This is a genomic window from Ensifer sp. B1-9 (assembly GCF_050474445.1).
Classification (GTDB): Bacteria; Pseudomonadota; Alphaproteobacteria; order Rhizobiales; family Rhizobiaceae; genus Ensifer.
On sequence record NZ_JBCHVG010000009.1, the window covers coordinates 223704 to 335890 of the forward strand.

Annotated in this window: 102 protein-coding genes and 1 pseudogene (2 of these 103 cut by a window edge); 49 read left to right on the forward strand and 54 right to left on the reverse strand. The window is 62.4% G+C overall.

Going from position 1 to position 112187, the window contains the following annotated elements:
- Positions 1 to 397, forward strand: the 3' portion of a protein-coding gene (locus tag ACQ5BM_RS18550; protein ID WP_429814181.1) for a thiazole synthase. Its footprint begins 377 nt before the window's first position; the window shows 397 of its 774 coding nt (coding positions 378-774); the start codon falls outside the window, past its left edge; it ends in the stop codon at positions 395 to 397.
- Complete coding sequence (locus ACQ5BM_RS18555; RefSeq protein WP_429814184.1) at positions 394 to 999, forward strand: thiamine phosphate synthase; 606 nt, start codon at positions 394 to 396, stop codon at positions 997 to 999. Before ACQ5BM_RS18550 ends, ACQ5BM_RS18555 begins: the two co-directional genes overlap by 4 nt.
- A 34-nt stretch (positions 1000 to 1033) precedes the next feature.
- Here ACQ5BM_RS18555 and ACQ5BM_RS18560 read toward each other — a convergent pair whose 3' ends face one another.
- Positions 1034 to 2776 (reverse strand): amidohydrolase family protein, encoded by a 1743-nt coding sequence (locus tag ACQ5BM_RS18560; protein ID WP_429814187.1) that lies wholly within the window; start codon positions 2774 to 2776, stop codon positions 1034 to 1036.
- A gap of 126 nt (positions 2777 to 2902) precedes the next feature.
- Between ACQ5BM_RS18560 and ACQ5BM_RS18565 the strand changes: the two genes are divergently transcribed.
- The 3 genes from ACQ5BM_RS18565 (at position 2903) to ACQ5BM_RS18575 (ending at position 9812) form a co-directional block, all read left to right on the forward strand.
- The gene (locus tag ACQ5BM_RS18565) at positions 2903 to 7015 is read left to right on the forward strand and encodes an AAA family ATPase (protein ID WP_429814190.1); all 4113 of its coding nucleotides are present in this window, start codon (positions 2903 to 2905) and stop codon (positions 7013 to 7015) included.
- Positions 7012 to 8571 (forward strand): B12-binding domain-containing radical SAM protein, encoded by a 1560-nt coding sequence (locus ACQ5BM_RS18570; RefSeq protein WP_429814193.1) that lies wholly within the window; start codon positions 7012 to 7014, stop codon positions 8569 to 8571. Before ACQ5BM_RS18565 ends, ACQ5BM_RS18570 begins: the two co-directional genes overlap by 4 nt.
- A 167-nt stretch (positions 8572 to 8738) precedes the next feature.
- Positions 8739 to 9812 carry a glycoside hydrolase family 25 protein gene (locus ACQ5BM_RS18575; protein WP_429814196.1) on the forward strand — a complete coding sequence of 358 codons (1074 nt, stop codon included), beginning with the start codon at positions 8739 to 8741 and terminating at the stop codon, positions 9810 to 9812.
- A 141-nt stretch (positions 9813 to 9953) separates the two neighbouring features.
- On the opposite strand, the gene ACQ5BM_RS18580 is transcribed toward ACQ5BM_RS18575, so the two are convergent.
- The 7 genes from ACQ5BM_RS18580 to ACQ5BM_RS18610 all read right to left on the reverse strand — a co-directional run bounded on the left by ACQ5BM_RS18580 (position 9954) and on the right by ACQ5BM_RS18610 (position 17734).
- The gene (locus tag ACQ5BM_RS18580; RefSeq protein ID WP_429814199.1) at positions 9954 to 10958 is read right to left on the reverse strand and encodes a ScyD/ScyE family protein; all 1005 of its coding nucleotides are present in this window, start codon (positions 10956 to 10958) and stop codon (positions 9954 to 9956) included.
- Entirely contained in the window at positions 10937 to 11692 is a 756-nt protein-coding gene (locus tag ACQ5BM_RS18585) for a formylglycine-generating enzyme family protein (protein ID WP_429814465.1), read from the reverse strand. The genes ACQ5BM_RS18580 and ACQ5BM_RS18585 overlap by 22 nt, the downstream gene beginning before the upstream one ends.
- A gap of 10 nt (positions 11693 to 11702) precedes the next feature.
- Positions 11703 to 12764 carry an ABC transporter ATP-binding protein gene (locus ACQ5BM_RS18590; RefSeq protein WP_429814201.1) on the reverse strand — a complete coding sequence of 354 codons (1062 nt, stop codon included), beginning with the start codon at positions 12762 to 12764 and terminating at the stop codon, positions 11703 to 11705.
- 4 nt (positions 12765 to 12768) lie between these two features.
- Positions 12769 to 13629 carry a carbohydrate ABC transporter permease gene (locus ACQ5BM_RS18595; protein ID WP_429814203.1) on the reverse strand — a complete coding sequence of 287 codons (861 nt, stop codon included), beginning with the start codon at positions 13627 to 13629 and terminating at the stop codon, positions 12769 to 12771.
- 7 nt (positions 13630 to 13636) lie between these two features.
- A complete protein-coding gene (locus tag ACQ5BM_RS18600) occupies positions 13637 to 14557 on the reverse strand; it encodes a carbohydrate ABC transporter permease (RefSeq protein ID WP_429814206.1) in 921 nt (306 codons plus the stop codon).
- A gap of 202 nt (positions 14558 to 14759) precedes the next feature.
- A complete protein-coding gene (locus ACQ5BM_RS18605; protein ID WP_429814208.1) occupies positions 14760 to 16019 on the reverse strand; it encodes an ABC transporter substrate-binding protein in 1260 nt (419 codons plus the stop codon).
- 197 nt (positions 16020 to 16216) lie between these two features.
- Positions 16217 to 17734, reverse strand: coding sequence for a patatin-like phospholipase family protein (locus ACQ5BM_RS18610; protein ID WP_429814210.1), 1518 nt, complete (start codon positions 17732 to 17734; stop codon positions 16217 to 16219).
- A 225-nt stretch (positions 17735 to 17959) separates the two neighbouring features.
- Here ACQ5BM_RS18610 and ACQ5BM_RS18615 point away from each other — a divergent pair, with 225 nt between their 5' ends.
- Both ACQ5BM_RS18615 and ACQ5BM_RS18620 read left to right on the forward strand, forming a co-directional pair.
- Positions 17960 to 18634: a response regulator transcription factor gene (locus ACQ5BM_RS18615; protein WP_429814213.1), complete on the forward strand. Its 675-nt coding sequence runs from the start codon at positions 17960 to 17962 to the stop codon at positions 18632 to 18634.
- The gene (locus ACQ5BM_RS18620; protein ID WP_429814216.1) at positions 18631 to 20001 is read left to right on the forward strand and encodes a sensor histidine kinase; all 1371 of its coding nucleotides are present in this window, start codon (positions 18631 to 18633) and stop codon (positions 19999 to 20001) included. The genes ACQ5BM_RS18615 and ACQ5BM_RS18620 overlap by 4 nt, the downstream gene beginning before the upstream one ends.
- Positions 20002 to 20110: 109 nt before the next feature.
- Here ACQ5BM_RS18620 and ACQ5BM_RS18625 read toward each other — a convergent pair whose 3' ends face one another.
- From ACQ5BM_RS18625 to ACQ5BM_RS18650, 6 genes are all read right to left on the reverse strand, one after another.
- Complete coding sequence (locus tag ACQ5BM_RS18625) at positions 20111 to 21484, reverse strand: alpha-glucosidase/alpha-galactosidase (protein ID WP_429814219.1); 1374 nt, start codon at positions 21482 to 21484, stop codon at positions 20111 to 20113.
- Positions 21485 to 21506: 22 nt separating this feature from the next.
- The gene (locus ACQ5BM_RS18630) at positions 21507 to 23180 is read right to left on the reverse strand and encodes an ABC transporter ATP-binding protein (protein ID WP_429814222.1); all 1674 of its coding nucleotides are present in this window, start codon (positions 23178 to 23180) and stop codon (positions 21507 to 21509) included.
- An 11-nt stretch (positions 23181 to 23191) separates the two neighbouring features.
- Complete coding sequence (locus ACQ5BM_RS18635; protein WP_429814225.1) at positions 23192 to 24319, reverse strand: ABC transporter permease; 1128 nt, start codon at positions 24317 to 24319, stop codon at positions 23192 to 23194.
- A complete protein-coding gene (locus ACQ5BM_RS18640; protein WP_429814227.1) occupies positions 24316 to 25326 on the reverse strand; it encodes an ABC transporter permease in 1011 nt (336 codons plus the stop codon). Before ACQ5BM_RS18640 ends, ACQ5BM_RS18635 begins: the two co-directional genes overlap by 4 nt.
- 69 nt (positions 25327 to 25395) lie before the next feature.
- Positions 25396 to 27480, reverse strand: coding sequence for an ABC transporter substrate-binding protein (locus ACQ5BM_RS18645; protein ID WP_429814230.1), 2085 nt, complete (start codon positions 27478 to 27480; stop codon positions 25396 to 25398).
- Between the two features lie 113 nt (positions 27481 to 27593).
- A complete protein-coding gene (locus ACQ5BM_RS18650) occupies positions 27594 to 29057 on the reverse strand; it encodes an alpha-glucosidase/alpha-galactosidase (RefSeq protein WP_429814232.1) in 1464 nt (487 codons plus the stop codon).
- A gap of 190 nt (positions 29058 to 29247) precedes the next feature.
- On the opposite strand from ACQ5BM_RS18650, the gene ACQ5BM_RS18655 reads away from it, so the two are divergent.
- Positions 29248 to 30192, forward strand: coding sequence for an AraC family ligand binding domain-containing protein (locus ACQ5BM_RS18655; RefSeq protein ID WP_429814235.1), 945 nt, complete (start codon positions 29248 to 29250; stop codon positions 30190 to 30192).
- A gap of 195 nt (positions 30193 to 30387) precedes the next feature.
- On the opposite strand, the gene ACQ5BM_RS18660 is transcribed toward ACQ5BM_RS18655, so the two are convergent.
- Positions 30388 to 31212, reverse strand: a complete 825-nt coding sequence (locus ACQ5BM_RS18660) for an SAM-dependent methyltransferase (RefSeq protein ID WP_429814238.1) — start codon at positions 31210 to 31212, stop codon at positions 30388 to 30390.
- Between ACQ5BM_RS18660 and ACQ5BM_RS18665 the strand changes: the two genes are divergently transcribed.
- Positions 31180 to 31968, forward strand: a complete 789-nt coding sequence (locus tag ACQ5BM_RS18665; protein WP_429814241.1) for an AraC family transcriptional regulator — start codon at positions 31180 to 31182, stop codon at positions 31966 to 31968. The genes ACQ5BM_RS18660 and ACQ5BM_RS18665 overlap by 33 nt on opposite strands.
- A gap of 404 nt (positions 31969 to 32372) precedes the next feature.
- On the forward strand, positions 32373 to 33053 hold the full coding sequence (locus tag ACQ5BM_RS18670; protein WP_429814244.1) for an adenylate/guanylate cyclase domain-containing protein: 681 nt from the start codon (positions 32373 to 32375) through the stop codon (positions 33051 to 33053).
- 52 nt (positions 33054 to 33105) lie between these two features.
- On the opposite strand, the gene ACQ5BM_RS18675 is transcribed toward ACQ5BM_RS18670, so the two are convergent.
- The 5 genes from ACQ5BM_RS18675 to ACQ5BM_RS18695 form a co-directional block, all read right to left on the reverse strand.
- Complete coding sequence (locus ACQ5BM_RS18675) at positions 33106 to 33531, reverse strand: type II toxin-antitoxin system VapC family toxin (RefSeq protein WP_429814247.1); 426 nt, start codon at positions 33529 to 33531, stop codon at positions 33106 to 33108.
- On the reverse strand, positions 33528 to 33782 hold the full coding sequence (locus ACQ5BM_RS18680; protein ID WP_429814249.1) for a type II toxin-antitoxin system Phd/YefM family antitoxin: 255 nt from the start codon (positions 33780 to 33782) through the stop codon (positions 33528 to 33530). Before ACQ5BM_RS18680 ends, ACQ5BM_RS18675 begins: the two co-directional genes overlap by 4 nt.
- A gap of 263 nt (positions 33783 to 34045) precedes the next feature.
- Positions 34046 to 34561: an EVE domain-containing protein gene (locus tag ACQ5BM_RS18685; RefSeq protein ID WP_429814252.1), complete on the reverse strand. Its 516-nt coding sequence runs from the start codon at positions 34559 to 34561 to the stop codon at positions 34046 to 34048.
- Positions 34562 to 34669: 108 nt separating this feature from the next.
- Positions 34670 to 35401, reverse strand: a complete 732-nt coding sequence (locus ACQ5BM_RS18690; protein WP_429814255.1) for a GNAT family N-acetyltransferase — start codon at positions 35399 to 35401, stop codon at positions 34670 to 34672.
- A 196-nt stretch (positions 35402 to 35597) separates the two neighbouring features.
- A complete protein-coding gene (locus ACQ5BM_RS18695; protein WP_173519540.1) occupies positions 35598 to 35744 on the reverse strand; it encodes a DUF1127 domain-containing protein in 147 nt (48 codons plus the stop codon).
- A gap of 366 nt (positions 35745 to 36110) precedes the next feature.
- Here ACQ5BM_RS18695 and ACQ5BM_RS18700 point away from each other — a divergent pair, with 366 nt between their 5' ends.
- Together ACQ5BM_RS18700 and ACQ5BM_RS18705 are read left to right on the forward strand one after the other, a co-directional pair.
- Positions 36111 to 36815 (forward strand): GntR family transcriptional regulator, encoded by a 705-nt coding sequence (locus ACQ5BM_RS18700; protein WP_429814258.1) that lies wholly within the window; start codon positions 36111 to 36113, stop codon positions 36813 to 36815.
- 112 nt (positions 36816 to 36927) lie between these two features.
- The gene (locus ACQ5BM_RS18705; RefSeq protein WP_429814260.1) at positions 36928 to 37890 is read left to right on the forward strand and encodes a dihydrodipicolinate synthase family protein; all 963 of its coding nucleotides are present in this window, start codon (positions 36928 to 36930) and stop codon (positions 37888 to 37890) included.
- 105 nt (positions 37891 to 37995) lie between these two features.
- Here ACQ5BM_RS18705 and ACQ5BM_RS18710 read toward each other — a convergent pair whose 3' ends face one another.
- Positions 37996 to 39033 (reverse strand): Ldh family oxidoreductase, encoded by a 1038-nt coding sequence (locus tag ACQ5BM_RS18710; protein ID WP_429814263.1) that lies wholly within the window; start codon positions 39031 to 39033, stop codon positions 37996 to 37998.
- A gap of 158 nt (positions 39034 to 39191) precedes the next feature.
- Here ACQ5BM_RS18710 and ACQ5BM_RS18715 point away from each other — a divergent pair, with 158 nt between their 5' ends.
- The 12 genes from ACQ5BM_RS18715 to ACQ5BM_RS18770 all read left to right on the forward strand — a co-directional run bounded on the left by ACQ5BM_RS18715 (position 39192) and on the right by ACQ5BM_RS18770 (position 53101).
- Positions 39192 to 40709, forward strand: coding sequence for an aldehyde dehydrogenase (NADP(+)) (locus ACQ5BM_RS18715; RefSeq protein WP_429814266.1), 1518 nt, complete (start codon positions 39192 to 39194; stop codon positions 40707 to 40709).
- Between the two features lie 234 nt (positions 40710 to 40943).
- Positions 40944 to 41750 (forward strand): transporter substrate-binding domain-containing protein, encoded by an 807-nt coding sequence (locus tag ACQ5BM_RS18720; RefSeq protein ID WP_429814268.1) that lies wholly within the window; start codon positions 40944 to 40946, stop codon positions 41748 to 41750.
- A gap of 72 nt (positions 41751 to 41822) precedes the next feature.
- Complete coding sequence (locus ACQ5BM_RS18725) at positions 41823 to 42488, forward strand: amino acid ABC transporter permease (protein ID WP_429814272.1); 666 nt, start codon at positions 41823 to 41825, stop codon at positions 42486 to 42488.
- A 13-nt stretch (positions 42489 to 42501) separates the two neighbouring features.
- On the forward strand, positions 42502 to 43152 hold the full coding sequence (locus tag ACQ5BM_RS18730; RefSeq protein WP_429814275.1) for an amino acid ABC transporter permease: 651 nt from the start codon (positions 42502 to 42504) through the stop codon (positions 43150 to 43152).
- Entirely contained in the window at positions 43145 to 43867 is a 723-nt protein-coding gene (locus ACQ5BM_RS18735; protein ID WP_173519532.1) for an amino acid ABC transporter ATP-binding protein, read from the forward strand. The genes ACQ5BM_RS18730 and ACQ5BM_RS18735 overlap by 8 nt, the downstream gene beginning before the upstream one ends.
- 7 nt (positions 43868 to 43874) lie before the next feature.
- Positions 43875 to 45122 carry an NAD(P)/FAD-dependent oxidoreductase gene (locus ACQ5BM_RS18740; protein WP_429814278.1) on the forward strand — a complete coding sequence of 416 codons (1248 nt, stop codon included), beginning with the start codon at positions 43875 to 43877 and terminating at the stop codon, positions 45120 to 45122.
- Between the two features lie 13 nt (positions 45123 to 45135).
- On the forward strand, positions 45136 to 46137 hold the full coding sequence (locus ACQ5BM_RS18745; RefSeq protein ID WP_429814281.1) for a 4-hydroxyproline epimerase: 1002 nt from the start codon (positions 45136 to 45138) through the stop codon (positions 46135 to 46137).
- Positions 46134 to 47825 carry an aconitase X gene (locus ACQ5BM_RS18750; protein ID WP_429814284.1) on the forward strand — a complete coding sequence of 564 codons (1692 nt, stop codon included), beginning with the start codon at positions 46134 to 46136 and terminating at the stop codon, positions 47823 to 47825. The genes ACQ5BM_RS18745 and ACQ5BM_RS18750 overlap by 4 nt, the downstream gene beginning before the upstream one ends.
- A 60-nt stretch (positions 47826 to 47885) precedes the next feature.
- Positions 47886 to 48119 (forward strand): hypothetical protein, encoded by a 234-nt coding sequence (locus ACQ5BM_RS18755; protein WP_429814287.1) that lies wholly within the window; start codon positions 47886 to 47888, stop codon positions 48117 to 48119.
- A 131-nt stretch (positions 48120 to 48250) separates the two neighbouring features.
- Complete coding sequence (locus tag ACQ5BM_RS18760) at positions 48251 to 50200, forward strand: PrkA family serine protein kinase (protein ID WP_429814290.1); 1950 nt, start codon at positions 48251 to 48253, stop codon at positions 50198 to 50200.
- Between the two features lie 25 nt (positions 50201 to 50225).
- Positions 50226 to 51545: a YeaH/YhbH family protein gene (locus ACQ5BM_RS18765; protein WP_429814292.1), complete on the forward strand. Its 1320-nt coding sequence runs from the start codon at positions 50226 to 50228 to the stop codon at positions 51543 to 51545.
- A gap of 11 nt (positions 51546 to 51556) precedes the next feature.
- Entirely contained in the window at positions 51557 to 53101 is a 1545-nt protein-coding gene (locus tag ACQ5BM_RS18770; protein WP_429814295.1) for a SpoVR family protein, read from the forward strand.
- 305 nt (positions 53102 to 53406) lie between these two features.
- On the opposite strand, the gene ACQ5BM_RS18775 is transcribed toward ACQ5BM_RS18770, so the two are convergent.
- Positions 53407 to 54330, reverse strand: coding sequence for a LysR substrate-binding domain-containing protein (locus ACQ5BM_RS18775; protein ID WP_429814297.1), 924 nt, complete (start codon positions 54328 to 54330; stop codon positions 53407 to 53409).
- A gap of 312 nt (positions 54331 to 54642) precedes the next feature.
- On the opposite strand from ACQ5BM_RS18775, the gene ACQ5BM_RS18780 reads away from it, so the two are divergent.
- Both ACQ5BM_RS18780 and ACQ5BM_RS18785 read left to right on the forward strand, forming a co-directional pair.
- On the forward strand, positions 54643 to 57096 hold the full coding sequence (locus ACQ5BM_RS18780) for a penicillin-binding protein 1A (RefSeq protein WP_429814467.1): 2454 nt from the start codon (positions 54643 to 54645) through the stop codon (positions 57094 to 57096).
- Position 57097: 1 nt separating this feature from the next.
- Complete coding sequence (locus tag ACQ5BM_RS18785) at positions 57098 to 58834, forward strand: peptidoglycan D,D-transpeptidase FtsI family protein (RefSeq protein WP_429814300.1); 1737 nt, start codon at positions 57098 to 57100, stop codon at positions 58832 to 58834.
- 79 nt (positions 58835 to 58913) lie between these two features.
- On the opposite strand, the gene ACQ5BM_RS18790 is transcribed toward ACQ5BM_RS18785, so the two are convergent.
- From ACQ5BM_RS18790 to ACQ5BM_RS18820, 7 genes are read right to left on the reverse strand one after another with little or no spacing between them, the layout of a single operon-like run.
- Positions 58914 to 59969: an ABC transporter substrate-binding protein gene (locus tag ACQ5BM_RS18790; RefSeq protein ID WP_429814303.1), complete on the reverse strand. Its 1056-nt coding sequence runs from the start codon at positions 59967 to 59969 to the stop codon at positions 58914 to 58916.
- Between the two features lie 17 nt (positions 59970 to 59986).
- Entirely contained in the window at positions 59987 to 61129 is a 1143-nt protein-coding gene (locus tag ACQ5BM_RS18795) for an NAD(P)/FAD-dependent oxidoreductase (RefSeq protein WP_429814306.1), read from the reverse strand.
- On the reverse strand, positions 61126 to 62532 hold the full coding sequence (locus ACQ5BM_RS18800; protein ID WP_429814309.1) for an FAD-dependent oxidoreductase: 1407 nt from the start codon (positions 62530 to 62532) through the stop codon (positions 61126 to 61128). Before ACQ5BM_RS18800 ends, ACQ5BM_RS18795 begins: the two co-directional genes overlap by 4 nt.
- Complete coding sequence (locus ACQ5BM_RS18805; RefSeq protein WP_429814311.1) at positions 62525 to 62839, reverse strand: (2Fe-2S)-binding protein; 315 nt, start codon at positions 62837 to 62839, stop codon at positions 62525 to 62527. The genes ACQ5BM_RS18800 and ACQ5BM_RS18805 overlap by 8 nt, the downstream gene beginning before the upstream one ends.
- Before the next feature lie 6 nt (positions 62840 to 62845).
- Positions 62846 to 63640: an ABC transporter permease gene (locus tag ACQ5BM_RS18810; RefSeq protein WP_429814314.1), complete on the reverse strand. Its 795-nt coding sequence runs from the start codon at positions 63638 to 63640 to the stop codon at positions 62846 to 62848.
- A 4-nt stretch (positions 63641 to 63644) separates the two neighbouring features.
- Positions 63645 to 64520, reverse strand: coding sequence for an ABC transporter permease (locus ACQ5BM_RS18815; protein WP_429814316.1), 876 nt, complete (start codon positions 64518 to 64520; stop codon positions 63645 to 63647).
- Positions 64517 to 65575 carry an ABC transporter ATP-binding protein gene (locus ACQ5BM_RS18820; protein WP_429814318.1) on the reverse strand — a complete coding sequence of 353 codons (1059 nt, stop codon included), beginning with the start codon at positions 65573 to 65575 and terminating at the stop codon, positions 64517 to 64519. Before ACQ5BM_RS18820 ends, ACQ5BM_RS18815 begins: the two co-directional genes overlap by 4 nt.
- Before the next feature lie 314 nt (positions 65576 to 65889).
- Here ACQ5BM_RS18820 and ACQ5BM_RS18825 point away from each other — a divergent pair, with 314 nt between their 5' ends.
- The gene (locus tag ACQ5BM_RS18825) at positions 65890 to 66717 is read left to right on the forward strand and encodes an IclR family transcriptional regulator (protein WP_429814321.1); all 828 of its coding nucleotides are present in this window, start codon (positions 65890 to 65892) and stop codon (positions 66715 to 66717) included.
- Positions 66718 to 66738: 21 nt separating this feature from the next.
- Here the strand turns inward: ACQ5BM_RS18825 and ACQ5BM_RS18830 are convergent, their stop codons facing one another.
- The gene (locus ACQ5BM_RS18830) at positions 66739 to 67425 is read right to left on the reverse strand and encodes a TetR/AcrR family transcriptional regulator (protein ID WP_429814324.1); all 687 of its coding nucleotides are present in this window, start codon (positions 67423 to 67425) and stop codon (positions 66739 to 66741) included.
- A 150-nt stretch (positions 67426 to 67575) separates the two neighbouring features.
- Here ACQ5BM_RS18830 and ACQ5BM_RS18835 point away from each other — a divergent pair, with 150 nt between their 5' ends.
- Genes ACQ5BM_RS18835 through ACQ5BM_RS18845 form a run of 3 tightly spaced genes read left to right on the forward strand, consistent with a single transcriptional unit; the run spans position 67576 to position 70548 of the window.
- Positions 67576 to 68580, forward strand: coding sequence for an efflux RND transporter periplasmic adaptor subunit (locus ACQ5BM_RS18835; RefSeq protein WP_429814327.1), 1005 nt, complete (start codon positions 67576 to 67578; stop codon positions 68578 to 68580).
- Between the two features lie 7 nt (positions 68581 to 68587).
- Entirely contained in the window at positions 68588 to 69829 is a 1242-nt protein-coding gene (locus ACQ5BM_RS18840; protein WP_429814330.1) for an ABC transporter permease, read from the forward strand.
- Entirely contained in the window at positions 69826 to 70548 is a 723-nt protein-coding gene (locus ACQ5BM_RS18845) for an ABC transporter ATP-binding protein (RefSeq protein WP_429814333.1), read from the forward strand. The genes ACQ5BM_RS18840 and ACQ5BM_RS18845 overlap by 4 nt, the downstream gene beginning before the upstream one ends.
- 20 nt (positions 70549 to 70568) lie before the next feature.
- Here the strand turns inward: ACQ5BM_RS18845 and ACQ5BM_RS18850 are convergent, their stop codons facing one another.
- Both ACQ5BM_RS18850 and ACQ5BM_RS18855 read right to left on the reverse strand, forming a co-directional pair.
- Complete coding sequence (locus ACQ5BM_RS18850) at positions 70569 to 72623, reverse strand: calcium-binding protein (RefSeq protein WP_429814336.1); 2055 nt, start codon at positions 72621 to 72623, stop codon at positions 70569 to 70571.
- 256 nt (positions 72624 to 72879) lie between these two features.
- Entirely contained in the window at positions 72880 to 73284 is a 405-nt protein-coding gene (locus ACQ5BM_RS18855) for a DUF1236 domain-containing protein (protein WP_429814338.1), read from the reverse strand.
- Between the two features lie 900 nt (positions 73285 to 74184).
- Between ACQ5BM_RS18855 and ACQ5BM_RS18860 the strand changes: the two genes are divergently transcribed.
- Complete coding sequence (locus ACQ5BM_RS18860) at positions 74185 to 75258, forward strand: nucleotidyltransferase family protein (RefSeq protein WP_429814340.1); 1074 nt, start codon at positions 74185 to 74187, stop codon at positions 75256 to 75258.
- A 208-nt stretch (positions 75259 to 75466) separates the two neighbouring features.
- Positions 75467 to 75979, forward strand: coding sequence for a hypothetical protein (locus ACQ5BM_RS18865; RefSeq protein WP_429814343.1), 513 nt, complete (start codon positions 75467 to 75469; stop codon positions 75977 to 75979).
- Positions 75980 to 76130: 151 nt separating this feature from the next.
- Here the strand turns inward: ACQ5BM_RS18865 and ACQ5BM_RS18870 are convergent, their stop codons facing one another.
- Positions 76131 to 76367, reverse strand: a complete 237-nt coding sequence (locus tag ACQ5BM_RS18870) for a hypothetical protein (protein WP_429814346.1) — start codon at positions 76365 to 76367, stop codon at positions 76131 to 76133.
- A 166-nt stretch (positions 76368 to 76533) separates the two neighbouring features.
- Positions 76534 to 76719: a hypothetical protein gene (locus ACQ5BM_RS18875; RefSeq protein WP_057252114.1), complete on the reverse strand. Its 186-nt coding sequence runs from the start codon at positions 76717 to 76719 to the stop codon at positions 76534 to 76536.
- 330 nt (positions 76720 to 77049) lie between these two features.
- On the opposite strand from ACQ5BM_RS18875, the gene minC reads away from it, so the two are divergent.
- The 3 genes from minC (at position 77050) to minE (ending at position 79008) form a co-directional block, all read left to right on the forward strand.
- Entirely contained in the window at positions 77050 to 77799 is a 750-nt protein-coding gene (gene minC, locus ACQ5BM_RS18880; RefSeq protein WP_334197258.1) for a septum site-determining protein MinC, read from the forward strand.
- 136 nt (positions 77800 to 77935) lie between these two features.
- Positions 77936 to 78751 (forward strand): septum site-determining protein MinD, encoded by an 816-nt coding sequence (gene minD / locus ACQ5BM_RS18885; protein ID WP_429814349.1) that lies wholly within the window; start codon positions 77936 to 77938, stop codon positions 78749 to 78751.
- Entirely contained in the window at positions 78748 to 79008 is a 261-nt protein-coding gene (gene minE / locus ACQ5BM_RS18890; protein ID WP_173519484.1) for a cell division topological specificity factor MinE, read from the forward strand. The genes minD and minE overlap by 4 nt, the downstream gene beginning before the upstream one ends.
- 121 nt (positions 79009 to 79129) lie before the next feature.
- Here minE and ACQ5BM_RS18895 read toward each other — a convergent pair whose 3' ends face one another.
- On the reverse strand, positions 79130 to 80497 hold the full coding sequence (locus ACQ5BM_RS18895; RefSeq protein WP_429814352.1) for an IS1182 family transposase: 1368 nt from the start codon (positions 80495 to 80497) through the stop codon (positions 79130 to 79132).
- Positions 80498 to 80557: 60 nt separating this feature from the next.
- On the opposite strand from ACQ5BM_RS18895, the gene ACQ5BM_RS18900 reads away from it, so the two are divergent.
- Positions 80558 to 80695 carry a hypothetical protein gene (locus ACQ5BM_RS18900; RefSeq protein ID WP_429814470.1) on the forward strand — a complete coding sequence of 46 codons (138 nt, stop codon included), beginning with the start codon at positions 80558 to 80560 and terminating at the stop codon, positions 80693 to 80695.
- A gap of 13 nt (positions 80696 to 80708) precedes the next feature.
- Here the strand turns inward: ACQ5BM_RS18900 and ACQ5BM_RS18905 are convergent, their stop codons facing one another.
- On the reverse strand, positions 80709 to 81800 hold the full coding sequence (locus ACQ5BM_RS18905) for a citrate synthase/methylcitrate synthase (protein ID WP_429814473.1): 1092 nt from the start codon (positions 81798 to 81800) through the stop codon (positions 80709 to 80711).
- Positions 81801 to 81859: 59 nt separating this feature from the next.
- Between ACQ5BM_RS18905 and ACQ5BM_RS18910 the strand changes: the two genes are divergently transcribed.
- The 3 genes and pseudogenes from ACQ5BM_RS18910 to ACQ5BM_RS18920 form a co-directional block, all read left to right on the forward strand.
- On the forward strand, positions 81860 to 83005 hold the full coding sequence (locus tag ACQ5BM_RS18910) for a citrate/2-methylcitrate synthase (RefSeq protein WP_429814354.1): 1146 nt from the start codon (positions 81860 to 81862) through the stop codon (positions 83003 to 83005).
- Between the two features lie 294 nt (positions 83006 to 83299).
- Positions 83300 to 83746 carry a hypothetical protein gene (locus ACQ5BM_RS18915; RefSeq protein ID WP_429814357.1) on the forward strand — a complete coding sequence of 149 codons (447 nt, stop codon included), beginning with the start codon at positions 83300 to 83302 and terminating at the stop codon, positions 83744 to 83746.
- 194 nt (positions 83747 to 83940) lie between these two features.
- Positions 83941 to 85098 (forward strand): annotated as a pseudogene (locus ACQ5BM_RS18920) (Do family serine endopeptidase); the annotation flags it as partial.
- Between the two features lie 78 nt (positions 85099 to 85176).
- On the opposite strand, the gene ACQ5BM_RS18925 reads toward ACQ5BM_RS18920, so the two are convergent.
- Positions 85177 to 86208, reverse strand: a complete 1032-nt coding sequence (locus ACQ5BM_RS18925; protein WP_429814360.1) for a helix-turn-helix domain-containing protein — start codon at positions 86206 to 86208, stop codon at positions 85177 to 85179.
- 141 nt (positions 86209 to 86349) lie between these two features.
- Between ACQ5BM_RS18925 and ACQ5BM_RS18930 the strand changes: the two genes are divergently transcribed.
- Entirely contained in the window at positions 86350 to 87408 is a 1059-nt protein-coding gene (locus ACQ5BM_RS18930; RefSeq protein ID WP_429814362.1) for an alpha/beta hydrolase family protein, read from the forward strand.
- Between the two features lie 206 nt (positions 87409 to 87614).
- Complete coding sequence (locus tag ACQ5BM_RS18935; protein ID WP_429814365.1) at positions 87615 to 88019, forward strand: cupin domain-containing protein; 405 nt, start codon at positions 87615 to 87617, stop codon at positions 88017 to 88019.
- 28 nt (positions 88020 to 88047) lie between these two features.
- Here ACQ5BM_RS18935 and pcaD read toward each other — a convergent pair whose 3' ends face one another.
- The 9 genes from pcaD to ACQ5BM_RS18980 all read right to left on the reverse strand — a co-directional run bounded on the left by pcaD (position 88048) and on the right by ACQ5BM_RS18980 (position 96650).
- Positions 88048 to 88833, reverse strand: coding sequence for a 3-oxoadipate enol-lactonase (gene pcaD, locus ACQ5BM_RS18940; RefSeq protein ID WP_429814368.1), 786 nt, complete (start codon positions 88831 to 88833; stop codon positions 88048 to 88050).
- Between the two features lie 160 nt (positions 88834 to 88993).
- A complete protein-coding gene (locus ACQ5BM_RS18945; RefSeq protein WP_429814371.1) occupies positions 88994 to 90328 on the reverse strand; it encodes an MFS transporter in 1335 nt (444 codons plus the stop codon).
- Positions 90329 to 90365: 37 nt separating this feature from the next.
- Positions 90366 to 91154 carry a benzoate diol dehydrogenase BenD gene (gene benD, locus ACQ5BM_RS18950; RefSeq protein ID WP_429814374.1) on the reverse strand — a complete coding sequence of 263 codons (789 nt, stop codon included), beginning with the start codon at positions 91152 to 91154 and terminating at the stop codon, positions 90366 to 90368.
- Positions 91151 to 92173: a benzoate 1,2-dioxygenase electron transfer component BenC gene (gene benC, locus ACQ5BM_RS18955; RefSeq protein ID WP_429814377.1), complete on the reverse strand. Its 1023-nt coding sequence runs from the start codon at positions 92171 to 92173 to the stop codon at positions 91151 to 91153. Before benC ends, benD begins: the two co-directional genes overlap by 4 nt.
- 39 nt (positions 92174 to 92212) lie before the next feature.
- Positions 92213 to 92701, reverse strand: a complete 489-nt coding sequence (gene benB / locus ACQ5BM_RS18960; protein ID WP_429814380.1) for a benzoate 1,2-dioxygenase small subunit — start codon at positions 92699 to 92701, stop codon at positions 92213 to 92215.
- On the reverse strand, positions 92698 to 94056 hold the full coding sequence (locus ACQ5BM_RS18965) for a Rieske 2Fe-2S domain-containing protein (protein WP_429814382.1): 1359 nt from the start codon (positions 94054 to 94056) through the stop codon (positions 92698 to 92700). The genes benB and ACQ5BM_RS18965 overlap by 4 nt, the downstream gene beginning before the upstream one ends.
- Positions 94057 to 94154: 98 nt before the next feature.
- The gene (catA, locus tag ACQ5BM_RS18970) at positions 94155 to 95093 is read right to left on the reverse strand and encodes a catechol 1,2-dioxygenase (protein WP_429814385.1); all 939 of its coding nucleotides are present in this window, start codon (positions 95091 to 95093) and stop codon (positions 94155 to 94157) included.
- 74 nt (positions 95094 to 95167) lie between these two features.
- Positions 95168 to 95458: a muconolactone Delta-isomerase gene (gene catC / locus ACQ5BM_RS18975; RefSeq protein WP_429814388.1), complete on the reverse strand. Its 291-nt coding sequence runs from the start codon at positions 95456 to 95458 to the stop codon at positions 95168 to 95170.
- Between the two features lie 10 nt (positions 95459 to 95468).
- Positions 95469 to 96650 carry a muconate/chloromuconate family cycloisomerase gene (locus ACQ5BM_RS18980; RefSeq protein ID WP_429814390.1) on the reverse strand — a complete coding sequence of 394 codons (1182 nt, stop codon included), beginning with the start codon at positions 96648 to 96650 and terminating at the stop codon, positions 95469 to 95471.
- A 153-nt stretch (positions 96651 to 96803) separates the two neighbouring features.
- Between ACQ5BM_RS18980 and ACQ5BM_RS18985 the strand changes: the two genes are divergently transcribed.
- Positions 96804 to 97745 carry a LysR family transcriptional regulator gene (locus tag ACQ5BM_RS18985; RefSeq protein ID WP_429814393.1) on the forward strand — a complete coding sequence of 314 codons (942 nt, stop codon included), beginning with the start codon at positions 96804 to 96806 and terminating at the stop codon, positions 97743 to 97745.
- Here the strand turns inward: ACQ5BM_RS18985 and ACQ5BM_RS18990 are convergent.
- The 5 genes from ACQ5BM_RS18990 to ACQ5BM_RS19010 all read right to left on the reverse strand — a co-directional run bounded on the left by ACQ5BM_RS18990 (position 97738) and on the right by ACQ5BM_RS19010 (position 102510).
- Positions 97738 to 98619, reverse strand: a complete 882-nt coding sequence (locus ACQ5BM_RS18990) for a sugar phosphate isomerase/epimerase family protein (protein WP_429814396.1) — start codon at positions 98617 to 98619, stop codon at positions 97738 to 97740. The two genes, ACQ5BM_RS18985 and ACQ5BM_RS18990, sit on opposite strands and share 8 nt — an antisense overlap.
- Complete coding sequence (locus ACQ5BM_RS18995; protein ID WP_429814398.1) at positions 98619 to 99824, reverse strand: NAD(P)/FAD-dependent oxidoreductase; 1206 nt, start codon at positions 99822 to 99824, stop codon at positions 98619 to 98621. Before ACQ5BM_RS18995 ends, ACQ5BM_RS18990 begins: the two co-directional genes overlap by 1 nt.
- Positions 99825 to 99986: 162 nt before the next feature.
- Complete coding sequence (locus ACQ5BM_RS19000) at positions 99987 to 100298, reverse strand: MocE family 2Fe-2S type ferredoxin (RefSeq protein WP_429814475.1); 312 nt, start codon at positions 100296 to 100298, stop codon at positions 99987 to 99989.
- An 8-nt stretch (positions 100299 to 100306) separates the two neighbouring features.
- Positions 100307 to 101341 (reverse strand): sterol desaturase family protein, encoded by a 1035-nt coding sequence (locus ACQ5BM_RS19005; protein WP_429814401.1) that lies wholly within the window; start codon positions 101339 to 101341, stop codon positions 100307 to 100309.
- 167 nt (positions 101342 to 101508) lie between these two features.
- The gene (locus tag ACQ5BM_RS19010) at positions 101509 to 102510 is read right to left on the reverse strand and encodes a LacI family DNA-binding transcriptional regulator (RefSeq protein WP_429814404.1); all 1002 of its coding nucleotides are present in this window, start codon (positions 102508 to 102510) and stop codon (positions 101509 to 101511) included.
- 157 nt (positions 102511 to 102667) lie between these two features.
- Between ACQ5BM_RS19010 and ACQ5BM_RS19015 the strand changes: the two genes are divergently transcribed.
- The gene (locus ACQ5BM_RS19015) at positions 102668 to 103393 is read left to right on the forward strand and encodes a glutathione S-transferase (protein ID WP_429814407.1); all 726 of its coding nucleotides are present in this window, start codon (positions 102668 to 102670) and stop codon (positions 103391 to 103393) included.
- A 92-nt stretch (positions 103394 to 103485) separates the two neighbouring features.
- On the opposite strand, the gene ACQ5BM_RS19020 is transcribed toward ACQ5BM_RS19015, so the two are convergent.
- Complete coding sequence (locus ACQ5BM_RS19020) at positions 103486 to 104445, reverse strand: MBL fold metallo-hydrolase (RefSeq protein WP_429814410.1); 960 nt, start codon at positions 104443 to 104445, stop codon at positions 103486 to 103488.
- A 91-nt stretch (positions 104446 to 104536) separates the two neighbouring features.
- On the opposite strand from ACQ5BM_RS19020, the gene ACQ5BM_RS19025 reads away from it, so the two are divergent.
- Positions 104537 to 105448, forward strand: a complete 912-nt coding sequence (locus ACQ5BM_RS19025) for a LysR family transcriptional regulator (protein ID WP_429814412.1) — start codon at positions 104537 to 104539, stop codon at positions 105446 to 105448.
- Positions 105449 to 105521: 73 nt separating this feature from the next.
- On the opposite strand, the gene ACQ5BM_RS19030 is transcribed toward ACQ5BM_RS19025, so the two are convergent.
- Positions 105522 to 105896 (reverse strand): DUF427 domain-containing protein, encoded by a 375-nt coding sequence (locus ACQ5BM_RS19030; protein WP_429814415.1) that lies wholly within the window; start codon positions 105894 to 105896, stop codon positions 105522 to 105524.
- Between the two features lie 139 nt (positions 105897 to 106035).
- The gene (locus ACQ5BM_RS19035; protein WP_429814478.1) at positions 106036 to 106788 is read right to left on the reverse strand and encodes a DUF599 domain-containing protein; all 753 of its coding nucleotides are present in this window, start codon (positions 106786 to 106788) and stop codon (positions 106036 to 106038) included.
- 200 nt (positions 106789 to 106988) lie between these two features.
- On the opposite strand from ACQ5BM_RS19035, the gene ACQ5BM_RS19040 reads away from it, so the two are divergent.
- The 5 genes from ACQ5BM_RS19040 to ACQ5BM_RS19060 all read left to right on the forward strand — a co-directional run.
- Entirely contained in the window at positions 106989 to 107672 is a 684-nt protein-coding gene (locus ACQ5BM_RS19040) for a GntR family transcriptional regulator (protein WP_429814417.1), read from the forward strand.
- Positions 107669 to 109114: an aldehyde dehydrogenase family protein gene (locus ACQ5BM_RS19045; protein ID WP_429814419.1), complete on the forward strand. Its 1446-nt coding sequence runs from the start codon at positions 107669 to 107671 to the stop codon at positions 109112 to 109114. The genes ACQ5BM_RS19040 and ACQ5BM_RS19045 overlap by 4 nt, the downstream gene beginning before the upstream one ends.
- A 74-nt stretch (positions 109115 to 109188) precedes the next feature.
- Positions 109189 to 109935: a glucose 1-dehydrogenase gene (locus ACQ5BM_RS19050; protein WP_429814421.1), complete on the forward strand. Its 747-nt coding sequence runs from the start codon at positions 109189 to 109191 to the stop codon at positions 109933 to 109935.
- Between the two features lie 43 nt (positions 109936 to 109978).
- On the forward strand, positions 109979 to 111457 hold the full coding sequence (locus tag ACQ5BM_RS19055) for an ABC transporter substrate-binding protein (RefSeq protein ID WP_429814423.1): 1479 nt from the start codon (positions 109979 to 109981) through the stop codon (positions 111455 to 111457).
- 144 nt (positions 111458 to 111601) lie between these two features.
- On the forward strand, positions 111602 to 112187 hold the 5' portion of the coding sequence (locus ACQ5BM_RS19060) for an ABC transporter permease (RefSeq protein WP_429814426.1). 365 nt of this gene lie beyond the right edge of the window; 586 of the gene's 951 nt are visible here — the first part of the coding sequence; it begins with the start codon at positions 111602 to 111604; the stop codon falls past the right edge of the window.

Sequence of the window (112187 nt, forward strand, 5' to 3'; positions counted from 1 at the left end):
GGTCTTCCCCTATACGACCGACGACCTGGTGGTCGGCGAGCGCCTTGTGGAAGCCGGATGCAGGGTGCTGATGCCCTGGTGTGCGCCGATCGGCAGCGCCAAGGGGCCGCAGAACATCTCCGCCTTGAGAGCTATGCGGGCCCATTTTCCGGATCTGCCGCTGATCGTCGATGCCGGCATTGGCCGCCCGTCGCACGCAACGGCGGTGATGGAGCTCGGCTTCGATGCGGTTCTGCTCAATACTGCCGTCGCCGGAGCGGTAAAGCCGGCCCTCATGGCCTCCGCTTTCGCCCGGGCGATCGATGCCGGACGCGATGCCTTCGAGGCAGGTATGCTCGAACCGCGCGATTTTGCCGTCCCTTCCACGCCCGTCATCGGAAAGGCGGTGTTCGCGTGAAGCTCGATCCCTTCTACCTCATCGTCGACAGCGCGGCATGGATCGAGCGGCTGGTGCCGCTCGGCGTCAAGCTGGTGCAACTTCGCGTCAAGGATCGTCCGGATGCAGAGCTTCGCGACGAGATCCGCGCGGCCAAGGCGATCTGTGACCGCCATGGTTGCCAGCTCGTCGTCAACGACTACTGGCGCCTCGCGATCGAAGAGCGCTGCGATTTCGTCCATCTCGGCCAGGAGGATCTCGCCGACGCCGATCTCGCTGCGATCCGCGCCGCGGGCCTGAAACTCGGCCTCAGCACCCATGACGAGGCCGAGCTGGAGACGGCCCTTGCCGCCGGGCCCGACTACGTCGCGCTCGGGCCGATCTATCCGACGATCCTCAAGCAGATGAAATGGGATCCGCAGGGGCTGCCGCGCCTCTCCGCCTGGCGGGAGCGCGTCACGCCGCTGCCGCTCGTTGCGATCGGTGGGCTCAATGTCGACCGGATTGCCGGCGTCTTCGAGCATGGCGCCGACAGTGCCGCGGTCGTCACCGACATCACGCTGAATGCCGATCCCGAAGGGCGGACGCGCGAATGGATTGCACGCACGGCGCGCTGGCGATGAGCCTGCCTGACATGGCAGGTGCTACGACCTCATTTCAGGCGAACGCCAGTTCCGCGAGCCAGGCGCTATCGAGGCCGCGCTTGCGGCAATAGGCCATAAGCCGGTCGCGCGTTTTGCCTGGCCGATCGAGACCAAGAAAGCGGGAAGCGTTTCTCCAGAGGATGTTCTGCTGATGCTCGTCGCTGACGCTGGCGAGCGTCAGCTGCTCGGCGATCCGCGAAACATAGGCGTTGTAATCCTTCTCGAGCGCCATCATCGACCAGTCGGTCCCGAACATCAGATGGCGGGCGTCGGGATCGTAGGCGGCCAGCCATTTGTCCAGCAATTGACGGATCTCGGCGTGAAGAGTTTTGTCGTCGCTGCTGACCAGCTCACTGAGATAGCTTAAATCCGCAAAGAGGTTCGGGCGGCGCTCGTGGTCGATCGTTCTGCCGATGATCTCCTCCCAGCTCGGCGGCCCGGAAAACTTGTCCTGGGGACAAGAGACCATGACGCCCGTCGGTGCCCCGGGGCGCAGGATTTCGTCAAAGGCACCGAAATGCGCCAGGTTGATCCGCAGCTTGTCGTATTGGTTCGTATCGAGCAGATCCTTCCAATAGGCAGGGCTTGCCAGATTGCCATAGCCACAGCCTGCGCCAATGCTGTTTTCCGCATGCGCCATGATCGGCACGTCGTTGTCACGGCACCAGACGTAAAGACGCTTCAGCGCCGCATCGATCGCCGGGTCTACGTTGCCCCAAGCCTTGAAACCCATTGGCGGGTAGACCTTAACGCCGATGAAGCCTTTTTCCATGATCGCATACTGGACATTTGCCAGCGATGAGCCTGGCCTTTGCGCTTCCCGGTGCGGATCGAAGCCGACGAAGCTGTGCATGCGGATGCCGTGCTTCCTGGTGACGATCTGCTGGACCTCGTCCATGACGTCGATCTGGTCGCGCTGCGGCGATGATGTCCCGTGGAGCGACTTGTCGAAGTCCAGAATGCTCGGCGTGATCAGCGAAAGCCGGCATTTTGACGCAAAGATCTTGACATAGGCTTCCGCCAGATTTTCGCGGTAGTCCTGCATCAGCCGGACGAAGGAAAGATAGGTTCCGATCTGGTCGTGCGCCTTCGCGTTGTTGGCAAGGGTATCGGCCTCCTCGTCACTCATGCCGCCGGAGCTCCGCTGATCCAAACGTCTCTGGAATGTTTGTGGCAGATTGGGCGTGCCGCCCAGCTGGCGCAACAGACCGTCATAATCAGGGGATTGACCAAAGCTGCGCCTCGAAAATGTCGAGCGTTGTTCGTTGGCGCGCGCGACCAGATCCTTTATCGCGACGCGCAATTGCTCATCCCTGCGCCGTGCGAGCTCGGCGTCTGAGAGACGCCGCTCCCTTTTTCTTAGAACGGCAAGTTCATGCTTGGCTTTGGGCGCAACGTCACCAAGGGCGGTAACGAGAAAGACCACCAAGGCATTTTCCAGCCCCTTCGCCTCCTGCGCGTTTGAAGAGAGCCTTTTTTCCGGCATCTTTTCCCGCAGCGCCACGTAGCGAACCAGACCGTCCACCGGCACATCGGCCGCGTTGAAGAAATGGCAATGGACGTCGATGATCGGATGACTGAGATTGCAGGCGCCGGGCGAAGGCAGATGCCGGCATCCGGAAAGCACATTGGCAAAAACGCCCGCCGAAACCAGCCGCAAGAAATCGCGGCGCGCCACTGCGGCAACCGGACCAGCCCAGTCGACCCCCATCGTCCCCTCCTGTTGCGAGACCCCCTCGAACAATCGGGCAAACATTACTCCGTCCTGCCACCTCGCGAAACAGGTATTTACTTGCCGTTACTGGAGGATCGAAGATCAGCGTGAGTCGTCTTTCAGTCAGACAGGAGGCGTGTTACTCTAAAATCTTGGGGAGAATTTTGCGTGGTTGGTGGCGCCGGCAAATATGAGTTCCAACGTTACCTGTCCGGAGCCCTGGTCCAATGGTCCTCCCCGGCAGCGACGGAATCGGCTGCCCCGGCACGCGAAGACTTCCTCGGCGCGCTGCTTTTCGCCGACATCTCCGGCTTTACGCGCCTGACCGCTAAATGGTCCGAAAGTGACCGCGCTGCCGGCGCCGAACGCGTCAGCCTGCTTCTGAACGCCTTCATGGGCGAGCTCATCAGCCATATCGAGGAGCATGGCGGCACGGTCTTGAGTTTCGCCGGCGACAGCCTGATTGCCGGCTGGCGAGCGTCGTCTGCCGAAGGGCTCGAACAGACGGCCTGGCGCAGCTGTTATTGCGCCGAACGGATCCGCGAGCAAATCGGCGGGCCGGGCAATCTCGAAGATGCCCTTCAGCTGCGCATCGCCGTCGGCGCCGGCGCCATCACCCTGCTGCATCTCATGCCCCGCGCGGACCAGCGTTGGCTGATCGTCGGAGGCGACTGCCTGGCCCAGGCCGATCATGCCGGCCAATTGAGCGACGCCGGCGAGATTCTCGTTTCCGATGCCGTGTGGCAGTTGATCGGCAAGCGGGCCAAGGGCGGGCTGAACCGCGAAGGGACAGCGCGCCTCGATAGCATCGAACCCTGCTCGACCACGAAGGAAGCGCCCCGTACCGAGCCGGGCGCCGCATCCGAGCGGCTCGAGGCCTATCTCCCCCTTTCGCTGCGCAGCCGCCTGCTCTCACCGCTTTCGCAATGGCTCGCGGACCTCAGGACCGTGACCGCGCTTTTCGTGCATATCGTCGGCCGCGACCTCGATACGGATCTCGACCGGTTGAACAAGCTCGTGGCGCGCTCGATCGCCGTCGTCGGCCGCACCGGCGGAGAGATTCTGCACACGGCGCTCCATTCGGGCGGGCTCGAAGTCTTCGCCGTCTTCGGCCTGCCCGGCAAGAAGCACGCCGACAATGCGCGCCGAGCGATCATCGCTGCCCTGCGCCTGTCGAACGAACTCGACGAACCGGATCTCGGCCTGTCGGCGGGCGTCTCGACGGGCGAGAGCTTCTGCGGCGCACTCGGTACGATCCATCGCGCCGACTACACCGTCGTCGGCGCTGCCGTGAACATGGCCTCACGGCTGGCGAGCGTCGCCGCAGGCCGCATTCTCGTCGACCAGGCAACGGCGAAGGAAACCGCCGGCCAGATTGCTTTTTCCGGTCCCTGGACACTTGCTGTGCCCGGCATGCGCGGTGGCGTGGTCGCGTTTGCGCCGATTGCCGAGACCGTCGCGACGATCGACACCAAATCTCCCGTTCTTTTCAACCGGGCCGCCGAACTCGCGGCACTCAACACCTATGTGGAGCGCGCGGGCCGAGGACAGGCCGGGGTGATGATCGTCAAGGGTGATTCCGGCGTCGGCAAATCGGCTCTGCTTCGCGCCTTCGTCGAAACATGCCGTGACCAAGGAAGCCAGGTTCTGGTCGGCCATGCCGACGATATCGAGAGTGACGTACCTTACTTCGCCTGGCGTGGGGTGATCCGCGACCTGCTTGGCATCGGCGACCTGCGCGGCGCCAATGCCTCGGATCAGGTGATGCAGTTCTTCGCCCATCGACCCGAACTCGCTCATCTGGCACCGCTGCTTAACGATGCCATCAACCTCACTTTGACCGACACGGCCGAGACCCGGGCGATGTCGGGCGACGGGCGGTCCCACCGCTTGCGTGAATTGCTGCGCGATCTCATGACCGACAGCCTCTCCTGGGGGCGCGGTCTCGTCGTGCTCGAAGACGTCCATTGGCTGGACGAGGCATCCGGCCAGTTGCTCGGCCGCCTGGTTTGCGGACCGGCGCCGATCCCCGTCGTCGTTTCAACCCGGACGGCCAGGACGCAACAAGACCTGACGCGATGGACCGGACAACACCACAATGGTGCGCAGACACTCGAACTCCTGCCGCTCGATTTCGAGGGCACGATTTCACTCGTACGCGCATCGATCGGCAGCAGTTCCCCGGCAGATGGCTTTTGCGAAGCGGTCTATGCGCAGTCGGCCGGGAACCCGCTGCTCATACACGAAATCTGCCGGATGATCGGCGAACGGCGATTGCCGAAGACCGCAGAGACTCAGGCACCCCTGTCACTCCCCGAAACCCATTCGAACGAAGCGACCTTGCTCAATACGGCCAAGGTCACCGTGATCGCCCGAACCGATCAGCTCCCGGCCGAGCTCCAGGCGCTCCTGAAGATCGCAAGCGCCATGGGCGCGACTTTTTCCGCCGCGGAACTCCAGGCGCTGCCGCCGATCAGGAAGTCCGCCCTGGACATCGAGGCAAGCATCGGGCGGCTGCAGGCGGCCCATCTGGTCAAACCCATGGACGACCGCCCGGGGCGTTTCACATTCAGCCACGCCGTCATCCGCCAGGCCATCTACGACAGCATGCTTTCGGAACAGCGGCGTGAGGCGCATCGTGCGATCGCGCAGGCGATGGAAGAAAGCAGACAGCCCGACAATGCGGAAAGCCTGCCGCGCATCTTGAGCCATTGGGAGCGTGCCGGCGAGGCGGCACTTGCATTCAACTATATGGACCGCGTCGCCGAACTGCGCCTGCGCCAGTTCGACAATGCCGCCGTTGTCGACCTGATCGAGCGCTTTTTCGAGACTGCGCGCGATCTCTCAATCACGATCACGCCGGCACGGCGGGCGGCCGCCTGTTTTCTGCTCGGCGAAGCCAATCTCAATCTCGGCCGCGCCGAAGCTGCTCGGCATGCCTATGAGGAGGGTCTGCGGCTTTCCGGCCTGCCGCTTCCGCGCACCTCGGTCGGCCTCGCACTGCATCTGCTTCTCGATCTTGCAGAACAGGTGTGGCGCCGGCTGACCCATGGAGACAAGGACTGGATCCTGGAACGGGAGATCTCGCGATCGCCGTCCGATCCTTTCCTTCTCGCGGCAAAGGCGCATGAGGACCTGACGCGTATTTACTACTTCACCAGCGAGAAACTGCGGCTGATCCATGCGACGCTTCGCGCGACGAACCTTGCCGAAAGAAACAAATATGTCTCGCCGACGACCGCCACCAATTACGCAAGTCTCGGCGCCATCTGCGGCGTCATCCCGCTGCACAAGCAGGCCGAGCACTACAGCCGCTTGGCCGCCGCCCTTTCGGAGCGCGTCGACCAGTTGGGAACGCGCGTGCGTGTCGACCTCCTGTCGGGCATGTACCAGATCGGCATCGGCCATTGGCGCGAAGGCAAGCAGGCGTTCGAGGCCGGCCTCAACAATGCCTCGACCGTAGGCGATTTGAGGCGGTGGTGCGAAGTGGCCGTTGGCCTCGAGACGATTTCCGGTCCCTGGCTGCTGACCTCCGCTTTCGAAGGCGTTGCCCCCTGGGAGATCCTGGTTCAGCGGATCTGCGAAGAGGGCCGCAGGCGCGGCGACATCCAGGTGCTTGGCTGCGGTCTGCTTGGCCGTCTCAGGGGTCACACGGCCCTTGGCCGATGGTCTGCCATCGACGCCGATCTCGATGAGCTCAAGCAGATCATCACAGCAAAGGCCGACGGGCTGGAACTCGTACATTGCATCGAGGGCGCGTCTCTTCTGGCGGAGGCCGCGCGACGGCAGGGTGACACGGGCGCGGCAAGAGCCTGGTTCGAACGCGCGTTCTCCTGGTGCCAGACGCTCAACCCGGCAATGAAGACGCGAACCCTGCCGGCACTTGCCCGCCTGTTCGACGTGGCGAGCGATCCGGACGATGGCGACCCGGCTGCGGCGCAGCTTGTCCTCAGAAAGCTTGAGCGCTTCGCGCGCGTCTATCCTATCGGTCGCCCGGCGGCAGCGCTCGGCGAGGCGACGCTGTATCTGCATCGCGGCCAGCAGCGCCGCGCCGAGCGGGTGGCACGATACGCCTTCGCGGAGGCGATCCGGCTGGAGATGCCGGCCGTGGCGCTCGCTTCGTTGCACCATCCAGCCGGGCCGAAGGATGCGGCGGCCTGGCAGGCATTGGAGACAATGTTTGCCGTTCGGCAAAACACCTGGAGCGAGGTGCTCCAACTCGATCAGGCCGAGTTCCAGACCCATCTTCCGATCGTTGCGTTCGAGGGAGGCCATGCATGAACCAGTTTCGAGTGCCCCGCGTCCTGATCGTGCTTGCCCATTTCGACGAGACCAGAAATCCGCAAGGTCGCCCCGATTTCATTCCGCAGGGGATCGGCCACCTGTTCCTGGCCGGCGCCTTTGCCCGCAATCGCGTGCACCTTCGCGCCTACAGCGAATTTCACGACGGGCCGCTCGTCGACGAGACGGCTTTTGCGGAACTGGACATGCTGGTGCTGACCGGGGTCACCGCCGCCTTCGACCGGATGCGCCACCTGACTGCCTATGCCCGCACGAAATCGCCAGGCTGCGTCGTCGTCGCCGGTGGACCGGTCGTCCGCAATCTGCCGGTTTCGAGCGCCGAAACCTTCGACTACGCCTGCGACGGCGACGTCGAGGAGATGCAGGCCGTGATCAAAGAGGTCTTCGGGGAATGGGCGGTCTCCGAAACGATCCTGCCACGTTTCGACCTCGCCAATTGGGGCGGCCCGGTCAGTTACGTCGAGACGAGTCGCTACTGCAATTTCAAGTGCAGTTTCTGCGCGCTCACCGCGGAAGGTCGCCGCTACCACCGCTACGATCTCAGCTACATCGAAGCACAACTTCGCAATGCCCCGCCCAAGAAATACGTGCTGTTCATCGACAACAATTTCTACGGCAACAGCAAGGACGCCTTCCATGCCAAGCTCGAGCTGATCCGGTCGCTTTGGCGCGCGGGTCTGTTTCAGGGTTGGTTCGCGCTCGTCACCGGAGATTTCTTCCGAGACCCCGACAACCTCAAAGCGGTGCGCGCCGCCGGCTGCCTCGGGCTTTTCAGTGGCGTCGAGACGCTGAACGAAGCGCAGTTGAAGCGCTATCAGAAGAAGCAGAACCTGGTGGTGCCGCAACTGGAAGCCATTCAGACCTGTCTCAAGGCCGGCGTCGCCTTCCAATATGGACTGATGTTCGACCCGGCAGCGCAGACGATGCAGGCGATGCAGGACGAACTGGCCTTCATCACCGGCGAGAGCAGAATGCCATTGCCGGCCTTCCTGAGCCTGACGATCCCGCTGCTGGGCACTCCGCTCTTTGACGAATGCGCCGCAGAGGGTCGCTTCCTTCCTTCTGCTAAGCTGCGCGACATGGATGGGTTCACACTGATGACCCGCCCCCTCGACAACCTTGACGATGTCGCCCTGTTTGCCCGCAAGCTGTCGCGCCTCGATGGCAATCGCGCCCTAATCCTGCGCCATTGCCTCGGCTTCTACCGCAACTACCGCCGCTCGCTTTCGGGCCGGCAGATGATCCATCTGCTTGCCAACAGCCTGCGACTTGCCTTGCCCTCGGTCATGCATCGCCATGGTCTCCCGATGCGCTCGGGGAGCGACGACAATCTCACCTATGTCACGACGACGCAGCCGCTCGGACCGCTCTACACGCCGGCCTTCCGGGTCGGCGAAGGCTTCCGCTCGTATTTTGCGCCGACGATGATCACCGACGCCTCGGGCGCGCTTGACGAGACGATTGCCCGCAATCTCGAATTCCGCGCCGGCCAGCGGCGGCGGACCGGTACCGGCATGGAACACGCCCCTGGCTGAAACACTCCGGCAACTGCGTCAATGTGCCCTCGTCACTGCAACCTCCAGTGCGTGAAGTTGGGTCGGGTTGGTAAGATTGGATTCAATCTTTTTGGGTAAGCTTCCGTTAGCTATTCACACCTGTCGGCCGGCGATTGCCGTCGACCTTGTTCTGCGTACGGGTGCCCATGCGTCTTTCAGCTGCGACCGCAATCATTTTTGCCGGCCTTGTTTCGGGTTGCACTTCCAGTTCGAGCCTGGACACCATCGCACCGCGGCCCTCGCGTGAAACGACCAGCTCCGTCGTGCTTTCGGCCGCACCGGTACCGGCCGCCAATGTCGGCGCAAGGATCTCCGAGGTAACGCCACCCCAAACCGTCCAGTCCGCACCGCCGCAGGAGATGCTCGCCTGGGCGGGCCCGGTTCCGGAGCCTGAAGCCTTTGTGCCAGCGGCCAATACGACGACGACAACCGCGACCATGGACATGCCCGTCCCCGGCGCTCGGCCGGTCGCCTTCGTGGCCCCCGACAATCCGGTCACACAGACGATGCCGCAGGGGCGCTCTCGGATCTACGGCCACCGTTTCCGCGACGCCAAGCCGATCAATTTCGGCCGCGCCAAAAATCCGCGCAAGATGGCCGTCCACGGCGTCGATGTTTCGCGCTGGCAGGGCGAGATCGACTGGTCGAAGTTGCGCACCCAGGGCGCAAATTTCGCCTTCATCAAGGCGACGGACGGCGGCGACCATCTCGACCCGATGTTCAAGAAGAACTGGCGCGCCGCCAAGGCAGCCGGTATGCGGCGCGGCGCCTATCACTTCTTCTACTGGTGCCGCACCGCCGGCGAGCAGGCGGACTGGTTCATCCGCAACGTGCCGCGCGAACCCGGCGCTCTGCCGCCCGTGATCGACGTCGAATACAACGGCGAATCCAGCTGCAAGCGGCGCCTGTCACCCGAACGCGTGCGCGAAAAGATGCAGGTGTTCATGGACAAGCTCGAAGCGCATTACGGCCAGCGTCCGATCATCTATACGGCGCCGGACTTCTATGCCGACAACCTGCAGGGCGCATTCCAGAACTATCCGTTCTGGCTGCGCGCAGTGGCGCAGCATCCGTCCAAGGTCTACCCGAACCGCAAATGGCTGTTCTGGCAATATTCGGGCTCCGGCCTCTCGCACGGCGTCGACGGCAAGATCGACCTCAACGTTTTCCACGGCAGCGAAGACGAGTGGTATGACTGGCTGGAAGCACGGGCGAACTAAGCTGCAGCAACGGACCTCGAATAGCTCCGCTACGGCACGTTTCCCTAGATCGTCGCCGATTTAAAGATAAAACATGTAGCAACTCAACGTGCTACAGCGACCGTTGCGCGCCTGATAAGGCGCGCGGCGCTCGTTGCGCCTTCACCGCCCCTCTTCGCGGGCCAGAAAGAGCAGCGTGCCGCCGAGTTCGGAGATGACGATCTGCCTGTCGTCCCACACGAGGACGGAGACCGGTCGCGTCAGCCCATCGACCACCGTCTCCCGGCTGCCCGTCGCATTATCGAACAGCAGCAGCCGGCCACTGGTTGCTCGAAACCCCTGTTGTTGGTCGTATACGCCGTGTTCGAGGATGAGCATCCGTCCCTTTTTGTCGAAGGCAACAGCGACCGGTGCATTCAGGCCGTCAACCTCCGGCCGCAGCTCCGCACCCTCGCTTTTCTCCGGAATTGAAACGACCTTCCCGGCACCGGCGAGGAAAGGGAAACCGCCGAAAAGCGCAACATAGAGACGCCCCTGGCGAAGCGTGATCCCGGTCGGCACCGCATCGACCTCGTAGCTCCCCTTGTTGAACTCCGTCGGGGAGAGTGTTTCCAGCGCGGCCGCCTGTTGACGAAGGCGGCGAAAGCTCATGAGCGTCTGCTTGCGACCGTCGGTTCCAAGTCGTTCGACGCTGTTGCGCGCAGAATCGACGACGTAATAGCCATCCACGGCGGTGACGAGGTCGAACGGATTCCAGAAGTCGGCGTTGATGACACGGCGCCTGCCGGCACCGTCAATCGCGATGAGGGCGTGATCATAGGGTCCGGCATCTGTATCGGCCGGCGTCCATCCTTGGGCGACGACAAGCTTGTCGCCGACACGAAGCACCCGATAGGGACCGGTCGGGTCGCCGATCACGTCGAGGCCATGGGGAAAGACCGGACCGAACGCTTCGAAGTCGCCCGCAGGCATCCGCCGGTAGAGCCGGCCACTGGCAAGATCGGTAACGAGAAGGGCCTCGCCGTCGCGAGAAAGGCCGCCGAAGGCAGCACCGGCCTTGCTGAAGCTTTCAAGCCGGTAGCCCGGGGCGACCGCCGGCTCGGCAGCGGTACCTGCTGCGAGAAGCAAGAAGGCGACGAGGATCGTCATCTGCCGGAACGGACGCATCGGAAACCGCCATTCCCCGAGAACCGGAAGTTGGGATCATAGGCCAAACGATAGGTTGTGGTAAGATGTGTGGGATCGCTGTTCCAGGCCCCGCCGCGCAGCACGCGATACGATTTGGCGCCGCTGCTGGCGGCCGTGCCAGCATAGGGCGCATAGAGATCGCTCGTCCATTCCCAGACATTGCCGACGAGGTTGAGTACTCCTTCGCCGCTTGCACCATCGGCAAACGACAGGGCGGGGGCAGTCATCGGATAGCCGTCGCTCACGTCGCCAGCGCAGCAAATCGCGGCGCCGGCGTTGGCGCGGCGGCCATCCGCGGGCGCAGTACCCCATGGAAACGCCTGCCCCTCGGTCCCGCGCGCCGCCCTCTCGTACTGCTGCTCCGAAGGGAGAGTGAGGCCATAATGACGGCAAAAGGCATCGGCGTCTCCCCAGCTTACCCCGACCACCGGATAATCGTCCAAACCGAGAATCGGATGCCCCGCGTAGAAAGCGGGACGATGGCCCGTCGCTTCCACGAAGGCCCGATATTGCCGATTGGTGATTTCGGTGCGGTTGATCGCAAAGGCGTGGCCCGACACCAGGCGGCGCGGGCGTTCGTTTTCCGGGCCGTCGTCACGGCCGAACACGAAAGTGCCGGCGGGAATGTCGATAAGCGGATTGCCGGCGATCGGACCGTCATCGGCGGTGGTCGCCCTCGCCGCAAAAAACGTGAGCGCGATCGCTAGAACCATCATTCGGAAACTAGAAGTCGACACGACGCTGAGACTCGCCATCGAACAGAAACACCCGATCGGCCGCGACCTTGATGCCAATCGGCTGGTCGATCTGACCTGCGAAATTCTTGTCTGCCCGCAGGGTCAGCAATTGGGCGCCGAGCCTGAGGCTGACAAGCGTGTTCTCTCCGGTGAGTTCGACCGAGTAGATTGGAGCGACCAGATTGGCATCGTGACCCCCGGCTCCCGTCGCATGGATGTCTTCTGGGCGAACGCCGAGAACCGCGCGGGGAACGCTTGCCTGGCCGAGCCCGCCGACCCTCAGCGCAGCGCTCGTGAAGATGCCGTCCCTCGCCTCGCCCGGAATGAGGTTCATCGGCGGCGAGCCGATGAAGCCGGCGACGAAAAGCGTACGCGGATCGCTGTAGATGTCCCGCGGCGTACCCAATTGCTCGATCACCCCCTTGTTCATGACCGCCACCCGATGCGCCAGCGTCATCGCTTCGATCTGGTCGTGCGTGACGTAGATCGTCGTGACCTGGAGCTCATGCTGGAGATGTTTCAGCTCCGAGCGCATCTGGGTGCGCAGCTTCGCGTCGAGATTGGAGAGCGGCTCGTCCATGAGAAAGACGCGCGGCGTGCGCACGATCGCACGGGCAAGCGCGACGCGCTGGCGCTGGCCGCCCGAAAGTTCCCTTGGCAGACGTGACAGCATGGTCTCGAGTTCCACCCGACGCGCGACTTCGGCGACGCGCCGTTTGCTTTCCTCGGGTGGCACTTTGCGGATCTTGAGAGGGTAGCCGATGTTCTGCTCGACGGTCAGGTGCGGGTAGAGCGCATAGGACTGGAAGACCATCGCGACGTCGCGATACTTCGGCAGGACACCATTAATGCGTTCCGCATCGATGTAGATATCGCCGGAGGTCGCCTCCTCGAGGCCAGCGACCATGCGCATCGTCGTGGTCTTGCCGCAACCGGAGGGGCCAAGCAGGACGAGAAACTCCTTGTCCCGGACCTCCAGATTAAAGTCGGCCACCGCGACGAATTCGCCGAATTTCTTGGAGACGTTGTTGAACGTCACGGACGCCATGGTCTCACCCCTTGACCGCCCCGAGAGACAACCCCCGGACCAGATGCTTCTGAACGATGAACGCGAAGATGACGATCGGCACGCAGGCCATGAACCCGGCGGCGCTGATTTCCCCCCAATAGGTCTTGTACTGCGTCACCCGCCCGGCAATGCCGATCGGCAGCGTCTGCGACTGCTCGGTGAGCGTGATGATCAGGGAAAGCAGGAACTCGTTCCAGGAGATGATCAGGCAGAAGATGGCGGTGGCCGCGAGCCCTGGACGCGCCAGCGGCAAGGCGACATGCAGGAAGGCGCCCCATCGCGTATCACCGTCGACGATCGCCGCCTCTTCCAATTCGACAGGCAAGTCCTGGAAATAGCTCTTCATCATCCAGGTGGCGAACGGCAGGTTGAAGGCGGTGTAGGCGATGATGAGCGCCGACTTGGTGTTGAGCATGTCGAAGGCGTTGAAGAACAGATAGAGCGGGATGATGCTGACGATCGGCGGCATCATCCGCGTCGAAAGAATCCAGAACGAGATCTGCTTGCGCCATTGCCAGGGATAGCTGAATCGCGCCAAGGCATAACCAGCCATCGTGCCGAAGCCGACAGAGATGATCGTGGTGCCGACCGCGACGAGCAAACTGTTCAGTGCGTAGCGCAGGAACGGACGCTGGATGAACGCTTCGTCATAGTGCTTCAAGGTCGGGTTGCGCGGCAACCATTCGGGCGGCACGGCGAAAATGTCGATGTCGTATTTGAACGAATTCACCGCGATCCAATAAACGGGAAACAACGTCAGGATCAGCGCGACGAGGATTGTCAGATAGGCGGCCAGGCGGAGAAGCATTTCGCTGCCACGGCTGCGAGTTCTTATCGTCGCCATCGTCGCCTCACTCCGCCAGCCGCATGCGCTTCATGAACCAGGTGCTCAGCACGATCGTCACGAATAGCACGAAGAGCGAGATCGCTGCAGCGTAGCCGGGATCGGCGAAGCGGTAGGCGACCTGATAGATGTACAGGCTCAAGACTTTCGTTCGATCCGCCGGACCTCCCCCCGTCAGGATGAAGACCAGATCGAAGAGACGCAGCGCATCCATGACGCGCAAGAGCACGGCAATCGCGATGACCGGTTTCAGGAAAGGCAGCGTCAGATCCCAGAACTGCCGCCAGGACGAGGCGCCGTCGAGCGCCGCCGCCTCGTAGGGCTCGATCGGCAGACTTGCCAGCCCCGCCAACATCAACAGGAATATGAATGGCGTCCACTGCCAGACATCGGCGACGATGATTGAGAACATCGCCAAATTCACGTCGCCCGCCCAGGCCTGCAATGGAAGACCGAGACGGAACATGATCTCGTTCAGGACGCCAAACTGTGGCTCATAGATGATCTTCCAGGTGATCGCGACGGCGATCGGCGGCAGCATCATCGGGATCATCAGGACGGTTTTCAGAAAGGTCAGCCGGCGGATGAACTTATCAAGCAGCAGCGCCAGGCCCAGTCCGAGCAAGAATTCAAACGTCACCGCCACGATCGTGAACACCGCGGTGTTGCGCAGCGCGACGTGAAACTGGGCGTCGGTCAACAGCCGCGCGAAATTGCCTGAGCCGACGAACTCCCAGGGCAGATCAGGATTGGGGCTGATCCTGTGGACCGCCGCATAGAACATGTAGAAGCTGGGAAAGATCGTCAGTGCCAGAAGGACGATCATCGTCGGCGCAAGCATCAGGTAGCGCAGGTGACGCTCGGTCCAATGCTCGAGCGCGCCACCTCTGGGCGGCGCCATCGGCATGCCTTTGTCGGGCCTCAACATTGGCTCCTCCCGCAGGCGCTACTGCATGTGTCCGTAGCCAATCAAGGATGCAAACATGCAGCAATTCAAAATGCGACAGCGACCGTTGCGTCTCTGATAAGAGTCGGGCGCTTTCGCTACTGACGTCGGATGCGACCCCACCGGTCGGTTCCGGTGCGGCCGCAAGAGCAGAGCCTGTGGCCCTACCGTTATAGGCGTCCGCCTATTTAAGCCCGGTGATTTCTTCGACCGCTTTCTGTGAGTTCTTCAGCGCCTCCTCCGGCGTGATCGTGCCCGCGACTGCCTTGGAAAGCTCGATCCCGAAGGCATTTTCGATCTCCGGCCACTTCGGATGGCGCGGCCGTGGCGTCGAGGCCTGGATCGCCTCCATCAGCACCGGGTAATGGCGGAATTTCTCCTGCTTGGTCAGTTCCGGATCGGTGAAGACCGAGGTGCGGACCGGCGGATTACCGCGCTCGGCGGAGATCTTGATCTGCTCGGGCGAGGTCGCCCAGATCATAAAGTCGAAAGCCTCCTGCTTGTTCTTGGAAGCCGACATGATGCCCATGGTCCAATGGCCGATTTCGGAGCTGCCCGGTTTCGTGCCCGCCGGAATCGGACTGTAGGATATCTTGCCGACCATTTTCGATTGGGTCGGATCCTCGAAGGTCGCAACCCAGTTCGGCCAGTTGATTGACGACGCTGCGGTGCCGGCGGCAAGCGCAGTGCCCACCTCGTTGGCGTTATAGCTCTCGATCCCCTTTGGAGAAACGTCGCGGAGCGCCATGAATGTCTTCATCGCGGCCGCGCCTTCCGGCGTGTCGATCGTCACCTTCGTACGATCCTCGTTGAACATATTGGCGCCATAGGACCAGAAGATCGGCATGAAATCGGCGACGACCGGGTTACCCTGGCCGCCACGGAAAACGTAACCGAAATAGCGACCGCCGCCTTCTTTGGTCAGGGCCTGGCTCGCCTTCAAGACGTCGTCCCAGGTCTTGGGGGCGTCAACACCGGCTTCCTTGTATTTCGCGGCGTCGTAGAAGAACATCTGCGCGTTACCCACATAGGGCAGGCAGACATAGGGACCCGTATTGTAAGGGTTGCGGCATATTGCCAGCGACTTCGAAAGGAAATCGGTGTCCGGCCCCTCTAAGCCCGCCTTCTTGAAGAATGGCGTCAGATCCTCCAGATGTCCGTTCTCCGCGAAAAACGGAATCCATGGGTCATCCATCAGGATGATGTCGAACACGCCGGATTTGGTCGCTCCTGCATTGGCGCCCTGCTCAAACACATTGGCGTAAGGCGCCTGCACGATCTCCACCTTCGTGCTCTTCATTTTCGAGTAGTCGGCGGCAGCGGCCCTTAGGCCGTCACCTTCACTGCTCGATGGCACGAGGATTGTAAAATCGGCCCATGCAGCCCCGTTGATCGCAAGCGTAGATGCCGCGGCAGCCAAAACGAGAAACAGTTTGCGAACCATTGTACACCTCCCAATCCGAGTTGTTGGTCAAAGGCCACTTCGCAATGGACCCGACCTTGCCCGGCATGGTGGAGACGCTGCCTCGACATCCACAAACGATTGAACAACAAGATGAAATGGAGGCCGGCATCTCCTTAGCCGGCTGTTGCTCCCGCGATGAGTTTATCACATCAAAAGGCTTATTCAGAGAGGTTGCATTAGTATTTACTGTTATTTAGATCGCGCGAGCGCCAATTCGACAAGGCGCTCATACGCCCATCCGTCGTGCTCCGCCTGATGCGGTCCAGGAATCGCTGGTATCCGGGATGCTCGATGAGCAACCGCCGGCCAAGGCCCGACAGGAAATCGACATCCTCCGCATCCAATGCCAGCCTGTTGTGGAGCTTCATGATCCGCCGCGCCAGTGGCGGGTCGACGATATCGGTCAAGGCCAGCCGGATGACATCGACATCAAGATCGCCGCAGCCTCGCCTTGCACCACCCATGCCGCAACGCCATTTCACGAATTTGTTGCGCCAGGCGGGCAGATGGTCGCGCAAGGCATCGAAGCTTTGGAGGTTGGGGATGTTGATCATCGCGTCGATGGCCGCGACGATCGCATCCGGCGCCTTGGGGCTGTCGACGGTTTGCGACAGATCCCCTCCGATGCGGGTCGAGGCATCGACGACGATGACGATCAGGTGCCTGAGGCGCAGGGCCCGTTCCTCTGGAATGGGTTCGGGCGCCGACCGCCCCATTAGATGCAGCAGGCTCTGCGTTCCGACGCCATCGACCAGACCACCGTCGTAGAGCTTGAGATAGTTGAGATCCTTCGCCGTTTCGTAGCGCCTGAGTGAATCGGCGTATTCGCGCGCGACGAGCGAGCCCGGCGGCTGCGATCGCGCCGCCTGTGCGCGCTCCGGCAAAGCCTCACAGCCGGTCCGGAAGTTCTTTAAGGTCAGAGGCGCAAACACCACCGGGACTGCGGCCGAGGCGGCGACGGCATAGGCGAGCGAATAGTCGTCGTAGCTGCTGCAAATGGCGGTGAAGGACGCTCGGTCGAAGATGAACGGCGCGCGGTTATAGAGGTCGGTCGCATGGATCACCAGGCGCGGGTGACCCGGGCGGGCAACGGTGCCGAGTGTCGCTCCCTTGAACAGGTTCGCATCGAGCCACGCAGGAAAGCCGGATAGATCGTTCACCCCGCCGCGATAGCCGCGCAGGATATTCGCCGGCGAAAACGACATCCTAAGCGAGGCCTCGACGTCGCGCCCGAGGAAACGCTTGCGAAAATCTTCAAGGCCCGAACGGCCATATAGGGCGAAATAAGAGGCAAGCACCGCGCCGCCGGAAACACCGGCGACGACAGCGACATCATCCGCAAGACGACGCTCCCTTGCGGCCGGTGATGGCTCTTCCGCCAGCGCCGACAACACGCCGTAGCCGAAGGCGGCAGAGCGGGCACCGCCTCCGGAAAAGGCAAGGACGATACCGGTGTCGCCGGCATCCGAGACTGGCTGCTGCCGGGGCACTGCTCCGGTCGTCAGCTCGAGCCGCGTGTTGGTCGGCGTCACATCCGGGCCGGCGCAGCCGGCCGCAGCAAGTGCAAGCGCCAGCGCTCCACGCCGCAGAAGCCGCCTTGTGTGCGCAACCACAACCTGCCGCACGGTGTGGCGGCGAGCAGCCCCTTCTCCGTTTTCCTTGATTGAATGTCGCTTTCGTTTGCTGACCTTCATGCGCCCTGATCCAGGTTGGCTTTGCCCGCAAGAATTGACGTTCGCGAGCAATTGCCGCCCAGCCTAAGGATCTACATTGAGACAGCATGTCATGAGCGACATTCGCAACGAAAGATTGTAAGGCAGCGGCGATCGGGATTACTTTGCGGCAGGATGACAGGTTCCCTCAATGAAGCGCCGCTAGGATCGCGCGCGTGAGCACACTGTAGGAGGTAAAGCGCATTCATGCGGGTCTTGCTGGTCGAGGATGAGAAGGAACTCGCGGGAGCGCTCAGGGCGGCCTTGAGCCATCACCGGATGATCGCCGACCACGCGCGCGACCTCACCGAGGCCGCCTTGATCCTGAACGATGCCGTCTACGACGTGGTCGTGCTGGATCGAAAGCTGCCCGATGGTGACGGGCTCTCGCTCATTCCGGTGATCCGGTCGCGCGGCAACAATGTGCCGGTGCTGGTGCTGACCGCGCTCGACGATCTCGCAGAACGGGTTGCCGGTCTCGATGGCGGGGCGGACGACTATATCGGCAAGCCCTTTGCCTTCGAGGAACTGCTGGCGCGGCTGCGGGCGCTGGCGCGGCGTCCCGTGCCCGTGCAATCCGATATCGTCACCGTCGGGCGTCTCTCCTTCGACCTTGCGCACTGCGAAGCAAGTATCGCCGGGGCGCCGCTGAAGATGCCGCGGCGCGAACTTCTGGTGCTCGAGACGCTGACCCGGCGCATGGGCCGGATGGTGCTGCGCGCCGCACTGATGGAAGCCGTCTTCGGCCTCGATGACGACATCCAGTCGAACGCGCTCGACACCCATATCTCGCGCGTTCGCCGCAAGCTTGCCGATGCGAATGCCGGAGTGATCATCAACGGCATTCGCGGCGTGGGCTATCTCCTCAGGGAAGATTCATGAGCGGCAGAGCCCCGCATTCGTTTAAATGGCGCCTCGTCGGCTGGCTGGTGCTGTTCGAAACGGTCGCGACGCTGGTTGTGATCGCCATTGCCGTCGGGCTGCTCTGGGTGACCGGCTATCTCATCGACGGGTACGAGAACGGCAATGTCGACGTGTTGAAGGATGCGATCACACGCAACGCCGAGGGTAAGCTCGTCCTTCAAGAAACGCCTGACCTGATCCGGCTGCGCCAGCGGGCAGCAAATATCTGGTTCATCGTACGCGACAAGCAAGGACAGAGCCTCGCCGAAGGCAAGGTGCCCGAAGCCTTCGCCTTTGCGATCGCCGGCCTCGAGCACATGAACGACGCCCGTTTCAGGCTTTCGCCGGACAAGAACGCGCGCCCCGAAGCCGTCGTCAAATGGCTCGAGTCGCCAGCGGGCAGCGTCCAGATCTTCAGCGGCACCGAGGGGGAACTGACCTTCGGCCGTCTGCTGCTCAGCACGACCGGCGCCTTCCTCACCATCTTCGTGCCGATGTTGTTGCTGCTCGCCTTTGCGACCGTGGTGGTCACGCCCGTCGTCGTACGGCGAATGTTGTCGGGCCTCTCCCATGCGGCCTCGCATGCGGCGCATATCGAATACGACCAGCGCGGCATCCAGATGCCGGTCGCAGGCGTTCCCTCGGAATTCCTGCCGTTGGTGAGGGCCGTCAACGATGCGCTCGAACGCCTCGACGAAGGCTATACGAGGCACAAGCGTTTCCTGGCCCAGGCCGCCCATGAGCTGCGCACGCCGGTCGCCATCCTTGGCGCCCGCATCGCCTCGCTGCCACCGGGACCAGACAAGACCCGCCTCAACGAGGACGTGACGCGCCTTTCAATCCTGGCAGGTCAGCTTCTCGACCTCGAACGGCTCGATGCCCAGAAGGACGAATTCAGGCCCGTCGATCTCGCGGCCCTTGCCGAACGGGTGATCGTTGCGCTCGCACCGCTTGCCTTTGGGGCCGGCTACGAGGTGACCTTCGAGGCGGATCGACGTCCCGTGATTGTGACAGGGGACGAAGCATCTCTGGAGCGGGCGCTCACCAATCTCGTGCAGAACGCCATCGACCATGGCGGCCGACGGGGCACGATCATGGTCAAGGTCGACCCGCAAGGCGCGATCGATGTGTGCGACGACGGCGACGGCATCCCGCGCAGCGAAACGGACCGGATCTTCGAGCCGTTCCAGCGGCTTCGCAAGGACGGCAAGGGGGCGGGCCTGGGCCTCAACCTGGTGCAGAAGATCGTCCAGTTGCACGGCGGCTATGTCGACGTCGCCCGCTCGCCGTCCGGCGGCGCCTGCATGCGCATCGTGCTGCCGCAAGAGGCGACGACTTCGGCTTGAAAAGAACAAGCCCCGGAACCTGCTGCCTGCTTTGCCCTTGAATCGGCTAGGACATAGGGAGAAAGACATGAGGTTCCGGGGCTCGACGCGACCTGACCGGGAGAAAATGTCAGGCCGCCTGGACCTTCTTCGACACCCGCGCCCATTCCGGGATCCAGTCGCGATGGGCTGTGAGCAGATCGTCGACGAGCGACCAGATCTGGTCAAGGTCGAGTTCGGCCGCCGTGTGCGGGTCCATCATCGCGGCGTGGTAGAGATGTTCACGGTTTTCGGTCATCAGCGCCTGCACCGTCAGCTCCTGGACGTTGATGTTGGTGCGGATCAGCGCCGTGAGCTGCGGCGGCAGATCGCCGATGAAAGTCGGCTGGATGCCGGATGCGTCGACCAGGCAAGGGACTTCGGCGGCGCAGTTCTGCGGCAACGAGGTGATGCAGCCATTGTTGCGGAGGTTGCCGTAGATAACAGAGGGCTCGCCGGTCCAGACCGAGTTCATGATCGAGGAGGCGTATTCATGGCTTTCGGCCACTTCGATCGTCTCGGCCTCCTTGAAGGCGGCCGCCTGCCCCTTCCAGCGCTCGATCTGCTCGACGCAGCGTTTCGGATATTCGTCGAGTGGAATGCCGAACTTCTCGATAAGATCGGGCCGGCCATCCTTGATGAAATAGGGGGTGTATTCGGCGAAGTGTTCCGAGCTTTCGGTGACGAAGTAGCCGAGTCTCGTCAGCATTTCGTAGCGCACCTTGTTCGGGCAGCGCGGGTTCCAGTGGCTGGGTTTTGGGAAACGGCCTTCGCGGTAGCCGCGCACGAGATCCGGATAGAGATCACGGTAGCTGCCGTCTGATTGCTTGTGCTCGAATTTGAGGAAGAACGCCATGTGGTTGATGCCGGCCGCGCGGTAGCGGATTTCCGAAACCGGGATATCAAGATCGCGCGAAAGCTCATAGGCCGTGCCCTGGACCGAGTGGCAGAGGCCCACCTGACGGATCGTCGGATATTTCTCGGCGATCGCCCAGGTGTTGATCGCCATCGGGTTGACATATTGCAAGAGGATGGCGTTGGGGCAGACCTCGAGCATGTCCTCACAGATCTTCCACAGATGCGGCACGGTGCGAAGCCCGCGCATGATGCCACCGACGCCGAGCGTATCGGCGATCGTCTGGCGCAGACCATATTTCTTCGGCACCTCGAAATCGGTGACGGTGCAGGGCTCGTAGCCGCCGATCTGGAAGGCGACGACGACGAAATCGGCACCCTCCAGCGCCTTCTTCTGGTTGGAATGAGTCTCGATAGCGGCCTTGACGCCGAGCGAGCGCACCAGCTTGCCGGCGACGATTTCGCTTTCGCCGAGACGTTGAGGGTTGACGTCCATCAGCGCGATGGTCGCGGCTGACAACGCCGGGCGCTGCAGTACGTCGCCGATGATGTTCTTCATGAAGACGGTGGAGCCAGCGCCAATAAAGGTGATCTTGGGTTGTCTGGTCATGGATTGCCTCTGCTTTCTGGTGTCATGCGGCCACATCGAAGGCGGCTTTCACAAGCCGTTCGGTGTAGGCGGTCTTGGGATTGGACAGGATTTCGCTCACCGGCCCCTCCTCGACTATTCTGCCGTGCTGCATCACCACGACCCGGTGGCAGAGCGCGCGCACGACCTTGAGGTCATGGGAGATGAAGAGATAGCTGAGGCCTCGCTCATCCTGCAGCTTGCGCAGCAGTTCGATGATCTGGGCCTGGACGGAGAGATCGAGCGCCGAAGTGGGCTCGTCGAGCAGGATGAATTCCGGCTCGAGCGCGATGGCACGGGCGATCGCTATACGCTGACGCTGGCCGCCCGAAAACTCGTGCGGGAAGCGTGACAGGATGTTGCCCGGCATTCCGGCCGCTGTCAGCGCATCGACCACCCGGTCGAGCCGTTCCTTTCGATTGGCACCAATGCCGTTGACGACCAGCCCCTCCTCGATGATCTGGCCGATCGACATGCGCGGATTGAGCGAGGCGAAGGGATCCTGGAAGACGATCTGGATGCGCGAACGCAGCGGCCGCATTGCGGTGCGGTCCTTGTCGTGGATCGGGATCCCGTCGAAGAAGATCTCGCCACCATCGGCATTGAGCAGTCGGATCAGGGCCTGGCCGAAGGTCGTCTTGCCCGAACCGGATTCGCCGACGAGCCCGAGCGTCTCATGCTTGCGCAGATTGAGGCTGAGCTTGTCGACCGCGACCAGCTCGGAAAACTGCGAACGGAACAGGCCCCCCTTCTTCAGCATGAAGGAGACCTTCACATCCCGTCCGTCGAGGACGATCGGCGCATTGTCCGGTAGCGGATTGGCGGCGCCTGAAGGCTCCGACGAAAGCAGCCGCTTGGTATAGGGGTGCAAGGGGTTGGCGAAGAGCGCCGCGGTCGTGTTGTGCTCCTTCACCTCGCCATATTGCATGACATAGACATAGTCCGAGAACTGGCGCACGACCGTCAGGTCGTGGGTGATCAGGATCACCGCCATGCCGAGCTCGCGCTGCAGGTCGCGGATCAGATTGAGAATCTGCGCCTGGACGGTCACGTCGAGCGCCGTCGTCGGCTCGTCGGCGATCAGCACATCCGGATCGTTGGCAAGCGCCATGGCAATCATCACGCGCTGCCGCTGGCCGCCGGAGAGCTGGTGCGGATACTGGTTGAGCCGGAGCTCGGGATCGGGGATCTTCACATGGCGCAGCAGTTCGAGCGCGCGTTCGGTCGCTGCGCGGCGGCTGATCCTGCGATGTGCCCGGATCGCCTCGATGATCTGCGCGCCGACCGTATAGACGGGATTGAGCGAGCTCATCGGCTCCTGGAAGATCATCGCCAGCCGATCGCCGCGGAGCGCCCGCCGCTCGCGTGACGAGAACTTGAGCACATCCTTGCCGTCATATTCGATACGCGATTGCCGGGCGATCGTGGCGCGCTTCGATAGAAGCCCCATGACGCTGCGCGCCGTCACCGATTTGCCCGAGCCGGACTCGCCGACGATGGCGATGGTCTCGCCGCGATAGAGCTGGAAGGACACGTCCTTCACCGCTTCCACCGTGCCATGCTCGACCTTGAAGCGGACAGCGACGTTGCGCGCGTCGATGATCGGCCGGCCGTTCCGTTCCAGAAGATCCTTTCTCTCGGCGGGAGCGGCGGAGAGGACGTCGATAGTTCCTGTCATGAGCATCCTCCTCAATAGGGGTCGATCGCATCGCGCAAGCCGTCGCCAAGGGCATTGAAGGCGAAGACCGTGACAAGCACGAAGGCGACGGGCGATAGGATCCAGGGATAGGACCCGATGACGGAATAGGTGGACGTGTCCTGCAACATCAGCCCCCAGGAAATCAGCGGCGGCTTGACCGCAAAGCCCAGAAACCCAAGGAAGGATTCGAGCAGCACCACCTGCGGGATCGAGAGCGTGACCGCGACGATCACGTGACTCATCACATTCGGCAGGATGTGCTGGAAGATGATGCGCCGGTCGCTGGCGCCGACAGCAATCGCCGCTCGCACATAGTCGATGCGGGCGAGCGCCAGCGTCTTGCCACGCACCTCGCGTGACATCTGCGCCCATCCAAGCGCTGACATAACGATGATGACGAAGGCGAGGAAGACATTGGTCGGCGCCGTCACCGGGATCAGCGAGGTCAGTGCCAGGTAGAGCGGCAGTTGCGGGAAGGCGAGCACCAGCTCGACGAAGCGCTGCGTCCAGACATCGAAGCGGCCGCCGAAATAGCCGGATGCCATGCCGACAGTCGTGCCGACGACGGTGACGATCGAGACGACGACGAGGGCGATCATCAGCGAGATGCGTGATCCGACGAGAATGCGCGACAGCACATCCCGGCCGAACTTGTCGGTGCCGAGCAGATGCACCGGCGAGCCGTCGACCGCGCCGAAGAAATGCCGTTCGCACGGGATCAGGCCGAAGAGCCGGTAAGGCGCCCCTTTGACGAAGAAACCGAGGACCTGCGGGTTATCGTAATCAGGGCCGATGATCGGCTGGAACGTGATCGGGTCGAGCTCTGCGCCCTCGGTCAAAGGGTAGCTGCGCGGCGGCAGGACGAAATTCCCGTCCTTGTCGGTGAAGCTGATCGCCTGCGGCGGCGCAAAGGCGACGCCCGTGGCCTTCGGATCGACCGGCGACAGGAAGTCGGCGAAAATTGCCATGAAGATCAGCAGGCCAACGAGAACCAGGCCAAGTATGCCGGTCCAGGAACGCTTGAGCCGGCGCCAGACGAGCGCCTGGTAGCTTTCGTTATGATGCTCCTGTTTAGGTTCGACGGTGAGCGGAAGGGCTGTCTCAATCTCGACGGTCATGCGTGGGCTCCTCCCAGACGCACGCGCGGATCGAGCGCGGCCAGCAGCATGTCGGCGATGATATTGCCGAGGATGAGGGTGGCCGAAAGCACCAGCATGAAGGTGGCAGTGACATAGACGTCGCCCACCCACATGGAGCCGACGATGGCCGGTCCGACGGTCGGCAGCGCGAAGATGATCGCCGTCTCGATTTCGCCCGTCAGCATATAGGGCAGCACCACGCCCTGGTACATGATCAGCGGATGCAGCGCGTTGGGAACGGCGTGGCGCAGAACCACGGCACCCTCGCTCAGGCCCTTCGCGCGCGCCGTCTCGACATATTGGGCGTTCAGCGTGTCGAGCAGATTGCCGCGCATCACCCGCATATTGTAGGCGAGGCCGCCGAAGGTGGCGATCGCGACGACCGGCCAGACATGCTTGACGAGGTCGACGAACTTGTCAAAGGACCAGGGCGCACCGCCGTAGCGGGCCGAGTGGAAGCTGTTGATCTCGCTGACATTGAAATGGAAGACGAGGACATAGACGATGATAAGCGCCATCAGGAAGCGCGGCACCGTCATGCCGAGGAAGGACACGGTCGAAAGCAGGCTGTCGATCCAGGAATATTGCCGGGTTGCGGCGATGATGCCGAAGGAAATGCCGATGACAGACGCGAGGATGTGGCAGACGAGCGCCAGGGCCAGTGTGCGCGGCAGGCGCTCGCCGACGACATCGGCAACCGGTTTGTTGTAGTAGAGGCTGTGTCCGAAATCGCCGCGCGTCAGGATGCCGGTCATCCAATTGACGTATTGCACCGGCAGCGGCTTATCGAGGCCATGTTCCTTGCGATAGGCCTGCGCCTGAGCTTCCGCTTCCTCGTAGGAAGCGCCACCCTGGTTGATGAGCTGCGAGCGGATGTAGTCGCTATAGTCACCGGGCGGCGCCTGGATGATGGCAAAGGTCGCCACGCTCAGGACCAAGAGCACCGGAATGGCAGAGGCGATGCGGACAAGCAGAAACCTGAACATGCCGTTTCCTTCTGTCGGTTGGGGTGATGGAGCGCTCCTCCGGCCTGCAGCCGGAGGAGCGGCTTGGCGTTAATTGCTGAGGCCTTTCTCACCGGGCTTGCCCGGAAGCTGTTCAGCAAAGAGCTCGAAGTCACCCTGCTTGTCGGCGGGCACGAAGAGGCGTTCACGCATGATCGTGTCCTCGGCCCAGTTGAACATGAAGATCGGCGCTCCGGTCGGTACGTTGGCGAAGCGCTTGTTGATGATCAGTGCGCCCGGATATTCGGTAAGGCCCACCGTATCGAGATGCGTCGTCGCGACCTTCTGATACTGCTTCATCAAGTCCGCACGCTCGGCATTGTCATTGGTGGCAATGAACTTGTTGATGATGTCGACGAGTTCCTGTTCAAACGGCATCAGGTCGAGCTGGCCGCCCTCCGGTGCGCGGTGGTGCCAGCTTGTGCGCGGTCCGGCCGCCGCAAGCTGCGGCGTGTTCTGCACGACCGAGGCGTATTCCGCCGCATTACGATGAACCATCCAGTCGAACTTGCCGGCATAGTTGGCGGCATCACGCTGCTTGCCGTCAAGCGAGTTCAGCACGACGCGAAGGCCGATCTTCTCCATCTGGCCGATCAGGCCTTCGGCGAGGTTGCGGTCGGTGTTGTAGCTGTTGTCGATCAGAAGCACGATCTCGACATCGCGCCCGCCGGCGGTACCGGCCGGGAAATTGACGAAGCCGTTGCCGTCGGTGTCCTTGAGCCCCGCCTTTTCGATCAGCGCCTTCGCGCCGTCAAGGTCGTAGGGATAATAGACCGTCGACTGCCGATCATAGAAGCTCGTGCCGGAGGAAAGACCACCCGGATAGATCGCCGTAAACGGTCCCTTGACCAGCGCCTCGCCGAGCTTCTTGCGGTCGACGGCCATGGTCACCGCCTTGCGGAAATCCTCGTTGCGGTTGAGCTCGCGCACGGCCTGGGCGCGTTCGTCCGGCTCGCCCCAGCCATTGGCCGAGAAATTCATGTGCAGATTGTAGCCGATGAGGCGCGGACCGAAGGCAAGCCGCGCGGGTGCCGTATCCTGGGCGGCACGTTTCAGCGACTCGACGAAGTTTTCCGGCTGCTCGAGGTTGGAAAGATCAGCGGAGCCGGCGATAGCCTGAACGTCGCGGTCGGCCCAGGTCGAGAGCTTGTAGTGCAGCTCGTTGATATAGGGGAGCTGGTTGCCGGCTTCGTCGACCTTCCAGTAATACGGGTTACGGCGCAGCACGATGATGTCATCGGGACGATAGGCGACCGGCACCCAGGCGCCCATGACGGGAATGTTCATGTATTCCGGCGGGAATGCGTTCTTGTACTGGTCGTAGGTCGTACCCGCATATTTTGGATGCTTGGCCTTGAGGATATGCGACGGGCCGGGGCAGAAGGTACCATAAGCCATGGCGTAGAGGTGCTGGCGCGGGAAGGCCTCCTTGAATGTCCATTCGACCGTATACTGATCGACCTTCTTCAGAGTCGTGCCGACGCCGAAGGTCTCGGGCGTCGCCCCGTTCAGCGGCGTCACGCTCGGATCGAGAACGTTGTCCTCCCAATAGAACATCACGTCATCGGCATCGAAGGGGTCGCCGTCGGACCACTTGGCGCCCTCTACCAGATGCATCGTCAGCTTGTGACCGTCGGCGGACCATTCCCAGCTCTTGGCAAGGTTCGGCAGCGGCTCGACGTCCTTGGCTTCCACTTGGAAGAGCGGCGCCGTGCGGGTCAGGCATTCGGACATGCCGATGTCGATGCCGCCCCAGCCCTGGCTCTGACCGGCCGAGTAGTTCCAGCCCTCCGGCCGGCCACCGATGACGTGGCGCAGCGTATCGCCATAGACGCCGACGCCGTCGGGCATGTTGCCGGTCTTGAAGACCATCGGCTCCTTGGGAAGGCGCTCGGCGACCGGTGGCAGCTTGCCGGTCTTGACGTATTTCTCGGTGACCCAGGCCGGCTCCTTATATTCCGGCAGGGCCTTGAACTCGGCGATCGAGTCGCGCGGCACATAGGTGATCTTGCCCTGCGCCGGAAATGGCGGCTGCTCGGGCACGACGGTTGGTTCGGACGCCGCCGCCTGAAGCGCGAAGGTCGAGATGCCGACGAGCAGCAAGCTCGCCATCTTCGTCAGTCTGTGGCTGGTCATTGGCTCAGATTCTCCCTCTTTCGCCGCGCCGGAGCGCGGCCTCCTCCTTAGAAAGTCTGCAGTTGCGCAGCACCGGCCGGCGTCTCCTCACGCGGACAAGTGCTGCAAAAAGATCAGCCCGCTACGCGGGCCTGCCGCTCGGCGCGCAACTCGTCGAGCGAACGGACCTGGCGGCGTGCGGCACCGCTCCACTCACGCGTCTTGACCGTGGCGCAGCTCAGGCGCTCCTTGGCGCCATCGATCGCATGGGCGTATTGCGGTAGCCATTGGGCCTGCGCGACGATCATCTCGTCGACCATCTGCCAGACTTCCTCCGGCGTGCAGATGGCGCCGACCAAGGGGTCGTGCAGCATTGCCAGCTTCAAGAGGTCGAGATCGCCGGTGACTGCCGCATGCACCGACATGCGCTGGACATTGATCGAGGCGAGGCAGGTCGCGGCGCAGGCCTCGGGCAGCGTGATGCCGGAGACCATGTTGATGCCGAAGCGGTCGACGAAACCGGGGGATTCGATGATCGCATCCGCGGGCAGATTGGTGACGACGCCGGTGTTTTTGACATTGAAGTGGCCACGGTAGACCCGGCCCGTTTCCAGCGCCTCCAGGATATGGCTCGCATGCTCGTTCGAGCGCTTCTTCGGGTCGAGCGGCAGACCGGCTGCTTCCAGGAACTGCGGAAACTCGGTTTCGAACCAGTTGCGCGTTTCGGTCGAATACCGGAGATAACCGCCGGTTTCGCCGTGGATCCAATCCGACATGTCGATCCAGCGGGTGATTTCCTCCGGGCGCTTGCGATACCAGGGAAGGTACTCGGAGAGATGGCCGTTGCTCTCGGTCGAATAGACACCGAAGCGCTTCAACACGTCGATCCGGAGCTTTTCCTGTTTGGAGAACACCGGGTGCGCCTCGAAGGCGGCGACCAATTCGTCCTTGCCGATCTTGCGGCCCTTGAGCCTGACATCGACGAACCAGGTTTGGTGGTTGATGCCCGAGCAGATGTAATCGAGCTCGCCCTCGCCGGCGCCGAGGATTTCGGCGATCTGCTCACCGCCGTGCTGGACGCCGTGGCAAAGACCGACCGTGTCGACCTTGCCGTATTCGATCGCCGCCCAGGTGTTCATCGCCATCGGGTTGGCATAGTTCAGGAACTTGGCCCCCGGTTCGGCGACGGCGCGAATGTCTTTGCAGAAATCGAGAATGACCGGGATATTGCGTTGGCCATAGAGGATGCCGCCGGCGCAGATTGTGTCGCCGACGCACTGGTCGACTCCGTATTTCAAGGGGATGCGGATATCGTCGGCATAGGCTTCGAGGCCGCCGACGCGAACGCAGCTGATGATGTAGCGCGCACCTTCCAGCGCTTTCAGCCGATCGGTCGTCGCCGTTACCTTCGTCGGCAGGCGGTTGACCTCAACGATCCGGTCGAGGATCGCCTTGATCATCTCCAGATTGCGGGCGCTGAGATCGGTGAGCGCGACTTCGATGTCGGTGAGCTCCGGCACGGCGAGAATGTCGGTGAAGAGCTTCTTGGTGAAGCCGATGCTGCCGGCGCCGATGATGGCGATCTTGAAACTTGCCATGCCCTTTTCACTCCTCCTGGACTGCGCCCCTTCATAAGAAGGGTAAAATCAATTCACGGAATCGCCCCGCCGCTATGGGCAACTTCCGCGTGGTTACGGCTTTTGGCTCAGCCGAAAGAACCGACCATTGCGCGATTGGTCGTCATTATGTTTATAATTACCGACCCCGCCAGAGCGGTATTGTGCTTTCATGGGTAATTTTATGCTGCAAGATTTGATCACTAACGGGCCGGTCATGCGGACCGTTTCGCTGCCGCGGGGACGCCAGAGCCTGCACACCATGCCGACCAGCACCGGCTACGAAATCCGCACCAACGCCACCTATGACTGGGATGGAAGAAAGCGCGGCAACACGCCGTTTACCGTGCTGCAGCACACGATCGCCGGCGCCGGAAATCTGCGCTACGAGAACCGCAGCTATCGGGTGCGCGAGGGCGAGACGCTGCTGTTGCTCGTGCCGCACAATCACCGCTACTGGCTGGAAGATAACGGGCGATGGGAGTTCTTCTGGATTTCGATGAACGGCGACGAGGCGCTCCGCATCCACCGCGCCATTCTCGCCGTCACCGGACCTGTGCTGAGGCTGCAACCGGAAACCATCGAGCACCTGGCCGATTGCAGCCTCAGACTGATCCGTGGCGGCGAGACGCCTGGACGGGCCTCTGCGATCGCCTACGAGGCGGCGATGGCGCTTTATGACGACGTCTTTGGCTCGCACCCGGTGTTCAGCCACGAGCACAGAACAATGCATCGGGTCGTCGACCACATCATGAACAACCTTCAGCACCCGCTGCCTGTCGAGGAACTGGCGCACATCTCGGGCCTGAGCCGCGCCCATTTCTCTCGCGTCTTTGCCGCCAGCGAAGGCATGGCCCCGGCCGAATATGTGTTGCAGAAGCGATTGCAGAGGGCCGTGAAACTGCTGACGAAAACGGCGAGCCTGCCGGTCAAGGAAGTGGCCATCCTCTCGGGATTCGAAGACCCCAATTACTTCGCGAAGGTCTTCCGTCGTTCCTTCGGCTTGAGTCCGACCGAATTCCGCACGACCGGGATGTATGCAAGCGTGCCGGCGGGCTCTGTGGAGAGCCCGCCCGCAGACACGATCCAACAGCCGGACCGGGCGAAGCTGGCATAGCCACTTCCGTACTCATTGCACCTGGGACCCGCTGCCAGCCCCGGTGCTTTGAAAGGGCAGCGGCGCTCACGCATTGAGGACGTCCTCAATGCGGATCGCGTGCGATCGCTCGCGGCAAATGTTCCTCATCGGTCTTGGGCAAACAGCATCGCTGAAAGAGGTAAAAGCTGTGCGATCTCCTACGGAGGCACCTATTCATATGCGCCGAGTAATCCAGGCTCCCCAGAACAGGCTCGAGAAAAAGCGCTGCGGCTTTTCGAACCCCGCTGCGATCAACAGGGCCGCCACGGCGTCCTCGGATTCGGGTGGGTCGGCACCTTGCAGGATCTTGCCGAGCTTGGCCTTGATCTCGTCGCCACTTGCGCCGCTCATGCGCCAGCGCTCCGCCCAAGCCGCCATCATCAGAGGCTGCGAGGCATAGGCGTAGTGGTTTCCCGCCAGAATCAGCGGCGCTCCCCTCTTAAGCCGCGTAGCGATGTCGCGAAGGATCGACTGCTTGGCGTCCTGGCCGGGAAGGTGATGTAATACGCCGATGAGAGTCGCTGCATCGAAAAGCCGGCCAGCGGGCAGGTCTGCGACGACACCCAGAACCGGTTCCGTGCGTTCCAGAAGGCCCGCAGCCGCCACGCGCGACAAGGCCAAGTCCAGCATGGAACGCGATGGATCGACCGCAACAAAGCTCCAGCTCGGCTCGAGCCTACCGGCGGCGACAATTTCGCTCGCCGTGCCACCGGCGCCGGCGACCAGGATGGTCGCGCTGGAACCGGCTCCGAGGGACGCGGCAAGCATGCATGCAGCCAATTCGTGACAGGCGTCATAACCGGCGAGCGCGATTCTGCTTTGTTTTTCATATTCGGCGGTGCGTGAGGCATCGAATTTTTCCGCGGTATCCACGGCTTCCCTTTCCAAATTTTGGAGGGCAGCGCCGCTCCCGTTGCACATGGGGCTCAGAGTCGCATAAAAGCGATCATTATTTTGAGTAAAAGCATGATCGAAACGCCGACGTTGCAAAAGAAACATGATCGATTGACCGCCTTCCTCAAGGCCTTTGGATTGCGTGCGGTCACCAGCGCAGACGCCGCTGGCAGCAGCTCTGCCAACCTTTTCGTGGTCGGTGATGGCGATGGCGAAGGTCCCACGCATATCTTTTTCCGGGTCCTGGGCGGCCCCTTGCAGCGAAGCGGCCTTGCCATTCTTGCGGCCGCCAAGATCGACTTTGGCGGAGCGGCCAATCCACTCGTTGGCGCGCTGCCTGAAGAGCTGGTCTTCTCATTGGAAGAGCAACCACAGATGCGCGGATTGGCCGACATCTTGGTCGCCGAGGTGGAGAACAGCCGATGTGGCGGAGGGACCGTAAAGGACCGCATCTGTGAGATCATTGTCGTAGTGGCTGTCCGGCGAGCGATTGACCAGGGAACAGTCAATGCGGGACTATTGGCTGGGCTTGCCCATCCGACACTTCATCCTTGCCTGGTCGCTATGCATGACGACCCGGCGCGCCAATGGCGCACTGACGTCCTGGCTCAGCTTGCCGGCATGTCCCGCAGCCATTTCGTCACCCTCTTCACGAACGTGGTCGGAATGACGCCGACGGCATATGTAACCGCATGGCGCCTGGCATTGGGGCGAGCCGCGCTCGAAGCAGGCAGCAGCGTGAAAACGGCGGCGGCGCGGGTGGGATTTGGCAGCGCCGCCGCTTTCTCGCGAGCGTTCTCGCGCAAGTACGGTTACCCGCCAGTGGGAGCAAAAAGGACAACTGAGCCCCGGCCTGCCTGACCGTTCAGATCGCTCGATCCATGTGGAGACCAGGAGTGGCAAGAGCGAACCTACCGGTTGCGATGATCGAGCAATTTCAGCGCCCTACCCGGACCGGGTTGTGGATTTCGCATGCGCCGCTCACGAGAGCTTCGAATTTTGTTCACCCTCGGCAAAGATGGACATGCTTCGCGCTCAACAATGAGCCTCAGGCTGATCATTCTGGAGTGGAAGTGGGATCTCCTCGCTCTTTCGATCCACCTCAGTAATTGGATGGCAAAAGTTGACCGCCGTTTCAGCCGATTGGTTAACTGAACGACGGTAGCCCGCCCCGACGTGATCGCGCATCGTCAAAATCGGACGTTGGGTTTATCCTGCTGGGTGGGCTAGACTGCGACAAGACACATGAAGCGGTGGGAAGCGTCATGAGACGGAACGGGACATACTCCAACGCATCTACCACCGTCGCTTTCGTCGACCTGGCCGGGTTCAGTGCAATTGCCGATGTCTATGGCGACGCTTCTGCAATTTACATACTCGAACTTTTCGAGAACATGGTTCGTACTTCTCTTAGAGATTACCAGCCGCCGCTCAAATGGATTGGCGACGAGGCGATGCTCGCCTTTCCGGATCCAGACCTGGCAATTCAGGCACTTGGCACGTTGTTGCAGGCATGCCGGAAGGATTCGCGATTGCCCCTGACGCGGGCTGGCGTAAATCACGGACCGGTCATTCGCAGGGATGAGGACATTTTCGGCTCCACGGTCAATATCGCAGCCCGTGTTGCCGCTCTTGCATCCCCGGGCCAGTTGCTCGCAACCCGCCCGATCGCCGAGGCCGCTCAAGCAAGAGGCGTCATGATCAAGAGCCTCGGTCCTAAGGCACTGCGCTCCGTGGCAAGCGAAGTTGAACTGTTTGAGATCGAGCTTGCACCGTCGGCCGACCCGGGATGGGTCGATCCGGTTTGTAAAATGCATGCGCCCTATTCAGCTTACAAGCGCGCAGCTCGTGAAGGCCTCTGGTTCTGCTCACCGCTCTGCGAGGATGCGTATAGAAAATCACCACAGACATACGCGCTCAAGGTGAAGATCGCTAAGGAACAATGATGACTCGGAGACTATTGGTCTGGCTTTCTCACGGGGAGGGAAAGACCGGTAGCTATGTCACCAACCTCGGATCGACCACAACGACGCCGGTGCCTTCGAAATCTCTGACATTGCGTGTCACGACGGTCATATCGTGAACCAAAGCGGTCGCGGCAATGAGCGCGTCGGCTTCGTTGCGTCGGTCTGGAATATGCAGGTGTGCGCAGCGAGTGGCAACCATATCGTCAACCGCCAGGATACGACCTGCAAACTCCGGTCGGACTTGGCCATCTAGCCAAGAGCGCAACCGAGCGCCCTGCGCAGCGTCTCGGCGCCGTACGCCCAGCACTCCTCGCTCCAATTCAAGAATCGTGATGGCCGAAATGAAGAAATGCGCCGCATCTTCGCGTCCTATCCACTCTACCACGTTGGCATCAGCTTTGCCGTCGCCGACCTTGCGCAGTTCCGAAATGATGTTTGTATCCAATAGGTATTTCAAGACAGGTTTACTTCGCGCGACCCGATTTCGACGCGGCGCGGTTCAAACTCGATCTCCGAGAGCCCAGGCATGGCAAGAGCCTCGACAAGGCTGCGAGGCCGGCCGCTCAAACGTTTGAAGTCATCGTAGGTCATGAGGACATGGGAAGGTCTGCCGCGGTCCGTGATGATAACAGGACCGGCTTTTGCCGCCTTTTTGGCACGACTGACATCATGATTCAGTTCTCGACTGGAAAGGGTCGTAATGCTCATGGGTCACCCCACATGTGGGTACTAACCTACATGTCGCATGGAAGGTTAAAATAACAAGCCCAGCATTTGCTCGACCAATACTCGGCGCTAGTCCATTCCGGTCAATACATGACGATCCTGGTCGAGCTGCAGAGGCTGCAGCTTGGTTTCGGTCCGTCTGGTTGCGGTCAATCTGGCGCACACGCTCTCCGGGGACAGCGCGCATGGTCGTCTGCGCAGGACTTCATCACGCGGTATCCGGCAAGGGTCCCAAACGCTGGCGATTACCCGGCCAGTTGCTGGGGAAAAGCCTGCACTCTCGGAAAGATCAAACCGAGATCGGCATGCATTGCCTGGGCAATGACGCGAAAATCGCGCTCGCTGAGGGCAAGATGACCAAAGCGGAGCTTCTGATCCCAGTTGCGGTTACCTTCGGCAAATTCCAGGCTGTCCAGCCATGGACGAACTGGAGCTTCTATGCTGTCGGCCCAGTCGATGTCGTCGTGGTGCGGGGCAAAGCCGCTCATGCCGAAGAAATAGGGCAGGCGCTCTCTGACCACACCGATGGCGGTAAAGCATGGGAGAGGTCCGCGCCCTCGGAAGGCGGCGTTGGGTGCGTAGCCAACAAAACCGTCGCCCGCCTTCATACGCGCCAATGATTGAACTTTGCCGTAGCCGAACTGCGAGAAGCCGCCTTGCGATGCATGTTGCCCGTCATCGCCGGCAACCACGCCGATCCAGAAGTTGCGCTCGCCCGGTCTGCTTCCCGCGCCCACCTGAAACATATCCTGCGCCGACATCGGTCATCCCTCGATCTCTGATCATGGGAACACTTTACGCGCGACCCCTGCCAGATTCTGTCAGCATTGCCGCAGCGACATGCCGCCTCTGTCCCGTTTTGCTCACAATCAGCTGTCCGAAGCCGGTGAGACCGGCTCCCATTCGCCAAACAACGTCACGCCCGTGGCCTTGGCGAGCGCGGCCGATGCATGGTTGTCGAGCTGGCAGCGGTACTGCGGCTCATACCCCTTTCCGAGAGCGTACCGACTGATGGCGCGCACGACGCCGCGTGCATGGCCCTTGCCGCGGTGCGTCGCCAAGGTCAGCACGCCGAGATCCGCAAGCCGGCTGTCACCTTGCCAAGGATACATGCTCGCAGCACAGACCAGCCGGCCGTCCTCGAAAGCACCGAACACGCTCCAATGATCGAGCTCGACATAGGCAGCATCCAGATCTTCCACCGACGCGGACGATTGGAATTCAGCGAAAACCGCCGCATCCTGCGGCGTCAACAGACGAACGAGTCCCGGAGACTGCTCCTCGATCAACGCCGGTTTTTCGGCTTCCGCAAAATAGAAGAGGTAGTCGGCGTCGTGGAGAGTGATGCCCGCCTCAAGCAGCATTTGACGGAAGACCGGCTCGGACAGGCTGCTCCGACCGGATAGTGCCAGTTTTTCGGAGAGCGCAGGCGTGACGGCAGCCATGCCCCTCCCGTCGGCAGTCCTCAGCACCATCGCCGCGCCGTCCTCATCCAGATCGGGGGTAATCGCGATGGTGAAGCCGTCGTCACCTCGAACGACATTGCCGCTCGAAAACGTCGCCTGCCAGTAATTGGTAACCGTCGAGGAAAATAAGGGCATGGAGCCAAACCTTGTCGAGCGCGCGCAAGCTCTTAATCGGCAGGAGCGACGTCGCTTTAATTGGATAAACTAGTCAATTAATTAAAAGCGAGATCGAAGTGCAGGAAGACGATGGCGCAAAAAAGGCCGCGCAAAACAAAAGCGCCCGCAGGAGATGCAGGCGCTTGGGCAATTTAGTAAGTCTTTGTAGATCGCCTTAGCGGGCGAAGGCCGTGCGTGCGACGCGGTCGATGTCGGCGCGTTCGATGCCGAGGTCCCGGAGTTCCCGGTTGGACATGCGGCCCAGCTCGGTGACCGTCTGACGATACTTGCGCCAGTTGTTAAAAGAGCGTGCGATATTCATCTTGATCCCCCTTTCAATGGGCTTTCGAAGCCTGGCAGCCAGTCCGTGGCGCCTCGTTTCGCTTCGATGAACACCTTATAGCTCAGGGCTTTGGTAAGTTGCAGCGCTCAAAAGTCAGCGCTCCCATGTAGGAAATGCATGGGTCGTTACGACGGCTGCCGAGCCCCCTTCTGCTCGCATCAGATCAGCAAGAATTACCGCAACGCCATCCGGACGGGCCAAACCGCGCCGCGGGTGACCGCGAACAAGGCGCCAGCGGCCAATGCACTGCGTCTGAATATGTAAGCCTCGCACAATCGTTGACACGGAAGCTGTTGATCCGCGCGACGGAGACAAGTATTTCTTTTGTCGACAAAGGATTCTGAGATGACCGACACCGACAACAGCCCCACCCCCGAACGCAAGCGCGGCTCCGGCGTGAAGATGGTCTATGACCTCTTGCGCGACGAGATCCTCGACCTCGTGTTGCCGCCCGGCAGCCCGATCGACGAGGTGCAGCTCGCCGAACGGCTGAAGATGTCCCGCACGCCGATCCGGGAGGCACTGGTGCGCCTTGCCGGCGAGGGACTTATCGACACGTTGCCGAACCGTTCGACGATGGTCGCCAACATCGACTTCCTCAATCTCAATCCGTTCTTCGACGCGCTGGTGCTGATGTACCGGGTTACAACAAGGCTTGCGGCGCAGAACCATCGCCCAGAAGACCTGCCGATTATTCGCGGCTTCCACGAGGATTATGCGGCGGCCGTTCAATCGCGCGACGCGCTGACGATGATCGCCACCAATGCCGCTTTCCATGCGGCAATCGCCGAGGCCGGCCGCAATCCCTATTTCACCAGCCTGTTCCGCCGGTTGCTCGACGAGGGGCGGCGCATCCTGCGTCTCTATTACCAGTCCTACGAGGAGCAGTTCCCGCAGCGCTTCGTCGACGAGCACGCGGAAATCATCGCCGCGATCGCAGCGCGCGACGTCGAGGCGGCGGACCGTCTCGGCAAGGCTCATGCCGAGCAGATCGTCGAGCAGGTGCAAAAACTTTTCGCCCGCAACAACAAGCTCGATATCGCTTTGTAGCAGGCTTTGTATTTTTCTTGTCGACAAATAAAATACAAACGGCTATTGTCTGGATCAAAGGCAAGGGCGCGCGTGCACCGTTGCCCCAAGCCAAAGCCGAGAGGAGTTTCAGATGAAGGCTCAGATTTTCACCGGCGTCATCCCGGCGCTGATGACCCCCTGCAAGGAAGACCGCACCCCCGACTTCGACGCGCTGGTGCGCAAGGGCAAGGAGCTGATTGCTCAGGGCATGTCCGCCGTCGTCTATTGCGGCTCGATGGGTGATTGGCCGCTCTTGACCGACGCGCAGCGCATGGAAGGCGTCGAGCGCCTGGTCAAGGCCGGCATCCCGGTCATCGTCGGCACCGGCGCCGTCAACACCGCCTCGGCCGTTGCCCATGCCGCCCATGCCCAGAAGGTCGGCGCGAAGGGTCTGATGGTCATCCCGCGCGTGCTGTCGCGTGGATCGGTCGTCGCCGCACAGAAAAACCACTTCAAGGCCATTCTGTCGGCTGCTCCGGACCTGCCGGCTGTCATCTACAACAGCCCCTATTACGGTTTCGCCACGCGCGTCGACCTGTTCTTCGCGCTGCGTGCGGAACATCCGAACCTCGTCGGCTTCAAGGAATTCGGTGGCGCCGCCGACATGCGCTATGCGGCCGAGAACATCACCAGCCGTGACGATGGCGTCTCGCTGATGATCGGTGTCGACACCGCGGTCTTCCACGGCTTCGTCAACTGCGGTGCGACCGGCGCCATCACCGGCATCGGCTGCGTGCTGCCGAAGGAAGTCATCCACATGTGCAACCTGTCGCGTGCCGCCGCCGAAGGCGACGTCGACGCACGTCAGCGCGCGCTCGAGCTGGAGCAGGCACTCGCCGTGCTCTCCTCCTTCGATGAAGGTCCGGACCTCGTTCTCTACTTCAAGCACATGATGGTGCTGAAGGGCGACAAGGAATACACGCTGCACTTCAACGAGAGCGACGTGCTTTCGGAAAGCCAGCGCGGCTACGTCGAGGCCCAGTTCAAGCTGTTCAACACCTGGTACGCCGAGTGGAGCAAGCTTCCGGGCGCCGTCCAGAAGTACAAGGCCTGATCGCCCGTATCGGTCACAAGAGAAAAGGCTCTCCGGTTGGAGGGCCTTTTTTGTTTGGCGGCTTCGCTTATGCGCCGAAGGAGCGCTGCATGGGTGAGCCGCCGCTTACGCGACGGCGTCGAGCCCGAGCGAGAGAAGCCGGTCGAGCTGTTCCATTTCGGCCGTGTTGAGCACGACACCGTCGGCCTCCGACTTGGCGCGTGCGACGAAACGGCGCTGCGACGGAAGGCGAGCACCCTGACCGACGATCGCCTCGAATAGAGCCTCCGCGCGGGCAAATGGATTGCCCGGCCGGCCGGCTGCAAATTTTTCCGGCGAAAAGGCAACGATCAGCTCGCCATGGAAGGGTGCCAGCGTCGTGGTACCGAGGTAGTCGAGTACTTCCGGACTCGTCAGGTCGCCGATCATGATGCCGGCGAGGAGCTCGATCATCGTGCCGATCGCCGAGCCCTTGTGGCTGCCGAAGGGCAGCATGGCGCCGGCGAGCGCTGCTTCCGGATCCGTCGTCGGATTGCCCTCGGCATCGATCGCCCAGCCCTCCGGCAAGGGCTTGCCGGCGCGGCGGTGCAGCTCGATCTCGCCGCGTGCGGCAACCGAAGTCGCGAAGTCGAAGACGTAGGGCGGCTGGTTCTTTCGTGGCCAGCCGAACGCGAAGGGGTTGGTGCCGAGCAGCGGCTTGTTGCCGCCGGTCGGTGCAACAGTCGCGTAGCTCGGGCACATGACGAGGCCGGCAAGCCCTGCTCCCGTCAGCCCCTCGACTTCGGGCCAGAGCGCGGAGAAATGGGTGCAATCATTGATGACGAGCGCGGCAAGACCGAGCGAACGGGCACGTTCGGCGAGAACGGGCAGGCCGAGTTCGAAAGCCGGGTTGGCGAAACCGCCCTTGGCATTGACCTTGACGATCGCGGAACCTTCCTGCGCATCGAGTTCCGGCACGGCATCCGGCTTCACCTTGCCGGCCTTGACGGTGCGAAGCGCCCCTTCGATGCGGTAGATGCCATGCGATTTACAGGCATCCCGCTCGCCGGCGACGATTACGCGGGCAAGTGCGCCGGCCTGGACGGCGTTGAGCCCCGCCTTGAGGAAGATCGCCTCGACGCGCTCGAAAAGCGCTGCGATCGTCAGGGTGTTGGTCTCGCTCATCTCTCTCTCCCTCTCAAATGCTGCGCCTGATCCGGATGAGCCAGTCAGGCGATTGATGTTCTGCATACATATAGTATACAAAGATCCCACGAGTGCAATTCAGCCATGATCCCCTCTGCCACAAAAGGCAATCCGGGATCGAAAGAAAGGATCCGCAGATGGCCTTCACCCCCAAAGGAAAACACCTGGTCGCCGGCGAATGGCTCGACGGAGCGGGCACCTTCGCCTCGGCGCCCGCGCACGGTCCGGTCCATCAGTTTGCCACCGGCACCGTCGCACTGGTCAATCGCGCCGCCGAGGCCGCCGAAGAAGCCTTCCTGAGCTACGGCTATTCGAACCGGGCTGAACGCGCCGCCTTCCTGCGTGCGATTGCCGATGAGATCGAGGCACGCGCCGAGGCCATCACCGAGATCGGCAGCCAGGAAACCGGCCTGCCCGAAGCCCGCCTGCAGGGCGAACGCGGCCGTACAACCGGCCAGCTCCGCCTTTTCGCCGACCACATCGAGAAGGGCGAGTATCTCGACCGCCGTTTCGATGCGGCTCTGCCCGAGCGCCAGCCGGCGCCGCGCCCGGAGATCCGGCTCATCCAGCGGCCGATCGGCCCGGTCGCCGTCTTCGGCGCCTCGAACTTCCCGCTCGCCTTCTCGACGGCCGGCGGTGATACCGCTGCCGCCCTTGCCGCCGGCTGCCCCGTGGTCGTCAAGGGTCACTCGGCCCATCCGGGCACTGGTGAAATCGTTGCGCAAGCCGTCGAAGCCGCGATCCGCAAGACCGGCATGCACCCGGGCGTGTTTTCGCTGATCCAGGGCGGCAGCCGAGAGGTCGGTCACGCACTCGTCCAGCATCCGCTGATCAAGGCCGTCGGCTTCACCGGTTCGCTGGCCGGTGGCCGCGCCCTGTTCGACCTTTGCGCCGCGCGTCCCGAGCCGATCCCGTTCTTCGGCGAACTCGGCTCAGTCAACCCGATGTTCCTGCTGCCGGAAGCACTGAAGGCACGGGCCGAAACGCTCGGCCAGGGCTGGGCCGGCTCGCTGACCATGGGCGCCGGCCAGTTCTGCACCAATCCCGGCATCGCCGTCGTCGTCGAAGGCGCTGACGCCGATCGCTTCACCACCGCGGCCGTCGAAGCTCTCGGCAAGGTGGCGCCGCAGACGATGCTGACCGACGGCATCGCCAAGGCCTATCACGACGGGCAGGCGCGCTTTGAAAGCCGCAACACCGTGAAGCCGCTGCTGACAACCGAATCCTCGGGCCGATCCGCTTCGCCGAATCTCTTCGAGACTTCAGGCGAACAGTTCCTGGCCGACCATGCGCTCGGCGAAGAAGTCTTCGGACCGCTTGGCCTCGTCGTCCGCGTCGGCTCGACCGCCGAGATGGAACAGCTTGCCCGCGGCTTCCAGGGTCAGTTGACCACCACGATCCATATGGATCCGGCGGACCTCGAGACCGCCCGTCGTCTGCGTCCGATCCTCGAGCGCAAGGCCGGCCGCGTGCTCGTCAACGGCTTCCCGACCGGCGTCGAGGTGGTGGATTCGATGGTGCATGGCGGGCCCTACCCGGCCTCGACCAACTTTGGCGCGACCAGCGTCGGCACGATGTCGATCCGCCGCTTCCTGCGTCCCGTTTCCTACCAGAACATGCCGGAAGACCTGCTGCCTGAGGATTTCCGGAGTTAAAGCCGGGTGCGAAAAGTGCGGGCGACCTTCCGCCCGCATCCTGTTCTCACCAATGAGCCACGACAGATCGCTGCGCTGGGAACCCATTTGACGAAACAAATGGGAACCTTGCGCACATCCTGCGTTATGAACTTATACTTTTTGTATACTAATTGTATTTTTCTATTGATTTGCGCTCGCTAAAACGAAATAGTGGCTCAGCCTCATACGGCACTCATTTCAGGGAGAGAGAGAATGAAGACTTCGGTGCTCGCACTCGGCCTCGTTGCGGCCGCTGCTCTGACCAGCCAGGCCCATGCCGACAAGCTGGATGACGTCATCGGCTCGGGAACACTGCGTTGCGCAGTCGTGCTCGACTTCCCGCCGATGGGTTCTCGCGACGAGAACAACAATCCCATCGGCTTTGACGTCGACTACTGCAACGACCTGGCCAAGGCGCTCGGTGTCACCGCCGAAATCGTCGAGACCCCGTTCCCGGAGCGCATTCCAGCTCTGATGTCGGGCCGTGTCGACGTCGGCGTTGCCTCGACTTCGGACACGCTCGAGCGTGCCAAGACCGTCGGCATGACGATCCCCTACTTCGCCTTCGAAATGGCCGTGACCGCCAACGACAAGTCGGGCGTCAAGTCCTTTGAAGACATGAAGGGCAAGGTTGTCGGCGCCACCGCAGGCACCTTCGAAGCGATCGCGCTCGAAAAGCAGGTCAAGGAATGGGGCGCCGGCGAATTCCGTCCGTACCAGACCCAGGCCGACGTGTTCCTCGCGCTCAGCCAGGGCCAGATCGACGCCACGGTTTCGACCTCGACGGTTGCCCAGGCCAACGTCAAGGGTGGAAAGTTCGCCGGCATCTCCGTCGTCGGCAAGGCTCCGTTCGACACCGACTACGTCGCGCTCTTCACAAACCGCGAAGAATACGGCTTCGTCAACTTCCTCAACCTCTTCATTAACCAGCAGGTCCGCACCGGCCGCTACGCAGAACTCTACGAAAAGTGGGTCGGCGGCGAACTCCCGGACCTAACGGCTAAGGGCGTTTACCGCTAATCTGGCCGTCCATCTGGCGGCGCGAGGCATGGCCTCGCGCCGCTATTCGTTTCCGCAGAGGTGAGACGAACAATGTTCAGTTATACCTTCCATTGGAACCAGGCGCTGAAGGCTCTGCCGCAGATGCTCGATGGAGCGTTGGTCACCTTGCAGGTGGCTCTGCTCTCGATGGTCATCGGCCTAGCCCTGGCGCTGGCGCTGACGGCCTGCCGCCTGTCCGGCAATCGCATCCTCGGTGGTTTTGCCACCGCCTGGGTCGAGATCGCCCGCAATACGCCGGCGCTGTTCCAGATCTACATGGCCCATTTCGGCCTCGGCAATTTCGGCATTCATCTGAGCCCCTATACGGCGCTGCTCGCGGGGATCGCCTTCAACAATGCCGGCTATCTCGCGGAAAACTTCCGTGGCGCCCTCAAGGCCATTCCGGATACCCAGACACGTGCCGGCCGTTCGCTGGGCATGACCTCGGTGCAGGCCTTCCGCTACATCGTGCTGCCGCAGATGCTGCGCATCGCCTTCCTGCCGGTTACCAACCAGATGGTCTGGGCGATCCTGATGACGTCGCTCGGCGTCACCGTCGGCATGAACACCGACCTTGCCGGCATCACGCAGGAACTGAACGCCCGCTCGTTCCGCACCTTCGAATTCTTCGCCATCGCCGCGGTGATCTACTATGTCATCGCCAAGGTCGTGACGCTCGGGGCACGCCTGCTCGCCGCGCGCATGTTCCGCTACTAAGGAGAGGTGAGAGATGTTCAATACCGCCCTCACCCTCGCAGATCTCGGCTTCCTGCTCCAAGGCGCCTTGATGACGCTTGCGGTCACCGCCGTCTCGGTCGCCGCCGGCACGGTGCTCGGCATCGTCTTCGGCGTCGTGCGCAACCAGGTCGGCCCCTATTGGGGCGCACCACTGACCTTCGTGCTGGACGTCTTCCGCTCGGTGCCGCTGTTGATCCAGCTCGTCCTTGCCAACGCCTTCCAGGCGATTGCCAAGCTTGGTTGGGCTCCGTTCACGACCTCCTGCGTGGTGCTGTCGCTCTATACGGCCGCCTATTGCACCGAGATCGTACGCGGCGGCATCTCCTCAGTACCGCCGACGACGCGCCGCGCGGCCCGTTCGCTCGGCATGACCTGGTGGCAGGACATGCGCTACATCGTGGCACCGCTTGCCACCCGCGTTTCGCTGCCGTCCTGGATCGGCCTGACGCTCGGCGTCATGAAGGACTCGGCCCTCGTCCTCTGGCTCGGCCTGATCGAGTTGCTGCGCGCCTCGCAGGTGCTCGTCACACGCCTGCAGGAACCGCTGCTGATCCTGATGATCTGCGGCGCCATCTACTTCCTCATCAGCTTCCCAATCGCCCGGCTCGGCGGTTACCTTGAAAAACGGTGGTCCAATGATTGAGATCCAAAACGTCCGCAAGTCCTTCGGTTCGCTGGAGGTTCTCAAAGGTATCGACCTCACCGTCAACAAGGGTGAAGTCGTCACTGTCATCGGCGGCTCCGGCTCCGGCAAGTCGACGCTACTCACCTGCATCAACGGCCTCGAGCCGATCGATGCCGGCCGCATTCTGGTTGATGGCACCGAGGTCCACGCCAAGTCGACCGACCTCAACAAGCTCAGGGCCAAAGTCGGCATCGTCTTCCAGCAATGGAACGCCTTCCCGCACCTGACCGTGCTCGAAAACGTCATGCTGGCGCCGCGCAAGGTGCTCGGACTCTCCAAGGAGAAAGCCGAGGAGATCGCCGTCAAGCAGCTCACCCATGTCGGCCTCGGCGAAAAGCTCTCGGTCTACCCGACCCGCATGTCGGGCGGCCAGCAGCAGCGCATGGCAATTGCCCGCGCACTCGCCATGTCGCCGGAATACATGCTGTTCGACGAAGTGACCTCGGCACTCGATCCGCAGCTCGTCGGCGAAGTGCTCGACACGCTGCGCATGCTTGCCTCCGAGGGCATGACGATGATCTGCGTCACCCATGAAATGAAGTTCGCTCGCGAAGTTTCCGATCGCGTCGCCTTCTTCCACAAAGGCGTGATGGCGGAAATCGCAGCACCCGAGGCACTCTTCGGCGCGCCGAAGGATCCGGAACTCAAGAAGTTCCTGGCAGCAACGCACTGAGCCGATCATGAAGGATGCAGTTCAGCCTGACGTCATCGTCATCGGCGCCGGCGTTGTCGGCCTTTCTGCGGCGATCGCCGCCCAGGCACGGGGACTTTCCGTCACCGTTCTCGACCGGGAAGGTCCGGCAGCCGGAGCCTCCGCCGGCAATGCCGGGGCCTTCGCCTTCACCGACATCCTGCCGCTCGCTTCGCCCGGCATCCTCAAGAAGGCGCCGAAGTGGCTGCTCGACCCGCTTGGGCCCTTGAGCGTCCCCCCGGCCTATGCGGCGCAGATCGCCCCGTGGATGTTCCGCTTCTGGCGCGCCTGCTCGCCAGGCCGTGTCGCCCATTCGACGACCGCGCAGACGGCGATGATGGACCTCTCCAAAACGGAGCTCGAACCTTTCCTCGCTGCGACGGGCACGCTGCCGATGCTGCGCAAGGAAGGCAATCTCCAGGTCTATGAAAGCGAGGCCGAACTGAAGGCCTCGCTTCCCGGTTGGAAGGCCCGGGCCGAGCACGGCATCGAATTCCGTCATATGGGTGCGGCCGAAATGGCCGACATCCAGCCCGGTCTGGCGCCGCGCTTCACTCATGGCACATTCACCCCCGGCTGGTACTCGATCGCCGATCCGAAGCTCTATACGCTGGCACTTGCCGACCACTTCCGCGCCAAGGGCGGCAAGATCGAGCGTGCCGACGTTACGGCTTTGAAGCCGGTCGAGGGCGGCGTGGAGCTGACGGCGGACGGCAAGACGCGGCGTGCTGACCAAGTCGTGCTCTCGGCTGGCGCCTTCTCGCACCAGATCGCCCGCACGCTCGGCGAACGCATCCCGCTGGAAACGGAACGTGGCTACAACACCACGCTTCCACAGGATGCCTTTGACCTGCGCACGCAGGTCACTTTCGGCGGCCACGGCTTCGTCGTCACGCGGCTTTCAACCGGCATCCGCGTCGGCGGCGCGGTCGAACTCGGCGGCTTGAAGCTGCCGCCGAACTACCGCCGTTCGGAAGCGATGCTGAAGAAGGCGCAGACCTTCCTGCCCGGGTTCAAGAGCGAAGGTGGCGTACAATGGATGGGCTTCCGTCCGTCGCTGCCCGATAGCTTGCCGGCGATAGGCCGGGCCCGCGCCACCGGCCGCGTCGTCTACGCCTTCGGCCACGGCCATCTCGGGCTGACCCAATCGGCAGGCACTGCGCGGCTCGTTGCCGATCTGCTGACCGGCCAGCGTCCGGCGATCGATATCCAATCCTTCTCACCTCAAAGGTTCTGACAGAGCATCGACCATGGCCACCTATACCTTCTCCTGCATCGACGGCCACACCTGCGGCAATCCAGTCCGCCTCGTTTCCGGCGGCGGACCGCGGCTCGAAGGGGCCAACATGCTGGAGAAGCGGGCCCATTTCCTGCGTGAGTTCGACTGGATCCGCACCGGCCTGATGTTCGAGCCGCGCGGCCACGACATGATGTCCGGCTCGATCCTCTATCCGCCGACGCGCGCCGATTGCGATGTGGCAGTGCTCTTCATCGAAACCTCCGGCTGCCTGCCGATGTGCGGCCACGGCACGATCGGCACCATTACCATGGCGATCGAGAATGGCCTCATCACCCCGCGCGAGCCCGGCAAGCTCTCGATCGACGCACCGGCCGGTAAGGTCGACATCACCTATCGCCAGGAGGGCCGCTTCGTCGAGGAAGTGCGCCTCACAAACGTGCCCGGCTTCCTCTATGCCGAAGGGCTGACGGCGGAGGTCGAGGGCCTCGGCGAGATCATCGTCGACGTCGCCTATGGCGGCAATTTCTACGCCATCGTCGAGCCGCAGAAGAATTTCCGCGACATGGCCGACCATACGGCCGGCGAACTCATCGGCTGGAGCCCAAAGCTGCGCGCCGCGTTGAACGCCAAATACGAGTTCGTCCATCCGGAGCACCCGGAGATCCAGGGCCTCAGCCACATCCAGTGGACCGGCAAGCCGACGCAGGCCGAGGCGCACGCGCGCAACGCCGTTTTCTACGGCGAAAAGGCGATCGACCGTTCGCCCTGCGGCACCGGCACCTCGGCGCGCATGGCCCAGCTTGCCGCCAAGGGCAGGCTCAAGGTCGGTGACGAGTTCGTGCATGAATCGATCATCGGCTCGCTGTTCAAGGGCCGCGTCGAGGCAGCGACCAAGGTCGCCGAGCGCGATGCCATCATTCCTTCGATCGCCGGCTGGGCCCGCATGACCGGCATCAATACGATCTTCATCGATGACCGCGACCCCTTCGCCCACGGATTTGTCGTAAAATGACCCAATCGATCGCCGCCCGCAGCATTCTTACCGGCTCCGCCGACGGCCCTGTCATCGCCACCGAGGAGGCGCTGAGCTTCTGGGGTGGGGTCGACCCTGCTACGGGCCGGGTGATCGATGTGCACCATCCACTGCATGGCCTCTGTCTCACCGGCGGCATCCTGATGATGCCGTCGAGCCGCGGCTCCTGCACAGGTTCGGGCGTTCTGCTCGACATGGCGCTGACCGGCCGTGCACCCGCCGCGCTGGTCTTTTCCGAAGCCGAGGACGTGCTGACACTCGGCGCGCTGATTGCGGCTGAGATGTTCGGCAAATCCTTGCCGGTGCTCAGGGTTTCGCGCGAAGCCTTCAAGGCGCTCTCGCAGGCAAAGACCGCGCGCATCAGCGATACGGCAATCGAAGCCGATGGCATGACAATTCCGGTCGCTCCGCCGGCAACGACGGCGCTCGACCTCACCGACGACGATCGCGCTATGCTCGACGGTCGTGACGGCATCGCCGTGCAACAGGCGATGCGCATCATCGCGGCGATGGCGGCGCAGCAGGGTGCGGAAAAGCTCGTGGACGTGGTGCAAGGCCACATCGACGGCTGCATCTATGCAAGCCCGGCGAACCTCACCTTCGCCGAGAAGATGGCAGACATGGGCGCCAAGGTCCGTGTGCCGACGACGATGAACGCGATTTCGGTCGACCGTGCCAACTGGCAGGCACAGGGCGTACCGCAGAGCTTCGGCGATCCGGCTGCAAGGCTTGCCGACGCCTATGTGCGCATGGGCTGCCGCCCGACCTTCACCTGCTCGCCCTATCTGCTCGACAGCGCGCCGAAGGCGGGCGAATCCATTGCCTGGGCCGAGTCCAACGCCGTCATCTTCGCCAACACGGTGCTTGGCGCACGCACGGCAAAGCATCCTGACTTCCTCGATCTGTGCATTGCGCTCACGGGACGCGCGCCGCTGTCCGGCGTCTATCTCGACGAACATCGCAAGGCGAAGCGCATCATCGACGTGGAACTGCCTGAGAACGTCGACGATGCCTTCTGGCCGCTGATCGGCTACCTCGCCGGCAAGGCCGCTCCCGACCGCATCCCGCTGTTGCGTGGTCTTGCATCGGCAAAACCTTCGCGCGACGACCTCAAGGCGCTCTGCGCCGCCTTCGGCACGACCTCAGCATCTCCCATGCTGCATGTATTGGGCGTGACCCCGGAAGCAGAAGGTACTGCAGCGAAGGACGCTGACCGCACGAAGATCACGCGCGCCGACATGGCCGAAGCTTGGTCTCTCCTGAACCAAGGCCCTGCGGAAGTCGAGCTCGTCGCCATCGGCAGCCCGCACGCTTCGCTTGAGGAATGCCGCGCGCTGGCCGAAGCCTTCGACGGTCGGAAGCGGCACGGCGATGTCGCCGTCATCGTGACGGCCGGACGTGACGCGATCGCCGAGGCGACGGAAGAAGGGTTGCTCTCGCGCCTTGAAGCAAGCGGCATTCAGGTGCTGCCCGATCTCTGCTGGTGCTCGATCTCGGAGCCGGTCTTCCCGACGAAGACCCGGGCGCTGATGACCAATTCCGGCAAATATGCCCATTACGGACCCGGCCTCTCCGGCCGTACCGTTCGCTTCGGCAGCCTTGCCGATTGCGTCGAGGCGGCGCTGACGGGTCGCGTGCCGGCGCGATTGCCGGCCTGGCTGTCCTGACGACTTTGCCGCGGGTCTACTGCATGTCTCCTTTGATCGTGCCGATTAAAGGACAAAAACATGCAGAAAATCAAAATGCTACAGCGCCGCCCACGCTCCGTGCTGCTGCTATGCTCGACGCCGGAGGCTGTCGCATCGAGCCCCATGGACAGTGCCCCGACGCACGTTGCGGGACCACCACCCCGTCGCGGCTACTGTCCGAAGAAAAAGAAGAAAAACGTTCCGCCAGCGCGCCAGCACGACCATCCGGATCAGGATTTCGTGAGCCTGTGGTCACGATCTTTCAATCATTGAAAGCAACCCCTTCGAGAATCAGAAGAAAGCGAGTAATCTGAGGGAACATTGCGCATGGGACGCCGTTTATTCGAATGAGCGAGCCGATAAGCAGCGATCCCCGTCTCAGCCAGCGGCCGCGGGAGAGCATGATGCAAAAGAGTGAATGCGATGTCTTTGATCTCTTCTCGGAGATCTACACGAGTGCAGCGCAGGAAGAAATCAGCCTTCAAGAATACCTTCTCGCATGTCGCGACGACAAAAGCATGTACGCCACCGCGCAGGAGCGGATGGTCACTGCCATCGGCAATCCGACCCTGATCGACACCAGCGCGGACGAACGTCTCGGCCGCATCTTTTCAAACCGTACCGTCAAGATCTATCCATCCTTTGCCGACTTCTACGGCATGGAGGATACGATCGAACGGATCGTCGGTTACTTCCGCTACGCCGCCCAGGGGCTTGAGGAGCGCAAGCAGATCCTCTACCTGCTCGGGCCGGTCGGCGGCGGCAAGTCATCACTCGCCGAACGTCTCAAGAAACTGATGGAACTGCAGCCGATCTACACGCTCGCAGTCGGCGGCAAGATCAGCCCGATCTTCGAATCGCCGCTCGGTCTCTTCCATCCCGACCGCATGGCCGATCTGCTCGAAGACAAATACGGCATCGCACGGCGGCGTCTCACTGGCCTGATTTCTCCCTGGGCAACGAAACGGCTCGACGAGGTCGACGGCGACATCTCCAAGTTCAGCGTCGTCAAGCTGACGCCTTCGCGCCTGCGCCAGGTCGCGATCGCCAAGACCGAACCAGGTGATGAAAACAACCAGGACGTTTCCTCGCTGGTCGGCAAGGTGGATATCCGCCAGCTCGAACACTACAGCCAGGCCGATCCGGATGCCTATTCCTACAGCGGCGGCCTCAACCGCACGACGCAAGGCCTGCTCGAATTCGTCGAAATGTTCAAGGCGCCGATCAAGGTCCTGCATCCGCTGCTGACGGCGACACAGGAAGGCAATTACAACGGCACGGAAAACTTCGGCGCGTTTCCCTATCAGGGCATCGTCGTTGCGCACTCCAACGAATCCGAATGGCTGCAGTTCAAGAACAACAAGAACAACGAGGCTTTCCTCGACCGCATCCTGGTGGTCAAGGTTCCCTACTGCCTGCGCGTCACCGAGGAACGGCAGATCTATGAGAAGCTGCTGCGCGAAAGCGAGCTCACCAAGAGCCCCTGCGCACCGGAAGTTCTCGAATGCCTTAGCCGCTTCACCGTATCGACACGCCTTGCCCGCCACGAGAACTCGCCGCTCTACACCAAGATGCGCGTCTACGACGGCGAGAACCTGAAGGACACCGATCCCAAGGCGAAGTCCGTTCAGGAATATCGCGACGCCGCCGGCGTCGACGAGGGCATGACCGGCATCAGCACCCGCTTTGCTTTCAAGGTGCTATCCGAGACCTTCAACTACGACACCAAAGAGGTTGCGGCCGATCCCGTGCACCTCATGTATATCCTGGAACAGGCGATCCGCCGTGAACAGTTCCCGAAGGAGACCGAAGCGAGCTATCTCGACTTCATCAAATCCGAGCTTGCCACCCGTTACGCCGAATTCATCGGTCACGAGATCCAGAAGGCCTATCTCGAATCCTACAGCGAATACGGCCAGAACCTGTTCGACCGCTATATCGCCTATGCCGACGCATGGCTCGAAGACCAGGATTTCAAGGATCCCGACACCGGGCAGATCCTCAATCGCGAGATCCTCGACAGCGAATTGTCGCAGATCGAAAAACCGGCCGGCATCGCCAATCCCAAGGATTTCCGCAACGAGGTCGTGAAGTTCACCCTGCGCGCCCGCGCCAAGAATCATGGGCGCAACCCCTCCTGGACGAGCTACGAGAAACTTCGCGACGTGATCGAGAAGCGCATGTTCGGCCAGGTCGAAGACCTGCTGCCGGTCATCAGCTTCGGCTCGAAGAAGGACAGCGCCACCGAGAAGCAGCATGCCGAATTCGTCCAGCGCATGACCGAGCGCGGCTACACCGAGCGTCAGGTCCGGCGGCTGGTCGATTGGTACATGCGGGTCAACAAGGCGGGCTGACGATGCCGAAGCAGGGGATTGGTATATGCCGAATTTCATCGACCGGCGGCTCAATCCGAAGGACAAGAGCCTCGGCAACCGACAGCGATTTCTGAAACGGGCCCGCGAAGAACTCAAGCGGGTCATCAAGGAACAGGTCAAAACCGACAGGATCATCGACGTCGATGCCGCCCATGGCGTGCCGATGCCGACGGATGGCGCCACTGAGCCGACGTTCCAGCCGGCCCGTGGCAGCGGCGAACGCAATTATGTGCTTCCAGGCAACAAGGAGTTTTCGGCAGGCGACCGCCTGCCGAAGCCGGAAGCAGGTGGGGGCGGAGGCGGCCGGGGACGTCCCGGGACCGGAGAAAGCGAAGACGACTTCCAGTTCGTCCTTTCACGCGAAGAGGTGCTCGATCTTTTCTTCGAGGATCTGGAACTGCCCGACATGGTCAAGCTCAGCCTCAAGGAAACGGTGTTGTTCAAACCGCGTCGCGCAGGCTTCGCTACTGCCGGCACGCCGACCAACATCAATGTCGGGCGGACCATGCGCAACAGCTTCGGCCGACGCCTGGCGCTGCATCGACCGAAGGAAAAGGAGCTGACCGCCATCGCCGAGGAGATCGCGCGACTGGAGGCGACGCCGGAGCTTTCACCGAAAGACCGCCAAAGGCTCAGCGAGCTTCGCAGCGAACTGGAGAGGATCGAGCGCAAGCGACGTCGCATTCCCTATGTCGACCCCGTCGATATCCGCTTCAACCGCTTCGAAGCGCAACCGCTGCCGAACGCCAACGCGGTCATGTTCTGCCTGATGGACGTCTCGGCCTCGATGGGCGAACGCGAGAAGGACCTCGCCAAGCGCTTCTTCGTGCTTCTGCATCTGTTCCTGAAGCGGCGTTACGAACGCATCGACATCGTCTTCATCCGCCACACGGACGAAGCCCGCGAGGTTGACGAGGAGACGTTCTTCTACAGCACCCAGAGCGGCGGCACGGTCGTCTCGACCGCGCTCGAGGAGATGATCAGGGTCATCGAGGAGCGCTACCCCTCGCAGATCTGGAACATCTATGCGGCGCAGGCCTCGGACGGCGACAACATCATCGGCGACAGCGAGCACTGCGCCGCGCTGCTCCGGGAGAAGCTGACGAAGCTCTGCCAGTATTACGCCTATGTCGAGATCATCGACGAGCGCGAGACGGAAATCTTCGGATCGACGGACAATGGCACCGCGCTCTGGCGCGCCTATCGCACGGTGGATGGCGAGAAGGCGAATTTCCAGATGACCCGGATCGCCAAGCCCGCGGACATCTACCCGGTCTTCCGCAGGCTCTTTGCCCGGCAGCCGGCCACACGCACCCGGAAATGAGGGACGACCGGATGGCTCGACGTGCGACTTCAGGTCTCCTGTTCCAGGGCTCGGACTGGAATTTCGTGACGCTTTCCCGTGCCTATGACGCGATCGAGCAAGTCGCGCTCGAGGAAATGGGCCTTAACGTCTACCCGAACCAACTGGAGATCATCACCTCGGAGCAGATGCTCGACGCCTATTCCTCGGTCGGCATGCCGCTCATGTACCAGCACTGGTCTTTCGGCAAGCGCTTCGCCTTTGAGGAACACCACTACCGCAAGGGCCATCGCGGCCTTGCCTATGAGCTGGTGATCAATTCCAATCCCTGCATCACCTATCTCATGGAAGAAAACACGATGGCGATGCAGGCGCTGGTCACGGCACACGCAGCCTTCGGCCACAATCATTTCTTCAAGAACAACTACCTCTTCCGCCAGTGGACCGATGCCGGAGCCATTCTGAGCTACATGGATTTCGCCAAGAAATACGTGGCCAAATGCGAGGAACGGCACGGAACCGCCGCGGTCGAGGCGATCCTCGATTCCGCCCACGCGCTGATGGACCAGGGCGTCTTCCGCTATCGCCGGCCGCCGCGGCTCTCCTCCGAAAAGGTTCGGGAACGGGCACGGGAACGGCTGGAATATGAGGAACAGACCTATAGCGATCTCTGGAGGACGCTGCCGCAGACGGCCGAGAGCCATGACCCGGCCGACGCCGAGCGGGACGCTTCCGAGCGCAAGAAAGTGCTGAACCTGCCGGAAGAGAACCTGCTTTATTTTCTCGAGAAGCATAGCCTGATCCTGGAACCGTGGCAGCGGGAGCTACTGCGGATCGTTCGGGTCATCGCACAATATTTCTATCCGCAGCGCCAGACGAAGGTCATGAACGAAGGCTGCGCCACCTTCGTGCACTACACCATCATCAATCGGCTCTACGACCAGGGCCGGATTGGCGAGGGCCACATGCTGGAACTCCTGCAGAGCCACTCCAACGTCGTCTTCCAGCCGGATTTCGACGACCGGCGCTATCCAGGCATCAACCCCTATGCGCTCGGCTTCGCAATGATGCAGGACATCCAGCGGATCGCCACCGAGCCGACGGACGAGGATCGCGACTGGTTCCCTTCCCTTGCCGGCAACGGCGACTGGATGGAAACGCTGCGCGACGCCTGGGCCAACCACCGCGACGAATCCTTCATCTTGCAATACTTGAGCCCTGCGGTGATACGCAAATTCCGGCTGTTCCACCTCGCAGACCGTGCGTCCGAGCGTTTTGTCGAGGTCGCTTCGATCCACAACGAGCGCGGCTATTCGGCCGTTCGCTCTGCCCTCGCCAACAGTTACGACCTCGGCGCCAACCAGCCCGACATCCAGGTGATGGACGTCGATCTCCTCGGCGACCGGCATCTTCGATTACAACACAATGTGAAGAGCGGAATCCTGCTCGAGGAAGGCAGCCGCGACGCGACGCTGCGCCATGTACGCCACCTGTGGGGCTACGAAGTCAGCCTCGCCGGCGTCGACCCGCAAACGGGGCGCACAGTGTATGAATGTTCGACGGCAAAAAACGCCTGAGCAAGACGTGAACTGGCTTTTCGCCGCTGGTGCCGGCCAACGCGCCCGGGAGGGCCATCAAAACGGGCATCACAAGAACTCAGGGCAGGCATTAGAATTATTTGGTCTTGTGACGGCCTCGATGGCTTGCGAGGCTCCCCAGCGCGGTGAAACCGCTACGCAGAGCGGAATCCGGCCTACGCCTACTGCATATCTCTTTAAATCGACTTCGATTTAAGGACAAAAGACATGCAGTAAATCAAAGTCCTGCAGCGCCGCGCGTCTGATAAGATGCGCGGCGCTGCAGAAGGAACAGATCTTCGGCTTCAGCCTGCGAGCACCTCTTGTGCCGGAGGCGATGGCAAGGTCGCTGCCTCCTGCGCCGCCGCGGCGGAGAGCCACTCGCCAAACGCCTTCATCGCCGGAGTGATGGGCCGTGATTTCAACCGTGTCAGCCAGTAGCTTCCCATAGAGGTGTGAACGTCGAACGGCTGTCGGATCGTGCCGTTCGACAACAGCCGCGAGAACATCAGCGGCGGCGCGAGCGCGACGCCGATCCCCTGGGCCGCCGCCTCCATCATCGCCAGCGAACTGTCGAAGACGATGCCTTTCAGCAGCGGCGCCGGATAGGCAATGCCAGCCGCGTCGAACCAGTTCACCCATTCATCGGCCCGATAGGACCTGAGCAGCGTTTCGTTCAGGAGATCGGCGGGTGTCTTCAGCCGATCGCCGATCTCAGGAATGCAGAGGACGGAAAGCGGTGCCTCGAACAGCCGGGTCGCCTCGATATTGTGCCAGGAGCCGCCGCCGAAGCGGATGGCGAAATCCAGGCCTTCCGCTGCCATGTCGACCCGATTGTTATTGGTCGAAAGCCGAACATCGATGAACGGATACGTGGCCTGGAAGTCGGCAAGCCGCGGCAACAGCCAGCCGACGGCAAAAGTGCCGACCGCGCCGATCATCAGCACCTCGCGAATATGTCCAGCTTCGAAGCGCTCGAGCATATCCGCCATCCGGTCGAAAGAATCGCGCAGCACCGGCAGCAATGCCTCGCCCTCTGCCGTGATCATTAGTCCGCGCGGCAAACGCTTGAACAAGGTGACGTTCAGTCGGCTTTCGAGCAGCTTGACCTGATGGCTCACCGCGGCTTGCGTCACGCAGAGTTCGATCGCCGCGCGGGTGAAGCTTAGATGGCGCGCCGATGCCTCAAAGGCGCGCAACGCATTGAGCGGAAGATATGGCCTGACCATGAATGCCCTAAATCATCTAATGGGTCTCGCAAATAAACGTGGTTTGTTGCTCCAGCACAATCCCTTTACGGTGAACTTCATCGACTGACGCCGCTGTCGCTCGGCAGCTCGGGAAGATGCTGCTGATCGCGCCGCTTATGGGGATCGGTCCCATGTGTCGTCTTGCCTGGCCATAGCGCCCGCTCGCATCGTCGCCACAGCCGGCATCTCGGATGCCGGCGAATCCAAATGCCGTTCCAGATTGGCCGCGCGCCGCACGGGCATCCGTGCCGGCCGGGCTTTGCTTTTGCCGCAAAGGTCCATTTCGCCGTTATGAAGTTCATCGCAAGTCTGCTTGGCACATCCCTCAATCTCGCGACCGTCGTTGCGCTCGCAGCGGCCGCCATCGTCGCGGCACTGACGCGACATCTGCCCGATCACCGCACGCTTGCCGATTGGGAACCCGCGGTCACCACTCGCCTCTATGCCGGCGACGGTACGATGGTCGCAGAACTCGCGCGCGAACGCCGGCTTTTCCTGCCGATTGGCGCGATCCCCGCGCGTATCCGCCAGGCATTCCTTTCGGCCGAGGATAAGAATTTCTACCTCCATCCCGGTATCGACGTTGCGAGCATCGGCACGGCTCTTCTGTCCAATCTCGCCAATTACGGTTCCGGCCGGCGCATGATCGGCGGCTCAACGATCACGCAGCAGATCGCCAAGAATTTCCTCTTGTCTTCCGACCGCACGGTTGAACGCAAGCTGCGCGAAGCGATCCTCTCGCTGCGGATCGACCAGACCTATTCCAAGGACCGCATTCTCGAGCTCTATCTCAATGACATCTATCTTGGGCGCGGCGCCTACGGCGTGGCACAGGCCGCACTCACCTATTTCGACAAGCCGGTAAGCGAGCTCTCGGTTTCGGAGGCAGCCTTCCTCGCAGCCCTGCCGAAGGCACCCAACAACTACGATCCCGATCGCCAGGCGGAACGCGCAATGGGCCGCCGCAACTGGGTCATCGACCAGATGCGTCAGAATGGAGTCATCGATGCCATGACTGCCGCCAGGGCATCCGCCGCCCCGCTCGGCGTCCAGCAACGCCAGCCTTCGTCCGCGATCTCGAGTTCCGACTATTTCACTGAAGAGGTCCGCCGCCAGCTCAATGGCCAATATGGCGAGACCGCCCTTTACACCGCCGGCTTTTCGATACGCACGACGCTCGACCCGCGATTGCAGGAGGCTGCGATGAAGGCACTGCGCAGGGGGCTCATCGCCTATGACCAGGCGAAAGGCTACCGCGGCCCGGTCGCCAGGCTCCCCGCAACCGAGGACTGGGCTTCCGCGCTCATCAAGCTCCGGCCGCTTTCCGACGTACCGGAATGGCGGCTGGGCGTGGTCTTTGCCGCAGGGAACGCGGACGCGGAAATCGGGCTCCGTCCCGAGGCCGCACCGTCAAACGGGACCACTGCGGCAGAAACGATCCGTCTCGACCAACAGGGTTTCGCCTGGGCGCTCTGCCGCTCGATCAAGGCAAAACGGAACTGTGCCACAGGGATCGACAGCGTCCTGTCGCCCGGCGACGTCGTCTATGTCGAGAAAAAGGGGAACGGCTATGTCCTGCGGCAGCCGCCGCTGGTTCAGGGTGCACTCGTGTCCATGGATCCGAACACCGGCCGCGTGCTCGCGGTCGCCGGAGGCTTCTCCTACGCCCAGTCGGAATTCAACCGCGCGACCCAGGCCTATCGCCAGCCGGGATCGTCGTTCAAGCCCTTCGTCTATGCCGCGGCGCTGGACAACGGCTATTCGCCGACGACGCTCGTGATGGACGCGCCGATCGCGCTTGCCGACGGCGCCGGCAGGACATGGAAGCCGAAGAACTATGACGGGCGCTTCAGCGGTCCTTCGACCTTGCGCGTGGGGCTGGAAAATAGCCGCAACCTGATGACGGTGCGCCTCGCCCGCCATCTCGGCATGGATCTCGTGGCAGACTATGGCAAGCGCTTCGGCATCTATGACGACCTGAAACCATACCTGCCGATGTCACTCGGCGCCGGCGAAACGACGCTCTTGCGGCTGGTCTCCGCCTATGCCGTCATCGCCAATGGCGGTAAGGCAGTTGCGCCCTCGATGGTCGATCGTGTCCAGGATCGCTATGGCCGCACGATCTTTCGCCACGACCAGCGCCGCTGCGACGACTGCAACGCCTCCGACTGGACCAGCCAGGAAGAGCCCGTCCCGGTCGACGATCGCGACTACGTGCTCGATCCAATGACGGCCTATCAGGTGACCTCGATGCTGCGCGGCGTCGTCGAGCGGGGGACGGCCAGGAATGTCGGCACCCTCGGCGTACCGATTGCCGGCAAGACCGGCACCACCAATGACGAAAAGGATGTCTGGTTCGTCGGTTTCACCCCGAACATCGTGACTGGTGTGTTCCTCGGCTACGACACGCCGAAGCCGATGGGCTACGGCGAAACCGGCGGTGGCCTCGCCGCACCCATCTTCATCGATTTCATGAAAGTGGCGCTGCAGGGACGTCCGGCGGCAGATTTCCAGGCGCCGGCAGGCATGACGGTCGAGGCAATCGACAGGAAGAGCGGCCAACCGGTGCCTGGGGACACGCCCGGGGCCATTCTCGAGGCCTTCAAGCCGGGAACTGCGCCCTGCGCCGGCGGTTGCCCCGTCATCGACGGTTTCGAGACGGCGAGCACGTCGGCAACCGCCGACGCCGACCTCTCGCCCGAACTGCGTGAAAAGCTTCTTACCAACGGCAACGGGCTCTACTGACATGACACGCCGGGTTCAGCTCCGCCCGGATCGTCGCGGCAGGTTGCTCTTCGTCATCGGCGCTTTCGCGCTCGTCTTCGGGCTCATGCTCGCGCGCCTTGTCCAGCTTGGCGTCGCAGACTACGAGCGAACCGGCTACATTCCGCCCCCACCCAGCCTCGGCCGTCCATCGATCCTCGACCGAAACGGCGATCTCCTGGCGATCGACGTGCCGAGTTCCGGGCTCTATGCCGAACCCCGGCTGATCGTCGATGTCGACGAGGCCGTCGAGAAGCTGACCGCGATCTTCCCCGACATCGACCGGCGTGACCTCTATCGACGGCTGAAGAGCGGCGCGGCCTTCGCCTGGATCAAGCGTCAGGTAACGCCGGCGGAGGAACAGGCGGCCTGGAACGCCGGCATTCCGGCCATCGGCTTCCAGCGCGAGAAGCAGCGCTTCTATCCCAACGGCTCGCTTGCCGCGCACGTGCTCGGCACCGTCGACATCGACAATATCGGCATCGCCGGCATCGAGCGCTGGATCGAGGCACAGGGGCTGGAGGTCTTGCGCCAGAGCGGCATGGATCTCTCCCACCGCAACCTCGAGCCGGTGAGCCTCACACTCGACATCCGCATCCAGCATGCGCTCGAGACCGAGCTTCGCAAGGCGATCGTCAAGTTCAGCGCCAAGGCGGGAGCCGGGCTGGTGCTCGATGTCAGCAATGGCGAGATCCTGGCGCTCGCTTCCTACCCGGACTTCGACCCGAACCTACCGGTCGACGCGCTGAAACCCGACCGCATCAACCGCATCGCCGCCGCTACGTTCGAGATGGGCTCGACCTTCAAGGCACTGACGACGGCAATGGCGCTCGATTCCGGCAGGTTCACCCTTCGCTCCGTCGTCGACGCCAGCAAGCCGCTCGCCTTCGGCCGCTTCCGCATCAACGACTACCGCGGCCAGTATCGGCCGCTGACGCTGCCGGAAGCTTTTATCTACTCGTCAAACATCTCGATGGCGAAGATGGCGATCGCGATCGGTCCCGAAAACCTGCGTACGTTCCTGACGCGCTTCGGCCAGATGTCGCGGCTGACGACGGAACTGCCGGAAAGCGCCCATCCGCAACTGCCGCGGCGCTGGGGAGAGATCGACACGGCGACCGCCTCCTACGGCCACGGCATCGCCGTCACGCCGCTGCAGGCGAGCGTCGCGGTTGCGGCGCTCGTCAATGGCGGTCGTCTCATAAGGCCGACGCTGATCAAGGGTGCGCCGCTCGAAGATCGCCTGCTGGCCCACGACCTGATCAAGCCGGAGACCGGCGAGGCGCTGCGCTATCTGCTGCGGCTCAATGCCAAGATCGGCTCGGCGAAAAAGGCGGAGATCAAAGGCTATTTCATCGGCGGCAAGACCGGCACGGCGGAGAAGGTGATCGGCGGCCGCTACTCAAAGGAGCTCAACGTCACATCCTTCATGGGCATCGTTCCAGTGGACAAGCCGCGCTATCTGCTTCTGACCCTGCTGGATGAACCCAAGGGCCTACCGGAGACCTACGGTTTCCGCACGTCGGGCTGGAACGCGGTACCGCTTGGCGGCGCCGTCTTCGAGCGTATCCTCCCGATGCTTGCGCTGATGCCCGATTTCGAGATCGCCGATGTCGGCTTTCCCGAGATCAGCAGCCAGGGGGTCTTCGGTTCCCAGCTCTTTCCGTCATCGGCTGGCGCGGGCGAGCGCGACAGTTCTCCGATCGACGGCGCGCTTTGATGCGCCATCCCGGAATGCGGCAACGCCCCCGCGTTTTCCGCGAGGGCGAGCGCAAAGGCAAACAAAGGTTAGACGATGCTTACCTTTCGATCATGCGATTCCAGCGCTTATTCCATTCCTGCCGGTTCTGGTTGATCGCGTCCCAATCGAGAACCTTGGCGGTCTGCATGTTGGCCTTGAAGGTTGCAAGCTTCTCGTTCGCCGCATCCGTGCCGGCCTTGGCATTGATGTTCGACGGGATGATGTTGCCATGGTCGAGCGCCAGGCTCTGCGCCTCGGCCGAAAGCAGGTAGTGAGCGAGCTTCTGGCTGAGTTCCGGTTCGCTGTTGTTGGCGATCACGCATTCGGTGACGGCGAGCACCACGGAGCCTTCCTTGGGCTGCGCGTATTCGACCGGGATGCCCTTGTCCTTCAGGTTGTTGACGGCCGTCGGGGTCAACGGGAAGATCGCGGCCTCGCCGGTTTGCACCATCTCCGAGATCTTGGCCGAGCTCGGGATGAACTCGATGACGTTCTTGCCGATCGTGTCGGAGAACTTTTCGAAGCCGGGTTCGACATTGGTCTCGTCGCCGCCCTGGATGCGGTTGAACATCAGGAAGGCGTGCAGGCCGAAGCTCGATGCGGAAGCCGACTGGAAGACGACGGCGTTTTCGAACTTCGGATCGGCCATGTCCATCCACGAGGTCGGCGCCGGCCAACCCTTCTCGTCGAAAAGCTTCTTGTTATAGGCGAGTCCGGTCATGCCCATATCGACGCCCACGGCCATGTCGTCCTTCAGGCGAGCGGCCGGCTGAATCTGGTCGAGCACCGGATCGGCGGCGATCTTCTGGCAGAGGCCTCCGCCGATCGCGCGTACCATCACGCCATCGTCGAGCAGCATGACATGCATTTGCGGATTGTCCTTGGCGGCGGTTGCCTTGGCGAGAATGTCGGCCGAGGTGCCGGGCACGACGACGACCTTGACGTCGTTCGCCTTCTCGAAGGGCGGCAGCACGTGTTCGGTATAGGCGCGCTCGAAGTTGCCGCCGTTCATGCCGATATAGAGCGTCTTGGTTTCTGCGGACGCAGCGTTGTGCTGCAGGACGAAGGCCAGGGCCGCGAGTGCGGTGGTTTTGGTAAGCCGTTGGTCGAACATGGTATTCCCCTTTCTGTTTACAACGAGGCTGCAGTCTCGGCCGTCACCTTGCGGAAGCGGCCAATGGAAAAGGCTTCAATGGGCGTGGTACTCCGCCCCTTTGTGACGAGTTCCGAAAGCACCGCGCCGACGGCGGGCGCGGTCTGGAACCCGGCGCCGCAGAAGCCGAAGGCGTGGAAGAGGCCTGATGTCGTTTCGCTCGGGCCGATCACCGGGTTGCCGTCGGGCATCTCGGCCTCGGTGCCGGACCAGAAGCGGATGACTTGGGCATGGGCGAGGTGCGGAAAGAGCGCGATGGCGCGCTGCATGACCGAGGAGGCCGCGGTCACCGACGGGCGCGAATAATCGGGGTCGGCCAGCGGCAGGCCGCGGCCGCCGCCCATGACATAATTGCCGCGTGCCACCTGCCGGCCATAGAAGCTGCCGCCTTGCTCGCCCATGCTGACAGGCAGGCGTAGCGGCAGTGGTTCGGTCACCACCATCGACGGATAGATCCGGGTGAGCGGCACCGCTTCGCCGAACTGGGCCGCGAAACGATCGGACCAGGCGCCAGCGCTGTTGACCAGTTGCCGGCAGCGGATCTCGATGCCGTCGCCGGCAAGGATCTCGAAGCCGTTGCCGGTCGCTACGACGTCGCGCACCGGCGTCAATTCCAGCACTGCCACGCCGGCGCGCTCAGCGGCTCGGGCGAAGGCGGGCGCAACGAGACGCGGATTGGCATGGCCGTCCTCGGGGCAGAGCGACGCGCCGACCGCCTTCGCCGAAAGCCAGGGAAATCGAAGCTCCAACGCCGAACCAGCGATGAGTTCGAGGCCAAGGCCATAGTCCCTGACCGTCTCGGCATAGGCTTCGAGCTTGGCGAAATCCTTCTCGGTGCGGGCAAGCTTCAGATGGCCGGAGCGCATATATTCGGCATCGATGCCGATCATCGCCTTCAGTTGCGGCCAGATGCGGTGCGCCCGCTGCGAAAGGGGCAGTTGCTCGGGAAGGCGACCCTGCCGGCGTACGCCACCATAGTTCACGCCGCTGGCCTGGGCACCGCAATAGCCCTTGTCGACGAGCGCGACGGAAAGCCCGGCCTGGCGCATCGCGAGCGCTGCGGAGCTGCCGACCAGCCCGCCGCCGATGATCGCGACGTCGACGGAGATACGCCGGCTCATGAACGCCCCTCCGTTTCAAGGCCATCGCCGAAGCCGAGCGGGATCGGCTTGACCGGCGCCTGTGCACGCAGACGGCCGACCTTACCTGCGGAGGTACCGCAGGTGCCGCTCAAGAGTTCGGCCGCGGCAGCGGAGCACATCCGCCCCTGGCAGCGGCCCATGCCGACACGGCTCAGCGCCTTCAGCCGGTTGATCTCGGTGAGGGACCCGCTCGCAATGGCTCGGCGTCCTTCGGCAATGGTGATCTCCTCGCAACGGCAGAGCGTCGTTTCGTCCGGCACGCTCTCGAACCAATTGTGCGGGAAGGGAAAGGCGCGTTCGAGGATATCGCGCTGACGCAGGATCGCGTCTCGCGCCGCTACCAGGCGCGCCGCATCCGCCGCCGATGCTTGCCCCCTATCCTCAAGAAGGGCCATCGCCGCGAGTTCGCCCGAAACCTCTGCCGCATCGGCGCCGGCAATGCCGCTGCCGTCACCGGCAACATAGACATCCGGCCGGCTCGTGCGGCCCAGAGAGTCGCGTTCCGGCAGCCAGGTACGGTCGCGCTCGTCGAAGCGGAAACGGCAGCCGGCAAGGTCGGCAAGCTGGGTTTCCGGACGGAGCGCAAAACCATAGGCGAGCGCGTCGCAGGAAATCGTCTCGCTCGCCACGCCCATGAGCGTCCGCCGGCGGAAACGCAGACCCTCGACTTGGCCCTTGCCGAAAACCGCCTCGGGCCTTACGCCGTAATGGATCCTCACACCGGCAAGCTGGAGCTGCAACCCGTAGAAGAGGCCGAGCCCGACGATCCGGGGTGCGCTTACGGCAAGCGACAGCAGGTGCCGCTTCGATGCGAAGGGCGCTGTATCGAGGACCGCTTCCACCTGCGCGCCGGCCTTCATATATTGCCAGGCGACGAGATAGAGCAGCGGCCCGGAGCCCATGAACACGATGCGATCGCCAATCGTGCAGCCCTGCGCCTTCAATGCCGTCTGCGAGGCGCCGAGCGTATAGACGCCGGGTGTCGTCCAGCCCGGGAAGGGCAGCACGCGGTCGGTCGCACCGGTACACAGGATCATTTGCGAAAAGCCGATCTGCCGATGCACACCCGACGAGAGAACATCGAGCTGATTGCCACGCTCAGGCGGGGAAACATTCCAGACGAGCGTTTCGGGCCGGTAGTCGATTTCGGGCAAGAGCGCCTCGAAGCTCTCGTGCAGCTTTCTTGCTTTGCCGGCTTCCGAACCATAGCGGCTGCTATAGGAACGCCCGTCCTCGATCAGCGGGCGGCGATAGATCTGGCCGCCGGCGCGCTGGCCTTCGTCGAGCACGATCGGCCTGAGGCCAGCGCGGACGAGGCGCTCAGCGGCACGAATACCCGCCGGTCCGGCGCCGACGATGACCGGTTGCAGCGGCTCACTCATGGGCCGCCTCCGCCATCGCGCTGAGATTGGTGATGAAGGCCATGCCCGGCTGCAATGCCGTGCTGCAGGCCCTGACGCGGCTGCCATCCGCCAACATGACGTAACAATCCTGGCAGGCGCCGATCAGACAGAAGCCCGCCCGGTCCTCGCCGCTGAATTCGCTCGTTCTCAGGCGGCTGCTGACCGAAAGGATTGCGGTCAGCACCGTGTCGCCGCGGCGGCCGGTTTCGGGCGCTCCGTTGAGCATGAAGGGCACGGGTGTCTCGTCCTGGCGGTAGCGCCGCCGGAGCAACGGATGCATCGACATCAGATCTCAGCCCTTGCCCACAAGAAGCCGGTCGAGACCGAAGAGGCGATCGAGAATGATCATCGTGACGGTGGCAAGCGCGATCATCAGCGTCGAAACGGCCGCCATCATCGGATCGATGGATTCGCTGGCATACATATACATGCGCACCGGCAAGGTGACGGTCGACGGCGAGGTGACGAAGATCGACATGGTCAGCTCGTCGAAGCTGTTGATGAAGGCGAGCAGCCAGCCGCCGCTGATCCCCGGCAGCATCAACGGCATGGTGATCCGGCGAAATACCGTCCACTCCGAAGCTCCGAGCGTGCGCGCCGCATTCTCGGCGTTGCGGTCCATGCTGGTCAGAGACGCAAGGATCAGGCGCAGCGTATAGGGCGTGACAACGATCGCATGGGTGGCGACCAGCCAGCCGAAGGAACCGCCCATACCCATTAGCGAGAAGAGACGCAGGAAGGCAACGCCGAGAACCAGGTGTGGAATGATCAGCGGCGACAGGAACAGGGCATTGAGCGCTTCGCGGCCGCGGAACTCGTAGCGGGTGATCGCCAGTGCCGCCGGCACGGCAAAGAGCGTCGAGATCGTCGCCGCAAGGAGAGCGAGGCGGACGCTGTTGCCGAAGGACGACATGAAGTCGCCGTGATGGAAGACCGCCTCGAACCAGCGCAGCGAGAGCCCATTCCAGGGCATCGCCAGCGTGTTTTCCGGCGTGAAGGCCACGAGGCAGACCACAACCATCGGCGCCAGCATGAAGACGACGACGAGGCTATGGAAAGCGAGAGCAATGGGTCCGTTTCTCTGCATGGCTTCAACCCAGCTTGCGCTTTGCCTGCCGCTCGATGAGGCGGTTATAGGCAAGCATGATCACGAGATTGGCGACGAGCACGATGATCGCGATGGTCGCGCCGAGCGGCCAGTTCAGCTCGATCAGGAATTCGTCGTAAACGAGCGTCGCCGCCATCTTCAGCCGCCGGCCACCAAGCAGACCGGGAATGGCGAAGGAGCTTGCCGATAGCGCAAAGACGATCAGGCTGCCCGAGAGGATGCCGAGTGCTGCCTGCGGGAAGACGATGCGGCGCAGAGCCGTGAAACGTGAGGCGCCGAGGGTGAGTGCTGCCGCCTCGACGGTCGGGTCGAGCTTCTGCAGCACCGTCCAGACGGGGATTACCATGAATGGCAGCATGATATGCACGAGGCCGATGACGATCGCCGTTTCGGTATAGAGCAGCTGGATCGGATCGAGGCCGACGATCGCGAGCGCGCCGTTCACGAAGCCGTTCTTGCCGAGCAGCATGCTCCAGCCGAAGGTGCGTACCACGACGGAGACGAGCAGCGGGCCGATGATCACCAAGAGGAAGATCGACCGCCACGGCTTGCGCATGTTCGAGAGGACATAGGCCTCCGGCACGCCGATCAGCACGGCGATGACCGTTGTCAGCAGCGCCAGGCGCAGCGTCCGCCAGAAGGTCGAGAGATAATATTCGTCCTGCAGCACCGTCAGGTAGTTGGCGAAGGTGAAGTCGCTCTGGATGCCGGCCGTATAGTCGTATGTGTTGAAGGAAAGAATGATCGTCAACAGCAGCGGCAGCAGCACGAGGCCGATGAAGAACAGGGTCGCCGGTCCGGAAAGGGCAAACGGTGCCAGCAGACGCGGCTTGATGGCGGAAGTCTGAGCGCCCATCATTTGGCGGCTCCCGCCAGAACACGACAATCGCCATTCTGCCAGGCGAGCCCGATGCTTTCCCCTTCCATCGGCGGCGGCGCGCCGAGATTGGGAACCGCGACGGCGAGAACGCCCGCCGGGGTCTCGGCGCTCACCAGCCATTGGCTGCCCATGAAATAGCGCGTCGTCACCTTGCCCTGAATCTGGCCTTCGCCGGGCACGGTCAGCCGCAGCTTTTCCGGACGGATGAAGACCGAGACCTTGCCCTCCGGCTCACGGCGATCGGTGTTGAAGCGGATCGGCGTGTTGTCGATACTGATCGACGCACCCTTGCCGTTGAAGGCTGACGTCGCGCGCAGGAAGTTCGACTTGCCGACGAAGGACGAGATGAAGTCGTTGCGTGGATGTTCGTAGAGTTCGTAGGGCGTGTCGACCTGGGTGATGCGTCCTTTCTCCATGACGACGACGCGATCACTGATCGACAGCGCTTCCGCCTGGTCATGGGTCACCATGATCGTGGTGATGCCGACGGTCTGCTGGATACGACGCAGTTCGAACTGCATCTCCTCGCGAAGCTGCGCGTCGAGGTTCGACAACGGCTCATCGAGCAGCAGCACCGGCGGATTGATGACGAGGGCGCGGGCGATCGCCACGCGCTGGCGCTGGCCGCCCGACATCTCACGCGGATAGCGATCCGCCAGCGCCGAGAGATGAACGAGCGCCAGGATCTCCTTGATGCGCCTGTCGCGCTCCGCCTTGGCGACCTTGCGCATTTCCAGGCCGAAGGAAACATTCTGGGCGACGGTCATGTGCGGGAAAAGCGCGTAGCTCTGGAAAACGACGCCGAGCTCGCGTTGCGGTGGCGGCAGGTGAGTGATGTCGCGGCCGCCCATGGTGATCGCGCCGGCCGAGGGACGAACGAGCCCGGTGATCATCTGCAAGGTCGTCGTCTTGCCGCAGCCGGAGGGGCCGAGCAGCGAGATGAACTCGCCCTTTTCGACTGCGAGGTCGAAATCGTGAACGGCCGCAACCGATCCATAGAACTTGGAGACCTTCTCGAGGTTCAGGAAACTCATGCTCACTCTCCCGTGGGTCGCTGCCCCCAGGGATCGCCTGCCCCGTTTTCTTGTCGGCGATCCCGGCGGCGACGACACGTCGTCAACCATCAAACCTCGCTTCAGGCGACACGATCCGGCGAAGACGCGGCTTAGCGTTCGCGACAGCCGGGATCGGCTATCCACGTTGCGCACGCTCACCCCTGAATAAGGCTTGTGAATTAACTCCAGGAAATTGACGAAAAACACAAACGCAATTTTCTATTTCGGATTTTTTTGTTAGAAAAATCCGATATACGGAATCCTGTCATGTGAATTTCGAAAGAAGAACGCAAATGTCGGAATTAGAGAATGCCGGAAGTTCCAGCCTCTCCAAGGCGATCCACATCCTGAAAGACCTCGCGGAGAACGCGAGCGAAGGTGTGCGGGTGATCGATCTCGCGCGCAGGCTGAATCTCACCCAGCCATCGGCGCATCGACTGTTGAAGAGCCTGATTGCCGAAGGCCTCGTCGAGCAGATGCCGGAAGGAAAATCCTATCGCCTGTCGCTGGAGTTCTTCTCGATCGCATCGCAGGCACGCAGAAGAGAAGGCATCCTCGACATCGCCAGGCCGTCGCTACTGAGGCTGTCCGCCACGTTCAACGACACCGTCTTCCTGCTGGTGCGCAGCAACTTCGATGCGATCTGTCTCGACCGTGTCGAAGGCCCCTTCCCAATTCGTTCCTTTACCGGCGACATCGGCGGCAAGGTGCCGCTCGGCATCGGCCAGGGCAGCATCGCCATCCTGGCCCACCTGCCGGAGGAGGAACGTGAGGCGATCATCAAATTCAACATGCCGCGCATCATGGACCGGGCCGCAATCGACGAGGTGGACCTGCGGATCAAGATCGAGGAGGTTCGACGCATCGGCGCCGCGCAGATGAATTTCGAGATGATCGAGGGCATGGCAGGTCTCGGCGTCCCCGTCCTCGACCGCAACGGCATCGCGGTCGCCTCCTTAAGCATCGGCACCCTGGCGTCGCGCCTGACAGAAACGCGAAGCGGCACCATCACCGATCTCTTGAAAGCCGAAGCGCAGGCGATCAGCAGCAAGCTCAACCCCTTCGACCCGACACTGCGCTATCCGGCTTCGGCCCTGCGTGCCGCGCAGAAGGGCGGTTGAGGACGCACTCGCCGCAGCCGCTCACGCCTCGAGGAAGGCGCGGGCAAAGCCCGGTTCGGTCACCTCGATCGATCCGTCCGGAAGCTTCAGGAAGCGCTCGATGGCGGTGCCGTAGGTTCGCATCCAGCCGTCGAGCATCGCTGCCGCACCATCGAGATCGCCAACCTCGTAGCGCTGCAGCGCCTTGTGCATCACCTTGGCGACGCTCAGGCGCAGTTGCAGCAGCATCATGGCCGCAGCTTCCGGGTCGGGCGCATCGAGGGTTCCTTCCTCGTGCCCGCGCCGCAGCATCTCCGCCACCAGGGGCAGGCTGACGGCGAGAAGCGCTTCGTCGATGCGGTGGTAGAGAGCGACGTTCTCGGGTTTGAAGAGGGCGTTGAAGGTGTTCTTCAGTTGCGGCGCCAAATCGAGCTTCAGCCGCCGCGAACCGGCGAAAAGCGCATTCAACTGCCCAACCGCGTCAAGCGACGGGTCTTCGAAGAGCGGCTGCAATTCCTTCAGGTTCCGCTGCGCCAGCCGGGTGGCGACCGCCTCCAGCAACGCCTCCTTGGAGGCGAAATAGTGGTAGAAGGCACCCTTCGAGACATTGGCTTCGCGGATGACGTCGTTGACCGTCGTGTTCTCATAGCCGTGCTGAAAGAACAGCCGCTCGGCGCAATCGATCAGTTCGTTCGATCGGACTTCCGGCGATTTCTTCGTTCTGACCATAAGCTCTCCCAAAACAGCGGCTTGGCACGGGGCTCACTGTGCGGTCCACGTCGCCCCGACAGCAAGAAGGACACGCATCCTTGAAACAGACCGACCGTCGGTCTATTTATATCGAACGGACTGGAAGCATTCAAGGAGAGTCTCGTGCGGATGGCTCGTTATGCAATCGGAGCGGCGGTTATCGTCGCCATCGGCGCGGCCGGCTCCTGGTATCTGTTTCGTCCGACACCCGTTTCCACAATCGTCCCGAAGCGTGGCGACGCGGCGGAGATCATCTTTGCGGATGGCGTCGTCGAGCCGCGCACCTGGGCGAAGGTTACACCAACGGTCTCCGAACGGATCGTCGAACAATGCAACTGCGAGGGCGAACGCGTCGCCAAGGGCGATGTGCTCGCCCGTCTCGACGACACCGAGGCGCGGGCAGCCCTCGGCGAACTCCAGGCGCGGTTGACGCTGGCGCAGGAAGAGTATCGGCGGAAGCTGGCGCTCTCCGAGCGCAGCACGATCAGTGAACAGGAAGTCGACCGGGCACGCAGCGAACTCGGCCAGCTCGAAGCCCTCGTCGCTGGTCGTCAGGCGCGGCTCGCAACCTATGTGCTGAGAGCACCGAGCGCTGGCCAGGTGCTCCGGCAGGACGGCGAGATCGGCGAGGTCGCAGATCTCGGCACGGTGCTCTTCTGGGTCGGGGAACCGAAGCCCCTGATCGTGACGGCCGACGTCAACGAAGAGGACATTCCGCGCGTCGAAGTCGGTCAGCGCGCGCTGTTGCGATCGGATGCCTTCCCCGACCGAAAGCTGGAGGCAACCGTCGACAGCATCACCCCCAAGGGCGACCCGGTGACGAAGACCTATCGCGTCCGCTTCCGCCTCCCCGAGGACACACCGCTTCGGATCGGCATGTCAACCGACGTCAACATCATCGTGCGGGTAGCGCATGACGCCTTGATCATCCCGACCGTCGCGCTGGAAGGGACGAAGGCCGTGGTGATCGACGGCAATCGTGCCAGGATCCGCGATTTGAAAACGGGCATACGCGGCGCGGGCGGTGTCGAAATCCTCTCGGGACTGGAGGATGGAGCGCGCGTCGTCTCGCCCTTCCCGACCGGCCTTGCCGATAATACGCGCGTCAAGGCCACGCCTGCCCCAGGGAAATGAGTTCGCCATGCGCCTCATCTTCGACATTGCACTGACCCACATCTCCGGCCGGGGCCGGCAGACGATCGTTGCGATGCTGGGCGTGGCGGTCGGCGTTGGCTTTTCCATCGCCATGGCAGCCCTGATGCAGGGTGGTCAGGACGATTTCGTCCGCCAGCTCGTCGACACCATGCCGCATGTCCAGATGACCGACGAGCAGCGCACCGCGCGGCGGCAGCCGGCGGAAGACTTTTTCGATACCGCCGCCATTTCCGGACTAAGACCACGCGATGACCGCCGCGGCATCATAAATCCCACCGCGGCGCTTTCCTGGCTCGATGGCTGGATTCCGGGCCGTTTTGCCGCGACCCTCAAGGCGCAAGGCGTCATTCGCTATTCCGGCCAGGAGGTCGGCGCCGCCGTCATCGGCATCGATCCGCAGGCAGAGCCTCGCGTCTCGCCGATCATCGACGACTTCAAGGCAGGCAGCTTCGCCGCACTTGCCGCAGGCGGCAACAATGTGGTGATCGGCGATACCATGGCCTCCCGGCTCGGCGCCAAGCTCGGCGATACGATCACCGCCGTCTCTTCCGAGGGTCTCAGTCGCCGCTTCAAGATCGTCGGCCTCTTCCATACCGGCACCACGGCGCGCGACGAAGGCGAGGCCTATGTGCTGCAGAAGAACGCGCAGATCCTCTCAGCCCGACCGAACGCGATCAACGAGATCAACATCAAGCTGAACGATCCGAACGCAGCGCCCACGGTAGCGCGCCGCATCGAGGCCGAGCTCGGCTACAAGGCGGTCGCCTGGCAGGAGGCAAACGAGTCGATCCTCGAGGCGCTCGTCGTGCGCAATGTCATCATGTACACGGTCGTTGCGGCGATCATGCTGGTCGCAGGCTTCGGCATCTTCAACATCATCTCGACGATCACGCACGAGAAGGCGCGCGACATCGCCATCATGAAGTCGCTCGGCTTCACCGAGACGGACATGCGCATCCTGTTCGTGCTCGAAGGTGTGGCAATCGCCACGGCCGGCACGCTCCTCGGCTGGGCGCTCGGCTTCGCAATGGTCTATGCGCTCTCGCTCGTGCGCTTCGAGATATCGGCAACCGGCCAGGAAATGACCCGGCTACCGATCTCCTGGAGCATGCTGCACTATCTTATCGCCGCGGCCTTCGCGCTCGGATCGGCAGCCGTCGCCGGCTATCTGCCGGCAAGGCGGGCGGCCCGCGCCAACCCCGTCGACATCATCAGGGGCGCCACATGAGCACGCTGATCGAAGCAAGGGAGTTGACACGCGTCCTCAGGGAGACGGTGCCGGTGACCCTGGTAAAGGACATCTCTCTCAGTATCGGCGAACAGGAATTCGTCGCGGTCACCGGTCCCTCCGGCTCGGGCAAATCGTCGCTTCTCTATCTGCTCGGCCTCCTCGATCGACCGACCGGCGGCACGCTCATGATCCGCGGCCGAGACACGGCCCGGATGGACGAGGGCGAGCGGGCCACCACGCGGCTTGCCAATATCGGCTTCGTCTTCCAGTTCCACTTCCTGCTGCCGGAATTCACTGCGCGCGAGAATGTTGAGATCCCCATGCGCAAGCTCGATCGTCTTCGGCGGCACGAGATGCGCGAGAGGGCAAGCGACCTGCTTGCGGCACTCGGCCTTGCCGATCATCTCGACAAACGGCCAGACCAGCTCTCCGGCGGCCAGCGACAGCGCGTGGCCGTGGCCCGCGCGCTGGCCAACGATCCGCCGCTGATCCTCGCCGACGAACCAACCGGTAGCCTCGACAGCAAGAGCTCCGAACAGGTGTTCCAGATTCTGGAAAGGCTGGTGCGCGAGCAGCGAAAGACCGTGGTGGCGGTCACCCACGATCTCGACATGGCCTCGCGCATGGACCGGCGTATTGATCTCATCGATGGACGCCTGACCACGGAGACGGACAAGGCAATGACCAGGGGCGACAGCGCGGCCCCGGAAACCTAGCCGCCCCGCGACGAACGGGGTCAGCCGAGGCCGAAGAGGATTTCGCTTTCCGTCAGAACCGAAAGCGAAACGTCCTCGATCAGAATGCCCTCGGCATCGGAACCGTTGAAGGCGACGAACACGCCGTCGGCCGTATCATGCGCGGCAGCGAGAAAATCGGCATAGCTGTGAATGCCGGTGGCATCCTGGGCTTCCTCGGAAAAGGCGATCCGGTCGCCCTGCCAGCGGGCGAAGTCGACAACGCGATCAAGGCCTGCGTGGCCGGAAGTTTCCGACGACCAGAGAAACGTGTCGGCGCCGCTGCCACCCGTCAGCCGATCGTGGCCGTTGCCGCCGCTCAGAAGGTCATTGTGCGCACCGCCGTCGATGATATCTGCACCGTCACCGCCGAAGAGCTGGTCGTTTTCCGTGGCGCCGTATAGCGCGTCGTTTCCGCCGCGCCCGTCGAGGATGTCATTGCCGCCCAGCGAATTGAGCGTGTCGTTGTCGTCGGCGCCGCGCAACACGTCGGCATAGGGCCCGGTCGTGATGTTGAAATATTCGACATTGGCGAAGGTCAGTCCGGTATGCGTCACACCGCGTGCCGCATCGAAATCCGTCGCTTCACGCAAGCCGCCATAATTGAGGGACAACAGATCCCGCCCTTCACCGCCATCGGCCTCACCGAGGTAACGGGCATTGATGGTGTCGTTGCCCGCGCCGCCGCGCAGGATCGACGCGACGCCAAGGCTGCCGCTGTCAGGAACGGTATCCTGCAGCCAGTCGTCACCTGCGCCGCCATCGAGCACGTCGCTGCCGCCGTCATTGGCGAGCCTATCCCGGCCATCACCGCCAAAGGCCACGTCATCGCCGGCGCCCGTCTCGATCATGTCGTCGCCGGCGCCGGCATCGATGGTGTCGTTTCCCCCCTCGCCATCGAACCGGTCACGCCCGGCGCCACCTTCGAGATGATCGTTTCCGGCGCCGGCATCGACCCCGAGAGAGCCGAGATCACCCGCGATGACGCGGTCATTGCCGCTGCCGAGCACAAGGCTCACCTGCTCAAAGCCGCGCAGCACTGTGCCGGTCGAAACCTTGCCAGCAGCAAAATCGACGGTGAGATCGCTCGTGCGCTCCCTCTCGCTGATAGCGAGCCAGTCCTCGCCCGCACCGCCATCGATCTCGGCGGAGTAGAGTGTGGAGATGATCCCATCGCTGCCGTCGCCCCCAAAAAGACGGTTGGCACCGGACCCGTCGGTGATCATGTCGTCGCCCGCGCCGGCATTGACGACATCGTTGCCACCGGCTGTCTTGATGAAGTCGCCAAGCGCACTTCCCATAACATGGTCGCTTCCGCGTCCGGTCATCAGCTCAACCTGCTCGACGTCCTGATGCTGGACGAAAAGGTGCCGCTCCGCCGGCGTCCCGTCTCCAATGATGCCGTGACCATTCTCCAGGTTGAACACGACCGGAGCAGCCGAGCCAGAAAGATCGACGACCAACGTATCGTCTCCGGGGCCCCCGAAGACGGTGCTGCCCGTCCCGACAAGCACGAAACGGTCAGTTCCATCGCCGCCGTCGAGACGATCGTGACCGCCCGTATTGGTGATGGTGTCGTGTCCCGCGCCCGCATTGACGACGTCGTTGCCGGCACCGGTCGAGATCCGATCGCCTCCGTCAGTCCCAATGATCCTGTCGTCACCGCTGCCGGCGAAGAGCCGCAACCACTCGATATCGTGAAAGAAGATGTGCCGGTTGGCGGCGTTCGGGTCGCCGATATAGCCATGGCCGCCGGCGCCGTTGAAGACCATCCGGTCAGCGCTTTGCGAGAAGTCGACGACGAGAGCGTCATAGCCCGTGCCTCCCGTAACCGCGCCGCCGGTCCCGGCGAGAGTGATCTGGTCATCACCGGCGCCGCCGTCGATCCGGTCGTAACCGCTCGCGCTCGTCAGGATGTCGTTTTCAGTACCACCATCGACAAAATCGTCGCCTCCGCCGCCATCGATCGTATCGATACCGGGAAGGCCCCAAATGTAGTCGGTTTCCTCCGAACCTTTCAAAACATCGTCTGAGTACGAACCTGCGATCTTCGCCATATCGCCATCCACTTCGGCCGATTTATATCAATACCCGCGCTACCACGTATAAATTTAACTAGAACGGAATGTATTCGAATAAAGATTCAAAGCAACAGTAAATAAGTTTGCCAAATATCGGCAATTTAGTTTGAAATATATATTAGATATCACAGCAACAATACTGCAATCCAGAATTGGCCGCGACGGTCGGGTGGAACCGCAAAAAGGGCAGCGCGTGAACGCTGCCCCAGGGGAGAGATTATTGCAGTGTGGATCAGTTGACGATCTGCACCACTGTTCTCGACTGCGGTTCCACGATCACCCGCTGGTGGTTGACGACCGCATAGGCGTAGCGCGGGTTGTCCGGAACCGGCGTCAGGACGACGGCCGACGGGATCGGCTTACCGACCACGATCCGTTCCTGAACGACGACAGACGGCGGAGCCGGCTGCTGCGTGACATAGGTGACCACTTCCGGCGGCGGAGGCGTCAGCGCTCCACCGAGCGCGCCACCCACCACGGCGCCGACACCGGCACCGATCGGGCCACCGACGACAGCACCCGCTGCCGCACCACCGGCCATGCCTGCGGCCGTACCGGCTTCCCTATTGGTATCCTGAGCAAAGGCGGAGCCTGCCATTAGAGCAGCAACTGCCGCCGTGATTACAAGCTTCTTCATGATCTCATCCTTTCGTTCGATCATCAACTCAACGAAAGGGATAATAAAATGTTCCAGGTTGCGGTTCCTGCTTTTGCATCACGCTTGATAACTTTTGTTAATAATTTCGGGAATTCTCGAGCCAGATGTGAAGTATGCCTATCGCTCACCAGAAACTGAGACAGATACTTTGGATTCGCAATGACCTTACTCTCATTTTTCGACCGGCGTGCGTGGACTCATTTCAAAGCGCCGGCCGTCACTGAGTCGCGAGCGGGTTTCCGCCGCTCGGGATGCGCTTGCGCATATCCTACACTCGCGCATGTGAGCATAGGCGGCCGCCTGGCGTCATGGAATACAGACAGCGAAGCTAAGAACCAGCATCGGTTGGCGATCGGAAAATGCTGATGACCAAGTCCGCCAAATCCTCAAAGGATAACCGACACGGATTCCCGTGCCGTGATTGAAACGCTGCCTCTAAACGGAGATCAAAGGGCCGCGCTCATACAGATTGCAAACCGCGTTTTCGAAAAGGTCGTGGATCGGATCGAGCCCGAGAATGAAGCCCTGACCCGTAAGCTGTGCGACCCTGGCGACTGCATCGACAACCATTTTTCTGGGACGGGATGTTGCCGCTGACACTGGATTATGCCGATTACCTCATCGACGCGTTCCTCTGGTACCATATGGTGGATATAGCTGTGGAGGCCGGTAGGCAGGCCGAACAGCCAGCGCCTTGAACTGAACGACGTGCATTTAACCTACTCGTTTTTCCGGGTTTTTTTATCCGCCTTGCCGCGGTCCTCTCGCCATCTGCCTTGACAGACTGCAGGCGAGTTATAATGTTTTTGCAGGGCCATTATAACCGAGCGAAGTTATAATGAGTTCGCGCAAACATTATAACCGAGGCCGTCGAGGAAAATGAGAGATATAGACCTTGTATTCCGCACCATGTTCGCGGAACTCGCCCAGCAGACCCTTGATGCGCAATGGCAATCGGACTTTCCGCTCGAGGGCCGCTTTGTCACGGTCCCCGTGAAGGGCAAAGACTATATCTATTTCGACATCCCTACTCCCGAGGGCAAGGACAAGCGGAGCTATGTTGGCCCCGCAGCTGATCCAGAGATCGCAGCGCGTGTCCGGCGACATCGCGAGATCAAGGACAACATCAAGGAGCGGCGACGATTGGTGTCCACGCTTATTCGCTCGGGCGGCATGTCGGCTCCCGATCGGTTCGCCGGCGATGTCACGAAGGCGCTCGCGGATGCGGGGTTCTTTCGCCTGCGTGGTGTTCTCGTCGGCTCGGTTGCCTATGGCTGCTACTCGGGCGTTCTTGGCGTCAGGTTGCCCACGACGGCAATGCAGACGGGCGATGCCGACCTGGCTATGGATTTCGCGATCTCGCAGGAGGTCGATGACAGCCTGCCGCCGATCTTGGGTATCCTTGAGGCAGTCGATCCCTCGTTCCGGGCCGTTCCTCATCAGGCCGACAAGGCGCGCGTGACGGCGTTCGTCAACAAGACCAATTACCGGGTCGAATTCTTGACGAGCAATCGGGGATCGGACGAGTATACGGGCAAGCCTTCCCCCATGCCTGCCCTCGGTGGTGCGTCAGCGGAAAACCTGCGGTTCCTTGATTTCCTGATCTACGAGCCTGTGCGAACGGTGCTGCTCCATCGGGAAGGCGTGAGCGTCAATGTCCCCGCTCCCGAACGGTATGCCGTCCACAAGCTCATTGTGGCCTCTAGGCGGCTCACGGACGCGCTTGGGCGAGCGAAACGGGACAAAGACCTCCTGCAAGCAGCCATACTCTTCGAGGCCATAATCCAAACCCGGCAGGGCGACGTCTTGGCGGACGCATACCAGGAGGCATGGGATCGAGGGGCCTCGTGGCAGGAAGGCCTTGCGGCAGGCATCGCCCTGATGCCTGACAAGGGCAAGGAGGCGCTAGCGGACGCCCTCGGTGTGGAAGTGAACGATCTCGGGAAAGGGTAGCGACATGACCGCGGAAATAGTGCCCGCGGACTTCCCCGGCCTTGCGAGCCTGTGCTGGAACAGAACCCGACACGGCCCATCGATCGCGACATTGCATGGTCGCTGTATCGCGCCAACTGACGGTTCATCTACCAAGACGAACTGACGCCTTAAGGTCGAATTCGGAGAGGGAGAACGGCTGCTCGGGACAGACGGCCCGCCGCCTCCGATGGCTGGCCGTGAGATCACACCGGCGGAAGCTGCCGAAATCCTCGGTATTGATCTCGATCTGTTGGAGCGCCGGGTCAGAGCCAGACGCCTCTTGCGCCGTGAGATCAACGGCAAGATCACCTTCAGCCTCGCTGAAGTGCTGTCCTTGAGGGAGGACGAGGATAGGAAGCTGGTCGATTCCTGCAAGGATCAGCTGATGGATATCCGCTCAAGCGCGTTCGCCAACCATTTTCCTTACTATTCGCCAACCGAACTCGAGAAGTTCGCAGGCATGGGAACCGCCCTCGACATGCCGTTGGGTGGCTTCCCGAGCGCGGCTCTCGACAACTACGAATTCGACGCAACCGCGTGGAACCTCGAACGCAGCAAACAAGGAATATCCGATCACGACGATCTCATTCGTTGTCGAAGGAGCGGAGGATGGCTTCTCCGTTCGGCAGTATGCAGCCGTCTTCAGCTGCGAGCTGGACGGCCTCAAGGCCAACGCACAAAAGTCTTCTATCTGGATTGAGTTGCGAACGCTGTGAGTAAATCGCCGGGCCGCTTGCGTTTCTGACGGCCCGGCAGAGCATGTCGCGTAATGCAAGCAGTTCGGAATTACGACATGCGCGATATCAGGAACTTAGGGCAAAAGGAGCGAACCTGAACGATCGCGACGCATCTTAGTCGCGGGGCAACCTGCCAAGAAGCAGTTTGTTTCCTTCCCTGTTTCCGCAGCGCGAGCATTTGAGCGTTTGACCAATTGAATTGAGGTGGATGCCCGATCCGCATGTGCTGGCAACCAGCCGACGATCAACCTGCCCCTGATGCCGGCACTTTGCGCATTTTGCCACGAGCACATACCATTCCGGCAGCAGTTCCAGCGTCGAGCCGTAGTCGGCAGCGTTTTCGCGCGGCATCAGATCGATACTTCGACGATGCCTCATAATCAGTCCTCTCGAAGCTTCGTCCGATCCCTATCGCGCAGGCAGCCGCGGCTTATGAAAGGCTCCGACAGCCGGCGTCCCGGCCAACGTGCCAGCATCGTCGTCAGAGCCGCAATCCGAAGAGTGACCGTTTCTTCGATCACCGAGCAGAACCATCGAGCCGCAGGGAAAGCTGCACCCCGCCGCGCTTCAACCGCGGTAGAGGCGGCGTCATGTCGATGCGCCCGAAGGTGCGCTTGCGCCACTCGGCTTCGCGTTCCCGCTTCTTCCGGGCGGCTGCGACGGCAGCCATGGCGCGTTCGATCACTTCTTCCGTATGGGTCATGGTTTCTGTCCGGTTCATGGGAAACCTCCATTTGTTCACGTTATGTTCTTATTTTAGCACTCCCATGTCAACTCCCTTCGCGCAACCGGCCGAATCGCAATCGCCGTGGCTCGACGATTCACGCTCCCCTCAGCGGCCGGCAGACAATCAGTCCTCCATCGCCAAGGCACCAACAGTCAAAAGATATGCCTCTTCCAAGAGACCGATTTCCCTTGTTTTTCAATATCAACGGGCTGGTCGCGGGACCTGCCTCATTAACCTTCGCATTGCCGAATTAACCTTTTGTTAACCATTTCCTCGGTACACCGAAGCAACGGAAAATTTACCAAGATGAACGACGTGTTAACTGAATCCCGGCCGATCCGCCTCAAGGGGCGCTCCTTCCTTGCTCTAGCGCTAACCCCCGAGCTGCCTCTCGAGGACTGGCTCACCCGGCTCGACGATCTGGCTTCCCGCTCCGCTGGCTTTTTCCTGCGACGGCCGGTCGTGCTCGATGTCGAAGGGCTCGACATCGATCGTTCACAGTTGCGCGAACTCGTCGATCAACTGGGCAAACGCAACGTCCGGATCATGGGCATCGAAGGCGCACGCCAGTCTTTGCTCGGCGCCGATCTGCCGCCGGCGATGAATGACGGGCGTCCGGCAGCCGACTACGAAGCAAAGATGGCGGAGCAGGCCGAAAGAGCGGCCGAGGTCCCGGAGACGGCAACACAAGCCGTCATCACGGCCGAGCCGCTTGCCGCCAAGGCAACGCCATCGATCGTCGTGACCCAGCCGGTGCGCTCCGGCCAATCGCTGTTCTTCCCCGAAGGCGACGTGACGATCGTCGGTTCGGTCGCCTCTGGCGCGGAGGTCGTGGCCGGCGGCTCGATCCACATCTACGGCGCGCTGCGCGGCCGGGCGATGGCCGGCACCACGGGCAATGCGTCTGCGCGGATTTTCTGCCGCAAACTCGAAGCGGAACTGATTGCGATCGACGGCTTCTACAAGACGGCCGACGAGATGGAGCCAAACCTGCGCGGCAAGGCCGTGCAGATCTGGCTCGACGGCGAAGCGCTCAAGGCGGGAACTCTCGGCTAGGGCGAGACGAGGACGAGTGCGGGCGGCAGCCGCCCGCATCCCGCTGATGACTTGGGTCAATCCGGCCGAAATCATCAGGACGCAGGCGAAGGCGCAGGCGAAGGCGAAGGCGAATTCTAGATACTTGGAGAGACGAATGGGCAAGGTAGTCGTGGTTACATCGGGCAAAGGCGGCGTCGGCAAGACGACGTCCAGCGCCGCATTGGGCGCCGCCCTCGCGCAGAATGGCGAGAAGGTTGTCGTCGTGGACTTTGACGTCGGTCTTCGCAATCTCGACCTGGTCATGGGCGCGGAACGGCGCGTCGTCTATGACCTGGTCAACGTGATCCAGGGTGAGGCCAAGTTGTCGCAGGCACTGATCCGCGACAAGCGCCTGGAGACGCTCTACCTGCTGCCAGCCTCCCAGACCCGCGACAAGGACAATCTGACGCCGGAAGGTGTCGAGAAGGTCATCGCCGCCCTTCAGAACGCCTTCGACTGGGTTATCTGCGACAGCCCCGCCGGCATCGAGCGTGGCGCGACGCTGGCCATGCGCCATGCGGATATCGCCATCGTCGTAACCAACCCGGAAGTCTCGTCGGTGCGCGACTCCGACCGCATCATCGGCCTGCTCGATTCCAAGACGCTCAAGGCCGAGAACGGCGAGCGCATGGAAAAGCATCTGCTACTCACCCGCTACGACCCCCTTCGCGCCGAGCGTGGCGACATGCTGAAGGTCGACGACGTCTTGGAGATCCTGTCGATCCCGCTGATGGGCATCATCCCGGAAAGCGCTGACGTGCTGCGCGCCTCCAACGTCGGCTCGCCGGTCACGCTTGCAGACAACCGTTCAGCCCCGGCGCTCGCCTATTTCGATGCTGCACGCCGGCTCAAGGGCGAAGCCCTGCCGATCACCATTCCCGGTGAGAAGCGCAGCTTCCTTGGGAAAATCTTCGGAAGGAAGGCGGCATGAACCCGTTCCGTTTCTTCTCCCGCTCCCAGTCAGCTCCGGCCGCCCGCGAACGGCTGCAGGTGCTGCTGGCCCATGAGCGCGCGTCCGCCGGCGATTCCGATCTCGTCACCAAGCTGCGCGACGAAATCCTCCAGGCGATCTCCAAGCACATGCAGATCGACGATGAAAAGGTCCGCGTGACGATGGAGCGCGGCGCCCAGGTCTCGACGCTCGCAGTCGATATCGAGATCCCCTTCGACGCCAAGAAGGCGGCCTGACGGCCGCCTCAGACCGCTGACAAACCCGTCGATATTTTCGGCGGGTTTTGTTTTTGTTTGTGGGGGGCATCGAGCGAAGGTGGCCGGTCGGGTTCGAAGGGCACGAGCGCGGCGGCTTGGCTCACGCCAGCGCTGGTTTCGGCGCTTTGGTCAGCGCCAAGGCGATCTTCTTGATGTTCTGGGCGGCTGCGGCCAGCAGGCATTGGCATGTGACTTTGACGAGGCCGCGGAAGCGGGCATAGCGGTGGCCATGCAGTTGCTTGGCGTCGGCGAAGGAGCGCTCCACCGTCTCCTTGCGCCGCTTGTAGACCGCCTTGCCCCAGGGGGTCAGCCGGTGGGCGTCGGTGCGCTCGCGCGCGTCGGCCCAGACATGGCGGGTGACGGTGCGCACGGCCTTGGCGTTGCCGGTGCAGGAGGCCAGCAGCGGGCAGTCGCAGCAGGTTGTGGGATCGGAGGTATAGTGGCGGTAGCCGTTGCGGTCGGTGGTGGCGTAGGTCAGAAGCTGACCCTCGGGGCAGCGGTAGCCATCCTGCCCGTGGTCGTAGACGAACTTCGACTTGCGCATCATGCCGGGCCTGGGCGGCGTCGGGTTGCGGTAGCCGGTGACGCCGTGGATGGCGCGGTCTTCCAGCCCCCTGGCGATACCGGCGGTGGCATAGCCGGCATCGAGCCCGACCGCCCCAACCGCGAAGCCGAAGCGGTCGCGTTGGCGGTCCAATCGGTTGAGATAGACGATCGAGTCGTGCACGTTGGCCGGTGTGGCAAAGGTGTCGGTGATGATCGCGTGGCGGCCGTCCACCGTGCGGTGATCGAGATAGAAGAAGCCCTTCGGCTTGCCCTCGCGCACCATGTAGCCACTATCGGGGTCGGTGCGCGACACCTTGGTCTCCTTCACCTCGGGTTCGCGCTCTTTCTCCTTCAACGGCTTCTGGCCGTGCAAGGCGCGTTCCGCATCGATCGCCCGGTCGAGATCGGCCCAGTAGTCGGAGCGCGACTTCTCGATCATCTGCAAATCGTATTTACCCTTGTTGGCATTGGCCTTCAGATGGGTCGAGTCGGTATAGAGCACCGTACCATCGACCAGCCCATGGGCGATCGCTTGGCTGACGATGTGGTCGAAGATGTCTTGCGCCACCGACGTATCATTGAAACGCCGCCGCCGGTTCTGCGACAGCGTCGAGGCGTCGAACACCCCAGCGGTCAGCTTCAGCCGCAGGAACCAGCGATAGGCGACATTGACCTCGATCTCGCGCACCAGCTGGCGCTCGGAGCGGATGCCGAACAGGTAGCCGATGAACAGCGCCTTGAACATCAAGGTCGGATCAAGCGGCGGACGACCGTTGTCGGCGCAATAAAGCCCGGCAACCCGATCATGGATGAAGGAAAAGTCGATCACCGCATCGATCCGACGCAGCAGGTGATCCTTCGGGACCAGCTGTTCCAGCGTCACCTCAAGCGCGGTCTGTTCGGGGCCGGGTTTCTTCAACATGACCCAAGGAATCAAAAACCCCCGGCAAACGCCAGGGGTTTGTCAGCAGTCTGAGGCGGCCTGACGGCCGCCTGTTCCATTTCGCCGACGACGGTCGCCCGTTTTGCGACCGTCCTCGGTTTCGACGATTTCCGTGACCTGAAGGTGTTCTTGCAACGACACCTGCGAAATACGCTGATGGTCTCCGTCTCACCGTAGAGCACGCCCGCGCTCAGGCCGCCTGTTGCGGCAGAGGCCCGACATAGATGGAGCGCGGCCGGATGAGCCGGCCTTCGAGCGCCTGCTCGCGGGCGTGGGCGACCCAGCCGACAGTGCGGCCGATCGCAAAAACGCCGGTAAAGGCCTCGCGCGGGAATTTCAGCGCATCGAGCAGAAGCGCGGTATAAAACTCCACATTGACGTCGAGCGGACGGTCTGGCTTGCGCGCCTTCAGGATGGCGAGGGCCGACTGTTCGACCGCTTCGGCCAGTTGAATACGATCGCGGTTTACCGGGTCGGCGGCGATCAGTTGCCTCAATGCGCCTTTCAGCGCGTCGGCACGGGGGTCGCGGACACGATAGACGCGATGGCCAAAGCCCATCAGTCGCTCGCCGCGGTCGAGTGCTCGGGTGAGCCAGGTTTCCGCATTCTCCGGTGTTTCGATCGCATCGAGCATGTCCAGCACCGGACCCGGCGCGCCGCCGTGAAGCGGCCCCTTGAGAGCGCTGATTGCAGCGAGCACCGAAGATGTGAGGCCGGCTTTCGTGGACGCGACCACACGTGAGGCGAAGGTGGAGGCGTTGAGGCCATGGTCCGAAATCGTCACCAGATAGGCATCGAGCGCCGCCACTTCTTGCCTCATCGGCACCTTTGCGCCGAGCATCGCCAGGATATCGGCGGAGTGCGACAGCGACGGCCTCGGCGCAACCGGGCTTTCACCCCTTTTCAGGCGCAGCGCAGCCGTCAGGAAAACGGCCGGGGCGGCAAGCAAGCGCAGCGCCGTGTCGAGATCATCACCATCCGGAAGCCGGGCGATCAGCGCGCGCATGATGTCGACTGGCGGCAGCTCCAGTAGCGCGTCGTCGATCGCACCGGCATGGGCGAACACCTCTGCGCGCTTCTGCCCAAGGCGCCGGACAAGCTCGGTGCGATCCGGAGCAGTCCCCACCAACCCGTCGACCAGCAGGGCCACGACATCTTCATAGCTTGCGTAACCCACCAGGTGATCGAGCGATACGCCACGAATGATCAATTCGCCGGCCTCACCGTTGACATGGGAAAGCTGCGTCTCGGCGGCGACGACGTCTTCAAGTCCGTTCTTCATCATCAGTTTCTCCTTTACGCGAAGGATGATCCGACCTAGACCTATTGACGTCAATCTTGATGCAATTGATCAATATGAAGACACTCTGGATCACCGCCGAAGAGGCGCTCGCCCGGCTCGGCAGCAAGCGGCAGACGCTCTATGCCAATGTCAGCCGCGGGCGCATTCGCGCCAAGCCCGACCCGACTGATCCGCGCCGCAGCCTCTACCAGGTAGACGACGTGCACCGGTTGGCCGAACGCCATGCCGGGCGGCGGCAGGCGGCGGTCGTTGCCGCCGAAGCGATCCGCTGGGGCGAACCGGTTCTGCAGACAACGATCTCCAGTATCGCTGGCGGACGCTTATTCTATCGCGGTCGCGATGCGGTCGAACTCTCCGGCGACGCGACATTGGAGGAGATTGCCACACTGCTTTGGCAATCATTCGAGACAGTGACCGTTCCCGCCGGTGACCATGGTGGCAGTCAATCGCGCCTGACCACAACATTCGGACGCCTGGCTGCACGGATCGAGAGCGACCTACCGGCACTCGGGAGACGGCCGGCGATACTGAAGGCCGAAGCCGCCGAGGTGCTTGCTACCGCCGCGGCGGGGCTGGCGCCGTCACGAGAACCAATGCCGCTGCACCAGCGGCTGGCACTGGGCTGGGGGCGGCCGGAGGCGGCGGAACCGATCCGCAAATGCCTGGTGCTGACCGCGGAGCACGAACTCAATGTTTCGGCCTTCGCGGCCCGGGTCACGGCCTCCTCGGGTGCTGCGCTTTCCGCCGCCACCCTCTCGGGGCTTGCCACGCTGACCGGGCCGAGACATGGCGGTGCGTGGCTCAGCGTCACGCGCCTGGCCGAACAGGCGGCGACGAGCGGCGTCCGCGAGGCGATCCGGGGAATGCTCTCCTCGGAGGGCGTGGTCAGGGCCTTTGGCCATCGCCTTTATCCCGATGGCGATCCGCGCGCCAAGGCGATCATGGCGAGCTTCGATGTGCCGGCGCTCTACATCGCGTTGGCCGAAGCCGGTGAAGAGCTGCTCGGAGAGCCCGCCAATCTCGACTTTTCGCTGGCCGCGCTGGCGGCGACATACGACCTTCCGCTAGACGCGCCCCTCGTTATTTTCGCGCTTGCGCGCACCGTCGGCTGGCTCGCCCACGCGATGGAGCAAGTGGAAAGCGGTGAATTGATCCGCCCCCGCGCACACTACGCCGGCTCGTAAGCCGCCATGCAGCGCAAGCATACAAGTCAATCCTCCAGTAAGCCGCACGCACTCGCATAAAGAAATCCGCAATACACGCGCAGATCGACTTTCATTACACAAAATTAATGAACGCCAACCTCGGATAAACTTCGAGGTAATATTACACGATATTAACGTGACGACGACCCACGGCAGCATTACCTTCGAGCCGAGGCTGAATATTGCCGGCGACCGCTTTGGCCGCGACGCGACAATAGGAGACGGCCTCGCAGGGAAGCTCCTCCCGCTTCCCGAGTTGAAGGAGAAGCAGATATGCGCTCGCCCCTCAAGACTACTGCCATTGCAACTCTTGCCCTCGTCGCTTTCGCCGGTGGTGCCTTTGCGGCCGATCACCACGACTTCGGTCGCGACAATGACAAGGGCGCCTATACCGGTGATTATTACCAGGGCATTTTCACCCAGGACGACATGACGGCCCCGGCCATGCCGGCCTACCGCGCACCCGCTCACATGGCGTCGTCGCGGCTCGACCGCGTTCTGCACGAACTCCGGGTCGACAATCATCGAATCCATGCCGATCGCGAACAGGGCAAGCTGACCGCGGCAAATTACAGGAAGCTCGAGCGGGAAGACGGCGCAGTGCGCGCCCAGGCGGTCAGGACCGCCGCCGCTCATCACGGCATGCTGCCGACGCAATCCTATGCGCGGCTACAGAAGGAAGTTCGGCACCTCGACCGCGACATTGCCCGAATGGCCTGATCGGCCGGCAGACCCGTCTCACCCGGCTTGCGGGTGAGCGTATCGACGGCGCCGGGTTCGCTCATCGAGCCCGGTCCCTCGGCAATCAAACACAAGTCTTGCACGAAGCCGATCGAAGCAACGAGCCGTGTTCAGCGCCCATGATGGGCACTCGGTGGGGATCGCTCGGCTTTGGCAGCGAAAGGAACAAGATCATGTCAAACAGTCTGAAGAGATATCGTGCTGCCGCCCTCCTCGGCGCAGCCGTCATCATCGCGCCCTTGTCCGTGGCAAGCTTCGTGGGCCACGACGTGGCTGCGGCCGCCGCGCCCGGCGCTGCGGTTGCTGTTCCGGCCACATCCGGCGGCTCCTTCGCCCCGATCGTTTCGGCGGACAAGCCGGCGGTCGTCACCATCACGACCGTGATCAAGGCCGACAACGACGAAACGTCACAACTTAGCGGAGACTCGCCCTTCGACGAGCAGTTTCGCCAATTCTTCCGCGACCAGGGCATTCCGCTGCCGGGCCAGGCGCCTGAGCGGCGCCCGACTCAACGGGCCGAAGCGCTCGGCTCTGGTTTCGTCGTAACGTCCGATGGCTACATCGTCACCAACAACCACGTCATCGACAAGGCGTCGAGCATCACGGTGACCCTCGACGACGGCACGCAAGTGCCCGCCAAGCTCGTCGGCGCCGATCCAAAGAACGATCTCGCTGTGCTGAAGGTCAAGCCGACGAAACCGCTTGCCACCGTCGCCTGGGGTGATTCCGACACTCTCAGGGTCGGCGACCAGGTGCTGGCGATCGGCAACCCGTTCGGTATCGGCACGACCGTGACGGCCGGCATCGTTTCGGCGCGTGGCCGCGATCTCAACAGCGGTCCCTATGACGACTTCATCCAGATCGACGCGCCGATCAATCGTGGCAATTCCGGCGGACCACTGGTCGATGCCGAAGGCCGCGTGGTCGGCATCAACACCGCCATCTACTCGCCCAACGGCGGCAGTGTCGGCGTCGGCTTTGCTATTCCCTCCGATCAGGCCCAGAAGGTGGTCGCCGAATTGATGAAGGACGGCTCGATCCAGCACGGCTTCATCGGCGTCGAAATTCAACCGGTGACCGCTGACATCGCCGATGCGATCGGCTTCCACCAGGCAGAAGGCGCGCTTGTCGCCGGCGTCAACGGCGGAACGCCAGCTGCCAAGGCGGGCCTCAAGGCCGGCGATGTCATCACCGCCTTCGGCGGTAGCCCGGTCAAATCACCGCGCGATCTCTCGCGCATGGTTGCCGACCTCGCGCCCGGCACGTCGAAGAGCCTGAGCGTCTGGCGCACCGGCAAGACCAAGGATCTCTCGATCACCGTCGGCAGCAATACTGCGGATCGGCAATAGCGGCGAGCCGCGATCACGACTGCCCGGCTGCCTCGCGGCCGGGCAATTTCCAGCCGGCATTTAGCCGGCCATCGTTTCAACCCGGCTCTGCTCCCGCCAGGCCGCGGGACTGAGAGCCGTCACCCGGCGGAACTCGCGATTGAAATTGGATTTCGTCTGAAAGCCGGCTTCGAGCATCGCCGAGGTCACCGGCATGTCGGTCTCGCGCAGCAGACGGCAGGCCTCGGCAATCCGGAAATCGTTGATGTATTGCGACACGTTCTTGCCGGCCAGCCGATTGACGGCGGTCGATATCTGCCGGGCCGGCAGGCCCGCGCGCCGCGCCAGGCGCGAAAGGGTCAGGTTTTCGTCACGGGCCAGCTTCTGGCTGACGAGTAGATGGTCGATCCGATCCAGGATCTCGCGATCTTGCGGCACCGATACCGGTTCCTCTTTGACGATCGCATTTGCCGCCGGAAACGCTCGTGCGCGGTCCGCGACCATGGCCGTCACCCCGATGAAGAGCAATCCCAGCATATTCGCGTTGCTGACGATGAGGCCGACGTTTGCGCCTTTCGTCCATTCAAAGTCCAGAATGATCGCAAGATCGAAGAGCGCCGACAGGCAGAGCGAGAAGGCGGCTATGACCAAGGCGCGGTGTGCTGCGACGGCGCCTTCGAAACGCGCTTCGTCAAGGGCGTCTGTGCCGGTGCGGACCAGATTCAAAAGCGCCAGTGCATAGCCGACATATTCGACGATCAGCGCGAAGTCGATATATCGCGGCGTCATCAGCACCAGTATGAGGACGCCGATCGTCGGCGTGGCGTGAAGCCACGCGCCGCCGACAATGCTTCGCTCGTCGCTGCGGATCAGGCTGTGGAAGCTCGCGAGCACCAGTGGCGGTACGCCGCTTGCAAGCACCGGCAGCGCAAACCGCAGTGGCGCAAGGTCGTATCCCCAGCGCAGGCCGACGACCACCGACTGGAGGGCGCAAAGCGCCACCAAAGAGAGAAAGGCCCAATTGCGCTTCGCGGGTTCGTCACCACGCAACGTGAAGACCAGCAGGATCAGCAACAGCAGGGCGACGACGAAAGGCAACGGCAGAAAGATCAAGAGCGAGTCCTTTGGCGGGCAAACAACCTGGCAAGTCATGGCGCAGATCGCGATTCGGGACGACCTGAATCACGATCAAGGACGCGGAGAGGCGCAAGGCCGGCGACGATCGGCCGTCTTTTTCAACCCAGCGAGATGCCCATGCCCCTCCTCCAGTTTCTGTCCGCCGCCGTCTTCATCCTGGCTGTTGTCACCCCCGCGCATGCCCATGATGTCGGCGTACGCGAAATCAGCGTGCCGGCGCCCGAACGGGGTCGGAATGTCTTTGTCACAGTCTGGTATCCGGCTGGCGCTGGCGGCGAGACTATGCTCGTCGGCGATAGCCAGATCTTCAAGGGAACAGAGGCCGCAAGGAACGCCCCCTTGCTCCCGGGACCGTTCCCCTTGGTCGTCGTATCGCACGGCTCCGGGGGCCGTGTTGAGGCGATGAGCTGGCTTGCAACCGCGCTTGCGAAGGCCGGTTTCATCGTCGCCGGCCCCAACCATCCCGGCACCACCAGCGGCGACTCGACGCCCGCCAACACGCCGAAGATCTGGGAACGCACGGCCGACCTTTCTGCCGTCATCGACAGGCTCACCGGCGACGGCGAATGGAACAGGGTTATCGACGCCAATCGGATCGCCGTGCTCGGGTTCTCGCTTGGAGGCTCGACCGCCATGGAGATATCCGGCGCGGAGGCGAGCCTCGAGGCCTATGCCCGCTACTGCGACAGCTACAGGAAATGGGATTGCGCCTGGTTCGCCGGCGGCAAGGGCTATGTCGACGACATGCCGGTGAATGTCGACAAGCTCGATCTTCGCACCCTTGACAAGGCACGCTTCGAACAATCCAACCTCGACCGGCGCATCAAGGCGGCCGTACTCGTCGATCCGGGCCTGGCTCAGGCCTATCGGGACGAAACCCTGAAGACGATTGAGATACCGATGCATTTCATCAATCTCGGCGGCGCGGAAACCATCCCGCTGGCCGTCGCCGCAAAGCCGCTGGCGGCCCTGACGCCGAAGGGCTCCTATGCCGCAATCGCCGGGGGCGACCATTTCAGCTTCCTGCCGGAATGCAAGGACGGCGCGAGCGAACGGTTGAAGTCCTTTGGCGAGGTCGATCCGATCTGCGAACCGACCGAACGCGCCCGTGCCGACATCCACGCCGATATCATCAAGCTTGCCAGCGAGGCATTGCAGCAGAGCCTCGGCGATTAGCGGCTGGTGAAATCGCAACGCGAGCGGCGATACGCATCGCCGCCCGGCCAGGCAGATCCGCCTTCCGCCGCCCTCTTCCGAACCCGATGCCGCAGAATACAAAGGCTTACAAAAGCGCCGCCCGGCCGACACACCGCCAATACACGCCTCCGCTGAAATGAGCGTGCTTTCAACGACACACAGGCGACCAACTCTCGGAGGATCTTATGAAAACCACCCGCCTCTTCGCCGCCGCATTACTGATCGCCGGCAGCGTGACGACGCTTCACCTGGCACAGGCCCAGCAGATGCAGGGCATTCAGCGCACGGACCTGATCAAGAACGAGCTCAGCGTGCCCGGGCACGAAGCCGTGCAGGTCCGCGTCGACATCGAACCGGGCACGACCTCAATCAAACATTCGCATCCGGGCGAAGAGATCGCCTATGTGCTCGAAGGTTCGCTGGAATACCAGCTCGATGGCCGTGCGCCGGTGACGCTTCAGGCGGGACAGGCGCTGTTCATTCCAGCTGGCGTTGCCCATGTGGCGAAGAACGTTGGCACCACCAAGGCGTCTGAACTCGCGACCTACATCGTCAGCAATGACGCGCCGCTTCTTGTTCCCGTCAAGTAGATCGGCGCGGCGCCATGCGAAGGCGCCTTCAGGCATGAAGGAATTCGAGCAGCGCCGCGTTGAACCTGGATGCGGACTCGACGTTGACGATATGGCGACCCGGCAGCGACAGGTGCCGGCCCCGCTGCACGCGCGTGGCGATATTTTTGAGGTCCGCCGGTGGGCAGACCGGATCCTCCTCGCCGGAAATCGCCAGCAAGGGATTGGCGATCTTTGCGATTTCTTCCTGCAAATCCGCAGCCGCCAGCGCGGTGCAGCCGCCGATGTAACCATCCGTCGAGGTGGCGCCGAAGCTCTCGATGACGCGATCGACGACATCACCATGGCTGGCTGCGTATGCCGGACTGAACCAGCGCTCGGCCGTGGCGGCGGTCAAGCCCTCAAGGCCGCTCGCCCTGACGGCTTCGATGCGCGCGGCCCAGCCCTCGGGCGTGCCGATGCGGGCCGCCGTCGCACAGAGTACGACCTTGTCCAGCCGCTTACCCGCGTGCACCCCGAGCCATTGTCCTGTCAGCCCGCCGATCGACAGGCCGCAGAAATGCGCCTTTTCGATCTCCAAGGCGTCCAGAAGGGACAGCACGTCATGGCCGAGATCGGCGAGCGTATAGGGTGGCGGCGGTGCGGAGGAACGACCATGGCCCCGACGATCATAACGCAGCACACGGAAATGCGGCGAAAGCGCCTCGATCTGGGCGTCCCACATCGAAAGGTCGGTGCCGAGCGAGTTGCAGAAGAGCAGCCATGGGGCGCTGCCATTCTGATCACCGTCGATGCGGTAATGAAGGCGATGGCTGGGTAACTCGAGATAGGCCATGAGACAGGAACTCCGATCGGGAAAGCCGCCGGCGATGGCGGCTTCTATGCTGCTGGCGACACCACGGCTCGGGTGTCTTGTGCGCTGCATACGTAGATAGCGACAGAACGCACTCAAGGGGTGGCGGCCGGACCCTTCTTGGTCCGGCTACCATTGCCATCTATGCGGTCGCCAGTTGGCCGACCTCGACGCTGCGGGCATTGCTGATCGCAAACACCAGCATGGCGAACGCCGAGATCGCCGCCGGGACGGCAAAAATCAGGAAGTTCTGCTGCAGCGGAAACTCCTGCGCCAGCAGTACGCCGCCGAGCGTCGGCCCAACGATCGCGCCGATACGACCGACACCGGACGCCCAGCCCAGCCCCGTCGAGCGAACCGAGAGATTGTAGAGCTGCGCCACGCTGGCATAGAGCAGGATCTGCGTGCCGATCGTGGTGGCGCCGGCGACGAACACCATCAGGAACAGGAACACCACCGGCGGGTTGAAGCCGATTAGCGCGATCGACAGCGCTGCCGCGACGAAGAAGCCGACCACCACTTTCGGCAGGCCGAAGCGATCGCCGAGCCAGCCGCCGGCAATGGCGCCCACCATGCCGCCGAAATTGAGCGAGAACAGGCTGAGCAAGCTCGCCTTCTCGGCGTAGCCGGCTTCCTGCAGCACCTTCGGCAGCCAGGAGGAGAGCAGGTAAACGAGCAGCAGGCAGCAGAAAAACGCGATCCAGAGCATGAGGGTTCGTAGTGTCCGCTGGTGGCGGAAGAGTTCCAGAACCGATGCCGAAGCGCCCTTCGTTTCCGAAAAGACCAGCCTGTCGGCAGGAGCCAGCCGCGAAGCGGGAGCGATTTTGACATAGATCCGCTTTGCCTCTTCCTGCTTATCCTGGCGGATGAGGAAGCCGAGCGATTCCGGCAGCTTCCACAAGATCGCCGGCAGCATCAGCAGCGGTACTGCGGCGATGAAGAACATCGGCTTCCAGCCATAGGACGGGATCATGCCGATGCCGAGACCGGCCGCCACCATACCGCCGACCGAATAACCGGAGAACATCAGCGCAACCATCGTGCCACGCAGGCGTTTCGGCGCATATTCGTTCATCAGCGCCACCGCGTTCGGCATCAGCCCGCCGCAGCCGAGACCAGCGAAGAAACGGAAGATCTTGAACTGCTCCGGCGAATTGGCAAAGCCGGTTAAAAGGGTCGAGATCGTGAATAGCAAGAAGCTGATGGCGATCCCCTTCCTGCGGCCGATCCGATCGGCAAGCGGGCCGAAGATCAGGGCGCCAAACATCATGCCGAAGAGCGCCCAGGCCTGCAGCGCGCCGGCCTGTGGCTTGCTCAGGCCCCATTCCGCAATCAGCGTCGGCAGCACGGTGCCGGCGACGAAGACGTCGTAACCGTCGACGATCAAGAGCAGCGCCGAGAGCGCCACCACCGTCCACTGGAAGCCCCCGAGGGGGCTGCCGTCTATTGCCTCATTCACATCGATGGTGCGCATCATCTCCTCCCAGGTGTTTGCGCGTCTAAACAGCGAACGGTCAGCCGAGATCGCCGCCGGCGACCGGCAGCACATTGCCGGTGATGTAGGAGGCCTCGTCCGAGGCCAGGAACAGAATGGGCGCCGCTTGCTCCTCGATGCTGCCGTAGCGCTTCATGAAGCTCGACTTCTTTACCTGGGCAACGACGTCCCCCATCCAGGCCTTCTCGGCTTCGCTGTCACCCTCCGCATTGCGCGGGATGCGGCGCGGCGGCGCCTCTGTCCCGCCCGGCGCTGTTGCGACGACCCGGATGTTGCGCTCCGCAAGCTCCATTGCCAGCGACTGGGTGATGGCATTGACGCCGCCCTTCGCCGCTGAATAGGGCACACGATGAATGCCGCGCGTCGCGTTTGATGACACATTGACAATGGTACCGCCGCCACGGGCAAAGAGATGCGGCAGCACGGCATGACAGCAATAAAGCGTGGGCATTAGCGAGCGGCGAATCTCCGCGTCGATCTGCGTCGGCTCGAATTCCTCGAAGGGACGCATACGGATCGCACCGCCGACATTGTTTATCAGGACGTCGATGCCGCCGAACCTTTCGGCGGCAAAGCGCATCGCCGCTGCCGCCCCCTCATGGGTTTCGAGATCGGCTTCGAAAGCGGCCGCCCGCTCACTGTCCGCCTCCGCCGCCACTTCGGCGACGAAATCGGCACGGTCGACGAACAGCACCTTACCACCTTCCGCCGCGGCCCGGAGCGCCACGGCACGGCCGATGCCTTGGGCGGCACCTGTCACCACGATTACTTTGCCGGCGAAACGGTCGGCGAAGCGGACCGTTTTCATGCTGCCTCCTTCGCCACCACATTCGGCGTGAACTTCTCGTAGTGGAAGCTGTTGGGCGTAATGCCACTCTCGTCGAAGTGCTTGCGCACCGCGTCGACCATCGGCGGCGGACCGCAGAGATAGACGTCGACGTCACCGCCGTTCAACACCTCGTCCGGCATGTGCTGGGTGACCCAGCCCTTGCGCGGATGGCTGGAGGCGGCGTCCGCCACGACCGTTGAGAAGGTGAAGTTGGGAAGCCGCTTCGCGTAGGTCTCGATCTCATCGACCAGCACCAGGTCCAGATCGCGGGTGACGCCGTAGATCAGATGGACCTTCTGCTCGGGGTTTGTGCGGGCGAGCTGTTCAAGCATCGACAGGAACGGCGCAAGGCCGGTGCCGCCAGCCAGAAGCAAGAGGGGACGATAGACCTCGCGCAGATAGAAGCTGCCGAGCGGGCCTGTCAGGTTGAGTTTCGCGCCGACTTCGGCACGGTCGAGCCAGGTGCTCATCAGGCCGCCCGGGATCTTCTTGATCAGGAAGCCGATGCGCTGTTCACCGGGTGCTGACGAGAAGGAATAGGAACGGCTCTGGCCGCTGCCGGGCACGTCGATATTGACGTATTGACCCGGCAGAAAGGCCGGCGCCGCATCCACGTCCAGTTCGAGGACGATCGCCGCATCATTGTGCGGGACGACGCGCGCCACGGTGGCCGAGAACGTCTGCTGCCCCGTCTTACAGGCGGCCGATGTCGTCGGCACCGCGATGACGCAATCGCTCGACGGTTTCATCTGGCAGGTCAGTACCAATCCGCTCTGAGCCTCGTCCGCCGTCAGCGCATCGTCGATAAAGTCGTCGCCGAGGTCATAAGCGCCGCTTTCGGCGCGACACTTGCAGGTGCCGCATACACCGTCGGAACAGTCCATCGGCAGGTTGATCTTGTTGCGGAAGGCGGCGTCGAGCACCTTCTCATCGTCCCTGCATTCGACGAAGCGAGTGACGCCGTCCTCGAAATTCAAAGCGATCCTGTAGCTGGCCATGATTGCTCCTCCCATTCCTGGCTTGTCAGGCGACGATCATCAGATGTGGTAGACGTCGATGACCTGGCGGATGTAGTCGTTCTTCAGCACGATTTTCTTCCGCGAAATCATGAGATCAGCGCCGCTCTTGCGCAGCGTGACGAACATGGTCCCGAAGAAATGGTCGGTGACCTTGTAGCGGTGGTTGAGCGTGTGGAAGTTGTAGCGGAAGTCCGCCTCCTCACCGCGATCAGCCACCCGTTCGACATTGGTGACGTTGTGGCTGGTGCGCGGCTCCGGCGTCGACGCACCGGAGCGTTCGGTCTTGATGCGGAAGACGCGATCTTCCAGGCCGTCGCGGCTCGGATAATAGATCAGCGAAATCTGAGATTGCGGATCCTCGGTCAGTTGATCGTCGTCGTCCCAGGCCGGCATCCAGTAGCTGACGTCGGGCGCATAACAGGTCAGCCATTCGTCCCATTGCCGGTCATCGAGCAGGCGCGCTTCGCGGTAGAGGAAGGCGCAGGCGGCTTCAAAGGAGATGCTCATGCGACCGCTCCCTTCCTTTCAGAGGCGAGCGCTGCGCGCATCACCTTCGCCCAATACTCGTGCTGGCGAACGAAGAGGCCTTCGTCCTCGCTACGCTCGCCCGAAAGCAGCGGCTCGATACCCATGCGCCTGGCATTCTCGTCCGGACCATCGATCCAGAGCGGGGCACCGCGCGACAGGTCGTTCCAGAGCGCGGTGATGCCGGCATAGCCTTGCTGGCAGGCGCGGAACTCTTCGAGATCGTCCGCGGTGCCCATGCCGGAGACGTTGAAGAAATCCTCATATTGGCGGATGCGCAGCGTGCGATCGGCAGCGCTTTCGCCCTTCGGCGCGAAGCAGAAGATGCTGATCTCGGTCTTGTCGACACTGATCGGGCGGGTCACGCGGATCTGCGTGCTGAACTGATCCATCAGGAACACATTCGGATAGAGGCAGAGGTTGCGCGTCTGGTTGACGATGAAATCCGCTTGGACCTCGCCGACGCGCGCCTTGATCTCCTCGCGATGGCGGAAGATCGGCCGAACCTCCGGGTTCATGGTATTGGTCCAGAGCAGGATATGGCCATTATCGAAGCCATAGACGCCGGCGATCGAGCGGCTCCAGCTGCTGGCGTCGACCGCCTTGGTGCCCTCTTCGTTGCGGCGGCCCATGGTGGCGGCATAGTTCCAGTGTACGGAGCTGACGTGATAACCGTCGCAGCCGTTCTCCATCTGCAGCTTCCAGTTCCCGTCGTAGATGTAGGAGGAATTGCCGCGCAGCACTTCGAGACCACCAGGGGCCTGGTCGACGATCTGGTCGATGATGACCTTGGTTTCGCCGAGATAGTCTTCGAGCGACGAGACGTCCGGATTCAGGCTGCCGAACAGGAAGCCGCGGTAGCTCTCGAAACGGGCGACACGCTTCAGGTCGTGCGAGCCGTCTTTGCCAAATTGCGGCGGATATTGTGTCGTCTTCTCGTCCTTCACCTTCAAGAGCTTGCCGGTGTTGGAGAAGGTCCAGCCGTGGAAGGGACAGGTGAAGCTGCCTTTGTTGCCGTGCTTGCGCCGGCAGAGCATCGCGCCGCGGTGGGCACAGGCATTGATGACCGCATGTAGCTCACCTGTCTTGTCACGGGTGACGACGACAGGCTGCCGGCCGATATAGGTGGTGTAATAGTCGTTGTTCTCGGGGATCTGGCTCTCGTGGGCGAGGTAGACCCAGTTGCTTTCGAAGATGTGCTTCATCTCCAGTTCGAAGAGGTCTTCGTTGGTGAAGATGTCGCGACGGCAGCGGAACGTGCCGGCCTCATGATCATCCTCGACTGCGGTTGAGAGCAGGTTGTCGAGGGCCTCAGCTTTATCGATAATCGCAGACATGGTTCTTCTCCCGCAAACGGCTGACCCGTGTTCGGCTCGGCGATTGCAACAATGTCGGTGTCGGGGGCGGCGGCTCATTTGGCCGCCGCTGGAAAGGATCAGGCGGCAGCGCGTTTGCGCTGCTCGTTGATCTGGTTGTCGACGCCATTCACCAAGGCGGTAAGGTGGATGTCGAACTCGATTTCGGCAAATGGGCCGGAGAGATTGTTGGCCTTGATGCTCGCCTCGTCGGTCCGCTCGGTGACATCAGGCACCAGGCCGTCACGCGTCGCATAGGCGAAATCGTCATTGACCAGCGGGTCGCCGGCGATGTTGATCTGGGTCGTCAACTTCCGGTGGCCGTCGGCGCTGATGAAGAAGTGGATATGGGCCGGGCGCTGGCCATGGCGTCCAAGCGCGGAGAGCAACTGTTCGGTCGGGCTTCCCGGAGGGACGCCGTAACCATGCGGCACGATGCTCTGGAATTTATAACAGCCGTTGGTATCGGTCACGATCGTGCGGCGCATGTTGAACGGTGCCTGCAGGCCGGTCGGGTCGAAGTGCGAATAGAAGCCGCGGGTATCACAGTGCCAGACTTCGACGGTCGCGCCCTGGAGCGGCTTGCCGTCGGAACCATAGACGGTGCCGTGCATGATCAGCGTCTTGCCATTGGTGTCCCGGCCGTCGTCGAGACGGGCAAAACCTTCCGATGCCGGCGCGCCGGCGACATAAAGCGGCCCTTCGATGGTGCGTGGCGTCGGGTTCTGGATGCCGAGCGCTTCGTCGATCGCGTCGAGGCGTTCGTCGAGGAAGTGGTCAAGGCCGAGACCGGGCGAGATCAGGCCGGCCTGGCCGGCCGCGCCGATCTCGTTCAGCCAGGCGATACCCGTCCAGTATTCGTCCGGGGTGATGTCGAGGTCGTCGATCGCCTTGAACAGGTCTGACATCAACCGGTGGACGATCTGCTTGACGCGCGGGTTACCGCCGTCCTTGTCGAGGCCGCTTAAGATCTTCAGGAAGTCCTGGGTCTCCGGTCGGTCGAAAATCTTCACGCTCATATCAATTCCTCCACTTGGATCAGTTTGAATTCGGGTGCCGTCTGCCAACCTCCCGGCGACGGCTGAACGAAGTCTCAGCTATCGTCCTCACGGATCGAGGACGGGTGCCGAAGCAGCGGCGTGACCTGGATCTCCATGAACTTGAAGAGCGGCAGGCCGGAGAGGACCTCGTGCAGCTCGGCATTGTCCTTTACGTCGAAGACGCTGTAGTTCGCGTACGCACCGGCGATCCGCCAGATGTGCCGCCACTTGCCGTTCCGCTGCAGCTCCTGCGAATAAGCCTTTTCCCGAGCGATGATTTCGGCCGCCTGTTCGGCGGGGAAATCATGAGGAATGCGGACGTCCATTCTGACGTGAAACAGCATGACCTGCTCCTCACTTTGCAACGCTGATCGTCTTGCGCAGCCCATCGCGCGCAAAGAACTTCAGGCGGTCTTCGTCGAGTTCGATCCCGAGGCCCGGTCCATCCGGCACCGCCAGTTCGAAGTCGCCGTAATCGAGCGGCGTCGTGAGGATTTCCTCGGTCAAAAGCAGCGGGCCGAAGAGTTCCGTGCCCCATTGCAAATGAGCGAAGGTGGAAAACACATGAGCCGATGCAACTGTGCCGACGCCGCCTTCCAGCATCGTGCCGCCATAGAGTTCGATGCCGGCGGCATCGGCGATCGTCGCAACGCGCTGGGCATTGAAGAGGCCGCCGCTCTGCTCGATCTTGACGGCAAAAACGTCGGCGCCTTTGCTCTTCGCCATCTCGAAGGCAGATTCCGGACCGGTGAGCGACTCGTCCGCCATCAGCGCGACGGGGAAACGGCGGACCAGGCGCTTGAGCGCCGCCGTCGAAGCGACCGGCTGTTCGACCAGTTCGCAGCCGCCCTCCGCCAGCGCCGCCATGCCGTAGGCCGCCTCGAATTCGCTCCAGGCCATGTTCACGTCGACGCGCACGGCGCCGCGGTCTCCCAGCGCCTGCTTGATCGCCACCACATGGGCGATATCGTCCTTCAAAGGCCTGGCGCCGATTTTCAGTTTGAAGATCCGATGGCGGCGAAGGTCGAGCATCGTCTCGGCCTCGGCAATGTCTTTTGCGGTATCGCCGGAGGCAAGCGTCCAGGCGACCGGCAGCCGCTTGCGCAATGCCCCACCCAGCAGTTCGCTGATCGGCAGGCCAAGACGCTTGCCATGGGCGTCGAGCAGGGCGGTTTCCACCGCGCTCTTCGCGAAGCGATTTTCCTTCACCGCCTTGCCGATCCGGATCATCAAAGCGCGGACATGGCTCGCGTCCTCGCCGATCATGACAGGCGCGAAATAGGTATCGATGGCAAGCTTCATCGTTTCCGGGCTCTCGCCCCCATAGGCGAGACCGCCGATCGTCGTGCCCTCGCCGATGCCAACCGTGCCGTCACTGCAGTGCACCTTCACCAGCATCAGCGTCTGGCCGGTCATGGTCGCAACCGAGAGCTTGTGCGGCCGGATGGTCGGCAGGTCGACCAGCATCGTTTCGACCCGTTCGACAACGGGAGAAAGGGCTGCGGTCGGAGCAATGGGGGCAAGGATCTTGTTCATGGCGTGACTGTGCGCCGCTGACCCGCCGGCGTCCAACACCAATTAGGTTCGCTACGATACCTTTATGATATAGTATAACAAAGATTTCGGGTATTCAGGCAGTTGCCGCATCGCAACATACCGTAACAGTAGGAAAATATCAGGAGCTCGACCATGGATCTGCGCCAGCTTCGCTATTTCGTCGCCGTCGCCCGTGAGCGCAATTTCACGCGCGCCGCCGAGCAGTTGCACATCGCCCAGCCCCCGCTCAGCCGGCAGATCCAGCTTTTGGAAGAAGAGCTGGGTGTCCCGCTGATCATCCGCAAGAGCCGGCCGGTGCGGCTGACTGAGGCTGGCCGGTTGTTCTACGAACAGTCGCTGCAGGTTTTGGGACGAGTCGAGCAGATGGTTGAGGCCACGCGGCGCGTTGGCCTCAACCAGAACCGCGTCCTGTCCATCGGCTTCGTCGCTTCCACGCTTTATGGCGGATTGCCGACGCTCGTGCGCAAGCTGCGCCAGAACGCGCCCGAGCTCGATATCCGGTTGCTCGAGATGGTGTCGGTGCAGCAGATTGCGGCGTTGAAGGAAGGTAGGATCGATGTCGGCTTCGGCCGGCTGCACCACAGCGATCCCAACGTCGTTGGCATCCTCATGCGTGAGGAACGCCTCGCCTTGGCGATACCCCAGGGCACGCCGCTGGCTGAGGAAACGTCGCCCTTGCCCTTAAGTGCGCTTGGAGGCCAGACGCTGATCGTCTATCCGAAGGAGCCGCGCCCGAGCTATGCCGACCACGTGCTAAGCCTGCTTCACGCCCACGATGTGCGCCCGGCCGAAGTGCAGGAAGTGCGCGAGATCCAGAGCGCCCTTGGCCTTGTCGCCTCGGAAGCGGGCCTTTGCATTGTCCCTTCCTCGGCGCGCCAGGTGCGCTCGGATCTCCACTACCGCATGATCGAGGGGGAACGCGCGACCTCGCCTGTCATCCTCAACCATCGGGTCGGCGACAATTCGCGCCACATCGAGCTGATCAAGAAGCTGATCGAGGAAATGTATGCGGAGAACCCGCCCTGGCTCGGCCTTGAGCACAATCTCCCGTTCCGGCCTTCGTTCGTTACGTGACGAGGCCCGGCATTCGCGCGTCGGGCATCCTATTGCCCGACGCGCCTTTGCTCTCAACCCATAGCTGTCGCACGATTTGCCGAAGCGCAAGCGCCTCGGCCCACCGGTCCGTGGAGTCTTCGCCGTCCGCCCCGGTGATCGCATAGGGCCTGGGACCGAGTTCGCAGGTCATGACCAGTTCGGCATCGGCAGGAGCACGGGATCGCCAGTTGGCGAAACCATAGCTCCACCAGCCGCAGAAGAGATCGACCCAGGGGCGATGGTGCGGAAAGGAAATCTCGACCTGAATCTGTTGGCACGAACCGATACGGCCGTGAAAGGCCTTGGCGTTGTCGAGGATGCGCCGGATCTGCGCGTGGCTTTCCTCTTCGACCGGGAAGGCAAATTCGCGACCAACCAGATAGTGCGAAAGATCGGCGAGAAGCGGCAGATCGGGTCGATGCTCGAGGAGATCGAGCGTGAACAACAGGTCGCTGGTGATCCGGTGGCGGTGGGTTTCGATATAGACGGGAACGCCTGTCTCCTCTGCGAGCCGCATCCACCCGTCGAGAAGCGGCAGGCAGTCCTCGATCCGGCGCGGACGGACATCCGCCTGCAGATCGATGTGGCTGACGGGAAACTCCGTCGCCAGTTCCAGCGTCAGTCGCAGGTCCTCGACAGTCCGTGGAAAGCAGACACCCTCGACCTTCAGGCCAGTGCCCCGGATCGCTTCGTTAAGGCGAACGACGTCGCGACGGCTGGTGTAGTGCGCGCTGATGCCGTCGAACCCGGCCGCGACGATATCAGCGATGTTTTCTTCGAGGCTGCGCTCGTAGCCGTCGGCATGCCGGCGTTCCATCGCCCAGAGTGATTGAAAGACAAGTAGCTTCTGCATCAGGCCGCCCGCGCGCTTTTGAGCAGTGCCTTGAGGTTCACGCTCGCGTCGGCGAGTGCGGCAGGGTCGGGGCTGACGCCGGCGGCAATCAGCATCTCCGCCAGCTTGATATCCTTGGCGAGACTATTGCCGAGACCGAGGCCTGCGGCCGCGACGAGACGCCCGCCATCCAGGTAGAATTCGAGTTCGCCGCCGTCCAGTTGGCGCGTGACGCTCTGATGGTCTGGATGCGGCAAGCCCGCCACCTGCAGGCCGAGATCGTATTGATCGGACCAGAACCAGGGGATGGCCATGAATGTTTCTTGGCCGCCGGCTAAGTTCCGAGCCGCCGTCTCCGCCTGGCTGCGCGCATTGCGCCAGCTTTCAAAGCGCATATGCCCTCCACCCGGCTGCGCCACGGCCGCGCAATCACCAGCCGCATAAATATTCGGGTCGCTGGTCCGCAGATGACCATCCGTCAGAATGCCGTTTCCTGTCGCAAGCCCCGCCGCCCCGGCGAGTGCGATATCCGGCTGAACGCCAATCGCTGCGACAACAATATCGGCCGGCACCGCAATGCCATCGGCGAGAACAATCGCATCGTCAGTGATTTCGGCGATACCCCGCCCGAGATGAAACACAACGCCTTCATCCTGATGGCGAGCGTGGAGCCTTGTAGCGAAGCGCGCAGGAACGGCGCGGCCAAGCGGTTTCGGCGCCATTTCGATGACGCTGACGGCGATACCTTTGCCGCGCAGCACGGCCGCAAGCTCCATGCCGATCAGCCCGCCGCCAATGATCGCAACCCTTTTGCCGGCTTCGGCACGGGCGAAGATCAGCGCCGCATCGGCGTAGGTGCGAAAATCGAGCGCGCGCTCGGCCCCTGGGCAATTGAGCCGTCGCGGGCGGGCGCCGGTGGCCAGCAGCAACTTGTCATAGGCGAGCGTCCGCCCATCGCTCAAGGTGACGGAGCGAGCGGCGGCATCGAGCTGCGAAGCTGATACACCCTGTAGGTAGCCGATGCCCGCAACCTCCAGCGCTTCAGCGCCGCAGATCGGCTTCATCTGCACCGCACCATCAAGCGGTTTCGACAGCGGCGGGCGCTCATAGGGCAGATGCGGTTCCGTGCCGACCAGCGTGACGCAGCCGGTAAAACCAGTTTCCCTGAGCGCAAAGGCCGCGCGGGTACCGGACTCTCCGGCGCCGATGATGACGATGCCGTTCATGACTTGCTCCTCCGCCGAGGCAGCACTTCCCGCATAGCGGCAAGCACTGCCGCCAGGTACATGGATTTCATGATGTCCTCCGAATGGGTGCCGGATCACCCGATCGCATCCGGAAGGCCGGCAGGCCCGATCAATCGTGGCACGGCAGTGCCGAAGGCGGCTCTAGCCGAGCGCCACGCGGACCTCTCCGTCGACGATTTCGGCGGGGTAGGTCTTGAGGTTTTCGCAGGCGGGCAGCCTGAGGGCCTCGCCGGTGCGATAGTCGAAGGCGCCGGAATGCTTGGGACATTCCACCTCGAAGTCCATGACCAGCCCATCGGCGAGATGGATCGCCTCATGGGTGCAGAGGCCGGCGGTGCAATAGACGCTGTCGTCCGGGCCGCGGTAGACCGCATAGGTGCGACCGGCATGGTCGAAGCGGATCGCCCCTTCCTGTTCGATGTCCTCAAGCCTGCAGGCTGGTACCCAGGTGATCACGTTGCTCATTTGGCGGCCTCCCCGATCGTGTTGCGTGCCTTGCGGGCTGCGAGTTTTTCCTTGCGTTTGCGGTAGCGTTCCTGCATCCGCGCCTCACCCTCGGCCGAGCCGTCGTGCCAGGTGCCGAACCACCGATCGAGCGGGATGAGCGCGTCGCCGTAGTTCACCTCGAAATACTTGTGGTGCAGGTAATGCGCATAGGCGTGGCTATCGACGAGGGTCTCTTCGCCGACCTCGACCTTGTCGAAGCCGACGTGGCCGGGAATGGCACCAAAGCCCGCATAGTGAAGCTGATAGAGCATCAGGATCGGGTTGGACGGCAGGATCAGATGATAGAAGGCCGTTCCGAAGTAGAGCAGATGCTCGACCGGATGCATCGACAGCGACGACCACGGCGATGGGTTCACCGAATTGTGGTGGACCGAATGCACCCATTTGTAGAGGAACGGTATGTGGATGAGCCGGTGGATGCAGAAGAAGTGGAATTCGTGGATCACGGGCACGACGAGCGCGACCGCGGCGAGCGTCCAGGGATTTTCCGCGAAGCTCAGCCATGGCGCATAACCATTGGCATAGGCCCAGAGCATGATGACCTCGACGGCAGTCCAGATGGTCACGCCGGAAAGGAAGGTGCGCAGGATGTTGTCGAGGTTCTGGCTCTCGAACCAGAAGGCCTTGCTTTTCTGCTCGGCCGGGAATTTGCCATTGTACTTGAAGCGGTTTTCCTGCCGCTTCAGCACATAGAGGTGTAGTTCGAAAGCGCCGTAGAACAGGAACACGCAGACGGCGTTCACCACATAAAGCCAGGCGATCCAGCCGATACCAAGCGTCTGCATCGCTTCCATCGGCGGGATCACCCAGGCCCAATAGGCGACCGCCGAAGCGGCGAAGATGGCATTCCACGGAAAGAAATAGTGTGGCAGCCACTTCATCAGGGCGACGAGCCTCGGTGGAAAGGCAAACAGCGGCGCCGTCTCGATCGGCTGGTTCGGCGACCAGTCGCCGCGCTTGTTGCGCGTTCCATACTTCAGATCATCCATGACGCTCTCCTCCCGGCGGACCGCCTGCGCTCCGCACAATTTCAATGATGGAGGGGCGCCTTCAGCGCCTTTGCCGGTTCCGGTTCGCCGCCGGAGCCCGGCCTCCTTCTTGACAAAATCTAGCAGGAGACGGCCTGAACGACGAAACCTAGTTTGATCAAATCAGATCAAAGGCTTTGAGCCGTGACGGTGATGAAGCGAATGGGCGCCCTGTCGGGTTCCATTTCGGTAAGGCGGATCCGGCGGAGCACAATATCAAGCGCGCGACGGGCCTGGGCTTCCGGTGCCTGATCGAGCACGACGTCCATGATGCCGTCGCTAAGAGCGTTGCGCGTGTAGTCGGTGAGTTCGTGGCCGACGAAAAAGATCTCCTTGCCGCGCGGATGCCGGCGAAGCACGTCGATCAGGGCGGCGTTGGCGCCGCCCGCATTATAGAGACCGGCCATATCGGGATAGACCTCGAGCGCCGATCGCAACGCTTCGGCGCCGTAGAGTTCTTCATCGCGGGTGAAGCCCAGCCACTCGAACCGGCGTTCGCCCGGGTATTCGCGGAAATAAGCCGAAAAGCCGCTGATACGATCGCGATGGACCTGATAGATCGGATGGCAGAGCGCAACGACAGGACCTGACCGACACGCCATGCGGGCGATGAAGAGGGCCGCCGTTCTTCCGGCCGCATGGTTGTCGATCCCGACGAACTCTCCGAACGTCTCGGACGCCCGCGTGACGACGTGGACCACGGGCACGCCGCGCGCGACGACCGCTTCGACCGCGGCGCTGATCAGCGGGCTGTTGGGCACTGCAAGGATCAGGCCGGCACGCGGCACCTCGCTCGACAGAATCCGCCGAGCAATCTCCTCCGGCTTCATTTCCTCGGCGAAGCTGCGCTGGACGACGACGAGCGGATCGAGCGTCTCGGCAATCCGCTGGAACGCCTGGGACAGCCGTCGATAGAACGTGGTTTCGGGCCGCACCATCAGCACATCGATGCGCAGCAGCCCGCGATGGGTATCGGGAAGCGTGCGCGGGTAATTCAGCGTGCGGGCAGCGACGACGACCTTTTCGACCAGATCCGGGCGAACGCCGCCGCGCCCGTTCAGGACCCGCTCGACCGTTGCGGTTCCGACGCCTGCCAGCTTGGCGATATCGCGATAGTTCGGTTTGCTCACCCCAGCATCTCTCGCCTGGTTCCGATGCATCTCCACAGCGCCATAGCATTGCGGCACGGCCCGTTCGACAGCGTGCGCGCCGCAATTGCTGCGCTACCCTCGCCGCCTACCGCCGATGGCCTATATCAAACGGATGCCAAGAACCACAGAGGCTTCTATGACTTATGAATTGTACTACTGGAACGGCATCCAGGGCCGTGGCGAATTCGTACGACTGGCGCTCGAAGATGCCGGCGCCGCTTACGTCGATGTCACGCGCATCGCTGATCGCGGCACCGGCGAGATGATGAAGCTCATGGGAAGCACCACCGCGGCACACATCCCTTTCGCGCCACCGTTCCTAAGGGATGGCGACCAGATCATTTCGCATGTGGCGAACATCCTCCTCTACCTCGGTCCCAAGCTCGGCCTTGCACCAGAGGAGGAGACGCTGCGCTGGTACGCCAACGGCCTGCAGCTCACCATCACCGATTTCGTCGCCGAAGTGCATGACACACACCACCCGATCGCAACGTCAAAATACTACGAAGACCAGAAGGAAGAGGCAAAAGCCCGCGCGTCCGAATTCGTCGCGAACCGCATCCCGAAGTTTCTCGGCTATTTCGAGCGCGTTCTTGCGCAGAACCCTGAGGGCGGCGGTCACGCCGTTGGCAGCGCCGCTAGCTATGTCGATCTCTCGCTGTTCCAGGTGATCGAAGGATTGCGATATGCCTTTCCCAGGGCGATGCGGCACTATGAGCACCTGTACCCCAACCTCTTGAAGCTGCATGCCTCGGTCAAGGCAAGGCCAAGGCTTGGCGCCTATCTCGCTTCGCCGCGACGGCTGGCCTTCAACGAGGACGGCATCTTCCGTCGCTATCGCGAGCTGGATATCGAGCCTTAAAGCGAACCGGCCTCCCTCCGCAGTTTCGCCGCGTGAGGGAAACCGTTCGTTTCGAGGTGATCTCGTCGCCTCAGGCACGGCAAGAGCGCGCGCTACTCGACGTAATTCCAGGGAATGAAGCGATAGAGCGTTTCGTCCCTGGCCACGTGACCGATGCCTGGAAACGGCAGGTGCGCGCCGGCGACGAGGTAACGGCCATCCGCCGCATCTGCAAGTGCTACGGCGCGGGTCGCGATCGCCGCAGCGCCGTCGACGTCGAAGCTAACGAAGACGTCGGGTGCATCGAACTGGATGTGGTCGCCGTGGATCACGTCACCCCAGAAGACGAGGCGCTGACCGTCATCGGATTTCAACACGATCGATGAATGTCCGGGCGTATGCCCGGCCCTGAGGATCGAACCGATGTTCGACAAAACGTCGGCGTTGTCGGCGAAACGCTTCACCTTTCCGGCGGCTATATAGGGGGCGAGAGCATCGTGGGCACGCTGAAAGTCGGTCTTCTGTGCCTCGGTCACCGACGTCACGCCTTCGCGCTCGATCCAGAACCGATATTCGCGATCGGCGAGATGGATCTCGGCATTCGGATATTGCGGCTTGCCATCGGCGGTAAGGCCGCCCGAATGATCGGCGTGCACATGCGTCAGGATCACGGCGTCGACCTGATCGGCTCCGTAGCCGGAGGCCGCCAGGTGGCGAAGGAGCTTGCCGGCAGCAGCGCCGAGCAGCGCACCCGACCCCGCGTCGATAAGCACCAGGCGTTCGCCGTCGTTCATCAGATAGGCATTGATCGACAGATGCGGCTCCTTGCCGAGAAAGTTGTCGTCGAGCTTGCGCTGCAGGTCGTCCACCGGTTCGTTCTGATAGATCGCCGCCATAGGCAGCGCCAGCGTGCCGTCCGACAGCGCAGTGACTTCATATTTTCCGAAGCGGAAGCGGTAGAAACCGGCATTGGCAACGGTCGAGAACGGCGCGGCGGAAAAGACCAGGCGCGGCGCGAGCGGCAACAGGGCGGTGGCGGCAAGAAGACCCAAAGCTTGTCTGCGGGTGGTCATGATCTGCTCCTTCGATTGGATGCGATGAAGCTATCAATCCAACCCTTCGTCGATTATCCTTCGATCATGGAAGTGATTGTTCCGGAAACGCATGAAATCCCCCCAGTCTCCCGATCTCAATAGCCTCAGGATCTTCCTCGAGGTCGCCCGCACCGAGAGTTTTTCCGCCGCAGCACTTCGCCTGCACCTTCCACCGAGCACGGTCAGCCGACGCCTGCTGGAGCTAGAGACTGCGCTCGGCGTCGCATTGTTGTTGCGCTCGACGCGCCGCGTCTCCCTGACCGAAGCCGGCAAGCAGCTGCTGGAGTCGATTGGCGGAGCAGTGGAGTTGATCGATCGCGGCATTGCCGGTTTCCGCCCCGCCGACGGAACGGCCCGCGGGCGGCTGCGGGTCGCAACGTCGGTGGCCTTCGCGCGCACTTACCTGCCGCCGATCCTCAAGCGCTACGCAGATCTCTGCCCCGACGTTCAGGTCGACCTGCAGACGACGCATCACAATGTCGACCTGATCGGCGAAAGCGTCGACGTGGCGCTGAGGATGGGCGAGCCGGTCGACAGCGAGATGATCTACCGGAAAATCGGAACGATCGCGCAGCGCCTCTACGCCGCCCCGGCCTACTCCAGCGGCCTGACCCTGTCGTCACCCGAAGACCTCATGGAAGTCGCCCTGGTGGCGCATCGGACGCGCATGCGGCGGGAACTCGCCCACTGGCTGCTGTCGGATGGCAGCCGGCACTTCACATTGGAGCGCCCACCATCCATCGTGGTCGACGATCCCGCCATTGGGGAGCGCCTGATTGCCGAGGGCCTCGGTATCGGTCTGCTCAGTGATGCGCTCGCCGCCGACGGGGTCGCCACGGGGCGGCTGGTTCCGGTTCTCGCCGAATGGTCAGGGCCGCCCACGACCCTTTACTACCTCTATCATCAGCAACTGGGCGATCTGCCGAAAGTGGCGCAATTCCTGAAGGCCGTGCGCGAGACGTTCCGTGTTCGGACTGAGTAATGGCCGGCCTCAAGAACGACGATCGTGCCATGACGCCTCGGCAACCCATGAGGCGGACGGGCAAGGTGACTAACTACAATTCCCCGATCATATCCACCCGTTCCGGATAGAAGGCCAGGCGGCCCTTGATTTCGGCCACCGCCGCATGCGGGTTTTCGTAGGTCCAAACGGCATTCCTCGACCGCTCGCCGCCGAGCGGGATGCTGTAATAGGAGGCTTCGCCTTTGTAAGGGCAATGCGACGCATGATCCGTGCGCTGAAGCAAGGACATGTCGACATCCTCACGCGGAATGTATTGAACCGGCGGGTAGGATGCCTCGCGCAGCGTCAATGCGTCGCGGGTGTCGGCAATGATGCGTCCATCGAGCATGACGACGACGCGCGCCGTGTTTCGATCGATACTGATCGGATGATCGGGGCCGGGAATCTTGATCTGATTGTCGGACATAGGCGCCGCCTTTTTCAAACCTTGGTCATCTCTAGATGGTTGCCTTGTCGGCGAATTCCAACCCATCCAGCCAAAAGTAGCCGCTACGCCTTGGACAGCGGAACATACCGAATTCGCAGGTCCTCACTGCGGTTCGTCCTCAGCTATCCGCGGCCGGAGAACTGATCGCTGTGGTTGGCTGTGGCACGCCGGCAGGTGGATTGCTCTCGTCGAGCAGCTTACGCACTTCCATCACGCCCTTGGCCGTATCCGACCAGCTGTGTCTCCAGACGAGAAGTCCTACCGAGCCGACGATGCCGACGAGAAACGCGACCGGGCCCAGGAACCAGAGAGCCGCGGCAACTGTGAAGTAGTACGAGCGAACGCCCTGGCTGAAGGAGCGAAGCGCCGGATTGATCATCAGCGACAGGGCGTGGGTCCAGGCAGTGATGTCTCGCACTTCATCCCGCGACGGGCTGGCTCCGATCGCCGCCAGACAATAGTTGATCTGCCGCACAGCCCAGATGAACTCGGAAAGCCCTCGCAGCAGTGTCGCCATGACGAGCAGCACCTTGCATTGAAACAGCCATAGCGGCTCGATTGGCGCGAACATCGCGATGATCCCCGCCTGAAGGCCGATCGTCGGCTGGATGAAAAGCGCACTGCTCATGGCAACAATGACGATGAGATTGGCCGAACCGAAGAACGAGGCCGAATTGATCGTGTGGCCAAGGATGGCCGCATCGCCGATGAAATTGGTGTCCCGCGTCAGGACCTCGCGCATCCAGGCCTGCCGGATACGCACCATGTCCAGCATCAGGCTGTCCGTTCGGCGTGGCCAGCCAAGTGCCATCATCGGCTCCAATCCCACCCAGGTCGCGAGGAACAGGATAATCGCAATCCAATCAAGCATCTGCACGGCCAGCCTCCCACCACAGCTATTCCTAATAGAAGCCGCGACGCGCGACTCGTCAACGCGTCGGCGTTGTCGGGATTGACCGTGGCCGGGGTCGCGGGCCTCGCGGATTGAACACCCCAGCCACTTACGTTTCATCGACGGATTGACACGATCTGTATCCTGGATACAATTTGCCCCGGTCTTGGGAGGGATCGATGAACCAGTCCTTCGAATGGCGAAGCCAATCGCGCCTACTCGACGAAGTGGCGCAGGCGCTTCGCGAACGCATCTATGCCGGTGTCTACGCCCCCGGAGCGACGCTCCGCCAGGAGCGGATCGCTGCCGAATTCGGCATCAGCCGAACGCCGCTGCGCGAAGCCCTGCGGGTGCTGGAGCGCGACGGGCTCGTGGTCAACAAGCCGGGCAGCGGCGTCAGGGTCGCGACTGCCGACCTGCCGAAACTTCTCGACGCCTATGCTGTCCGCGAGGCAATGGACGGTGTCGCGGCGCGCAACGCCGCGGAGCGCGCGACATCGGCCGAAATCAAGGATCTCGCAAAGCAGGTCGAGCGACAGCGCCAGATCGTCGAGAATTGGGATCCCGGGGCCTACACCCAATCCAATGTCCTTTTTCACGAGGCGATCGTCGCCGCCTCACGCAATGCGTCGCTGGCACCGCTCGGTCCGCTTCTGCGCATGACCTCGCAGGTCTTTGCGCCGGCCTTTTCGCTTTCGAGCGAACGCGCCAGCGCGGCCGTTGCCGAACACGGGCTGATCGTCGAGGCGATCGCGGCACGGAACCTCGACGAAGCCGAGAAGCTGGCGCGCGCGCATATCCACGCGACCGCAACGAGATTGAAAGCGCTCCTCGAGGAGCGCGCGACTGACAAAGAGGCATGATCGTGAAGACCTACGGCAATTTCATCGCGAACAAATGGCAGGATGCAGCCGGCGGAGAGTTTATCGCCGTAAGAGACCCTTCCAACGGCCAGGAATTCGCGCGCATTGCCCGGGGCACCCGGGAGGACATCGATCTCGCTGTGCGGTCTGCACGCGCGGCGCTTTCCGGCGACTGGGGGCGCATGACGCCCACGGAGCGCGGGCGGGTGCTGAGCCGGATTTCGGCGGCAGTGCTGCGCAACATTGAGCTGCTGACGGAGCTCGAGGCGCGCGACGTCGGCAAACCGCTGACGCAGGCGCGCGCCGACGTCGTGGCGCTCGCCCGCTACCTCGAATTCTATGGCGGCGCCGCCGACAAGGTGCATGGCGACACGATCCCCTACCAGAACGGCTTCACCGTCTTGACGGTCTATGAACCGCACGGGGTCACCGGCCATATCATCCCCTGGAACTACCCGATGCAGATCCTCGGCCGTAGCCTGGGTGCCGCCCTTGCGATGGGCAATGCGGCGGTGGTCAAGCCGGCGGAAGAAGCCTGCCTCACCATTCTGGAATTTGCCCGCATCGCCGAAGAAGAGGGCCTGCCCTCGGGCGCGCTGAACATCGTCACCGGCTTCGGCGCGGAGGCCGGTGCAGCCCTTTCCGAACATCCTGACGTCAACCACATATCGTTCACCGGTTCGGTCCGCACCGGCGAGATGGTGCAGGCGGCGGCCGCGAAGAATGCGGTGCCGGTGACGCTGGAACTCGGCGGCAAGTCGGCGCAGATCGTCTTTGCCGATGCCGATCTCGACCGCGCCATTCCTTTCCTCGTCAATGCCGGCATTCAGAACGCCGGCCAGACCTGCTCGGCCTCGTCGCGCATTCTCGTTGAGCGGTTGGTCTACGAGGAGGTGGTCGCGCGCATGAGCGAGAGATATCGTGCGCTCAAGGTCGGCCCGGCTGGCGCCGATTTCTCGGTCGGTCCGGTCGTCTCGCAGCGGCAGAAGGCGATCGTCGAGGGCTTCCTTGCCGACGCTGCAAAGGATGGCCTGAAGATCGCGGCTCAAGGCGAGATCGTCGCTGACGCACCCACCGAGGGCGCCTATGTCGCCCCTACGCTTCTGCGCGACGTGCCGCACGAACACCGCACGGTGCAGGAAGAGATCTTCGGACCGGTGCAGGTGATCATGCCCTTCGACGGCGAAGAGGAGGCAACCCGCCTTGCCAACGGCACCGCCTACGGCCTCGTCTGCGGCGTCTGGACCAATGACGGCGGACGGCAGTTGCGCATGGCGCACGCCGTGCACGCAGGCCAGGTGTTCGTCAACAATTATGGCGCGGGCGGCGGCGTCGAGCTGCCCTTCGGCGGCGTGAAGAAATCGGGCCATGGTCGCGAAAAGGGTTTCGAGGCCCTCTACGGCTTTGCCAGCATGAAAACTATTTCTGTCTACCACGGCTAGAGCCAGGAACCGTGGGCGTTTTCCGTCCACGTCCGGCTCTCATCTCTGATCCAAGTTTGCCCCTGGAGGAACACGTGTCATTAGAAGGTAAAGTCGCTCTCATCACCGGCGCGGGTTCGGGCTTCGGCGAGGGCATTGCGAAACGCTTCGTCGCAGGCGGTGCCAAGGTCATCGTCGTCGACCGCGATGCCGTCGGCGCCGAGCGCGTTGCCAAGGAACTCGGCGACGATGCGATTGCCGTCGTTGCCGATATCGCCAAGCAGGCCGATGTCGAAGCCGCCGTTGCGGTCGGTATCGAGACGTTCGGCCGCGTCGATATCCTGATCAACAATGCCGGCATCGGCCACAAGCCGCAGAACGCCGAACTGGTCGAGCCTGATGAATTCGATCGCATCCTCGGCGTCAATGTACGCGGCGTCTACCTGATGACCCGGGCGCTGCTGCCGCACATGAAGGCGAATAAGGCCGGCGTCATCGTCAACATCGCATCGACGGGCGCCAACCGGCCGCGGCCGAATCTGGCCTGGTACAATGCGACCAAGGGCTGGGTGGTCTCTGCCACCAAGGCGCTGGCGATCGAACTTGCGCCGTTCAATATCCGCGTGGTGGCGCTCAATCCGGTCGCCGGCGAGACGCCGTTGCTTTCGACCTTCATGGGAGAAGACACCGAGGAAATCCGCAAGAAGTTCCGCGATTCCATTCCGCTCGGACGCCTGCTGAAGCCCGAGGATCTCGCAGAGGCCGCTGCCTTTGTCGCCTCGCCGCAGGCCTCGATGATCACCGGCGTCGCACTGGATGTGGACGGCGGACGCTCGATCTAAGTAACTGGGACCATATACAACGAAACCGCAAAGCGGGGGAACCATGATGAACTTGACGAAATGGGCACTTGCCTCGTGCTTGATCGCCGCGTCGCTGACGACGGCGGCGATGGCCAAGGACACGATCACCGTCGGCCAGGTGCTGGAGCCGCCGGGCCTCGACCCGACCGCCGGTGCCGCAGCACCGATCCGCTACATCACCTACGGCAACCTCTTCGAGGGCCTGGTGCGCGTGGTGGAAGATGGCACGGTAAAGCCACTGCTTGCCGAAAGCTGGACGGTCTCCGACGACCAGAAGACTTACAGCTTCAAGCTTCGCCAGGGCGTCAAGTTCCATGACGGCACGGCGTTCGACTGCTCGGTCGTGAAGTTCTCCTATGAGCGCGCAGTTGCGGCGGACTCCACCAATGCGCAGAAGGGCCTGTTCGAGCCGATCGAAAAGACCGAATGCCCGGATCCGGCCACCGCCGTCGTGACGCTGAAGCGCCCGGCGTCGAATTTCCTCTTTAACATGGCCTGGGGCGACGCGGTGATGATTGCGCCGTCATCGGCCGCCGCCAACAAGACCAAGCCTGTCGGCACCGGTCCGTTCAAGTTCAAGGAATGGGCAAAGGGCGACAAGGTCGTACTCGAAAAGAACGCCGACTACTGGGGCGAACCCGCCAAGCTCAGCGAAGTGACCTTCAAGTTCATCAGCGATCCTTCCGCTGCCGCGGCTGCCGTTCTCGCCGGCAATGTCGATGCCTTCCCAATGTTCCAGGCGGCCGAACTCGTCAGCCAGTTCCAGAGCGATCCGAACCTTCAGGTCGAGGTCGGCAGTACCTCTGGCAAGGTGGTCCTCGCCCTCAACAATGCAAGGAAGCCGTTCGACGACGTGCGTGTCCGTCAGGCGCTGGCTTATGCAATCGACCGCAAGGCGCTGGTCGAAGGCACCTACTCCGGCTTCGGCACGACGATCGGCTCGCACTATTCGCCGGTCGAACCGGGTTATGTCGATCTGAACGAGACCTATCCCTATGACCCCGGCAAGGCGCAGCAACTGTTGCAGGAAGCGGGCGTCCAGGGTCTCGAGATCACCATCATGCTGCCGCCGCCGGCCTATGCCCGCCGCGGTGGCGAGATCATCGCGGCCATGCTCAGCGAAGTCGGCGTCAAGGTGAACCTCGTCCCGATCGAGTTCGCGCAATGGCTGGATCAGGTGTTCAAGAACTCGGACTTCGACGCGACGATCATCGCCCATGCCGAGGCCCGCGACCTCGATATCTATGCCCGCGACAAATACTACTTCAACTACCAGAACCCGGAATACAAGGCGCTCTACAAGTCCTACACGCTCGCCTCCACCGAAGCCGAGCAGATGGACCTCATCGGCCAGCTCCAGCGCAAGCTGGCAGCCGACGAACCGAACGTCTTCCTCTATGCGCTGCCAAAGATCGGCGTCTGGAACAAGAAGGTAAAGGGGCTCTGGAAGAACATGCCGGTACCGGCCGACGATCAGACCCAGACCTATTGGGAAAACTGATCGACTTTCCATGAGCGGGATGCGGGCGGAAAACCGCACCCCGCTTCGGCATGCCGCCCTCCTCGTCGGGAAGGGCGGTTGCAGATCTGCCGTTGACCGCCGCACCCGGCGCCGGTCAACGCTCGCTCTTTCCGGGAGGTTGATGTGATTTCCTTCATTGGCGGTCGCCTCGTGTCGCTGGTTTTGACGACATTGGTCGCCTCGGTCATCGTCTTTCTGCTGATGCAGGTATTGCCCGGAGACCCGGCGGTGCTGATGCTTGGCATGAACGCGGACCCGGACGCGATTGCGGCGCTGCACAGACAACTGGGCCTCGATCAGCCGATCTGGATCCGCTACCTCCACTGGATCGGCGGCTTCGTTGTCGGCGATTTCGGCATGAGCCTCACCTATTCCGTGCCGATCCGCGAGTTGCTCGGTCCGCGCATCCTGGTAACGCTGCCGCTGGCTTTGCTCTCGATGGCGATCTCCGTGGTCGTTGCCATCGCCATCGGCGTCTATGCCGCCGCCAATCGCGGCAAGGCCGCAGACACGGTGGTCATGGGCATCGCCCAGGTTGGCGTCGCCATTCCGAATTTCTGGCTGGCGCTGCTCTTCATCCTGCTTTTCGCGCTGAAGCTGGCCTGGTTCCCGGCCTCCGGCTTTGCCGGTTGGGAAGGCGGCATCTGGAACGGCCTGCATTCGCTCATCCTGCCGGCATTCGCGCTCGGCCTGCCGCTTGCCGCCATTC

Bases quoted from the DNA above. Each gene is read 5' to 3' on its own strand.
- ACQ5BM_RS18560 (WP_429814187.1), bottom strand. From the start codon at position 2,776: ATGTTTGCCCGATTGTTCGAGGGGGTCTCGCAACAGGAGGGGACGATG.
- ACQ5BM_RS18570 (WP_429814193.1), top strand. From the start codon at position 7,012: ATGAACCAGTTTCGAGTGCCCCGCGTCCTGATCGTGCTTGCCCATTTC.
- ACQ5BM_RS18575 (WP_429814196.1), top strand. From the start codon at position 8,739: ATGCGTCTTTCAGCTGCGACCGCAATCATTTTTGCCGGCCTTGTTTCG.
- ACQ5BM_RS18580 (WP_429814199.1), bottom strand. From the start codon at position 10,958: ATGCGTCCGTTCCGGCAGATGACGATCCTCGTCGCCTTCTTGCTTCTC.
- ACQ5BM_RS18585 (WP_429814465.1), bottom strand. From the start codon at position 11,692: ATGGTTCTAGCGATCGCGCTCACGTTTTTTGCGGCGAGGGCGACCACC.
- ACQ5BM_RS18590 (WP_429814201.1), bottom strand. From the start codon at position 12,764: ATGGCGTCCGTGACGTTCAACAACGTCTCCAAGAAATTCGGCGAATTC.
- ACQ5BM_RS18595 (WP_429814203.1), bottom strand. From the start codon at position 13,629: ATGGCGACGATAAGAACTCGCAGCCGTGGCAGCGAAATGCTTCTCCGC.
- ACQ5BM_RS18600 (WP_429814206.1), bottom strand. From the start codon at position 14,557: ATGTTGAGGCCCGACAAAGGCATGCCGATGGCGCCGCCCAGAGGTGGC.
- ACQ5BM_RS18605 (WP_429814208.1), bottom strand. From the start codon at position 16,019: ATGGTTCGCAAACTGTTTCTCGTTTTGGCTGCCGCGGCATCTACGCTT.
- ACQ5BM_RS18610 (WP_429814210.1), bottom strand. From the start codon at position 17,734: ATGAAGGTCAGCAAACGAAAGCGACATTCAATCAAGGAAAACGGAGAA.
- ACQ5BM_RS18615 (WP_429814213.1), top strand. From the start codon at position 17,960: ATGCGGGTCTTGCTGGTCGAGGATGAGAAGGAACTCGCGGGAGCGCTC.
- ACQ5BM_RS18620 (WP_429814216.1), top strand. From the start codon at position 18,631: ATGAGCGGCAGAGCCCCGCATTCGTTTAAATGGCGCCTCGTCGGCTGG.
- ACQ5BM_RS18625 (WP_429814219.1), bottom strand. From the start codon at position 21,484: ATGACCAGACAACCCAAGATCACCTTTATTGGCGCTGGCTCCACCGTC.
- ACQ5BM_RS18630 (WP_429814222.1), bottom strand. From the start codon at position 23,180: ATGACAGGAACTATCGACGTCCTCTCCGCCGCTCCCGCCGAGAGAAAG.
- ACQ5BM_RS18635 (WP_429814225.1), bottom strand. From the start codon at position 24,319: ATGACCGTCGAGATTGAGACAGCCCTTCCGCTCACCGTCGAACCTAAA.
- ACQ5BM_RS18640 (WP_429814227.1), bottom strand. From the start codon at position 25,326: ATGTTCAGGTTTCTGCTTGTCCGCATCGCCTCTGCCATTCCGGTGCTC.
- ACQ5BM_RS18645 (WP_429814230.1), bottom strand. From the start codon at position 27,480: ATGACCAGCCACAGACTGACGAAGATGGCGAGCTTGCTGCTCGTCGGC.
- ACQ5BM_RS18650 (WP_429814232.1), bottom strand. From the start codon at position 29,057: ATGGCAAGTTTCAAGATCGCCATCATCGGCGCCGGCAGCATCGGCTTC.
- ACQ5BM_RS18655 (WP_429814235.1), top strand. From the start codon at position 29,248: ATGGGTAATTTTATGCTGCAAGATTTGATCACTAACGGGCCGGTCATG.
- ACQ5BM_RS18665 (WP_429814241.1), top strand. From the start codon at position 31,180: ATGATCGAAACGCCGACGTTGCAAAAGAAACATGATCGATTGACCGCC.
- ACQ5BM_RS18660 (WP_429814238.1), bottom strand. From the start codon at position 31,212: ATGTTTCTTTTGCAACGTCGGCGTTTCGATCATGCTTTTACTCAAAAT.
- ACQ5BM_RS18670 (WP_429814244.1), top strand. From the start codon at position 32,373: ATGAGACGGAACGGGACATACTCCAACGCATCTACCACCGTCGCTTTC.
- ACQ5BM_RS18680 (WP_429814249.1), bottom strand. From the start codon at position 33,782: ATGAGCATTACGACCCTTTCCAGTCGAGAACTGAATCATGATGTCAGT.
- ACQ5BM_RS18685 (WP_429814252.1), bottom strand. From the start codon at position 34,561: ATGTCGGCGCAGGATATGTTTCAGGTGGGCGCGGGAAGCAGACCGGGC.
- ACQ5BM_RS18690 (WP_429814255.1), bottom strand. From the start codon at position 35,401: ATGCCCTTATTTTCCTCGACGGTTACCAATTACTGGCAGGCGACGTTT.
- ACQ5BM_RS18695 (WP_173519540.1), bottom strand. From the start codon at position 35,744: ATGAATATCGCACGCTCTTTTAACAACTGGCGCAAGTATCGTCAGACG.
- ACQ5BM_RS18700 (WP_429814258.1), top strand. From the start codon at position 36,111: ATGACCGACACCGACAACAGCCCCACCCCCGAACGCAAGCGCGGCTCC.
- ACQ5BM_RS18705 (WP_429814260.1), top strand. From the start codon at position 36,928: ATGAAGGCTCAGATTTTCACCGGCGTCATCCCGGCGCTGATGACCCCC.
- ACQ5BM_RS18710 (WP_429814263.1), bottom strand. From the start codon at position 39,033: ATGAGCGAGACCAACACCCTGACGATCGCAGCGCTTTTCGAGCGCGTC.
- ACQ5BM_RS18715 (WP_429814266.1), top strand. From the start codon at position 39,192: ATGGCCTTCACCCCCAAAGGAAAACACCTGGTCGCCGGCGAATGGCTC.
- ACQ5BM_RS18720 (WP_429814268.1), top strand. From the start codon at position 40,944: ATGAAGACTTCGGTGCTCGCACTCGGCCTCGTTGCGGCCGCTGCTCTG.
- ACQ5BM_RS18725 (WP_429814272.1), top strand. From the start codon at position 41,823: ATGTTCAGTTATACCTTCCATTGGAACCAGGCGCTGAAGGCTCTGCCG.
- ACQ5BM_RS18730 (WP_429814275.1), top strand. From the start codon at position 42,502: ATGTTCAATACCGCCCTCACCCTCGCAGATCTCGGCTTCCTGCTCCAA.
- ACQ5BM_RS18735 (WP_173519532.1), top strand. From the start codon at position 43,145: ATGATTGAGATCCAAAACGTCCGCAAGTCCTTCGGTTCGCTGGAGGTT.
- ACQ5BM_RS18740 (WP_429814278.1), top strand. From the start codon at position 43,875: ATGAAGGATGCAGTTCAGCCTGACGTCATCGTCATCGGCGCCGGCGTT.
- ACQ5BM_RS18745 (WP_429814281.1), top strand. From the start codon at position 45,136: ATGGCCACCTATACCTTCTCCTGCATCGACGGCCACACCTGCGGCAAT.
- ACQ5BM_RS18750 (WP_429814284.1), top strand. From the start codon at position 46,134: ATGACCCAATCGATCGCCGCCCGCAGCATTCTTACCGGCTCCGCCGAC.
- ACQ5BM_RS18755 (WP_429814287.1), top strand. From the start codon at position 47,886: ATGCAGAAAATCAAAATGCTACAGCGCCGCCCACGCTCCGTGCTGCTG.
- ACQ5BM_RS18760 (WP_429814290.1), top strand. From the start codon at position 48,251: ATGCAAAAGAGTGAATGCGATGTCTTTGATCTCTTCTCGGAGATCTAC.
- ACQ5BM_RS18765 (WP_429814292.1), top strand. From the start codon at position 50,226: ATGCCGAATTTCATCGACCGGCGGCTCAATCCGAAGGACAAGAGCCTC.
- ACQ5BM_RS18770 (WP_429814295.1), top strand. From the start codon at position 51,557: ATGGCTCGACGTGCGACTTCAGGTCTCCTGTTCCAGGGCTCGGACTGG.
- ACQ5BM_RS18775 (WP_429814297.1), bottom strand. From the start codon at position 54,330: ATGGTCAGGCCATATCTTCCGCTCAATGCGTTGCGCGCCTTTGAGGCA.
- ACQ5BM_RS18780 (WP_429814467.1), top strand. From the start codon at position 54,643: ATGAAGTTCATCGCAAGTCTGCTTGGCACATCCCTCAATCTCGCGACC.
- ACQ5BM_RS18785 (WP_429814300.1), top strand. From the start codon at position 57,098: ATGACACGCCGGGTTCAGCTCCGCCCGGATCGTCGCGGCAGGTTGCTC.
- ACQ5BM_RS18790 (WP_429814303.1), bottom strand. From the start codon at position 59,969: ATGTTCGACCAACGGCTTACCAAAACCACCGCACTCGCGGCCCTGGCC.
- ACQ5BM_RS18795 (WP_429814306.1), bottom strand. From the start codon at position 61,129: ATGAGCCGGCGTATCTCCGTCGACGTCGCGATCATCGGCGGCGGGCTG.
- ACQ5BM_RS18800 (WP_429814309.1), bottom strand. From the start codon at position 62,532: ATGAGTGAGCCGCTGCAACCGGTCATCGTCGGCGCCGGACCGGCGGGT.
- ACQ5BM_RS18805 (WP_429814311.1), bottom strand. From the start codon at position 62,839: ATGTCGATGCATCCGTTGCTCCGGCGGCGCTACCGCCAGGACGAGACA.
- ACQ5BM_RS18810 (WP_429814314.1), bottom strand. From the start codon at position 63,640: ATGCAGAGAAACGGACCCATTGCTCTCGCTTTCCATAGCCTCGTCGTC.
- ACQ5BM_RS18815 (WP_429814316.1), bottom strand. From the start codon at position 64,520: ATGATGGGCGCTCAGACTTCCGCCATCAAGCCGCGTCTGCTGGCACCG.
- ACQ5BM_RS18820 (WP_429814318.1), bottom strand. From the start codon at position 65,575: ATGAGTTTCCTGAACCTCGAGAAGGTCTCCAAGTTCTATGGATCGGTT.
- ACQ5BM_RS18825 (WP_429814321.1), top strand. From the start codon at position 65,890: ATGTCGGAATTAGAGAATGCCGGAAGTTCCAGCCTCTCCAAGGCGATC.
- ACQ5BM_RS18830 (WP_429814324.1), bottom strand. From the start codon at position 67,425: ATGGTCAGAACGAAGAAATCGCCGGAAGTCCGATCGAACGAACTGATC.
- ACQ5BM_RS18835 (WP_429814327.1), top strand. From the start codon at position 67,576: ATGGCTCGTTATGCAATCGGAGCGGCGGTTATCGTCGCCATCGGCGCG.
- ACQ5BM_RS18840 (WP_429814330.1), top strand. From the start codon at position 68,588: ATGCGCCTCATCTTCGACATTGCACTGACCCACATCTCCGGCCGGGGC.
- ACQ5BM_RS18845 (WP_429814333.1), top strand. From the start codon at position 69,826: ATGAGCACGCTGATCGAAGCAAGGGAGTTGACACGCGTCCTCAGGGAG.
- ACQ5BM_RS18850 (WP_429814336.1), bottom strand. From the start codon at position 72,623: ATGGCGAAGATCGCAGGTTCGTACTCAGACGATGTTTTGAAAGGTTCG.
- ACQ5BM_RS18855 (WP_429814338.1), bottom strand. From the start codon at position 73,284: ATGAAGAAGCTTGTAATCACGGCGGCAGTTGCTGCTCTAATGGCAGGC.
- ACQ5BM_RS18860 (WP_429814340.1), top strand. From the start codon at position 74,185: ATGAGAGATATAGACCTTGTATTCCGCACCATGTTCGCGGAACTCGCC.
- ACQ5BM_RS18865 (WP_429814343.1), top strand. From the start codon at position 75,467: ATGGCTGGCCGTGAGATCACACCGGCGGAAGCTGCCGAAATCCTCGGT.
- ACQ5BM_RS18870 (WP_429814346.1), bottom strand. From the start codon at position 76,367: ATGCCGCGCGAAAACGCTGCCGACTACGGCTCGACGCTGGAACTGCTG.
- ACQ5BM_RS18875 (WP_057252114.1), bottom strand. From the start codon at position 76,719: ATGACCCATACGGAAGAAGTGATCGAACGCGCCATGGCTGCCGTCGCA.
- minC (WP_334197258.1), top strand. From the start codon at position 77,050: ATGAACGACGTGTTAACTGAATCCCGGCCGATCCGCCTCAAGGGGCGC.
- minD (WP_429814349.1), top strand. From the start codon at position 77,936: ATGGGCAAGGTAGTCGTGGTTACATCGGGCAAAGGCGGCGTCGGCAAG.
- minE (WP_173519484.1), top strand. From the start codon at position 78,748: ATGAACCCGTTCCGTTTCTTCTCCCGCTCCCAGTCAGCTCCGGCCGCC.
- ACQ5BM_RS18895 (WP_429814352.1), bottom strand. From the start codon at position 80,497: ATGTTGAAGAAACCCGGCCCCGAACAGACCGCGCTTGAGGTGACGCTG.
- ACQ5BM_RS18905 (WP_429814473.1), bottom strand. From the start codon at position 81,800: ATGAAGAACGGACTTGAAGACGTCGTCGCCGCCGAGACGCAGCTTTCC.
- ACQ5BM_RS18910 (WP_429814354.1), top strand. From the start codon at position 81,860: ATGCAATTGATCAATATGAAGACACTCTGGATCACCGCCGAAGAGGCG.
- ACQ5BM_RS18915 (WP_429814357.1), top strand. From the start codon at position 83,300: ATGCGCTCGCCCCTCAAGACTACTGCCATTGCAACTCTTGCCCTCGTC.
- ACQ5BM_RS18930 (WP_429814362.1), top strand. From the start codon at position 86,350: ATGCCCCTCCTCCAGTTTCTGTCCGCCGCCGTCTTCATCCTGGCTGTT.
- ACQ5BM_RS18935 (WP_429814365.1), top strand. From the start codon at position 87,615: ATGAAAACCACCCGCCTCTTCGCCGCCGCATTACTGATCGCCGGCAGC.
- pcaD (WP_429814368.1), bottom strand. From the start codon at position 88,833: ATGGCCTATCTCGAGTTACCCAGCCATCGCCTTCATTACCGCATCGAC.
- ACQ5BM_RS18945 (WP_429814371.1), bottom strand. From the start codon at position 90,328: ATGATGCGCACCATCGATGTGAATGAGGCAATAGACGGCAGCCCCCTC.
- benD (WP_429814374.1), bottom strand. From the start codon at position 91,154: ATGAAAACGGTCCGCTTCGCCGACCGTTTCGCCGGCAAAGTAATCGTG.
- benC (WP_429814377.1), bottom strand. From the start codon at position 92,173: ATGGCCAGCTACAGGATCGCTTTGAATTTCGAGGACGGCGTCACTCGC.
- benB (WP_429814380.1), bottom strand. From the start codon at position 92,701: ATGAGCATCTCCTTTGAAGCCGCCTGCGCCTTCCTCTACCGCGAAGCG.
- ACQ5BM_RS18965 (WP_429814382.1), bottom strand. From the start codon at position 94,056: ATGTCTGCGATTATCGATAAAGCTGAGGCCCTCGACAACCTGCTCTCA.
- catA (WP_429814385.1), bottom strand. From the start codon at position 95,093: ATGAGCGTGAAGATTTTCGACCGACCGGAGACCCAGGACTTCCTGAAG.
- catC (WP_429814388.1), bottom strand. From the start codon at position 95,458: ATGCTGTTTCACGTCAGAATGGACGTCCGCATTCCTCATGATTTCCCC.
- ACQ5BM_RS18980 (WP_429814390.1), bottom strand. From the start codon at position 96,650: ATGAACAAGATCCTTGCCCCCATTGCTCCGACCGCAGCCCTTTCTCCC.
- ACQ5BM_RS18985 (WP_429814393.1), top strand. From the start codon at position 96,804: ATGGATCTGCGCCAGCTTCGCTATTTCGTCGCCGTCGCCCGTGAGCGC.
- ACQ5BM_RS18990 (WP_429814396.1), bottom strand. From the start codon at position 98,619: ATGCAGAAGCTACTTGTCTTTCAATCACTCTGGGCGATGGAACGCCGG.
- ACQ5BM_RS18995 (WP_429814398.1), bottom strand. From the start codon at position 99,824: ATGAACGGCATCGTCATCATCGGCGCCGGAGAGTCCGGTACCCGCGCG.
- ACQ5BM_RS19005 (WP_429814401.1), bottom strand. From the start codon at position 101,341: ATGGATGATCTGAAGTATGGAACGCGCAACAAGCGCGGCGACTGGTCG.
- ACQ5BM_RS19015 (WP_429814407.1), top strand. From the start codon at position 102,668: ATGACTTATGAATTGTACTACTGGAACGGCATCCAGGGCCGTGGCGAA.
- ACQ5BM_RS19020 (WP_429814410.1), bottom strand. From the start codon at position 104,445: ATGACCACCCGCAGACAAGCTTTGGGTCTTCTTGCCGCCACCGCCCTG.
- ACQ5BM_RS19025 (WP_429814412.1), top strand. From the start codon at position 104,537: ATGAAATCCCCCCAGTCTCCCGATCTCAATAGCCTCAGGATCTTCCTC.
- ACQ5BM_RS19030 (WP_429814415.1), bottom strand. From the start codon at position 105,896: ATGTCCGACAATCAGATCAAGATTCCCGGCCCCGATCATCCGATCAGT.
- ACQ5BM_RS19035 (WP_429814478.1), bottom strand. From the start codon at position 106,788: ATGCTTGATTGGATTGCGATTATCCTGTTCCTCGCGACCTGGGTGGGA.
- ACQ5BM_RS19040 (WP_429814417.1), top strand. From the start codon at position 106,989: ATGAACCAGTCCTTCGAATGGCGAAGCCAATCGCGCCTACTCGACGAA.
- ACQ5BM_RS19045 (WP_429814419.1), top strand. From the start codon at position 107,669: ATGATCGTGAAGACCTACGGCAATTTCATCGCGAACAAATGGCAGGAT.
- ACQ5BM_RS19055 (WP_429814423.1), top strand. From the start codon at position 109,979: ATGATGAACTTGACGAAATGGGCACTTGCCTCGTGCTTGATCGCCGCG.